Below are 115343 nucleotides of genomic sequence, written 5' to 3'. Positions count from 1 at the left end.
CTCTCTAGAGCCGAGGTCTTGCATATGCGATTCGCCGATATTCGTAATCACTGCCGCATCCGGGTTTGCCAGGCGGCTCAAGAGGTCAATTTCTCCTTTGGCGCTCATTCCCATCTCCAATACGGCGATCTCCGTATTTTCAGGCATCGCTAAAACTGTCAGCGGCAAACCGATATGATTATTGAAGTTTCCTCCAGTTTTGTGGACACGGTACTTGGTCCCCAGTACGGCGTGAATCATATCTTTTGTTGTCGTTTTGCCATTGCTTCCGGTTACTCCGATGACACGCGTGCCAAGCTCCTGCAAATAGGCTTTTGCAAGCTGCTGAAGTGCAGTAAGGGTATCGTCCACTAAAATGACGGCGTGATTCTCGGGCGGATTTGGTACTGACCGATCCCAAAGAACAGCCGCTACACCAGCTTCAAAGGCCTGCTCCACAAAAGAGTGGCCGTCAAAACGTTCCCCTTTCAGCGGAATAAAGAGCTGATGTTGTTCCAGTTTTCTTGTATCGGTTGCCACTCCATGAATGACTGTTTGTTCATATTGCGGATTTGTTAGTGTGCCTTTAACCATTTCGGCAATGTTTTTTACTGTTCGCTTAATCAAGTAAGGTCCCTCTCTTTCTTTTGTATATACGGGAAAAAACACTGCCCTTTTACCGGCAGTGTCCTTCTTCATTAGAATGTATGTTTAATCAATTGTTTTTCAGCGTGGCGTTCTTTTGCAAGCTCCACAAGCTGTTCAATCAGGTCAGCATATTCCACTCCGGCTTCTTTCCAGAGCAGCGGGAACATGCTGAAAGGTGTAAAGCCAGGCATTGTGTTGACTTCATTGATCAGAACTTCGCCGTCAGCTGTCAGGAAAAAGTCCGCTCTGACGAGTCCTGAACCATCGATCGCTTTAAACGCTTTGATCGCCATATCACTGATTGTTGCGTATTCCTCATCAGTCACAATCGCCGGAATCATCAGATCAGTATCTCCATCCTCATATTTCGCTTTGTAATCGTAGAAATCCGTCTTCGGTGCGATTTCCCCCACAACAGAGCATTTAGGATCGTCATTTCCAAGAACGCCGATTTCGATCTCGCGGCCGTTAATTCCTTCTTCAACGACGACTTTGCGATCATATTGGAAAGCAAGCTCAAATGCTTTTTGCAGTTCTTCACGGTTTCGGCATTTGCTGATTCCGACACTTGAGCCGAGGTTCGCCGGTTTTACGAAGCAAGGGTAGCCTAATTCCTGTTCAACCTGCTCACAGCTTTCTTTCGGAGAACGAGTCCAGTCTTTCTTAAGGAAAGCTGCGTATTTAGCCTGAGCAAGGCCGGCCTGAGCAAATAAATGTTTCATGACAACTTTATCCATGCCAGCTGAGGAAGCAAGCACTCCGTTGCCGACATAAGGAATGTTCAACAGCTCGAGCATTCCCTGGATCGTACCGTCTTCTCCGTTCGGTCCGTGGAGGAGCGGGAATACGACGTCGATGGCTTCATTTTGCTGTGACGCTTCCTGCGGAAACATCTCCTGGTTCAGGGCAGCTGGAGAAAAAGCATTGCCTCCTTGCTCAAATTGAAGCATTTTCACGTTTGAAACAGGCTCAGTTAAACGGGCGCCTCTAACCCATTCGCCTTTTTCTGTTATATAAATCGGATGTATATCAAACTTCTCAGTATTTAGCGCTTTGATTACAGCCAGAGCCGTCTGCAGGGAAACATTATGTTCTGCCGACTTTCCTCCGTACACTAATCCTAGACTTGTTTTCAATGGATACTCCCCCCACTACAATTCATCTTTACTATCTTATCATTTTCACCGGAAAATGATCTAATTATTTTTGGGCATGCTGATGTTGAATGCATTTGTATGTAATTCCTTTTTATTTTATATTAAAATGGCATTGAAAAGGAGATGTGACATATGAAAAAAATCACAACAAACGAACAATTTAATGAACTGATTCAATCCGATAAAGAAATCATTGTAAAGTTTTATGCTGATTGGTGCCCAGACTGCACACGCATGAATATGTTCATCGGCGATATTTTGGAAGAATACAATCAAAACGATTGGTATGAGCTGAATAAGGACGAGCTTCCTGACCTGGCTGAAAAATACCAAGTAATGGGCATTCCCAGCCTGCTTATTTTCAAGAACGGTGAAAAAACAGCTCACCTTCACAGCGCCAATGCCAAAACGCCTGAAGAAGTGATTGAATTTTTATCTGAACATATAAGCTAATTCGTTAAACAGCCTTATTTTATGTCGTCAGGCTCTACATGAACATGAACATGAGTTACATCGTGTTCATGTTTTATTTTGTCTTCTACTTCATCCGCCACTCCATGGCCTTCTTCTACTGTAAGCTTCGGATCAACCGTAATGACCATCTCGATATGAACTGTACTGCCTAAATACCTCGCTTTCACATCCTTTAGGCGATGCACATTTTCGATCCTGCCGACGGTCTGTTTGTAAGGCTCAAGATCTTTTAAATGGAAGCCGTCTGTTAAGGAATGTGAAGCGTCTTTAAAGATATCCCACGCTGTTTTGCAAATGATGATGCCGATGATAAAAGCCGTTACCGGATCAATCCACGGCAGCTTCAGCTGGGACGAAAAAACACCGATAAACGCGCCGGCGCTTACAAAAGCGTCTGACCTGCTGTCCTTTGCCGCTGCCATCAGGGCAGAGCTTTTAATGGACGCTGCCAGCCTTTTGTTATATAAATAGATGCCATACATAAACACAGCACTGCCTAACGCCGTCCATGCCGCGATAAGATTTGGTGTTTCCGTTGTGCCGCCCGCAATCGCTTTTCCTCCGCCGATTAACACTTCAATGCCGACTGCCATCATAATAAAAGACGCAACAAGAGACGAAATTGTTTCAGCCCGATAATGGCCGTATGGATGATCGCTGTCAGCCGGTCTTTGAGAAATCCGCAATCCTATCAGCACTGCTACTGACGCAACAATATCTGTTCCATTATTTAACCCGTCTGCTCTCAGCGCTTCAGAATGATATAGAATCCCGATGACTAGCTTTACAACAGCAAGAATGACATATGCAAAAATATTGAGGAGCGCCCCTTTTTCTCCCTTTTTCAGATTTTCTGTCCGCTCCATTGAATACCAGCCTCCATTCTATTACATAGTATGGTTCAAAACATGAAAAATAGCAGGGTGCGTTCAATGAAGCGGAATATTTCGACAGCAAATTATTGTCCGGGAAACTTTTTGTCGATTTGTTGAATGTTTGTAAATTGGCGAAAGAATAGGACTGTTTTCACCTTTACAGGCGATTGCGGACATTGTATACTGAATTTAATTGATAATGATTATCAATATCGTTTGATTGGAGGTTGGTGACACAATGACACCTCAGTCTGCAGAAATCAGAAAAAAACAGCTCATTCATCTGTTAATACAGAATGGTATATACAAAAAGTCAAAGCGTCATCTGTATGAATTGTCGCTGACGGAGTTAGAAAGTGAATACAAACATGTCAGGAGGGCGCCGGAGCATGCCGAAGCGTAAAGTGAAAACTTACCAACAGCTGATCCAGGAAAACAAAGAGGCGATTATGGGCAATCCAAAGCTGATGAACGTTATTTATGACAGAATTGACCGCAAGCATCAAAAAAATCTGCAAGAGCAAAACAATACATAAAAAGAGCCGGCTAGGCTCTTTTTTTATGACTCAAACGCTTCAGCTGCCAGCTTGTGTATCACGGCGTCATCCATCGGCGGGTTGTGAAGACCGGCGCGCACATCACGGTAATAGCGCTGAAGCGGGTTGGTTCGTTCCAGGCTTTTGGCCCCGACAATTCTCATCGCTTTATCAACAACAGACAGCGCAGCGTTTGTGACGATATGTTTCGCCGCACCGAGCTCGCTGGTCAAGTGTGGACGCCGCACCGGATCGTCATACAATTGAGCGATATGGAAAAGAAAGTGTCTGGCATTGAGCAGTTCAAGCTCCATTTCGCCTGTTCTTTGCTGTACGGCCGGGACATTCTTGATCGGTCCATTCAAGCTGTTTGGAGAATACTCAGATGCAAATTGCACTGCATAGTCACGAGCAGCTTGAGCAACACCAAGATAGATCGCCGGAATGTGAAGCAGCCAGCCATTCGGCTTAGCTCCGCGAGGCCCTTGAAGCAGTTCCACCAGCTTATTCTCATCAAGCATGACTTCGTTCAGTACAAGGTCATGGCTCCCAGTCGCCCGCATCGCCATCATATCCCACGTTTCTTCAATCGACAAGCCGGGATCATCTTTATGAATGAGAAACACGCCTGTTGTTTGTTTGTCCTCAATCCATGCGGTTACTAAAAAATAATCCAGAGCTTGTGACATCGTCGTAAAGGTTTTTCTCCCGTTCACTGCCCATTTGCCATCCTTTTTGACGGCGTGTGTACCGGGACGCCCTCCTCTTGTCGGGCTTCCGGTTTTCGCTTCAGTCGCCGCCCTGTTAATGACAGCTCCGTTTTGGACTTCCTTGGCAACAAATGCAAATACGTCTTCATCCCAGCTGTTGCCTTCTCCAAGCTCCCCGATCACGCTCAAATGCCAGCCGATGCTAAGAGCCGTCGGAGCATCTCCCCGTGCAAGCCGTTCTTGAAACAGGAGCATATCGTAAACAGAAATGCCCCCTCCGCCATGAGATGCCGGCAATGTTAATGCTGTATACCCAGCATCACGCAATTTTTGTATTTTCTCTGCAGGAAAACGTCCCTGTTCGTCATCTTCAGCAGCTGTTTGCTGAAATTCATCCGCAATCCGTCCGATTTTCTCCATCCATTGCCGCTGTTGATCGTTTTGTATAAATAATGACATCCGGCAGCCCCCCAAGTTTTAATTCCGATAAATTTAATATGTATTATAGATTTCCTGCCATTTTTCCGCAACTGTTAATCTTTTTGTCCAGTATAGAAAAACACGCCGTTCCCCAAGGGAACAGCGTGATTACACAGGATTTGCATCCCGGTCTTGTTTCATGCCGAGATAAATCAGCATATATGTCAGGTAACCCATGGTCATCACCAGGCCGCCAAAGAAAAAGCTTGAGAAAATCGGCTCTTCAAAAGCGGTCACTGCGGCCAACACAATCCAGCTGGCATACAGATAGATGATAAAATAGCGGATGCCCGTCTTCATTTTATATATCATGTACAGTCCCACGAGAGAAAACAACCCAAGCGCGAGCCTGAAATAAACAAGATGTTCAAACTGAAACATGAATGACACAAATGAGAATCCAAGCAGCAATACAATCGGTAAAGCGGTAATAAAGTTCCTCAATCGAGACACCTCCGTCAGTACCTTTAGTATAAACCAAAATATCACTTGATATTGATTTACGTGAGCTTTTTCACAAAAATGTCATTCCTTGCCTTTAGACCCGAACATCCCGTTTACAGAAGCACCACCAGCCAACAACGATGAAGAATATGGCATGTATGATGAGAATTCCAATTGAAAACAATGGCGTCATGCCTGAAAACAACGCTGTCTCTCCGCTTCTGTATTGCGTAAAGTCAGTGTTCGCAAAAAGCAAAAAGCTGCCCCACTTGTTTTCAAACAACTTCATGAGCTGAACAAGTGTACTCGCTCCGTATAAAACGACAAAAGAAACAACAACTGCTACCGCGCTGTTGCGGAACAGCGAAGAACAAAGCAGCCCGAATAATCCCATCATTACAGCTTCAAGCCAGTTTGACCCGATCAGCGCCAAGGTGTTGACCAGCAATGTCTTTGATTCCGCAGTCACCGATGTGCCAAAAAACACGAGACCGAATAATAATGCCAGAATGTAGTATGCCAAATACAAATAGAAGCTGACCATCACGACTGTGATTAATTTTGACCAAAAGACCTTTTGGCGTTTAACCGGACGAATGAGCAAAAATTTGATCGTCTTTTTATCAAATTCCATCGAAACAATTGTTGCTGCAATTACGATCGTTAAAGCCTGCAGCAAAATGTTCAGGCTCGGTGTATACGATAAATAGCCGATGAAGTTTTCATCTGTTCCGGCACTGATGACAATCCGTTTAATGATCAATGCCATGAAGAATTGAAAGACAGCCATCAGGATAAGGGAAACCAAAGTGACCTTCCGATTAAAAAGTTTCATATGTTCATTCCAAATCAATTTAGACAAGCTCTTCTCCCTCCTCTTGATGAGCTGTTGTCGCTTTTATAAATTCGTCTTCCAGTGACTGTGTGTAAGGCGTAATGGAAAATACATTCAGACCTTGTCCGACAAGTGATCGGTTCAGCTCCGGTATGTTTTCTTTTGCCACCTCAACTACAATCGTCCCGTCTTGGCTCTCAGCTTGATATTGATTGCCTGTCAGCCAATTGAGCGCTTTTTCTTGCGGCTGCACTTCTATAATCGCTTTTTCTGTGGTTTGATCAGTTCCTTGTAAGCTGACTTCCGCTTTGATCTCACCTTTTTGAATGATGATGACACGGTCGCACAAGTCTTCAACCTCGCGCAATAAATGAGTGGCGAACAGGACAGCTGTTCCTTCCATTTCTGCGAGTTCCTTAATATGATCGCGAAAATCCTTCATCCCCGCAGGATCGAGGCCGTTTGTCGGTTCATCTAGAATGAGAAGCTTCGGCCGGTGAAGAATTGCCTGGGCGATTCCCAGACGCTGGCGCATCCCAAGGGAATAGGTTTTCACCTTATCATGAATCGCTGACGTCAGCCCGACACGTTCCACCACTTCATCAAGCCGTTCATCCGCTATTTTTTTGTGCATATTCGCAAAGTGCTTGAGGTTTTCCCAGCCTGTCAGGTACGGATAGAACTCAGGGTTCTCAACAATCGCTCCAACCGCTTCCATCGCTTTTTCAAACTCTGTATCATGCTGGAATCCGCTGATTGTCACGCTTCCGCTGTTTTGTTTCAGCAGCCCGACGATGATACGGATGAGTGTTGTTTTTCCGGAACCATTTGGACCGAGAAGGCCGATGATTTCACCCTCCATGACGTCCATGCTGATCTGTTTTAAAATCTGTTTAGACCCAATCTTTTTATCGAGGCCTTCAATATGTAAAATCGGCTCAGCCATAAAGCCTTCCTCCTTTTTCGACAAAAAATAAACAGTGCCCAACATTAGGCACTGTTTGTATTATAGCATTTGTTGCTTCCAAATGTTTGGTTAAACCGATGATGAGCGTTTGCTCCGACTGTTTGTTCTTTTCAGTTTCTGTAATGATGACAGGCATTGTCACCTGTTGTGTTCACCACTGTGCGAAGCAATGCCAAGCTCCGATTCCGAGTCTTAATTCCATGCCCTGAACAGGCAGGCCGGCAGATCGAGGCACACTCATTATTCGATTTTAAACTACATTTTATCGCTATTCTCTCGGGGTCCTTTAGACCTATCTTCCTTGTTGGTGACATCCAGAATATCAAGGAGAAACACAAAGATCGGAATCCCGATAATTAAACCCCAAATGCCGAAGAAGTGTTCAGAGAAAATGAGTACTGTGAAGGTGAAAAAGATTGGCAGCTCTGTTTTCGCCGACATCAGCTTCGGATTTAAGAAATAGGTTTCGATCGCATGAATGGCGAATATGACAAGGACAATGTAGAGCACATACATTCCACCGCCAGTGCTGTAGGCGATAATGCTGAGCGGAATCAGGGAAATGACGACGCCTGCTACAGGGATCAATCCAAGGAAGAACACCATAATCGAAAGCCCAAACAGCTGCGGAAAATGCATAATCCAAAGCGCGATAAACGTCAGAATACAGTTGACGAGCGCAATGATAAATTGAGCCTCAAGCACCTTGCCGAACGTTCTTGCAAATTTGCTTCCGAAAAAAGCAATCTCCTCATAAAAGACCCTCAGTTTGCTCGTTTTAAATTTCGCCATGAATTCAGAAAGCCGTTTTTTCTCAAATAAGAAAAACATGCTGAGAATGAGCGCCATCACGACCTGCAAGCCGAATGTGCTGATATCGGCCAGATACGTATACACTACATTGAAGCCCTCTTTGACATATGAACTGATGTTAATATCTCCGAAGACACTGGTGATCTCATCAAAGAAAGGGATGCTGTCAGGATGATACGCAATATGTTTAATCTGCTTTACCAGCTGCTGGATCTGCGCCGCGACGACCGGATAAAACACAAAGCCCCCGACTGTAAGCAGCACAGCCAGCAACATGTAAAGAAACGTAATGACAACCCGCTGGCTCACGCGGAAGAACTGGCTTACAAACTGCCGCACGACAAGCTCCAAACGATCCATTAGAAATGTGAAAATGAAGGTAAGCAATATTAAGTTGATCATGCTCTTAAATAGATATAACACACCAGTTAACACGACAAAGATGGAGAAACGCCTTACTCCCGGGTGCTGAAAAAATTTAACTAAAGCGGCCATTTATACACTCCTGTTAGGACAAACGTCCTTCATTCAATATAGTATCCATTTGTAAATTATATAACAAAAAAATGCTGAGGTCTCTGTCCTTACCTTAATAATTCTTAAACAATTAAAAAAACGGCCCATGGATGGGCCGTTCTTTTTTCAGACTGCTGTTTTCATTTTTTTCATGCCTTCAACAGCCTCTACGCTTTTTGCTTCATCAAATTCATTTTCGCTTTTTGCAACAATGATCGTGGCAATTCCGTTTCCGATCAGGTTCACAATGGCTCTTCCTTCACTCATGAAACGGTCAACCCCGAGCAGGAGTGCAAGACCCTCCAGCGGAATGACCTGCAGCGCTGACAGCGTTGAGGCAAGGACGATAAATCCGCTTCCCGTCACACCTGCCGCTCCCTTCGATGTCAGCATCAGAACGAGGATAATCGTAATTTGCTGGCCGATGCTGAGGTCTACTCCAAACACCTGTGCCAAAAAGACAGTCGCCATTGATAAATAAATGGATGTGCCGTCGAGGTTAAACGAATAGCCCGTCGGAATAACTAGCCCGACAACGGATTTGGAACAGCCGTAGCGCTCCATTTTATCCATCATACGCGGAAGCACCGATTCGGAAGAGCTTGTGCCAAGCACGATCAAAAGCTCATCCTTAATGAAGCGAAGGTAATTCCACAGGCTGAATCCGTAAAGCTTGCAGATGATATTTAAAGCAACAAATACGAACAGGAACATCGTAATATAAACAGACATCATTAAGCTTGCCAGCGGTTTGATGGAATCGAGCCCGAAGTGTCCGATTGTATACGCCATCGCCCCGAATGCCCCGATTGGCGCGGCACGCATAATGTAGCCGATAATTTTGAAAAAAACGTGAGAAACCTTGTCGAAGAAATCAATGACGCTTTTTCCTTTTTCGCCTAATGCCGCAAGACCCACTCCGAAAAGAATAGAAAAGAATAAGACCTGCAAAATGTCCCCTTTTGCGAAGGCATCAACCATGTTGGATGGAACAATGTGTGTAACAAATTCAATCCAGTCGATTCCCTGACCGCCATTTTGCGTGTATTGTGATACATCACCCTTTTCAAGCTTGCTGTAATCAAGACCCGCACCCGGCTTCATAATATTGACGACAAATAAACCGATAATGAGTGCGAGGGTGGTGACAACCTCGAAATAGATAAACGCTTTTCCCCCTACTTTTCCAACCTTCTTCATATCGCCCATTTTTGCAATCCCGAGAACGATTGTGAAGAAAATAATTGGTGCAATCACCATTTTAACAGCGTTGATAAATGTATCGCCAAGCGGTTTCATTTCTTTGCCGACATCCGGCCAGACCAGCCCGACAATGACCCCGATGATGACCGCGGTTATGACCTGAACTGTTAAATTTTTAAACAGTTTCATATCCTTCATCCCCCTGTCCTATTCGCCTTTTGTGTCTTTCTTACTATAATGATAGCGTTTTCATAATGTCTGGGGAAGTTTATGATCATAACGGACATTTTGGTCTTTTTGGTCTCAGGTTTATCCTTTTAACACGTAGCGGTTGACCGGCCGGCCGACTCCGCCGTATTGAACGTCCAATTTGATGATCCCGGTTTTTTCTAAGTAATCAAGATATCGTCTGGCTGTCACTCTGGCGATGCCAAGCGCCTTGGCGACCTCTTCAGCAGAAAGGGATGCGGTTTGCTGTTTCAAAAAAGCAGTGACTTCATTCATCGTGAAGTGATTCAACCCTTTCGGCAGATCCTGTACGGCCTGCTGCGGAATATTCAGGATCGCATCGAGCTGTTCCTGGGACAGCGTATCATTCGCTTCGATTTTTTGTTTATATTGCTTGTACTTTTCGAGTGCCTGTCTCATTCGCTCAAGCTTAAACGGCTTTAAGATATAGTCAACCGCCCCGTTTTGCAGCATGAGTGAGATCGTTTCCTTGTCTTTTGCAGCGGAGACGACAATGACATCCACTTCAAGCTTTTGCTTTCTGATCTCCTGCAAGGTCTTGATGCCGTCTTTTTTCGGCATGTACACATCGAGAATGACGAGATCCGGCTGTTCTTCTTTAATCAGCTTCATGCCTTCCTCTCCGTTTCCTGCCGTTGCACAGACAGTAACGCCTTTAACAGTTGTAATGAAATCCTTATTGACCTCTTGAACCATCGGATCGTCTTCAATGAGCAGAACCTTCCATTCTTTACGAGCCATGCTGTGCTTCCTCCCCCTTCATTGGAAAAACGATAGAAAAAGATGTCCCCTGCCCCGCATGTGAATCAACTTCTATCGTGCCCGATCCTTTGTCTATGATTTGTTTCACTAGATACAGGCCATAGCCTGTGCCGCCAGTTTTATTGACCGTAAAACCTTTGTCGTAAAGGCGAGGCATATGTGCCGGATCAATTCCGCAGCCGTTATCTTCTATTAAAATAGCAAGGATATCATCCGTTTGTTCGATACTAATGTCAATTCGTTTGTCTTCAGATTGAACGGTTTCAAATGAGCCGAAGGCATTTTCAATCAGATTCCCCAAAAGCACGACAATATCATGCTGATCAACATGCTCGGGAAATTGCTGAAGACTGCTGTTTTCATCTATATGAACAGCAATGCCGAGCTCTCTTCCCCTCCTGATTTTACTTAATAGAAGGCCTGCCGCAGCGTCATTTTGAATCGAGCGGTGCAGAAATTCAGTCACATTTTCCTGCTCAGTTGACGCCTGGAATGCAAGCTGCAAGGCTTTTTCAGATTTCCCCAGCTGGATGAGACCGGCGATCGTGTGCAGCTTATTCATATGCTCATGGTTTTGGACACGGAGCGCCTCCACAAAGTTTCTGACACCAGTCAATTCCTCTGCCATCTTGGCCGCTTCCGTTCTGTCCTGAAAAATCGCAACGGCGCCGATCACTTTTTTCTTCATGACGATCGGAATTCTGCTGCTCATGATGACTTTTCCGCTGACACGAATTTCTTCATTATAAACCGCTTTGTTCCGCTCCACGATTTCGGGCAGGCGCGAATCCTTGAGAACCTCCCAAATCACCTTGCCGATCAGATCCCCCTGCACTTCAAAGATCTGTTTCGCTTTTTCATTAAAAATCGTAATGACGAGCCGATTGTCAATAGCGATCACCCCTTCATTCATCGAGTGAAACGTCGCTGTCCGTTCTTCATACATTCGGACAATCTCATGGGGTTCAAGCTGAAACATTTGTTTTTTGATATGGCGGGCCAGCAAAAAGGAACCAGCAAGGCCGAAGCCGAGTGTCAGCACAACGATGAATGCGATATCACGCTTTAAATGAAGCAGGATGTCAGCGATCCCCGGCAGCGTTTTTCCGACAAGCACCACGCCTATTTGGTTCAGGTCTTGATCCTTAACCGGATAAAAAGCGCGAACCGCCGTACCGATCTCGCCCTTTGCTTCAGAGAAATAAATGTGCTCCGCAAACGCTGCCTCCTCGTCTGCACCTTCTGATTTCTTGCCGATGCTTGTGCTGACAGGATGCGTATATCGGATATGATTCATATCCATGACGACAATATAGTCTGCTTCATTAATCATCCTGATTTCTTCAACCGCATGGCGAACAGCTTCTGTTTGTTTTTTTCGCGCCAAGGCTTCTTTCACTTCTGTCATCTCTGACACCGTCCGTGCCGTATTCATCAGCCGCTTTTTCAACTCCCGCTCCTCTGTATGCTGAATGTTGCCGATGAGCACAATGCCGCCGATCAAAAAGGAGAAAATGACGAGTATATAGGATAAGATCGTGATTTTCCAACGGATTGAGAGCTTCTTTTTGTTCATCAGCTTCTCCTTTCAGGTCTTTACGAATGTCATTGCCCCCATTATCCTTAACATAGGGGAGGGCTTTTCATGAAGAGTTTGCTTGCATGTCTCGCACTGATGATCGCTGGAATTGCAACCGCTTTATTTATCGGATTCCATGATCATACAGGCAATAAAAAGGCTGTTTATGATGACGACCAAGAAGGCCTGCAGGATCAAATCGTGTTTAAATTCAGCCACGTGGTTGCTGAAAATACGCCAAAAGGGCTGGCCGCCAATAAATTCGCTGATCTGGTGAACGAAAAATCAGGCGGGAAAATAAAAATAGAAGTATTTCCGAATGGAAGCCTGTACTCGGACATCGAAGAAATTGAAGCATTGCAAAACGGCGATGTTCAATTTATCGCCCCCTCCACATCGAAGCTCGGCATGCTCTCGCCTGAATGGGGAGTGCTGGATCTGCCGTATGCATTTACAGATTACAACGCCGTCAAAAAAGGGTTGAACGGAAGCATCGGCACACAGCTGTTTGATTCTCTAAAGAAAAACCAATTAAAAGGACTGGCCTATTGGACGAACGGCTTTAAGCAAATCACAACAAATCAAGGGCCGGTCAAAACACCGGATGATTTAAAAGGGCAGGATCTGCGCATTATGCAAAGCGATGTGATTGAGGATCAGTTCAAGCTGCTTGGCGCAACACCTCATCAGGAATCCTTCAATTCTACCTTTCAGCTGTTAGAAAACAATGTAGTCGATGGCGAAGAAAATACAATTTCAAACATCTATTCTAAAAAATTTTATAATGTTCAGGACTATTTGACAATAAGCAGCCACGGTTACCTCGGCTACGCTGTCATGACTGATGAACACTTCTGGAAGGCGCAAACACCAGAAACAAGACGCATTTTGACTGAAGCGATGAAGGAGACGACCGAGTGGAATGAAACGTATGCCGAACAAATGAACAAGGAGCAGCTGGAAGAAATCAAAAAGAATTCTGCTATACATATTTATGAGCTGTCAGATAAAGAGAAAAAAGAATGGATGAAGCGTCTTGACCCTGTTTACCGGCAGTATGAGCCCATCTTTGGCCGGGAGCTGATCCGGGAACTGTTGGAGCTGCGAATAGATTCATAGTTCCTATCTCGATACGCTGTTTTTCGTTTATCTTTCTATCGATCGGAAATATAAAAAGAGATAAACGAAAAGGAGATGGGTACATGTTTAAGCACACAAAAATGCTGCAGCATCCTGCTAAACCAGATCGTCCAGATCCATTATTCGCTAAAAAAATGCAAGAAATTTTAGGCGGGCAATTCGGAGAAATTTCAGTTGCCATGCAGTACTTATTTCAAGGCTGGAACACAAGAGGAAATGAAAAATACAAGGACTTGCTGATGGATACGGCAACTGAGGAGCTCGGGCATGTTGAAATGATCGCAACGATGATTGCCAGACTTCTTGAGGATGCCCCTCTTGATCAGCAGGAAAAAGCTGCTGAAGATCCGGTCATCGGCTCCATCCTGGGCGGCATGAACCCTCACCATGCGATTGTATCAGGACTTGGCGCCATGCCGGAAAGCAGTACAGGCGTACCTTGGAGCGGCGGTTATATCGTAGCAAGCGGAAACCTGCTGGCAGACTTCCGCGCCAACCTGAATGCGGAATCTCAGGGCCGTCTGCAGGTCGCACGCCTGTTTGAAATGACGGATGACAAAGGCGTCAAAGATATGCTCAGCTTCCTGCTGGCGCGTGACACAATGCACCAGAACCAATGGCTTGCCGCCATTAAAGAATTAGAAGCACAGGAAGGTCCGGTTGTGCCGGGTACCTTCCCGAAAGCGCTCGAAAAACAAGAGTTCTCACATCAGCTTATCAATTTCTCTGAAGGCGAAGAAAGCGCCAAGCAAAACTGGCTGAATGAAAAAGCGCCGGACGGAGAAGCCTTTGAATATGTGAAAGAGGCAAAAACGTTTGGAGAAAAACCGGAGTTAAAACCAGCACCGCCTTATGTTCATAATACACTTCCGGGACGCGAGTAAAGAGACAAGCCCAAAACATGATGTTTTGGGCTTTGATTATGCCTTCAGAACCGTCCAGTCTGGTTCGTACCGGATATCGGGGTTATGTAACAGATCGTGAACGAACGGTTTATCCTCTTCGTACACCGTCACCTCTATCGAAAGAATTACAGCCTTCTGATCGTTTTCCTCGTATATGCTGTCATGTTCGTTCTCCATAAAATGATCATAGGCTTCTCTGTTTTCCCATACACTGATGATTTCTGCGGTGAGCGGCTCGTCTATCGTTTTTCGCCAGCCGCCGGCCTGTTTGATAAAGCCGCTTATATGCGATAATGCTCCCCACTGTGACTGCGCTTTTGCAAATGCTTCAGCGTTTGCAGCGTCTACTTCACATATCATCTTTTTGATTAGCATGGCTGCTCCTCTATGATGACGGTTTCGGCTTGTTTATGCTCCACACAGAGATTAACCGTTCTGACATAAGAGCGTGTGCGGTGAACCGTGCCTTTCGGGATCAGCAGGCTGTCATTTGCTTTGAGCACCGCGGTTTCTTTGTCCTTAAAATCGATCAGCAGCTCCCCTTCAAGAACAATAAACAATTCGTCTGAGTCAGGGTGATGGTGCCAGTCATATTCTCCCGTAAACACCGCAAGGCGCACGCAGTGGTCGTTGACCTCTGAGATTGAAAAATTGGCGTGCTTTTCTTTGACTTCATTTGCGATGGCGAGCAAGTTTTGCATCTTGGACATTAGCGAAAACCCCTTTTTCACTTATTGTATCGCAATAGTGGCATAAATTGAGAAGATTCCAAAAAAAAGCGATCCAGCTGATGTGCCGGATCGCTTTTTTATTTACAGGTTGTCTGCCTTTATGCTTTTGATTAGTCGTTGTTGCGGGCGTTTCCGCCTTTTGAGCCAATTTCTTGGTAGAATTCTTTATCATGATTTTTGCTTGTTGCCTCTCCGCCTTTTCGGCCGATTTCTTGATAGAATTCTTTATCATGATTTTCGCTAGTGGCTTCTCCGCCTTTTTCACCGATTTCTTGATAGAACTCTTTGTCATGGTTCTTGCTAGTGGCTTCTCCGCCTTTTTCGCCGATTTCCTGATAGAATTCTTTGTCATGGTTTTTGCTGGTGGCTTCTCCGCCTTTTTGACCAATCTCTTGATAGAATTCTTTGTCATGGTTCTTGCTTGTTGTTTCTCCGCCTTTTCTACCTGCTTCTTCTCTGCTCATTTTGTTATTGTCTGCCATTTTGAATTCCTCCTTTAATTGGTGTTGGTTGTTGTATTCCCGCTCACAATTCTTTTAAACAAACAAAACACATTGGGTATGTTTCCACTAAAAAAAGCAGGCGGATCGCGGTGTCCGTCTGCTTTCTGCTATTCCATCTCTCGTTCTGTTTCTTTCAGTCGTTCAAGAATGCGCCTCTTTTTGTACAGCATCATGCCTGTCTCGGTAATGTCGTTTAATGTTGAGCGATTGGCAGCGGCGCCAAAAACCATTCCGGCAACCGGCACCATCTGGAAAAGTTTTTTCCAGCCAAACGTGTCTCGATAGCCCAAAACGACTTCTCGCCAGCCTTGGATTTGAGAAGCGACATTCTTATATGTACGGTCTTGATCGTAGTGTTTTAATTCCTGCAAAATCGATCTTTTGCCGACAACATCAGCCGACGTCAGCTGCAGGCATTTCACAATGAAGACGCGTTCTTTTTTCTCCTTTGGGTCATAGCCGTATGCGACTGCGATATCCTGTAATGTTTTTAGTGATAAGCCAAGCACTGCCGGAATGTCTGCCGCCAGCGTAAACACGCCGCCCACACCGGTTGTCGCGCCTTGAACGGTTGCTGCGTTGGTTCTGTTTTTGCCCATTCCTTCCGCAATTTCATCCATGACAGGAAGAGGCGCTTTCCGGATGTCCTCCAGCGATTCAAAGATCTCCTCCGGCAGTTTCTTTTGAAATATCCTGATAATCTGTTTTTCAGATGTCAGGTACTGTCCGCCTGTTTGAACAAAGCTGCCGACCTCATCCAAGAGCTTGCCGATCTTTTTCTGGATGAATTCCGGTGTCAGCTTGTCCAGGAGCTGAAACGGGAGACGGCTGAGCTTTTCCCAAAACCAGACTTTTTGCTGATCTTTTTCCCATTTCTCTATCTCTTTTAATTGCTGATGTAAGTCTTCTTTTCGTTCTGTTGGCACCCAATCCGCACTTCCCTTCCGTTTTTTCTACTATATAGTATACCTTCATTTTTTCGGATGCGTTTTTATTTTTCACCTGCGGGTACCATTTTTATAAAAGGAAAAGGAGTGATGGACATGCCTTGGTCGATGAAGGATTATCCTGCTTCATTAAAAAATCTTGAGAAGCCGGTGAGAAAAAAGGCGATAGACATTGCGAATGCGATGATTGATGAAGGCTATGAGGAAGGGCGCGCGATTCCAATTGCGACAAGCAAAGCGAAGGAATGGGCGGAAAACGCCTCTACAGATGAAATTGATGATTTCCTGACGCATGATGATGAGACAGAACGCGATGCTGATCCAAGCAGCGGCAGCGGCCCCGAGCTCATGAATAAAGCAGAGCATGTTATTAAGCATAAAAAAGGCTGGGCAGTCAAAGCCGAGGGCGCCAAACGTGTGTCTGAAATCAAAGATACAAAGAAAGAAGCGATTGAACGGGCAAAGGAAATCGCGGCGCATAAAGGCACTGAGGTCATTGTTCATTTAGCTGACGGCAGTGTGCAGAGAAAGATTAAAACAGGATCATAAAGGAATATGCTTTTAAGTGTTTCGAAATGATCAGGAGCGGTTATTGATTGGTAAATCATTTATGAGAGGTGATCATGATGCTTAGCTTTTTGGTTTCATTAGTTGTTGCTATTGTTATCGGATTAATTGGGAGCGCCATTGTAGGAAACCGGCTGCCGGGAGGAATTTTCGGCTCTATGATTGCCGGGCTGATCGGCGCTTGGATTGGGCACGGACTTCTTGGCACATGGGGACCGAGCCTCGCCGGCTTTGCTATTTTCCCCGCCATCATCGGGGCAGCCATCTTCGTATTCTTGCTGGGCCTTATATTCCGCGGGCTGCGGAAGGAAGCCTAGACTCATTAGATACAGGAGGCATCGTTTCGAACTGAAACGATGCCTTTTTATATGGGACCTTATCCCGAATCCCTACATATCATGTTACATAACAGGGAAAAATTCAGGAGTGTATTTTGAACATTTTCGGTTGACAAGAAACCGGGATGGTCATATGATGTAGATAAAATAATTTGCCTTAAGGAAACTCTTTGTTGTACGGCAAAAACAAACAGAATTCAGGTGAGACATGATGAACAAGGACATCACAGCACAATCTCCCCGTTCCAAAGCCGTCCAAGATGCGCTTGACGGGAAAATCAGAGGATTCAGAGGGCTGCTCCCTTTTCTCGGCCCTGCATTTATAGCAGCCATTGCCTATATTGATCCCGGCAACTTCGCAACGAATATTTCGGCGGGCTCTAAATACGGATATATGCTCTTATGGGTGATCTTATTTTCCAATATCATGGCCCTTTTAATTCAATCCCTATCCGCCAAACTCGGTATTGCGACAGGCAAAAATCTGCCTGAGGTTGCCCGTGAAGAATTCCCGAAGCCTGTCTCGATCGGATTATGGATTCAGGGCGAGCTTGTCATTATCGCAACTGACCTGGCGGAATTTATCGGAGCGGCTCTGGGACTGTATTTGCTGTTCGGCATTCCGATGCTTGAAGCGTCTATTATTGCGGCGATCGGTTCTTTCGCGATATTGGAGCTTCAGCGCCGCGGTTATCGCTCACTTGAAGCCGGTATTGCCGGTATGCTGTTTGTGGTCGTGATCGCCTTTGCGTTGCAGACCTTTTTCGCAAAGCCTGATGCCGTGTCAGTGATGAAGGGCCTTTTTGTCCCGGCGTTTCATGGCACCGACAGTGTGCTTCTTGCAGCGGGTATTCTTGGCGCAACTGTTATGCCGCACGCCATTTATTTACACTCTGCCCTTACACAGCGGCGGGTGGTTGGCAAAACTGATGCAGAACGGAAAAAAATCTTTAGGTTTGAATTTATTGATATTTTAATAGCGATGCTGATTGCAGGGGCTATTAATGCAAGTATGCTGATCGTGGCTGCCGCATTATTCTTCAAAAACGGCCTGTTTGTTGAGGATCTCGACGTCGCATTTCAGCAATTCGGACATCTTGTCAGCCCTATGTCTGCGGCTTTATTCGGGATCGGGCTGCTCGTTGCCGGTCTATCCAGTTCGTCTGTCGGCACACTTTCAGGCGACGTGATTATGCAAGGATTTATCAACTACCGCATTCCGCTGTATGTACGGCGTTTTATCACGATCATTCCGCCGATCTTGATCATCGCGTCAGGTGTTAATCCGACGACCGCTCTCGTACTGAGCCAGGTCGTGCTGTCCTTCGGGATCGCCTTTGCCCTCATTCCGCTTATTATGTTTACAAGCAATAAACGGATCATGGGATCTCTGATCAACGCCAAATGGGTCACAGTGGTGTCTTGGCTGATTGCTGTATTGATCGTTACTTTGAATGTGTTTTTAATTGTAGATACGTTTCGATAAAAAAACCGGCTTCTAAAGCCGGTTTTTATTTTTCCGCAAAAGCTCATTGATACCCTTTTTGACAGAAATTTGTTATGATAGAAGAAAAATCGGAGTTTTGATGATGTCAGTATTTATTCTGTTTTATTTGTGGATTGTTCCTATTGTTATCGGCATTTTATGTTCTGTTGCTGCCCATAGATCCAAGGGAAAAATGAGAGTCGCGCCCGGCATTGCCATGATCGTGCTCAGTATTATTTCCCTAATCACGGCGTTTACGGCCGGACACACAAATTTCCACGTGTTTATCGGCGGCATGTTTTTATTCGGCACCTTCTTGGTCGGTTCTGCTTTTCCTTTCTTCTTCGGGCTGAAGAAAAAAGAGAAATAAGCTTATAATGAGAAGAGTTCTGTAAGATTTGATAAGAATAAACATACAAGGACAAATGCATCTTGCTTTGAAACAAGATGCATTTGTCCTTTTGTCTGTTTCGAGTATGGCGAAATCAGTTCCTAATACATATACCGATCATTTTATGAATTCAAACATGCTGAAAATACATTTGTTTCCAACAAAAAACAAGGGCTCTTAGGGCCCCTGTTTTTTAAAATAACCGTTTCAAACTTTTCTTCAGTGACGGCATTTCAAATTTTTGGTTTTCGAAGAAGTTTTTCAGCATGTATTTGCTAAAACCTTTCGCCTGCCCGTATGTGATTTTGCCAGGAAGCGGCGGTTCGTTTCCAATCATGACATCCACAACGACCGGTTGGTCAGAGTGCAGCGCCTCATGGAATGCCGGCGCAAGCTCTTCCGCTTTAGTCACTTTGATGCCCTTTGCTCCGCAGCTTTCTGCAAATGCGGCATAGTCGACATTTTGAAGTTTTGTGACATAGTCGATATTGCCTTTGACCTGCTGCTCGTACTCAATCATGCCAAGATTTTCGTTGTTTAAAATGACGACTGTGATCGGGAGCTTATATTTGACAGCGGTCGGAAGATCCTGCATGACCATGGAAAATCCCCCGTCACCACAGACGGCGATCGCCTGGCGTTCCGGTTCGGACAAGCTTGCGGCGATCGCTCCCGGCAGGCCGCAGCCCATTGTCGCAAGCCAGCTGGAGACGATGAAATCCTGGTTCGCGTTCATTTTGAAATGACGCGCCATCCAGACTGTCACAGTGCCGACATCGACAGAGAGCACCGCATCATCGGCTGCCGCTTCCTGAAGACGGGCCACGACCTGCTGAGGTTTAAGCGGTGTTGTTGCCTCTGTCTCATCTTTTTCAATTTCGTTCCACCAATGCTGCATATGTTCTGTGCAGGCATTCAGGAATCTTCTGTCTTCCTTGCGTTCAATATACTCTGTCAATTCGCGCAGACCGAGAGCCGAATCGCAGACAAGGCCCGCTGTCACCGGATACCGTTTTCCGATTTTTGCCGGGTCTGAATCGAGCTGGATTGCCGGCGTGTCATCAGGCAAATAATCACGGTACGGGAATGATGTTCCGAGCATGATTAATAAATCACATTCCTCCATTGCCTCGTAAGCCGGCTTTGTTCCGATCTGCCCGAGGTTGCCGAGAAAATGCGGGTGCTTATCGGGAACGACACCTTTTGCCGGGAGTGTAACAACGATCGGAGCGGCGGCTTTGTCCGCAAATTCTAAGAGCTCCCGTTTCGCCTTTTTCATTCCCTGCCCTGCCAGGATAATCGGTTTCTTAGCGTTATTAATATATTGGGCGCAGGTGACGAGCTGTTCTTTTTTCGGTTCAAGGTTCCCTTCAATATACACCGGTGAAGTATACACGGGCTCCCGTTTGATTTTCTCCGCAAACAAATCATCTGACACGCTCAATACCGCAACGCCTTTTTTGCTGTAGGCGGTCCTGATCGCCTGATTTAAGAGATCCGGAAGTGATTCTGCGCTATGTACCTCTCTGTTGAACACAGCCACGTCCTCAAACATTTGCTCCAGCTTAATCTCCTGGAAATAGTCCCGTCCGACTTCGCCAGAAGAAACCTGTCCTGCAATCGCCAGCACAGGGGCGCCGTCCGCTTTTGCATCATATAAACCATTTAATAAGTGCACCGCTCCCGGCCCTGCGATTGACAGACAGACTCCGATCTTGCCGGTGAGTTTTGCTTCAGCCGCGGCTGCCAGTGCCGCTACCTCTTCGTGGCGGGTTTGAATGAACTTCAGTTGATTTCTTTCGTGTCTTAATTCTTCAATAAACTCATTTATACTGTCTCCGGGGATGCCGTATACATGATCAACTCCCCATTGCTCAAGCAGCTCTGTCATTACTTGTCCTGCAGTTTTATGTGCCATAACGTATCCTCCTTTTTCCTTTTTTCAATACCACAGGAGAAAGGCTTTAAAACCCGGAGACCTGAATCACTTGCCCAGTCTTCTTTTCAACAGGTCGATCGCCGCGAGCAACCCTCTATCCTTGACGGTGACATTTACATCTTGAGCGCCGTTCTTGAAATCATTGATCTGCCTTTTTCGATTCGGCACCATAAAAAGCGGCAAACGCCCCGGGGAAACCCACTTTAATCCCGCTGTCTCTGTGCCGTCAGCCACTGCTTGTCCGCCTGTTATGCTTCCGAAAAACAGATGCTGTTCATCTTGAAACTTTGGCCTTTGGTAAACACCTATTTTCGCAGAAAGCGCTGCATTGTATCCCGTTTCTTCCAATACCTCCCGCACTGCCGCTTCCTCAGCCGATTCCCCGGGATCAACCCTGCCGCCCGGCAAATCCCAGAGAGGGACATCTTTTCGTTTCACCAGCAGAATTTGCTGACTTTCGTTCAATACGATCACAAAAGCACCTTGTGTATACACCGCCATACCTCCTTTTCCCGCAAAAAAGGACCAAGGTGATTCCCTTGGTCCTAGAGCTTTACTTTTTAAAATGATACGGCAGTGTGGCAACCATTATGTCCTTTTTCCAGAACAGCCGGACTCTGAGGAGAAAGGCCGATTGGTTGTGAAGGATGGTGTGCCAGCGTTTTTTCGTTATAAATTGCGGAAACAGCACCATAACGGAAAACTGCTCCTTCTTCGCTTTTGCCTCAACTGTTTCCAAAAACTTATCAAACGGATGGACAAGGCTTCTGTACGAGGAGTGAAGCGTAACGAGACGCACTCCGTTATTAAGCTCTTCCCAGCGTTTTTCGAATTTCTTTTCCTGTTCTCTGTCAAATGACACGTGAACGGCGATCACTTGATCGGACAGTGATTTCGCATAGTGAATCGATTTTTGCACGACGGTGGTGACACCGGCCACAGGCACAATCACAACGGTGCCTTTGATTTCTTCCGGCTCTTTGTCTACGATGCGAAGCTGTTCGCCAACTGCTGTATAGTGATTTTTAATCGCAAAAAACAGCAAAACAACGATAGGCATAAAGATTAACACAGGCCATACGACATTAAACTTCGTCACAAACAGAATGGATAGAACCATAAACGATATCAGAGCGCCACAGGAGTTGATCAACATTTTTCCGATCCAGCCTTTTGGTTTTTGCTTGATCCATTTCATGCACATGCCGGTTTGTGAAAGCGTAAATGGAATAAATACGCCCACAGCATATAACGGGATTAAGTGCTCCGTCTGTCCCCCGAATAAGATAATGAGAACAATGGAGGCAAAGCCTAAAAAGATAATCCCATTTGAGAAGCCTAAGCGGTCGCCCCTGACTGTAAACATTCGCGGCATATACTGGTCTCTCGCCAGGTTGAAGGCAAGCTGCGGGAAGGCTGAAAATCCCGTATTTGCCGCAAGAACCAAAATAAGCGATGTGACACCTTGGATGACATAGTAGAACACATTCCGCCCGAAGGTTTCGGACGCAATTTGTGAAACCACTGTTTCATCAGGCTTCGGCGCCGTACCATACCCGTACGCGAGCACCGTGATGCCGGAAAATAGAATCGCCAGCAAAATCCCCATCATCGCAAGCGTTCTTGCCGCGTTTCGCGCAGGCGGGTTTTTGAATGCAGGAATCGCATTAGAAATGGCCTCAACCCCGGTCAACGCTGAGCATCCGGAGGAAAAAGCCTTAAGCAGCAAAAATAGCGTAATGCCGGCTACAGGTGTGCCGAGCGATGTATGATGGGCTGGCTGGTCTATTTGTCCTGTCATAAGTTTAAACAACCCGACTGCAATGAGAACCAAAAGCGCCACCACAAACAGATAAACCGGGTAGGCAAGTATGGATGCTGATTCCGAAAGCCCGCGCAGGTTCAAAATCATAATCACTAACACGAGAAAAATAGCGATCGGCACATGATAATCATGCAATGCAGGAAAGGCTGACGTGATGGCATCCGTGCCTGCGGAAATACTTACCGCTACTGTTAAAATATAATCAACAAGCAATGAACCGCCCGCAATCAATCCCGGTTTTTCACCGAGATTTTCTTTAGAAACGATATACGCCCCGCCGCCCTGCGGATAAGCGTAAATAATTTGCCTGTATGAAAGAATCAGTGCGAGCAGCAAGATGAGAACGCCAACCGCAATCGGAATGGAGTACCAAAATGCGGCTGCACTGATTGTTGCCAAAATGATTAGAATTTGTTCTGTCCCATATGCGACAGATGACAGCGCATCTGAGGAAAGCATAGCCAAGGCTTTTAATTTCGTCAGTTTTTGCTCTCCAGCTGCTTGGGATTTTAGTGGTTTCCCAATCAAAAAACGTTTGATTGAATGATACATCGATGTCTTCCCCTTTTAATTTCTCATTTTTCAATTAAAACAATAAAACATCAGTGTCTTGCTCTCACATGTTGTTGATAGTCCTTTCTGCTATGATGTCTCTGTATGCGATTTGCATTCAAAAATGAACAACAAAAAACACAGAGGCAAACGGATGCCCCTGTGCCATAACATCGAACACAGGTTTCATTCATCTCCTCTCACGAACGCTTACGAGGTTAGCTGACGGATTCGGGCATATGAGAGTTAGCCCTACCTAAAAAGGATTCACCCCAACGGCAAAAAGCCGTTCTATTGGGTCCCCCGCTCTGATTTCAGATTAAGCGATTTGTTTTCTAAAAGAGATCATACTCCCGTTCCCGCACGTTGTAAAGAGGCTTATTGGCTGAGAGAAAAAAATAAAATGACAGGTTCCACAAATGGAATTTACTTACCAAAAATAAAAAAACAGAGGCTAAAATCGCCTCTGTTTTATTCTGTATCTGTCTTTCTTTTTCTGCGTCTTACGGCAATCCAAATGAACACTGCCGCAATCACCATAATGAGTGCCAGCACACCAATATACATCCATTTTTGGCTATGATCCTGTGTTGGTTGTTCTGCATCGGAACTGTTTGTTTCCGATTTGAGCTGCTGGTGGTTTGTAAACACCTGCTGGCTGTTTGTTTCATTAAGGACGGTTGCCGACTCATCGTTGCTGTTCAGATAACTGATGATCTCTTTTGTGACAGCCGCGCCATCTCCTTTTGACGGTGCAAAGACAGCCATTGTATAGCGTGAATCCCAAACCGATGCTTGGGTAAATACCACTTGTTTTGTCGTCTCATTCAGCATCTCGAAACCAGATACATCAAACGATCCGTTCTTTTCCTGCGGCACAAGCAGATCTGATGATTTCTCCTTCAGAAGAGAAAATTGATTGATCCCTCCTATGAAAATGAGGTTTCGTCCTTTCGCATCATTTGCTGTAACGTCAGATGATTTCTTTACCGTATATGAATGCTGTGCTTCGCTGCCAAAGGATTCTGTTACGAGAGAAAGCTCCTCTAGCTTCGATTGGCTTACGGTGTCAGGAAGCACGATTAACGTTGTTTGATCCTGGTTTCCGGCGTAAGGCAGCGGCCACTCTTGAAAATCCGCTGACGGAGACATGCCTTTGATGGCGTATGATAATGTACTGTTTTTATCGATAAAAACCCACTTTTCTTCATCAGTGGTGTTACAAGGGTTGTTTTCCTTTAAACCGGTCGTGACGAACTGAATATCAATGTAGCGGTTTTTTTGCAGCAGCTTAGGGTCCACTTTCACTGTGACATGATAGAATCCGTTTTTATCTTCTTTTCCTAATTCATCAAGCCGGACCGAGTGCGGCTGGCCGTTGATCATCACTTTCAGTTCTGCAGCCTGAGAGGCTGACTCGTTTTCAGCCGTTGAGGCCTGAATCGTTTCAGACTTTTTCAGTTTAAGCGACAGTTTCGCCGATTGGTTTTCATCTAAAACAGCCGAAGCCGGATAAAAATAATGTGCTGAAGATGTTTTGTCGGCTCCAATTGTGATATCACCCGCTCCAAAATTCTCAAGGGTCAGCTTATTGCTTTCTTTTTTTTCAGTCTGCTGAAGCTTGCTGATTGAAAGTGTATCGCCGCTGAGCTGGCCTGTATATGTCTGATCTGTCATCACGCTGATTTTTTTAGTGAGCGCGTCCTCGGACGCAGCTTGCGCAAACAGAACCGGCTGCTGCTTGCCCTCTGCTTTCAGCACCCGCTCCGCAAGCAGAAGGTTTTCTCCTTTTGCCTGTAGCCCAGCTTGTTTCAACAGTTTTTTCACTTTGCCGTTCCAATGCTTGTCCACGCCGATAACAATCGTCGGCTTATCGATTTTTTTCAGTTCAGATTCCGTGACATACGCAATACTGACACTGCTGTCCACCGTTTTCAAAAAGCCTTCTGTTTTAACAGCAGCTTCTATTTCTGCTGAACTTGGATGATCCGGAATGATGATAGCTGTTTCTTCCGCTGTATTTCCAGATTGGGCGAAAGGATACGGATAATGGTCCAGCGACGTTCCCTTCGCTTCACTGCTGTCAGCAAGTGTCAGCCGGCTGTCCGGATAAATTTTGATCCAGTTGCCTGATGTATCCTGTCTGACGCACACGCCCTCTTTCATTACGCCGTAGAATTTCAGCGATACGTTGTGATAGCCTTGCGCAGACTGGCTTTTATTCAGATTCAGCTTCACTGTTTTCCGTTTGGAATCACCATCAAGCTTTAGCGTCTTGACCGGTTCATCATCAATGACAGCCGTTAACGATGATGGAGAAATTAAAAGATTTGATGCCTCGTATTCGATTACCAATTGCTGATTGCCCGAAGAAGCGCCTGCCGGGATCTGATACGTCAGCTCTGCGCTGTCTTTTGATCCATACAGTGTAATCAGCTCGCTTGTAAGCACCTGCTGTTTGGCTTGTTCTTGGCTGCTTTTCCCGAGGAGCGAACCGCTGACCTGTACGTCTTTGGCAAGAGCCGTTTGTCCAGTCATCACCAGCAGCATGAAGCTTGTGAGAAAAATCATTATTTGTTTCAAAAAGGTCACCCGCTTTTATGTTGATTGTATCGTTCTGTCTTGTACCATTTGACCTCTTGCTTGAATAAACGGTGCTTGATTTCTACGAATAAAGAGTAGATAACAAGCACAATCCATGCCTGCGAGTATGTGAAGTACATGAGAAATACGATAAAAAAGTTTTGCTTGTTCATTTCTGTTTTTTCAATGCTCAACGTAATCATGACCTCTGTCATAAATAAGAAAAACGCCAAAATCCAGAGAATCATTGCCAAAAATCCAACAGACAAATGCAAATCATAAAACAAATTCACTACAAAAATCGCATTTGACATGATCACGCCAAAGAAAAACAGAAAGTACGTAAAGAAAAAATAAAACAAATCAAAGATAATCCGTTTTCGTTTCAGCTTAAAAAACTGCGCCAAAAATTTGAGCACGACATATTGATTGCCGCGCGCCCATCGGGTGCGCTGGCGCCACCATACCTTCCATGTTTCCGGTTCCTGCTCCCACGTGATGGCGGCAGGGAAAAAGCGGATGTGATAGCCGAGATTATATACCCGGATGGTCAGCTCAGTATCCTCAGCGAGCGCTTTGTCATCCCAGCCTCCGAGCTTTTCGATAATGCTTCTGCGGATCGCGAAGTTGGTGCCTGGGATCGTGGCGATTTTGAACCACTTCCATCTGCCTCCCTGGGCCATCCACTGAAAACAGATCGTTTCGATATTAATAAACCTCGTCAGCAGCGTCTTTGCCGCATTGATGACGCGGAATTTCCCTACCACGGCGCCTGCCTTTTCGTCATTCATCAGGCCGAGCACGAGGTAATACACGGCCATTTTCTCAGGCGTGTTGTCGGCGTCATACACACAGATCACATCGCCGTTCGATTCGGCAAAACCCGAGTTAAGTGCAGAGGATTTTCCTTTTCCTGCATTTGGCGGCTTCGTAATCACCATTTTGATGAAATCGTATTTCTCGGAAAATTCATTGACGATATCACCCGTCCGGTCTGATGAATTATCATTAACGACGATAATCTCCAGCCGGTCCTTCGGATAATAAAGGTTGACCATCGCCTTCAGCGTCTGCCGAATCACAACCTCTTCGTTATGCGCCGGGATGAGGACGCTGACCTTCGGCAGTTCCTTCATATTTTCTCTCCACTTCGGGATATTCCGATCGAAGGTCATATAGTGGCGAAACCCGCCCTGCATGAGGAACATGTGATAGAGAAGCATAACCCATATTAAACTTAGCGAGATAAAGAACAGCGTATTACCCAAGGCTTCTTCTCTCCTTAAAAATTCGTTTTTTCAATGTGACTCTCAAGTAAAACGTATAACTGACAAACATGATGACAAATAAGAGCACAACAGCGGAGAGAATCCATAACGCCTTTTCCAGAGGGGTTTGGCGATGATGATCGAAAAACTCGTCAATGGCGCTTACGCCGTTTTTCACCTGAATCATTCCGTCACCGCTTGTATGAATTTCCACTTTGTCTGTTTTGACGGTTTGTTTCGTTTTCTTTAAATCAAGCCATTCACTGTCTGGAATGCGTTCCATCTGATCAACCAGCTCCGGCAGATATTTCATCCCGAGGTACGGGTGATAAAATCCTCCGGCTACTCCGCCTTCAAAATCAATCATCCGGGAGATGTGCTCCTCCATCTCACCGAGCGGGTTTTGCTTCGATGTGTCGACAAAGCCGATCGTTTCCGGATAAAGCGTCATTCCGTGCAACATCGAAGGAGCAGTCACAAACGGAGGTGCACCGGATGTTTTCCATGTTGTGCTGCTGAGCTGGACCTGGCCGAAAATGCTTGTAAAATACTGCGAGGCGATTTGATAGCCATAATCGGACATCGTGTAATGCGGCGCTTCAAACGCCAGCGGGTAAAGACCCGATGATGTCAAATCCTCAATGGCACGCGTCAGTTTTTGTTTTGTATACGTTTCTTCCTTTTCCCGAAATGGTTCGAGATAGCTGTGATAGGCTTGTTCGTTCGGGAAGTCCTGTTCTTTCTCCAAAATGGACGGGGGGTCTTCGGCATTTCCGGATGTAATCGGCTGATCCGCCTTTGCATCCCAAAATTCAAAGCCCTCTCCTGTTTCACTGTAGCGATAAGCGTGAGTATAACCGTGAACAATGATACTGCCGCCCATGCTTTGCAGCTTCTTCAGCACCTTGACCATCTTCGGTTGATCAGACAAATACACTTTGTCGCCTGTTTCCGGGTTCAAATAAACCGGAATGACCGCCAGGATAAAAGGAATATGCCGCTTATGCAGGTATGTACCGGCTTGGAGCAGCAATTTTTCATCAGACATCGGGCTGATATCCTCGAGACGCAAATACAATAACGTCGTCCCCGCCTTCTCTCCGAAAGCTTCTCTGAGCTGTTTCGCCACGATCAAATTGTCATTTAACAAATTTGTTAATCCAATGTACACATTCCCTTTTTTTGTTTTCCATATAAAAGAATGCGTTGTGCCGTCATCGGCTTTGAAGGTGTAAAGCGCCGTTCCTTTCAGGCCTGATACACTCAGCACGTTAAGCCCGCTTTCCAGAGACACATCGGCCTTTTCCGACCTGCTGTGAACCTGAAACACATTTTCTTTGCGGGCTAATGAAAGCCCGGAAAATTGGCTGATTTGACCTGCGTTATAGCCAATGGCGACAACCGTTTTTTTTACGCCGCTGATCAGAGACAGCAATTTTTTGCTGAGCTTTCTTTTCGTTTGGCCGTAATAAATCACATGGTCTTTCCCTTTGAGATCCGACGCTTCAACGTCTGAATCTTTTTTGACTGTCACATGGGATGTAAAGTGGCCCGCAAGCAAATCGAGCATTTTGACTTGTGACGACTCTTTGCCATCCAAGGTTGAATAGATGATGAGAATGCCGGCATCCTGATCTTTCGCTTGCGCAGAAACGGGAAAAGACGCAATAGCTGAAAATAGAAACATCATGACGCATAGCAATGTGATTCCTTTATAGTTCATTCATCATCATCTCGTTTTCCAGTTCTTCTAAAAATTGATCAGCTGTTTTGATATCGTTGCGGTAGGGCAAATAGCAAACGTGGAACGTAAGCGACACATACTTTCCATTTTCCAGCTGATATGTATCCAATTGTTTCTTCAGCTTAGTCAGAACGGCCGGCATATGTTCAGCAGGCGTGTGCGTCAGCACGATCCCGATACGCTCGTCAGAGGGACGGAATTTCTTATCCGTTTCCCGAACGCTTGTCCTGATTTGCTGACCGACATATTGGAAGAGGCGGTCCGTTTCTTTTTCACCGTACAAAGACTTAAACTCTTTGAAATAATGCATATGGAGCAGCAAAAACACAAAAGAATTGCCGTAGCGCTCCGCCCGCTTGATTTCTTCTGAAAGTTCCAGCTTCATCCTTTGCTTGTTATCAAAACCAGTCACTCTGTCAACAGCAACATAGCTTTTAATTTCGGATTGAAGCCGTGTAATCGAGCGCCGAAGCTCTGCTGTAATATCGTGGATTCTTCCAGAAATAAAAGAAAACAGCAAAAGCGCGATTCCCCACACGACAAGCATTCGCAGCCCTTCCTCAGCCGGAAATAACGCAGCCTGTCCAGTCTGGAAAAACATCATTAAGGTGCCGAGAACAAAGAGTACGATTAAGGTCACTGCCAGCGCGTAAATCGGGCCGAACCAGATGCCTGCGGCGATGACGCCAAATGTGATGCAAAGGATCAGAGCACCTTCTGATTGCTGGGCTGACACATAATAAATAAACAAAGACAGGGCCGCGATGAGCCCTGAAAAATAAGCAAATAATTTTTGTGATTCACTGAATGATATTTTCATTAAAAAGCTTCCTTTCGGCTAACAGCGGCAGCAGATTGTCAAATGAATGCGTCTGAGTGCCGCTCATATAGCCTCCATAATACGATTTCACCGGATCATGAATTTCAAAGTCATTCATTCTGTCATATATGGCTTTGATGACAGAACTGTTTTCATGCTGTTTTGTCAAAAACAATACGGCTAATGCATATACGGATGGAGACTCATATTGGACGGCAGGCTCCTTCGTATCTGCCGAATACCGCCCGTACAGCTTTCCGTTTTTCTGAAATTCCTGCTTGATCCAATCCGCTAAAACAGATGCTTTTTCATCCCCTTCCGGCAAATGCCAAGCAGCGTAAAGCTGATCAATCAGGTTGATTTCACTATCATATGTGTATTCCTTCGTCTCCGAGCTGTATGTCTTCGGCAGAAAGCCATTTTTTAAAGGAGCTGAATAGAGAACATTGGCATTCCGCTGTTCTGTTTCTTCGTCTATGATTCCATTCTTCTTTAAGACAGCTAAGGCATCAGGCATGACGTATGAAAGCGTCACATCCTTTGAAGCGGCCTGTGAGTCGTAAAAGTCTGTAAAAAACCCGTTGTTCATATTGTATGTCTTCAAAGACGTGCCGATATCCCTAGCCGTTTGCGCGTAGTCGCTGCGGCCCCATTTTGCGGCGGCTTGGTCAAGAGACAGCATAATTCTCATATCATCTATCAGCGCATTCGTCCCGCTCGCTTGGCCATTTTGAATCTTCCACGTCACCAAGTGATTGCTCATCAGAAATGAATCAGTCAGATGCTGATATTGATCCTGGAAATGCGGTGCGTCATTTTTGCTGAGCAGAAACTCCATCCACAGGCCGAGAGATTCCGACAAGTAAGAAGGCTGGTCTGAAAAATCGGTTTTGATCAGCCCTTGGTCATTCATTAAATTGTGATAGATGAAATATTCCGCCGGCTGGAGCGGGCTGGCATTCACTTCTATCGCCGACTGATTTTGGGTCTTGTTTCCAGCTTCAGCACACCCTGCGGAAAGTCCGATAGATAAGAAGAATAAGATGACAGCAATTAGTACATGCCTCACAGGCAAATCCCCCTTTGTCGCCTGAAGCAAATCAGACGCTCACAAATAGTTATAGACGAAAATATGACTGCCATGTTACAAAGTACATTTACTATAAAAGAAAAAAATGCAGATTGCTAGCTTTTTTTCCCCTTTTTGAACATTAAGAAAACAGGACCTAAGTCCACTAAAAAAACCTGTGCGATAGGCACAGGTTTTTTTATTATTTATCCAAACCGAGTTTTTTCAGCTGTTCTGCCAGCGCGTTGTTAATCGGCTCATCTTTATTTTGTTTTTTCATATAAGAGGATACGTCCCGTTTGGTAGCACGCGCTTTGTCTTTGTTTTTTCGTTTTTCAAATACAGAGAGCTTTTCACGGTGACCGCACACACACGCAAAGGTTTGGCCCTCGCCTTGGCCGCGAAGCTCCATTCTTTTATGGCAATTTGGGCAGCGTGCGTTTGTTTTTCGGGCAATCGTTTTTTTGCTTCCGCATTCACGATCTTGGCACACGAGCATCGTCCCGCGTTTGCCGTTTACTTTCAGCATCATTTTGCCGCATTCCGGACATGCCGTTCCCGTAATGTTGTCATGTCGGAAGGTTTGGCTGCTGTTTTTGATTTCTTTTACCGTTTGGTGAGCGTAAGCCTTCATATCTTTAATAAAAACAGCCGATTTCAATTTGCCGGCCGCGATCGCAGACAGCTTTTGCTCCCATTCTGCTGTTAAGGCCGGTGATTTCAGATCCTCCGGAACAAGCTGCAGGAGCTGTTTTCCTTTAGATGTGATAAAAATATCTTGGCCTTTTTTCTCGATTAAAAAGCTGTTGAACAGTTTTTCAATAATGTCGGCACGCGTTGCCACCGTGCCGAGGCCGCCTGTTTCTCCAAGCGTTTTGACGAGGCCTTTTTCTTCTCCCTGCATAAACGCGCTTGGGTTTTCCATCGCTGACAGCAAGGTTCCTTCATTAAAGCGGGCAGGCGGCTTCGTTTGGCCGCTTGTTTCCGTTAACGTGCGGACGGCAAGTGTGTCGCCTTTTTGAAGCGCAGGAAGTGTCTGATCTCTGTCATCCTCCTGCTCATCATCCTCATCCGCCATATCATAAACGGCTTTCCACCCTTGCGACTGCACGGTTTTGCCTTTCGCCGTAAAGGTTTCTCCGCCGATTTCTGCGATGACCTTTGTTTCCTCATATTCGAATGCAGGCATTAATACAGCCAGGAAACGTTTCGCAATCAGGTCATACAGCTTTCGTTCTTTATCACTCAGACTGCTGAGAACGAGCGGCTCTTCGGTCGGGATAATCGCGTGGTGGTCTGACACCTTCGCGTCATTGACATATCCTTTATGAGATTTAATGCCGCGTTTTTTAATTTGGCTGACATATTGGGCATACGGTTTTACTTCCATGCCTTCCAGACGGTCTTTTAACGTCGGGACGATGTCACTGGATAAAAATCTAGAGTCCGTCCGCGGATATGTGACGAGCTTATGCTGCTCATATAGCTTCTGCAGGACAGAAAGCGTTTCTTTGGCAGAAAAACCGAAGCGCTTGTGGGCGTCACGCTGCAGCTCCGTTAAATCATAAAGCGCAGGCGCAAAGCTTTTTTTCGCTGTTTTTTTCAGCTCAGCTACGACCGCTTGCTTTCCTTGGAGATTTTTTAGCAGACGGCTTGTTACATCTTGATTGAACGTTCTCGTCTGCTTTGATTTCTTATCCTGCCACGTCAGCGCCATGCCGTCGACTGCAGCACGTATACCGTAATACGGAACGGGCGTAAACGCTTGAATGTCTGCCTCGCGCTTTGCAATCATGGCAAGCGTCGGAGTCTGCACACGACCGCATGAGAGCTGGGCATTGAATTTTGTGGTAAGTGCACGGGTGGCGTTGATCCCCACAATCCAATCCGCTTCCGCTCTGGCGACGGCAGAATGGTACAGGTTTTCATATTCTTTGCCGCTGCGCAGCTTCTGAAAACCTTCCTTGATCGCTTTATCCGTCACAGATGAAATCCACAGCCGCTTGATTGGTTTTCGGACATTCGCTTTCTCAATGATCCAGCGCGCAACAAGCTCACCTTCCCGGCCTGCGTCAGTCGCGATGACAATCTGATTGACGTCTTTACGGGTAAGCTGGGATTTGACTGCATTGAACTGCTTTCCGGTTTTTTTTATTACCACAAGCTTTAAGGGTTCTGGGATAATCGGCAGATCCTCTAGGCGCCATGATTGAAATTCTTTTCCGTAGCCTTCTGGATCAGCAAGCGTCACCAAATGGCCTAAAGCCCAGGTCACAATATATTGATCGCCTTCGAGATAACCGTTTCCTTTTTTATTGCACTTCAGCACCCGGGCTAAATCCCGGCCGACTGAAGGTTTTTCAGCTAATACTACTGTTTTTGACATGCTTGATCACTTCTCTTTCTTTCGCGCTCATCCTGTTATTATAACAGACTTCACGCGGCACTCTCTAACCGCGCCCGTTTTTCGTGTCAATTTCTGAGAAAATGACGTGAGTGACGGTTTGCGCGTAGGGCGATGTTTTGTTAATGAAATCTTCTACCGCTTCGAGGCTTTCGGCATTGATTTTCAGCATATAGCAGGCTGCACCTGCAATCCGGTAGCAAAATTCAATATTCGGCAATATTTGAATATAGCTTTTGAACCGCTCGTAATCCGCGTTTTTAACGGTTGCTTCCACAATACAGGAAACGGGAAGCCCCAGTTTTTTCTGGTCGACCTCCAGCGTGTATTGCTTGATGATGCCAAACGATTCAAGCTGTCTTACCCGTTCTGTTACAGATGGAGGCGACAGCTTAATTTTTCTGCCTAATTCCCTCATCGACAAACGGCTGTCCTTCTTCAGCTCCTCAATGATATTCAGATCAATCTGGTCAAGTTTCATTTCAACATCCTTCTTTTTTGATTTTGTACACATTATCTCGGGTATTTTTGTAAATGACAAGTACAGTTCCCTAGAAAAGGCATGTAAAAATGAATGTTTTCCGAACATTTTTTAAAAGCTGTCATATGCCCCTCCGGATTGTTTATAGTATAAAATGAAAACGTGTCCACAAGGAGGGCGATTTATGCTGCACACGCCGATCGGAAGACTTCGCACGATGGGTTTTATTGAAGGAATGTCACTCTTAATCCTGTTGTTCATCGCTATGCCGCTTAAATATTGGGCAGGCCTTCCGCTTGCGGTGACAATTGTCGGTTCGGTTCACGGCGGGTTGTTCATTTTGTATTTGCTTGTCTTGGCTTATGCAACCTTCTCTGTCAAATGGCCGCTGAAATGGTCAGCTGCCGGCTTCGTCGCTGCTTTCGTCCCATTCGGAAATTTTTTGTACGACCGCGGATTAAGGAAATATAAATAAGGGAATGCAAAAAAGGCTGGATCTTTATGATCCAGCCTTTCTTATTAAAACCACTTTGTCAGCCACGCGATATAGTAGGCCCCCGGAATAAACATGAGCTGGGCGAGGAGTGTGCCCGCCACCCTTGATGTGACCATTGTGATAGAGGTCCATTTTAAATAGAGATAGCTTCGTTTTCCTTTTGCCACATCATCAGCTAGAACGGATACTTTAGGATCAACAAAAATGGCCAGCAGCATCGTCGCAATTCCGTTGATCAAACCCGAAGCCATGACGGCTGTCGTGCTGCGCTCCGGCGCCAGAAGGCCTGCGTATAAAGCCGAAAGCACGCCAATCGTATAAATCGATGTGATCAGCATGTTGATGACAAACAAACGCTTCGGAATCAAGCGCATATGAAATCCTTTTACATATGAAATAGACGGCAGACGCAAATAGGAAAGGGCATTTTTGAATCCTTGTTTCGAGAATCCCTTTCGGAAAACTTGAAAAACGGAGCCGCCGCCGCCCGCCAAGTGAATAATCGCCCGTGAAAAAAGAGCGACAAAAGACGGGAGCAGGATAATGCCCAAAATGGTGCCGACTGTCGATCCGAAAATTAAAAAGCGGAACTGCTCCCCTACAATCGCCAGTGCGTTTTTTCCAGCATCATCAATTAAATGCCCGGTAAAGGGCTGCTGCACCATGTTCGACATTCTGGATACGATGACCATGACATTAAACAGAGAAAGCGCGGACGCAATAAATCCAACGCGGGCCCCGGAAAGCCTTGTGGCATAGGCTAAAGTTTCTATCGAGTGAATCAGCAATAAAAAACAAAAAATAAAAAGTACTTGTGTTGTAATGACATGCACGTTATTCTTCCTCCAATTTCATCCTAGAGATAAGACTGGAATGAAGACAAGGAGGTTTCAGTACGATGTGTTTTTTGCAATAAAAAAACCGTCCGGCGTACGCCGGGCGGTTTGTCTTATTCTTTTCTATACGCAAATAAAGATTATATCATCCGCCAAGTCAGGCGGGTTAGATTCATAAAGCATTGTTCCGAAGAATCATTCTGGAAAGTAAACACCATGGAAATTTCTTGAACACAAGACAACGAAAGCCCTACCTCTCAATCGTCACTGCGGCTCCGAAGCCGCGCCGGTGTGAATTGTAAAACAAAAAAGTCTTTTTTCCATCTCATCGTTAGGGGCGATTTGTTATGAAGGAAAAGAATAAGGGCAGCTGGTTATGCTGCTTGGGAAGCGGTAAGCTTCTCTCTCAAAACAGAAAAAAGAAGTTTACTTTCTTTTTTATTTGCTTATTTTTCTTACTAGCTATTCATAATAACATATCGCCCCTGAAAACACAAATTTTTTATAGTTCGAGTGAGACCGGTGTTTTCTCCCCGGCATTCATTAATCTGATATCCTCCGGTTCAATTTCAAGAATCACCAGATTCGGATCATCCTTGCCGTCAAACCAGCGCTCTAATTTGGAACTCCATATTTTGTCCTTGAGTTCTGCCGAATTGTTGATTTTGGCTTTTCCGGCAACTTCGACATATGCGTCGCCAAAGCCTTCACAATCATAGCCTAATAAAATGTGGACATTGGGGTTGTTCTCAATTTCTTCTGCTTTATGAGTTTCCTTGCTTGTCGGTGTGTAAATCGTCAGCCCGTCATGGAAAAAAGTCATGTAGCGGGAATGCGGTTTGCCCTTTTGAACCGTTGCGAGCGAACCTACTTTATGGTGATCTAGAACATCAAGCACTTTTTGTTTAATGTCTTGCTGATTCATCTCGAATCACTCCTTTTTAACGTCTCCGCTGTTACTTTTCCACATCCGGGGAAGATTTAAACAAGAAAGTGTGCTCTTTATTTTTCGCCTTCCCATTCACGCTTTAACAGACTGTAGTAGACGAGGTCGTGATGCCTGCCGTTTACGTATAAGCCATCCCGTGCCCTTCCTTCCTCTAGAAACCCGATCCGCTCCGGAACCGCTCTGCTTTTTTCGTTTCCGACAGCCGCACAGATCGCCACACGATTCAGCTCAAGCTCTTCAAAAGCATACGTAATGAGTTTTCGGCAGGCAGCTGTAATAATGCCTTTCCCTTCAAAGTCTTTAGCAATCCAATATCCGATTTCAGCCTTTCGATTCACTTGATCAAGGTTATGCAGGCTGATCATGCCGCATAGGCTGCCGTCATAAAGGAGCCCCGCCTCAATGCCGTTCAGGTCTGCATACTGATGCCGCCATTCTGGAATGATGGTTTCTCTGTACGTGTCAGCGCTGCTTGGATTTTCCGCCCAAAACAGCCACTGGCTGAGCCGCTGCTGATTTTGGATAATGAGTTCGGCCAGCCGCTCCGCATCATTCGGCTCCAATAATCGGATGGTGATGTGCTCATTTACCTTGCAAGTGAACATCGCTTCGCCCTCTTTCCTTTTTCACCCATTATATCGATGATTCTGTTTTTTTCAATACAAAAAAGGATGGGCTGCTAAGCCTCATCCTTATATTCTTGGATCGGTAAAGATATCATGTTTATCCGTGCTCGTCGATGACATTTCCGTCACGACGGCACCTTCTTCCCCGGCCTGGAACCAATGCTTTGTATTCGGGGGGATTGTATATTGCCCGCCCGGTTCTAGCTCAATTTCGTGCCAGACCGTATAGTGTTCTCTGTCTTCCTGAGGAGGGAGAACTTTTGGAAGTGGCGTTTTTTCTCCTTCTACGTAAAGATACACTTTTCCGTAGCGGCAGCGGAAGGTCTCCTGCTTGCCTTCCTGGCCGTCGACCGGCGGATGGCGGTGTTCCGGGCAAGTCTGTCCCGGAAACAGCACCAATTCCTTTGAACAATAACGGTCTGTATTGACGTAGACGAAGAGCTGGAGCCCGACTTTTCTTTCTTTTCCTAAGCCGTAATCCATCAGCTGGATTTGGTCTACTTCCTCGTCCGTTAATACAATCCCTGCTTTTTGATAGTAGCTGTTCACTTCTTCTTTCGTGATGCCCATATGTCTCACTCCCTCTTATGTCGTCACAAAGTTTCCGCCGTTGACATGCAGGGTCTGACCTGTCATGTAAGAGGACTCATCTGATGCCAGAAGCACATAACAGCCGACGTGCTCAACAGGCTGTCCAGGACGGCCCATCGGCGTATCTTGCCCAAATTGAGCAACTGTTTCTTCAGGGAACGTAGCTGGGATTAGTGGCGTCCAAATTGGACCCGGCGCGACTGCATTTACACGGATGCCGTCTTTGACAAGCGCCTGCGCCATTGTTCTTGTAAAGGCATTGATCGCCCCTTTTGTCGCTGTATAATCAATCAGTGTCGGGTTCCCTACGTACGGGTTGATGGATGTCGTATTGATGATGGCGCTGCCCGGTTTCAGGTAATCAATTGCTTTTTTAGTCAAATAAAATTGAGAATAAAAATTTGTTTTGAATGTGCGGTGAAGCTGTTCGCTCGTAATATCTTTGATGCTTTCCTTCGGATGCTGTTCACCTGCATTGTTGACAAGGATGTCAAGGCCGCCTAGTTCCTTGACCGTTTTTTCAACCGCTTCATTGCAGAATTCCTCTTCACCTACGTCACCAGCAATCAGCAGGCATTTTACGCCTTCTTGTTCAACACGTTTCTTCGTCTCCTCAGCGTCTTCATGCTCATCCTTATACACAATGGCGATGTCTGCGCCTTCCTTTGCGTAAGCGACGGAAACCGCGCGTCCGATCCCGCTGTCGCCGCCTGTAATAAGAGCTACTTTTCCTTTTAATTTGTCTGCTCCTTTATAATCCTCGTACTCATACACCGGACTTGGATTCATTTCGCTTTCAATTCCCGGCTGGCGACTTTGAGTTTGTGCCGGCAGTTCTTTTGGATAATTTGCCATGATGATTCTCCTCCTTTGTTTTCATGTCTATTTGTTGTGTACCTCACACACTCTTTGGATAAACATGGCTTGGCACCTTCGCATTGCTTTATCAGAAAAATGTTTCACATGGAACGCTTGGAGGAAATAACTCAAAAAGGAGGTTGGTTGCTGAATGATTAACATGCTTTCTAGAAGATTCAGCAGGCCAAAGGGCGTCATCGGCATGATTGCCGGGTACATCATGGCTGCTGAAAATCAAACACTGAATCAGTGGACAATCAATCAGCTGGGTATCACGCGCGGGGACAGCATTTTAGAAGTCGGGTTTGGCCCGGGATACTGCATGCAGCAGATGCTGAAACGCGAGAAGGATGTTCATCTTCATGGGATTGATGTGTCAGAGGCCATGCTGAAGCTGGCCGCCCGCAGAGTGAAACCAAAGGGCGTACGCCTGATACAAGGAAGCATCGAGACATTTCCTCTCCCCGCCTCGTTTTATGATAAAGTGATTTCCGTTAACAACTACACCATTTGGAATGACCAAACAAAAGGCATGAAACAGATTTATCGGGCATTAAAGCCAGGCGGCAAAGCAGCCATTACGATGCAGCCGCGGGAAGCGGATGCCAGTCCTGAAAAAACCAAATCATTTGGAAGACAGATGATTGCTGACTTTAAAGCAGCCGGCTTCGAAGACATTGATATACAATTTAAGAACATTAAGCCTGAGCTTTCCGTCTGTGCAAGTGCAAAGAAGCCCGCCACATAAAGTGGACGGGCTTCTTCTTTTATGAATGTACAGCCTGATTGCGCAGGACGTCTTTTTTCACCTTGCCAAGGTTGTTTTTCGGCAGTTCGTTAACAAATTCAACTTCAGGTATTTTGTAAGCGGACAGGCGTTCTTTACAAAATGCGATGACATCCTCTTCTGTGATGCGCTGGCCGCCATTTTTCACGATAAAAGCTTTCGGTTTTTCACCGTAAAGCGGGTCTGGAATACCGACCACAGCCGTTTCAAGGATTCCCGGGATCTGCTGGATAACTTCTTCAACCTGATCAGGATAGACGTTATCGCCTCCGTAAATAATGACATCCTTGTAGCGTCCCGTGATGAAAATAAAGCCATCTTCATCTACATATCCTGAATCTCCGGTTCTAAACCATCCATTTTGCAGCACTTTCGCTGTTGCTTCAGGATTGTCTTCATAGCCTTTAAATAAGAATGGAGTATGAACAACGATTTCGCCGATTTCTCCTTGAGGAAGTTCTTCTCCGGTCAGAGGATCTTCCACTTTGACTTTAACACCTGCCACAGGTTTTCCTGCAGATGCCGCTTTATCCATTCCCATATCAGGCGTCCATGTGCTGATGCCCCAAGCCTCAGTACTTCCATAGCCATGCGCGAGCGGAATGCCAATATCAAGATAGCGGCGGATTAGGCTGCTCGGCACTTTTGTTCCGCCTGTCATTAAAATCACAAGCGAAGATAAGTCAGTTTGGTGCGTTTCCCACGCCTCAAGCAAATACGTGTAAAACACAGGAAGAGCCATCACGGTCTGAATTTTCTCTTCTTCAATGACCTTCAGCATGTGAACAGGATCTTGATCCTTTGTAAACACAAAGGTTGTTTCTGCAAACGTTCCAAGCATGATGCAAATGAGCGCACTCGTATGATAAATCGGATGGCACGCGAGAAAACGAAGGCCCTTCATACGTGCTATTGAGCTGTTGGATTTTTTAACGTATCTGTATATGCCGCCATGTGTAATCATGCATCTTTTCGGGTTTCCCGTTGTTCCAGATGTAAACATCAGAAGTGCTGTATCATCAGGTGAAACCATTTCCGTCTCTGGCAAATGATCAGGACCTGCAAACAGCGCTTCAAATTCAGCAGATGTTTCGTAAGCTGTTCCTGTTTCCATTGTTACACACAGTGAGGACAATTCAGGTAGAACTTCATCCAGTATCTCTTTAAACTCCGCTCCGTAAAACATCGCTTTCGGTTCACTTGCTTTTAAAATGCCTGTCATTTCATATGGTTTCAGCTGCCAGCTGACAGGTACGACAACAGCACCTATTTCAAGCGCGGCGAACATAACAGTTGATGCGGGATGGCCGTTTTTGCAAAGCAATGCAACACGGTCACCCTTTTGAATTCCTTTTTGAAGCATGGCATTCGCCAGCTGATTAATCCGTTTACGGTAACCTTTATATGTCAGTGTATGGTCTCCGCTTTTTACAGCCTCTATTTCTTCGCTATTCGGCATGTCATGCAGAATCAGATGCTGTAATGTTTCCATATCGTCATCTCCTATATTCTCTTGAATCTTCAATAATTTGTTAGATTTTCTTCCTTACCTCACCCATTTTAACCCAAAAAAGATAACTTGTAAAACTATTTCATTTTGGAATTATTCCAATACTGAATGATAAAATAGTCCCACATTTTCTTATTTTGTTCCCCATCCACAGAAAAACACACGCCAAATTTTTGACGTGTGCCATGCAGGTTTACAGTATGTTTTTTTCTTTCATCCATGTGAAAAATATGCGGTTTAACCGCTGATACAATTCTTGTTCTCCTTCTTCCTGAAACCCCGCCATGCTTTCTCCGCTCTCGATAATTGCCGAGCTGATCGCGCTTAAAATCTCCGAGCCTTCAGCAGATAATGAGCCAGGTGCCATCATGACGAGAATGCGTGTCATCCTGAGGGTATTTCCGTCCATGCCATCCACTTCATAGGAGGTGCTGAGATCAAACATTTTGAAAAAAGGCAGGACGATTTCATCATTTTTGAGATGATAAAGCGCCATGTTTGTTTCGGGGATTCCCAATCCCCCTTGTTTCTCCCGCTCAGCCAGGCAAACCGCGGCTTTTTCCGGATCACGGATCAGGCCATCCTTCTTCAGCTGTTGAAAAAGCTCTAGCAGAAGCATGCTATGGTCCGGGTTTGTTTTGAGTTGAGCTAGCGTAAAATGGCGCAGAACATCTTGGATAACTTCCATATACCGCCCTATGCTTTCCGCCGCCTCCAGCATGTCAGGTACATCAGCTTGCTGCGCCTCTTCCTTCGGGCTTCTTTTTTTGTTAAGAATAAGGGGGATCTTCCGCTTGATATACTGCTTGACCTGGTTTGCGTCTTCCTCATTTAATAGCGGGCTGACCATGATGTAATCAATGTTTTCATAAGGAATCGGTACAGTGGACACAATCATATCATAGGCTTGAACATCCTTCCCCTTTAGCTCGATCAGGGATGACATATCAAACGATTCAATTTCCGGCAGCTCTTTTTTCAGTCTGGAGGCAAGCATTTTCGAGGAGCCGATCCCGCTTGAGCAGACGACAAGCGCTTTCACTTTTGCTTCTTCTTTTTTGATTTCAAGAGCCGAGCCAAAGTGAAGAACGATAAAAGCGATTTCATCATCAGAAAAGGACATGCCCGGAAAATACTTTTCGACGCCTTCTTCGATCGCCATATAAAGCAGAAAATAATCGCGCTTGATCTGTTCCTTCATCGGATTGTATATCTCAATATTTTCTTTTATGCGGCTGACGGCCGGCTCCAAATGGGCAATCAAGCCTTCATATAAAGAGTAGTTTTTCGTTAGATCCATTCTGATTTTGTCTGAAATAAAAGCAATGAGCCGCTTTGTTTGCAGGGCTGTTTCCAGCTCAATTTCCTGCGCTTTGTATTCTGTTTTGTATTTTCGATTGGCGCTTCGAAGGTGGATTGTAATATAGCCGACCTCCGCCTCTGGAATCGTCACGCCGAAGGCACGTTCAAGCTCGCCCGCGATTTCAAGAGCGGAGCTGTATTCCTTCGCATTCTTCAGTTCCTCAAGCTCATTTTGCTCCATGGTGATAGTTTCCCCAAGCTTAATTCGTTCGATCGCATACGTCAGATGGACGACGAGCGCTATATAGGAGCTATCGGACAATGAAAAAGCGATTTTTTCTTTGAGCTGAAATAAGATGCGCTCCATTTTTAACAGCTCACCTTTGCTGACAACCCCGAACATTTTCTCTGAAGAATCGGCTTTTCCTTTAATGTTTAATTCAACCGCTTCCAAAAACATTTGGATGTCGAGACGGTTCACAATCAAGTTGCCGACAATTTTCCGTTTCGCATTCTCCGGCCCTATGAGCTGGATGCCAAAACCTCTTTTGCGGATCAGTGTCAGTCCAAAGGGAGAAATCCACTTCTCGAGCTCATCTAAGTCATAGCTGACCGTGGCATTCGTCACCTGGAGATCATGAGCAAGCGTGTACAGTTTGACGGGCTCCTGAGACTCTAATAACGAACAAAGAATGAGCAGTTTCCGTTCGTCGGCGCTGTATTCATGCTGTTCATATGATAAATCAGTAAGCAGCTTTTGTTTACCCTCGGGACTTCCCACTGCTTTCAACCCTTTACCGGGCTGTTTATCTAACGTAAGCCCCACGGTTTCCATCAGCGGTTTAATTGATTTGAGTTCCCTGTGAATGGTTCTCGTGCTGACTTGCATCAGCTCAGCAAGCTCAGTTACGGTTATATATCTGTTTTGTAATAATAAGTGCTTTAACAGCTTTTGTTCTCTGGCAGTCATATACATAAAAAAGACCTCCTAGCCAATCTTGATGTGCGGATGAAGTCGCAAGGAGATGCAGTAGAGGATATAGAGAGGTTTCCTTTTAATATAAAACGCTTTCAAGAAAGAATCAATCACTTATAAATGGTAATTTGGCACTAAGCGGTGTGACAATATTGAAAAAGCATCAGCTGGTAAACTGATGCTTTTTATGGAATATCGTAACCCTGTACGGCTGTAAAAATGCGGAACCATTGATCCTGGTCAAGCTTGTATGACAACGCATTTATCGCGGCGGAAATCCGCTCGCGCTTTCCGCTTCCGACAATCGGCATGATGCCGGCCGGATGCGTATACAGCCATGCGTACATGACCTCGTCCAATGAAGCGGCGCCGATTTCCCCTTGGACGGATTCAAGCGCCGTACGGACACGTCGGTCTTTATCCGTGTTTTCAGTGAATACTTTGCCGCCTGCCAGAGGCGACCAAGCCATCGGCGGAATTCGTTTTTCCTGGCACAGGTTCAAAGTGCCGTCGAGCATATTTTCTAATTCGTATGCGGAAAGCTCAATCTGGTTGGTTACGAGCCTCTCAGGCAAATATGATTCCAGCATCCGATACTGGTGATCTTTAAAATTTGAAACGCCAAAGTACCTGACCTTGCCAGAGCATTTCAAGGCCTGAAACGCCTCTGCTACCCCCTCCGGATCCATGAGCGGGTCCGGTCTGTGAATCAACAGCACATCAATATAATCCGTCCTAAAGTTCATAAGCGATTGCTCAACGGATGCCAAAATATGCGATTTGCTTGTGTTATAATGATGCGATCTGTGAGCGGGCCGTTCAGGCGATTCAAGAACGATACCGCATTTTGAGACCAGCTCTATGTTTTCTCTTAATCCAGGTGAAAGGGCAAGGGCGTTTCCAAACAGCTTTTCGCACGTATAGCCTCCATAAATATCCGCATGATCAAAGGTCGTGATGCCGTGATCGATACACCATTCAATGAGGCTCAGAAGTTCAGCATCTGAATAGTTCCATTCATTCAGCCGCCAAAGCCCGTGTATGACTCTTGAAAATTGAAGATCCTCCGCCAATTGAATACGCTGCATGCAAAATCCCTCTTTTCTTTGTATAAACCGGGTTTTGCCCCTTACTAGTTCATTCGGCCTCAGATCCCCTTTTTCCTTTCGCTCCTTTTAAAAAGACATTTTAATTCGATTGAAATTGCTTTTTCGCTTTCTCAACGACATAGTGGCTGCCGCCGCGGTCCTGCACATTTTGGATCATCATGGCGACAAGCAGGTCTTTGTTTTTGTAATCGTAGCCGACAAACCAGCCATTTTCCGTGCCGTCTTTATCATCTTTTGATGTTTTCAGCTCGGCTGTTCCTGTTTTCCCGGCCACTGTGATTCCTTTCACGACAGGCTGATACGCTGATCCGCGCTCATCTTCCACAACGCCTTTCAGACCTTTTGTAATGTCTGCTGCTCCTTCCTTGGTGACCACTTGCTTGTGCCAAACATCAGCTGTTTGTGAATCTTTTTTGATCAGCGTCGGTTTGACAAGGTCTCCATTGTCAACAAATGGCGTGTAAGCAGTTGCCAAGTGAAGCGGAGACATTTGCATTTGCCCTTGTCCGTAGCCTGTATCCGCAAGCAAAATGTCTGAATCAAGCTTGTCATTTGCAATAGACGATTTCTGGATCGGGAATTCGTACGGAACGTCCTCTGAAAAACCGAATGTCTTCAAGCCTTTTGTGAAGGTGTCCGCTCCCATATCAAGCGCATTCTGGGCAAAATAAATATTGTCTGACGTAATAAGGGCGTTTTCCAAATCGACTTGTTGAAGTCTCTCAGACACACGTGTCACTGAATAGCCGCCCCAGCTCGAATCTTTTTGCCACTCCTTGCCTTTGATTGTTTTCTTCTCATCGGCTTTAAGGGTGCCGTTTTTGATTCCAATAGCAGCCGCAATCGGTTTAATGGTAGAACCTGGCGCGTATGTCTTATTGAATTTCGCTGAAAACGGATTGTTTTTATCTTTGTTTAGCTTTTTCCATTCCTTATCGCTCCAGCCGAAAATAAATCCGTTTGGATCGTAGGAAGGCGCGCTGACAAGGGCGAGTGTTTCGCCTGTCTTCGGCTGCAGCGCGACTGCCGCCCCGCTGTCATCCTTCAGTTCATCATACAGCTTCGTTTGCGTTTTGATATCAATTGTGAGGTGAAGATCCTCGCCGTCCTTTGCTTTCTTTTCAGCGATGACTTCCCCGGTTTGCGGCACGTAGATTTTCCAGCCAGTTGTGCCTCTTAGCTTGTCTTCATACACATTTTCAAGTCCGGCGATACCGATGTTAGACGTATCGCTGTACGTTCCTTCTTTCTTTTTCTTCAGTTCTTCCGCTGTAATAGCGCGGACATAGCCTGTCAAATGGGCTGTCTTTTCGCCATACGGATAGTAGCGGGAGCTGACATTCGTTCTTGTTACGCCTTGTAATGACGTCGCTTCAGAAACTAATTTCTCCTGGTCAGGCTTGACCTTTTTGAGCGGCACAAACGAATCGTCTTTTACCCAGCCTTGATCCAGCTTTTTCTTGATGTCGTCTTCAGTCAAATCAAGTTTTTTGGCGAGTTCTTTTATAACTTTCTCTTTTTTATCGCCAAGCTCTCCGGGAACAATTCCAATTTCCGGAACATCTGTATTGACAGCTAAACCTTTTCCATTTTTATCGTAAATTTGGCCTCGTTTCGGTTCAATGCTCATAATTTGCACGGTTTTGTCGTCAGCCAGCTGCTTGAAAATAAACGATGGGTCCCAATCTATATTCCATGACTCCTCGTCATCTGTTTTTTCTAATTTCAGCACAGCAGTATTCTTGAAGCTGACTTTGCCGGCATTTGTGTTCATGCTGACTTTATACGGGATATGTTTCATTGTCTTGTTGTCTTGATCGTCCTTATCTACTTCTCCCGCAGTGACTTTCAAATTTTTTACGCCGGCCTGCTCATAGATGGCTTTATACCTGTTGACGAAATCTTTTTTGGAGATTTCTTTTTTGACATCTTTAGTCAGGCTTTGATACATGTCATCGAATTGCTGATCGTTCCACTGTTTCACGAATGCTTCCATGCGATCCTCTGGTGAATCTGTTTTGGAGCATCCGATTAACCCAATCAATCCGACGCATAGAAATACTAGTAGAATACACTTTTTTAACATGACTTTCCCCTGCCTTCCACTTGTTATTTTCTCTTAATTGAATTGGTGCGTGCAAGATTTTTTTGAAAATGAAGGAAAAGTTCACCGATTTTGCAGAAATCTCCTATCGTTTGCTGTAGACTATTTGAAAAGACAGAAAGAAGGGATAGCATGGTCAGGGAGGCAGCAATGCTTCACATTAAAGAAGGCCTTGAACAAGAGTTTGAGGATGCATTCCGGCAAGCGGCGCCGATTATTTCCGGCATGAAGGGCTATATCACTCACTCGTTATCAAAATGCATGGAGGAAACGCATAAATATCTGCTTCTTGTGGAGTGGGAAACACTTGAGGACCATACGGAAGGCTTTCGCGGTTCTTCAGAGTATCAAGAGTGGAAAGCCTTGCTTCATCGGTTCTATACCCCGTTCCCGACGGTCGAGCATTTTCAGGATGTGTAATAGATTTATATAATATGAAGTGTAAAACCGATAAGGGAGACAGACCATACAAAAACGGCGGTATAAATATTAAAAGCGCCTGAGCCGTCATTTTCTTTTTTGCGTTCTTCAAGCCCCTGCATAAACATGACCGCACCAAGAAAGACGAGCATGACTGATTGGATAACAGAGGTGTGTTCCGTATAGTTAAAAGCAATAAGCGCCAGTATAATAATGATAACCGCAAAAGACATTTTAAAAATCCGAAACAAAAGGACCATCCTTCCTTATATACGAAATATTGAACGTTATGGCTATATTTGCCTACGCCCTCCATTATTCTAGCGCACTTTGTTTGTCTGTAGAACAGAAGACAGAGAATTTTAAGTTTCTTTTAATATTTCGATCACACATAAAAAACGCGCCTGTCATGAGGCGCGTTTTCTATGAAACTGATAATTCTTTATAGCCTAGCTTGTGAACGGCTTCAGCCATCGCTTGATAGCCTTTGCTGTTCGGATGGACACCGTCAAAGGACAGATATTCCTGTTCTTTGCCTTTGAAGATGCTATAGGCATCCGCGATTTTGACATGGGGTGCTGATGCAAGTGTTTCTAAATGTGAATTAAACGAAGTGATCCATTTGCCGGCGATATCAATTTCGGGAAACGGATTGTATAAGTTGAACACACGAATGGCGTACGGGGAAGGATTTTCTCCTTTAATCTCGGCGACTTTGGCAATCATCTTTTCAAAATTCTCATGGCAATGGGCGGATACACGGCTGAAAATCGTTTCATCCTTAGAGGTTTGGTAGGCTAAGACCGAATCGATGAGATCGTTTCCGCACCCTGTGATCGTTATCATATCAGCATCTCGAATACATTTTTGCACATAGGGATATGACAGGAGTCCCAAAATCTCTTCTGTATTCAGGCCTGATCTGGCAAATATGTTTATTGCCGTTCTTGTTTTCAAGTCAGCTTCCATCATGTCCCCAAAACGCTGGACGAAGCCGGGTGAAAACAGCCCGGAGCCTCTCCCTGTCGTCAAGGAATCGCCCAGAGCTGTATATCGAAGCACCATGTTCTTTCCTCCACTCTTGAACGTCGATACGTTAATGTACGCAGCAGAGAAAAGATTGGCTACTTATGTATATCCTATTTTTCTTGAAATCTGTAAAGCGGCGTCCTTCACCTTTTCTGTTAAATAGGGCAGCCTGTCTTCTGTAAATCTCGCTTCAAAGCCTGCAATGCTAATGCCGGCTGCCACCTGGCGCTCATGGTTAAAGATCGGGGCGCCGATCGCCGCCGTATAGTTTTCGAGCTCTGAATAGCTGACAGTATAGCCATTTTGCACAGAGGCATCAATCTCCTGAAGCAGTTTTTCGGGATCGGTAATCGTTCCGGAGCCAATCGAAATGAGCTCGGTTTGTTTGATGTATGCTTCGATTTCTTCACGGGGAAGAAAGGACAGAATGCTTCTGGCGCACGCTCCCGCGTATAGGGGGGAACGCCTGCCGATCGCCGTATACAGCCGCACAGTCTGTGTCCCTTCTATTTTCTCAACGTATATCGCTTCATTGCCGTCCCTCATGATCAACTGCACGGCCTCATCCACTTCCCGGCACAGCTCTTCCATCACCGGTTTCGCTATTTTTCTGATATCCAGCCTGTCAGCGACAAGCTGTCCGAATTCCAAAAACACCAATCCCAGCGAATAAGCGCCGGACGCATCCCTACTGAGGAACCCCATTTCCTCCAAGGAGCTGACCATCCGGTGAACAGAGGTCTTCGGCATTCCCGTCAGCGACACCAGTTCACTTAAGGTTAGGCTTGGTTTATGCAAAAACAAATTAAGCAGCGCCATAGATTTGACTACGGTTTTATTTTTATTCTGCATCATTCATCCCCTTTGCTATGTCAGCCATTCCATCTTCATTCTCGTTTTCAGTTCTTTTATATGCTGTTCCCGTTCTACCGCAAGCGCTTCTGCCTCCTGGAGGGACACAGGCTCAAACTGAACGTGCTCGCCCGGCATGATTTGGGAAACAATCGGAAGATCAGCGGATATGATGTGCGCGATCCTCGGATAGCCGCCAGTCGTCTGCCGGTCTGCAAGCAGGATAATCGGGTTGCCGTCAGGCGGCACCTGAACTGTTCCGAATGAAACCGCTTCCGACACCATCTCAAGCGGGGCCTTCAGTTCGAGCGGTTCTCCTTTGAGCCTGTAGCCCATACGGTCGGACTGCGGCGTGACACGAAATGCTTCTTCATAAAAACGCGTTTTTGATTCTTCTGTGAAAAAGGCAAATTGCTTTCCTTCCAGCACCCGAATGACGGGATTCTTCTTCAATGGCAGAAATCTGCCGCGGCTGACTGACCACTTCGGTGCTGCAAATCCCTGTTTTCCAAGCTGCGAACTTAAGCGGGAAAGGATGGTTTGCGAAAGAGCTGACATCTCTCCAATGTTCAGTTCATCTTCTTTTTGAAGCGCTCTGCCATGAAGTCCGCCAATGCTTCCTCTGACGTATGTGCTTTTACTTTCCATGACGGCAGGCACCTCAATGCCGCCAGCTGCCGCCAAATAAGCACGGCTGCCGAGTTTGCAGGGGCCAAAGCTGACCGTGCTGTTTTCCTTGATGAGCACAGGCTTCCATAAAGGCGCTTCCTCGTCATTAATACGCAGCGTGAAGTCCGCCCCTGTCACAGCAATCAGTGTCTGTTTTGAAAAATGAAACGACGGACCGGGCCCCATCATCGTTATTTCGAGACCTGCTTCATTTTCGCCGTTTCCTATCAACAGATTGGCAATGCGCAGTGAAACCGTGTCCATAGCGCCGCTGGCCAGAACGCCGTATTTTTGGTAACCCGTTCTGCCTATATCCTGAACCGTTGTGAGCAGTCCGGGCTTTAATACTTTCATGCTCAATTGGACTCCTCCTTATAGGCGTGATAGTCTTTTTCTGAGATGCGAACGAATTTCACAATATCTCCCGCCCGCAGCAATGTCGGCGGGTTTTCCTGCGGCCGGAAAAGAGCCAGCGGCGTTTTGCCGATCAGCTGCCAGCCGCCCGGCGTTGAAATCGGATAAACGCCTGTCTGCAATCCCGCAATACCGACCGAACCTGCGGGAATCGACGGTCTTGGCGATGATTTTCTCGGAGCTGCAATTCGTTTTGACATCCCGCCTAGAAAAGGAAAACCGGGCGCGAAGCCAAGCATATACACCACATATTCACCGTTTGTATGAATGTCGATTACTTCCTCCGGTGACAGTTGATTGATCTTCGCCACCTCTTCTAAATCCGGACCGAATTCACCGCCATAGCAAACGGGAATTTCTACAATACGGCGGTTGACCTCATAGTCTTCGGCTATTTCTGCCAGCCGCTCTTCGACATCGCGCTTGACACTCTCAAAAGGTGAGCTTATGCCTTGAGGCAAATGCTTGTACACTTCATACATATCATAAAATACGGTTAGACTTGTAAAAGCCGGGATACATTCAATGAATCCCGGAAATGGCTGTTCTTCTATATAAGCGGCCGCGGCATGGACAATGCCGTTGACCTGTTCATTGATTTCTTCTCCGAATCGGATCATCATTGCAGAATCACCGAGCTGTTCGATTTGATATCGTACAGTCATCTTTCTCACCTCTTTTATTTCTCGTTCATCAGGATGACGAGAGGCTACAGCACCGCAAGCGACTCGTCTCGAATATCTGTGATGAGCATATGCCCCGGCGCATGTGTGATGACCATTTCAGGCTTTACATTCATAGCCACGGCTTGCGGGGTCACCCCGCATGCCCAAAAAACAGGAACCTCGCCGTCACGAATGGGAACGGCATCTCCGAAATCCGGTTTCCCGAGATCGCGAATCCCGATTGCTCCCGGATTGCCGATATGGATCGGCCCTCCGTGCACAGCCGGAAAACGCGAGGTCACTTGTGCAGCACGTACAGCCAGCCGTTCAGGAACCGGCCTCATGCTGACAACCATCTGTCCGTGAAACGCCCCCGCCGGAACACAATCGATATTCGTTTTATACATCGAGACGTTTGTCCCCTCATCAATATGCCGGACAGCTATCCCATTATTGATTAGTGCCTGTTCAAAGGAGAAACTGCATCCGATCAGAAAGCCGACAAAATCGTCCTCCCAGTATGGCGTAATATCAGATACTTCTTCCGTTAGGATACCGTGCCTGTAAATACGGTATTTCGGAAAGTCCGTTCTGATATCAGCATCCGGCGCAGCCAGAGACGGCACAGGCGAACCTGCTTCAGTCACATCCAGCACGGGGCAGGGCTTTTGATTTCGCTGGCAAAACAGCAGAAAATCAAAAGCAAGGTCCTTTTTCAAAACCACAAGATTCGCTTGGGCGTAGCCGCCAGACATGCCTGCGGTCGGCCCGTTTATTTTCCCCTCTCGTATCAGGGCGCGTACATCCTTTGGCGCCATTTTGTTTAATTGCTCCACTTATATCAGCTCCACAATTGAGGAAGTTGTGTAATTAACGTGTAGATTCCCATAACTGCCATTACAATCACTACAAGCGCGCCTGTGCTTGTCAGCCAAAGCGGATGCTTATAATCACCGACAATGTTTTTCTTGTAGGCGGCAACAAGCAGCGTTCCGAGCGCAATCGGCAGAATTAAGCCGTTCAGTGAACCGACAAGGACGAGGATCTTCGCAGGCTGGCCGATTGTGACAAAAGCTAACGTAGAAACCACAATAAATCCGATAATAATACCGCGTGAATTCTTTTCAATTTTTGGAGAAAAGGTCTTGAAAAATGAAACAGATGTATAGGCTGCTCCAATAACAGACGTAATCGCCGCAGACCACATGATCAATCCGAAAATTTTATAACCGACATTTCCAGCAGCCAGCTTGAAGACAGAAGCCGCCGGGTTGCTTTCATCGATGTGCAGGCCTTTCGATACAACGCCTAGAACCGCAAGAAAAAGAGCGATACGCATGACAGATGTAATTAAAATGCCGACAACCGAGCTTTTTGTCACCTGCGGAATGGATTCCTTCCCTTTAATTCCGGCATCAAGCAAACGGTGTCCCCCGGCAAATGTGATATAACCGCCGACGGTTCCGCCCACTAGGGTGACAATGGCAAATATGCTGATGTGTTCCGGGACGAATGTATTTGCGACTGCCTGTCCGACTGGAGGAGCTGTCGTCGCCGCAACGTAGACCGTTAAAATAATCATCACGAACCCCGCGATTTGCGTAAAACGGTCCATCGCTTTTCCTGCTTCCTTGATGACAAAAATCAAAATGGCGATAACGGCACTGATTAAAGCGCCTGTTTCAGGTGTAATGCCGAACAGCACCTGAAGTCCCAGCCCGGCCCCTCCGATATTCCCAATATTAAAAGCTAGTCCGCCAAGCACGACGAGAATGGCGATGAAATATCCCAGTCCGGGAAGCACCATATTCGCAATTTCCTGACCTCGTTTTCCAGAAACTGCGATGATGCGCCACACATTGGTTTGGGCGAAAATATCTAAAATAATAGAGATTAAGATGACAAAACCGAAGCTTGCTGCGAGTGTGTTTGTGAATGTTGCGGTTTGGGTGAGGAAACCCGGTCCGATTGCTGATGTCGCCATTAAAAAGGCGGCGCCCATCAGCAATGACCAGCTGCCCGCTTTTTTTCCTGCTGTCTTTTTCTGCTGCTCCATCTATTGTTCCTCCTTTATGTTGACCTCTGTTCTGAAATAGCTGTCACTTCAATTCCAGCCGCTTTGAGCTGTTTTCTGATTTTTTGCGCAAATGTCAGCGCATGGGCTCCATCTCCATGAATGCAGACTGTATCTGCTTTTAATGACACATCATGTCCTTGCTGAGATTTGACCGCCCCTTCTTTCACCATTTTGATGACCTGGGTGACGGCGGCATCATCACTTTCAATGAGTGCGTCCGGCTGGGAGCGCGGTGTCAGCGTGCCGTCCGATTGGTATGTTCTGTCGGCGAACACTTCATTTGCGGTCTGAAGTCCGATCCGTTCTCCCGCTTTTACAAGCTCGCTCTCAGCAAGACCGAAAAGAATCAGGCCGGGATCAACCTTATAGACAGCTTTCGCGATAGCATCCGACAGTTTTTGATCGACTGCCGCCATATTGTATAAAGCGCCATGCGGCTTGACGTGCTGCATGTGAAGTCCCTCTGCTTTTAGAAAGCCAGAGAGCGCGCCAATTTGATAAACGACAAGATCATACGCTTCCTCAGGAGAAATCGCCATATTGCGGCGCCCAAAACTGAGTAAATCCGGCAAGCCCGGATGCGCACCCATTTTCACGCCTCTTTCTGCTGCAAGCGCGACGGTTTTTCGCATAACACTAGGATCTCCTGCATGAAATCCGCATGCGATATTCGCTGATGTCACATACTCTAAAATATCTTGGTCAAGGCCTATCTTGTAGGCTCCGAAGCTTTCTCCTAAATCACAGTTTAAATCAATCTGAAACACAGAATCCCTCCTGCCAAAGCAAACGATATGCTTTATGTCATTTATTGTCCCGAAATTCGGAACGACTATTCCGAATTTTTGAACTTTATTTCATTATAAGTGAATCATATCAGTTTGTGAAATACTTTTGTCAGAAAACCTACCATGGTCCCAGAATAAAACCTGCCAAACTAAAAAAGAGAGTCCATCTTAGGACTCTCTTTTTTTATAGTACCCAATGGCGAATCGCTTTAGCGACACCATCCTCAATATTTGTATCCGTGATATAATCAGCCGTTTCTTTTACGATGTCTTGCGCATTGCCCATTGCGACGCCAAGACCCGCTTCTTTGATCATCGCAATGTCATTAAGGCTGTCGCCCATCGCCATCACATTCTCCATTGTAAAGCCGAGTTTTTCCGTAACCTTGGCAAGGGCTGCAGCTTTGTTGATGCCAAGCGCGTTGACTTCAATGTTTGTCGGACTTGAATTTGTGATTTCGAGCTCTTTGTTTTTTCTCAGCTCCTCAAGCACTTCGTTTCGGATATCGTCATCCTCGATGTCAAAGCCGAATTTGAGCCATTCATGATCCGTAATGTTTTCCGGAAACTCGCCTCTCCATACTTTATTCACCGTAGAAGCCCAGAAATTAGTGTTGTGCTTATTCCGCAAATCCCACATCATTTGAATATGGTCCGTATGAAGCAGCTTCCGTTCCACCAAATTAAAATTCGAATCCCAAATTTCACTGCCGTTTGCCGTGATTAGAAAGGATGACAGCTTTAGCGATTCCGCCAGCTCCCTGCACGTCATCAGCGTCCGGCCCGTGCTGATCACCACATACACACCTTTATCCTCCGCTTCACGAATGGCTTTGCGGTTTTCATCCGAGATCAGCTGCTCGTCGTTCAGCAGTGTACCATCCATATCAATTGCGATCAGCTTGATATCTACATCTTCTCTTTGAACAGACATATATGTACCTCTCTTTATCTTTTTGTTGTGCTTCTCTCTATTCTAATACATTATACCCAGCGGGACAAAAAAGCGATTTCCTATGTTTGAGGAGAACGGATAAGAGGAAAACAAACGGTGAGGTGATCAAACATGACAGAAAGAAAACAGCAAAACAAACCAAATGAAAACCCCGAGCACAACGACTTAACCGATCCGATTCCTAATGAAGAGCTGAAGGAAAATATGAATGATGAAAAACACAAACGTCAGCAAAGAGATAACTCTCAAAGCGAACGGGATTACGACACAAAATAGAACCCCTCACAAAATGTTGTGAAGGGTTTTTTTCATTTTTCAATATAGATGCCGATTTCAGCTTCAGCAACAGGCTGCTCTCCAACTGATGCCTTGGCATGTCCGAACACAAACCCGCGCCGATTGCGCGTGACTTCAAACGTAAGATCAAGCCGGTCACCAGGCACAGCTTCTCCCAGCTTTTCCGCTTTCTTCACCGAAGACAATAATCCCAAGCTGTTCTCATCTGTAATTCCTGTAAAAGCCGCGGTTTGCGCAAGCGCTTCAATCACAAGTGAAAACGGCATTTCTGTTTGCGTATCAGTGATAAACCAGTCGTTCTCACTAATCAGCTTATAAGCTGCCGCATGTTTGCCGGGCTCGCTATCCGTCACGCCATCAATAAACAAAAATGGATAGCGGTGAGGCAAAGATAATGAGTTCATTTTATATCTCCTTTTTTGACCATTATATCTCAGCCTAAAGTGAAACGATAGGATATAATGGAAAAAACACAAAAGGAGGCCGTTATGTCCCCAAAACCGCTTGTCATTCTCGTACACGAAATATACGGTGTAAACAGCCATATGAAAAAGATGGGCCGGCTGATCAAAATGGCTGGATATGATGTGTTGACGCCCAACCTGCTCGGCGAGGATGAAGTCTACACACTGCAAGAAGAAAAAACGGCATACGAACAATTTACAAAACACGAAAGGCTGAAAACGGGAGAAACCATCATCCAGAATGTGATCAGGCAAAACGCCGGACGGCACATCTTTGTGATTGGATTCAGCGTGGGGGCTACTATCGCATGGAAATGCAGCAGTATGCCTGAGGTGAGCGGATCGGTTTGTTATTACGGTTCCCGGATACGCGACTCTCTTCATCACGTGCCAGCCTGCCCGGTCCTATTGTTTTTCCCTAATTATGAGCCGTCGTTTGACGTAGCGCTTCTTATCAAAAAACTGCGGGAAAAACAGCATACCCATCTTGAGATTTACCAATTCGATGCGCTTCACGGCTTCGCCAATCCTGATTCTGTTTATTTCAACAGGGCCCTTTTCTTCAAAACGCTTTCTATCATAAAAAACGGGGCGGAAAGCCGGCTCCGCACCGTTTCATCATCATTTTTTTAAACGTGCACGGCGCTTTATTATCGGTGCCGTCATGTTCCATGTTCTTTTTGCATTGCATTTTATTTTGCCTGTCTCATCTCACCGAATGGATAAAAGACGAGAGATTCAGTACCGATGATATCGTCCTCAGAAGGCATGCCCATTCCGTTTCTGCTATCCAGTGAATTGAGACGGTTATCTCCCATCACAAAATATTTACCGGAAGGAACCTCAACTTCGAAGTCACCTGTTAAGGTTACACCCGACTCTTTGACCTCCTGTTTATATTCCTTTAAGTATGGTTCTTCCACCTTTTTATCATTTATGTATAGCTGATCATTTTTCATTTTAATGCTGTCACCAGGCAAACCGATTAAACGTTTGACAAATGAGCGGCCGCTCTTTTTGTCATGAATGACTATGATGTCTCCTCTGTGAAACCCGCCAGTCCATTTGACTGCTTTATCAACCAGAATTCTTTCTGAGTCTTTAAGCGTTGGGGCCATTGATGATCCTTCAATAAGAAAAGGCTTGTAAAACACCAATCTGATCGTAAAAATGAGAGCTGCGATCATAATGATACTGAGTACAACGATCGTTTTGATTTTTCTTTTTTTCTTTAACGTGATTGTTTTTGCATTCAACTTCCTTCCCCCGATGCTTTCCTAAGAATTCCAAATTATTATACAGCATTTGGATCTGCTTGGTTAGACTTTCGTGGAAATTTTCGTAAGGAAATGGACAGGCCGGGGCAGCCATCTGCCCCGGCCTGATTCATCAGAGCTTTCTTAAGCGCGAACAGATTTCAACAGTGACCTCAGCCGTTGTGCTTTGTCCCCCAATGTCGCGTGTTTTGATGCCGTCGGCAGTCACTTGCTCCATTACATCAAGAATTTTCGCCCCCAATTCTTCCTCTCCGAAGTGGTCGAGCATCAACTTCGCTGTCCAAATCTGGCCGATCGGATTGGCAAGGCCCTGTCCGGCAATGTCAGGAGCTGAGCCGTGAACCGGTTCAAACATGGACGGATATTTGCCGGATGGATTGATGTTCGCAGAAGGCGCAATGCCGATGCTTCCCATCAGGCTTGAGCTGATGTCGGTTAAAATATCACCGAACAAGTTGCTCGCCACAATGACATCAAACGTTTCCGGACGCGTCACAAAAAAAGCGGCCAGCGCATCAATATGCTGAGATGATGTTTCGATTCCGCTATAATCAGCGGCTGTCTGCTGAAAGACTTCATCCCAAAACGGCATCGCGTGATAAATGCCGTTAGACTTTGTGGCGCTTGTCACATGGCTGCGCCGTTTTTTCGCCAATTCGAAGGCAAAGCGCATGACACGTTCTGTCGCTTTTCTCGTAAACACGGCATTCTGGATGGCGATTTCATCATCGCCTCTGTGAATGCGCCCGCCAACTTCACTGTATTCACCTTCACTGTTCTCGCGAATCACCACGAAGTCAAAATCATTTGGATGCAGAAGCGGCGACGTAATGCCTGCCATTTGTTTGGCGGGTCTCATATTAATGGAAAGCTCAAGCTCCCTCCGGATTTTCAGCAGCAGCCCCCATAACGATATATGATCGGGAACCAGCTTCGGATTTCCGACAGCTCCCAAAAAAACTGCTTCAAATTGAGTAAGCGTATGTATTCCATCTTCGGGCATCATTTTGCCGTGCTCCAAGTAATAATCACAGCTCCATGGAAAAGCTGTGAATGAGAATGACAAACCTCCGTGTACCTCAGCCGCTGTATGAAGCACTTTCTCAGCAGCCGCTACAACCTCTTTTCCTACTCCGTCTCCCGGTATTGCCGCAATCTCAAATTGTTTCATCGTCATTCTCCTTCCCCCGTTATCGTAAGCGCTTTCTATTATACTAGATTGCGAGATAGTAAAAAAAGCCCGTGACATTGTGTCACGGGTGGTCGGTTATTGATTAAGTTTCTTTAAAATGATGGCGTGCAACGGTTCATGGGACTGAATGCCGCACACCTCTTGAAGTACGCCGCTGTATCCTTTTTCTTCGATCAGCGCTTGCAGTTCAACCGCTTCAGGGTCACCGGTGAAATCGAAGCGCAGTGCTGCGGCAATTCCTTCAGCCAGTGCATTCGGTTCTTTTATTTTCTTTGCCGGGCCTACAAGTCTATCATTTTCTCCCAGTTTTCTGAGAGGTGACCTCGCTACGCGGGTCACATCGTCCGAAATGAAAGGATTTTCAAAGCGACCGATGATTTTTTTGATATATTGTTCGTGTTCAGTTTGCTTAAAGCCATACGATTTGACGAGATAGTCACCAGTTTCAAGCAGCGCCGAATGAACAACACGGCGGATTTCCGGATGATCAATTGCTTCTTTGACCGTTTTGAGTCCGCGCTGATAGCCGACATACGCTGTGACCGCGTGTCCGGTATTGACCGTAAACAGCTTCCGTTCGATGTACGGCGTTAAATCATCAACAAACAGTGCGCCGTTTATGACTGGTGTTTTCCCTTTAAAGCCTGATTCATCAATGACCCATTCGAAAAATGGTTCAACCGATACTTTCAGCGGGTCTTCATGATGCTGAATCGGGACGATCCGGTCAACGGCAGAATTCGGAAAACCTACCGTTTCACTGACGGATTTCTGCTCTGCTTCCGTTAAATGGCTGTATATTTCTTTCTTTAAGAAGCTGCTTCCGCCAATCATATTTTCGCAGGCAATGATATTCAGTGTGTTTGCAGTATTTCTTCGTCTTAAACCTTCTGCGATAGACGGGGCAATCAGCTTCAGCACATTCGGGCCGACAGCTGTTGTGATGAGCGCCGCCTCATTCATCAGCCGGTACAGCTCCTCGGTCTGACTGCAGCTGTTAATAGCGCTCACCGGGCCAATGATCTCCGATGAACGTCCCTCTTCCGCCAGTTCCACTGTGTATTCTTTTTTTTCATTAAGGAGGCTGACCATCGTATCGTTCACATCCGCAAATACCACATCATAGCCGGAGTGGTGAAGCAGCGCGCCGATAAATCCTCTCCCAATATTCCCCGCACCGAAATGTAAGGCGATCATGTCAGTTCACCTCGTTGAAAATGGCGATCAAATCTTCTTCGCTTTTAGCGGAGATCAGGCGTTCAATATTTTCTTCTTCTGAACAGATAATGGCGATGTTAGACAAAATGTCTAAATGCTCATTATTTTTACCCGCAATGCCGAATACCACTTTTGCCGTGTTGCCTTCTCCGTACTCAACGCCCTCTGGAATCTGTATGATTGAAATTCCAGAGTGAAGCACCTCGCTTTTCGCTTCTTCTGTGCCGTGTGGAATGGCAATGAAATTCCCCATAAACGTAGAAGACGTTTCTTCACGTTCAAACATTTTGCTAATGTAATCCTCTGTCACGTAGCCGTTGTCAATCAGCGTCTGGCCTGCCAATTTGATAGCCTCTTCTTTTGATGATACCGTTTGATTGAGTTTAATGTTATCCTTTGCGAGTACTTGCATGACAATCACTCTCTTTCTATAAGATTACTTTTTCAGCTTTTCAATCAGCTCGTCGTATTTCGGGCTGTTTAAGAAGTTATCCACTGATATGTGCGTCGCGTTCGGCAGCTTTGCTTTCGCGCGGTCTGTTAAATCTTTGTGGGTGATGACAATATCCGCATCGCTTGGCAGATTGTTAATGGCCGTGTTGGTCACACTGATGTCAAGCTCCGCTTTTTTCACTTTGTTTCTTAAGATGGATGCCCCCATGGCACTTGATCCCATTCCCGCATCACACGCAAAGATAATTTTGTTCACGCTTTCAGGAGACAGCTCAGACGCTTCTTCTGCTTTGGCTTGTTCCGCCTCTAAAGCAGCTGCTGCTTGGCTTTTCTTCCCCTTCATGGACTGCATTTTTTCTGTTGCGGCAGCCAGGTCTTCTTCACTAGCTTTAGAGGATTTCAGGATCACTGCTGAAACGATGAACGATACAGCTGCAGCGACCAATACACCCGCCAATACGCCGAAATAGCCTCCTCTTGGCGTCATTGCCATCAATGCGATAATGCTTCCCGGTGACGCTGCCGCGACAAGTCCGGCATTAAAGATCGTAAACGTTAAGAGTCCGCTTGCTCCGCCGGCAATGGCTGCGAGAATCAGGGCCGGTTTCATCAGAATGTACGGGAAGTAAATCTCGTGAATCCCTCCGAAGAAATGGATGATCGCCGCACCGGGAGCCGTTGATTTTGAAGATCCTTTGCCAAAGAACATGTAGGCCAGCAAAATGCCGAGCCCCGGTCCAGGGTTTGCTTCTACTAAAAACAGAATTGATTTTCCTGTTTGAGATGCTTGCTCGATTCCGATCGGGCTTAAGATTCCATGGTTTATGGCGTTGTTAAGGAACAACACTTTCGCCGGTTCTACAAAAACACTGGCTACCGGCAGTAAATTAGCGTGTACAATGACTTCCACACCAGCCGCCAGCAATTTATTTAGCGTCAAGACAACCGGGCCGATGGCGTAAAACGCGAGAATCGTTAAAGCCGCGCCGACAATCCCTGCCGTAAAGTTGTTGATCAGCATTTCAAAGCCTTGCTTGACTTTATCCTTGAATAATTTATCAGTCTGTTTAATGAGGTATCCGCCAAACGGACCCATAATCATTGCGCCTAAAAACATTGGAATATCCGATCCTACAATCACCCCAATTGCCGCTGTCGCTCCGACAACTCCGCCGCGGTGGTCGTAGATCATTTTTCCGCCTGTATACGCTATCAAAAGCGGCAATAAATACGTAATCATCGGGCTGACCAGCGTGTTCAGCTGTTCATTCGGAAACCATCCTGCCGGAATAAACAGCGCGGTAATGATACCCCACGCGATAAACGCGCCGATATTCGGCATGATCATTCCGCTCAAATAACTCCCAAAGCGCTGCACTTTCACTTTCATGCCGCCTTGCTGCTGTTCTTGCTGCTGCATATATAAACCCTCCCTGTTTTGTTTGTCGCTGTAAGATAAAAAGTATGTTCAGAGAATGATGCTTCCCTTTGACTCTATGTTAAAACGCTTACAGTCCCTATACAATTGAAAGTAAAGAGGACTTTGGCACATGACTGTGACAATTTTTTAAAAATAAAAAGGCTCCTGATTTCAGGAGCCTTTTCTCTTTCCTCTATAAATGATGTTGCCATTTTGAATCACGTACTTTGCAATCATCCGCTCACTCACAATAAAAACGGGATAGGCGCACACAAGCGCAAAAACAGCCATCGGCACGTGCTGTACAGCCGGCAGCATTGAACCTGCCGCATTGCGGAGGAGCAGCAAAAGATAAATGAGCAGCACAATGGCCGCTAATGATACCAGCATAATCGGAGCTGATACTTTATATTCACAAAGCCGTTCCCGGCAGTGTCCGCAGCGAAATTGACAAGGCACATTTGATGATCTGACCATGTCGCCTGTCAAAGGTTTGCCGCAGTTCGGGCATGGTGTTTCTTTCATAGGGTATTCCTCACTTTCTATTCCATATGTCTATTATACCAGAGTCCCTTCTGTTTCGTTTTGTTGTTGTTCAACACATTTTCACATTTTTTATCATCAGCTTACTTGTCTCTGTCTCTAAAATCCTCTACGCTTAAATAGATCTTAATGAAGAGGGTGTATGAATGCTTCCGATTAATAGACAGCAACACATACTGAAGTGGCTGAAAGAAGAAGGCGCGCTCAGAATTTCTGACATCAGCGCAAGGTTTGGCGTTTCGGAAATGACGGTATACAGAGATGTCAATCAGCTGGTTCAGTCAAATCAGGTCATTAAAACGGCCGGCGGCATCACGCTCCCCGCCCGAACACCTCAAACGGATCATATGTGCAGCTATTGCTTGAAGCCCGTCAATCAAGCTCATTCGGTTCAGCTGATTACGGTAAACCAAGACATTGAACAGCTATGCTGCGCACATTGCGCGTTTTTGCGTTACGCGGATAAAACGGAAGAGGTTTCACACTTGATTTGCAGAGATTTTCTGTTACAGACAACCGTCAGTGCCGGTTCGGCTTATTTCGTCGTAAATGCTGAATTAAACCTGCACTGCTGCCAGCCGCAGGCCATTCCGTTTGCGACACTTGACCATGCCGAACGATTTCAAAAAGGATTCGGCGGAGCCGTCCGCACTTTCGACCAAGCGCTGGAAGACATGCTTCAAGACAGAAAGAAACGCTGCACCTGCACCAAGAAATAACACAACACATACAGCGGAAGGTGGTGTCTGAGTGATGAAGCGAAACAGATGGTGGATCATCCTTCTGCTTTTTCTTGTTTTCCTGCCGAAAACAAGCTTTGCTCACGCCTATATTGTCAAATCTTCACCTGGGGAAAACAGCGAATTAAAAAGCGCCCCTGCGCAGGTGGAAATCGAATTTAATGAACCGGTTGAAGAAGGGTTTCATTACATTAAAGTCTATAATTCAAACGGCGACCGTGTGGATACGGACAAGACTGAAATCAAAAAAGATAATCATCACATCATGACAGTGAAGCTGAAGAAGAATCTGCCTAAAGATGTGTACAGAGCGGAATGGAATGCCGTATCCGCGGATGGACATCCTGTTTCCGGCGTCATTCCGTTCAGTATCGGGAAAGCGGATGGCGGCTTCAGCAGCCAAAAAGCAGCCGACTCAGCGCTGAATCCGGGAACAGCAGCAGATCGCGCGATTCTGTATACAGCCTTATCTCTGTTTATCGGAACGGTTTTCTTCCATCTTTTCTGGTATAAAGGGAAATCAGAACAGCTCGTCAAACGGACGAGACGTATCCTGACCGGCTCGATCGCAGCATTGGGGCTGGCGCTTTTGCTTCAGCTTCCGATTCAGACAAAAGCGAACGCAGGCGGCGGCTGGGGCAGCGCATTCCAGCCGGGCTACATCAGAGAAACACTGTTTGAGACAGCAGGCGGCTCCATTTGGATCATACAGGCCGCGCTGTTCGTGCTGCTCGCACTGTCTGTCATCCCTGCGATACGAAAAAACCGCTTTTCATCCTTTGGCTATTGGACAGCGCCGCTCATTTTCTTTTTCGGTCTCCTGCTCGCCAAGGCGTTTACCGGGCATGCTGCTGTCGTTGAAGAAAAAACGGTCGGCATTTTGATGGATTTCCTTCATTTAACTTCCGCTTCCATCTGGGTTGGCGGAATAGCGGCACTCGTTTCGCTGCTCTCAAAAGAATGGAGGCAGCCTGACAAAACGCTCGCGTGGGAGACGGTCAGACGGTTCTCCCCATGGGCGCTCACTGCAGTCGGCGTCATTTTGTTTTCAGGCTTGCTCAATGGATTTTTCATCATTCGTTCAATGGATTCACTATTCCATACAGCGTACGGCCAAGCTCTTTTAGTGAAAAGCGGGCTGTTTGTTTTCATGCTGGTCTTAGGTGCGATTCATTTTCTGCTTACCAGAAAGCAGCGCCGCACAGGAATCAGCCGAACGTTGAAAGCGGAGTGGGCAATCGGCATCGCTGTATTGATCACAGCTGCCGTGTTTACAAGCCTGCCAAGCCCGCCTGAGCCAGCGCCGGAACCGTTCTACCAAACCAAAGCGATTGAGAACGGACAAAGCGTTTCTCTCAGCATCAGCCCAAACCAGCCCGGAAAAAATGTTTTTGAGCTGCGGGTCACCGACCATAACGGAGATCCCGTGAAAAACATCCAGCAAATCACGTTAACCGTTTATAAAACAGGCCTGTCAGGCAGCGAAAACAAAAGCACCTTTACATTAAAAGAAAAAACAAAAGGCGTCTTCCAAGATCAAAACCTGTCGATTAATGAAAAAGGAAACTGGAAGATCAAAGTCCACGGCCTGACCGGCGACTTTAACGAAATCAATATCATGTTTACAAAGACCAATTAAGGAGTGTTTACGTTGTTGAAAAAAATCGCATTGACACTATGTCCGGCTATTGTCGGCTCCCTCTTATTATTTACGGCCCCTGCCAGCGCGCACGTTTCTGTAAAACCGGCTGAGTCTGCTGCAGGCTCTTGGGAAACGTATACAATGAAGGTCCCTTCTGAGAAAAATCTGCCGACAACGAAGGTAGTCCTCAAAATGCCGAAGGATGTTGAATTCCAGCAATATGAGCCAATTCCGGGCTGGAAGGTTTCCACTCAAAAACATGATGACAAATCAGTCTCCGTGACATGGGAGGCGACTGACGGAGGGATTCAGGAAGGACAGTTCCAGCAGTTTACCTTTGTTGCCAAAAACCCTGACAAAGCGGAGGAAGCCGCTTGGGACGCATACCAATATTACAAAGACGGCAGCATTGTTGAGTGGACAGGTGACGAGGATGCCGATACACCTCATTCCATTACAAACATCACGTCTGCAAAACAAGTGACAGATGAGCACGGCGCCACGAAAACAGAAGACGATTCCGAAAACTCAGGTTCTTCAGCTCTAGACATTACAGCGATTGTGCTGTCTGCGGCTGCCATTATTTTATCTGTAGCAGCACTTGTTAAGAAAAAGCGTGCGTAATAAAAAAGCGATCCAGATGTGATGTCTGGGTCGCTTTTTTTGTTTAACCGCGTCCTGCCTGGAATGAAGGATATTGTGTCATACCACCGTCCGCGAATAACGTGATGCCTGTGACGTAGCTGGCTTCCTTCGAAGCAAGCCAGGCTGCTACTGCGGCGATCTCCTCCGGTTCGCCGATATATCCCATTGGAATCATGCTTTCTACATCAGCTTTCTGTTTAGGGTCAGCGAATTTTTCAGCATTGATTGGCGTGTTGATCGCACCTGGCCCAATATTATTGACGCGAATGCCCTTCGGCGCGTATTCCAACGCTAATGTTTCTGTCATCAGCTTTATCCCGCCTTTACTTGCCGCATAGTGGACAAATAACGGCCAAGGAATCACTTCGTGCACACTGGACATGTTAATGACATTTCCCTTGATATCGTTTTCTACGAAATATTTAATCGCTTCACGGCTTCCTAAAAAGGCACCCGTTAAGTTCGTGCCGATGACTTTATCCCAATCCTTGAGCGGCATTTCGTGAGATGGTACAGGATTTTCAAGACCGGCATTATTAATCATAATATCGAGTGTGCCGAACTCCTTAATTGCCGTTTGCACGATATTTTTTACATCTTCCTCTTTCGTGACATCTCCTTGGACGACAACAGCTTCACCGCCCGCCTTGATGACCTCTTCTTTTACCTCGTTTGGATCTTGTTTATTACTATAATAGTTGATAACCACTTTTGCCTGCTCCTTGCCGAAGCGAATGGCCATCGCCTTTCCGAGCCCTGAAGCAGCTCCTGTAATAGCGACGACTTTTCCTTTTAAATCCGGATACATATACATCCTCCTCCATTTGTTATGAATTTGTTTTGGCGATTCCTAAGAATACGGCGGCGGCAATAATCAGGATAATCCCGATCGCAATTGCTATTAGCTGGCGTTTCGTTTTCTTTTCACGCAGGATGAAAATACCGCCGAGCGTAGAAATGACAATTCCCATTTGTGAAAGGGAAAAGCTCGTTGCAACGCCGACTCGCGGCTGAGAAATAAACAAAAACATATTTCCGCCTGCCCAGATTAACCCTGGGAGAATATTTCTGATCGCATACTTGTTAAAGGGTTTGTGTCTATAGGTTAAAACTAACCCCCCGACCACCATACCAATTGCCTGTGGCAGCAACGCGGACCAGCCGGACACATTGAATAATCTAGCCACTACTACATAAACCAAATAACCAAGAGTCGAAACAAGGAGAATCAAAATGCCCTTTTTCAAATTGCTTGGCTCGCCCTCTTTTTTATCATTCTTATCTTCCAAGGACGTGAGAATGATTCCCACAATGATAAAGATCAAAGCGAGAACGCCAAGCGTAATCGCAATCGGTGTTGACCATTCGCGGAACACGATCACACCGAACAGCGAGGTGGAAACGAGCTGCATTCCTGTGGAAATCGGCATTGTTTTCGACACGCCCATCAATTGAATGCTTTTCAGCTGGTTGGCCTGTCCAAGTGACCAAAATAAGCCGGATACGATTCCAACAATAAAAATGCGAAGGGACAGAACGGGCTGAACAAAAAAGTAAATAACGATAGAAACAATGAGTGCCCCGATCGTCGTTCCCAGTGTCTGGCTGTACGGCCCGCCGCCTAATTTCACATTGAAGAGAACAATGCTCCCCCAAAACAAAGCCGGGAGAAGAGCCAATAATAAATCCATTGTTGGGGAACCTTCTTTCAAAATGTATTTGCTGTTATTTTGGCTGGAATTGTTGTGATTATTCGCCGGAACAGAAAAAGAGCTGCCGGAAAATCCGGCAGCTCTCAGGAGCGTGCATTCTTTTATAAACCGATGGACAAATATTTTGTTTCAAGGTACGGCTCGATACCTTCTGAACCGCCTTCACGGCCAATGCCGCTTTCTTTCATTCCGCCGAATGGCGCTTGAACCGCTGACGGTCCGCCGTCATTCCAGCCGATAATGCCATACTCTAGATTCTCGGAAATATAGATGCCGCGGCGGTAGTTTTCTGTGAAGAAGTAAGCAGCCAAGCCATACGGTGTATCGTTGGCAAGCTGAATCGCTTCATCAATATCAGAAAACGTGACGATCGGGGCGACCGGACCGAATGTTTCCTCATGCATGATGTTCATGGACGTATCGACATCGGTGAGCACTGTCGGATTCACAAAGTAGCACCCTTTGTCATCGTTTCGGTCATATGTGCCCCCAGCAATAACCTTCGCGCCTTTTTCAACCGCATCATCAATTTGGCTGACGATTTTTTCGAAGCCTCGTTTGTTGATGATCGGGCCGACATTGACGCCTTCCTCAAGTCCATTTCCGACTTTCAGCTTAGACACTTGCTCGCTCAGTTTCGCAGCAAATTCATCCTTGATGGATTCATGAACGATCAGGCGGTTGGCACATACGCAGGTTTGGCCTGCGTTTCGGTATTTGGACGCCATCGCCTGTTCAACGGCAAGGTCAATGTCTGCATCTTCATCTACGATCAGCGGGGCGTGTCCGCCGAGTTCCATTGAGACGTGCTTCACGGTGTCCGCGCTGTTTTTCATAAGGATTTTCCCTACAGGTGTTGAGCCTGTGAAGGTGATTTTGCGGATTTTCGGACTGCTTGTGAACACATTTCCGATTTCTTCTCCATCGCCGATTACAACCTGAAGAACATCCTTCGGAATGCCCGCTTCATATGCGAGGCGCGCTAGTTCATAAGCAGACAGCGGTGTGTCCGGCGCCGGCTTGATGATAAATGTACAGCCAGCGGCAAGAGCAGGCGCCGCTTTGCGTGTAATCATCGCATTCGGGAAATTCCAGGGCGTGATAGCAGCAACGGGGCCGACCGGCTGGCGTGTGACAACAATTCGTTTACCCGTTGTCGGGGCCGGGACCGTTCTTCCGTACACACGCTTCGCTTCCTCTGCGAACCATTCGATATAGCCTGCGCCGTAAAGTACCTCGCCGACTGCTTCCTGGTATGGTTTTCCGTTTTCCTTTGTAATTAAATCTGCAAGCTCTTCTTTATGTTCAACAATCAGCTCATACCATTTTTTCAAAAGAGACGCTCTTTCGTTCGCTGATGTTTTAGACCACGTTTTAAACGCTTGATGTGAACGTTCAATGGCTTCTTCTACCTCTGTGGCTGATTGCTGAGGAATCGTTTTGATCTCCTCGCCCGTAGCCGGGTTGTAGACCGTTAATTGATCTGGCATATTGAACATTCCTTTCTTTTCATGATTACTTAAAATGATAGCAGACCCAGCCGTTTTCTTTCCAATGATTAAGCTCGCAGGCCCGCCTCCAAGATGCTGAGCCCTTCATTTAAAAGGCTGTCTGAGATGACGAGCGGTGTCAAAAAGCGGATGATATTACCGTTAATTCCCGCTGTCAGCAAAAGTAATCCGTTTTGATTCGCATAGGCCGCGATCGCTGCTGCTTTTGCTTTATCAGGCTCACGCGTGTCTGGATCCTTGACGATTTCGATTGCGGCCATCGCCCCGAGTCTGCGGATGTCACCGATGAACGGGAATTCTTTTTTCCACTCATACGCCCTATCTTCAATGATTTTGCCAATTTCTTCAGATCGCTCATTCAGTCCTTCTTCTTCGATAATATCCAAGACTGCCAAAGCCGCCGCGCAGCCGAGCGGGCTGCCGGCATACGTGCCGCCCAGCTCCCCTGGCGCTGCCGCATCAAGCATTTCCGAACGCCCGATCACGCCGCTTAATGGCAGGCCTGCCGCAAGCGATTTAGAAACCGTGATCAGATCGGGCACTACATCAAAGTGCTCAATTGCGAAATAAGTGCCAGTTCTGGCAAAGCCGGTTTGGATTTCATCAGCAACAAAAACAATGCCGTGTTCTTTGCAGAATGAAGCGACGTGCTGTACGAACCGTTTCGAAGGAATAATAAACCCGCCTTCTCCCTGCACTGGCTCCATCACGACACACGCCACCGTTTCAGGCGCCACTGAAGCGATAAAGAAATCATTGAATGCTTGAATGACCATATCGTCATAGCTTTCATCACTCATGCCGGCCGGCTTCTGATAATAATAAGGGAACGGCGCTTGATAAACCTCTGGCGCAAAAGGCCCGAAACCGAATTTATAAGGTTTTACCTTGCTTGTCATGCTCATCGTCATATTCGTGCGCCCGTGAAACCCGCGTGTAAACGAGACAACGCCTTGGCGCTTTGTATACTTTCTGGCGATTTTCACAGCGTTTTCGACCGCTTCTGCCCCTGAGTTAAGAAAAATCGCTTTTTTCTCATGGCTGCCCGGTGCAATGCCACACAGTTTTTCGGCTAACTCGATATAAGTCGGGTACATCATGACATTAAAGCCAGGATGAATCAGCTCCTCCGCCTGCCGCTTCACAGCCTCAACCACCTTCGGATGCGAGTGTCCGACATTTAACGTGCCGATGGCGCCTGCAAAATCAATAAATCTCCGGCCGTCCAGATCGTACAGCTCGGCCCCTTCTCCTTTGACCGCCAGACTGCGGTTGCCGTTGCTCACACCTTTTGACACAAATTGATCCCGTTTTTGCTGCCATTGTGCAGTTGTGATGCTTGCTGTTGTTTGACTCATGTGAATATCCCCCTGTCGGTATTTTCTTATCATTCTGACTTCTCTTTGGTATGATGAAAAGTACCAATTATAACTTTTTGATGGTATCAGAAGGAGAAAATACAAATGGATATCACGATTACACTCGATCGTTCAGAACAAGCCGATTATATCTATCAGCAAATTTATCAAAAGCTGAAAAAAGAAATCCTCAGCCGCAATCTGCTGCCGCACTCGAAGGTTCCCTCCAAGCGGGAGCTGGCTGAAAATCTCAAGGTCAGCGTAAATTCAGTGAATTCAGCCTATCAGCAGCTGCTGGCTGAGGGGTATTTGTACGCCATTGAACGAAAGGGTTTCTTCGTGGAGGAACTAGACATGTTTTCCGCCGAGGAGCACCCTCCATTTGCACTGCCGGATGACCTAAAAGAGATTCACATCGACCAGAGCGATTGGATATCGTTTTCACACATGAGTTCCGATACAGACCATTTTCCGATCAAAAGCTGGTTCCGCTGCGAGCAAAAAGCGGCCTCCCGCTCATACCGCACGCTCGGCGATATGTCACATCCGCAAGGGATATATGAAGTGAGAGCGGCCATTACCAGGCTCATTTCCCTGACGAGGGGTGTAAAATGCAGGCCCGAACAAATGATCATAGGGGCAGGCACACAGGTGCTCATGCAGCTGTTGACTGAGCTTTTACCCAAGGAAGCCGTGTATGCGATGGAAGAGCCTGGCTACAGGCGCATGTATCAGCTTTTGAAGAATGCCGGAAAACAAGTAAAGACGATCATGCTGGATGAAAAAGGCATGTCGATTGCTGAAATCACCAGACAGCAGCCAGATGTGCTGGTGACCACCCCGTCGCATCAGTTTCCGTCCGGAACGATTATGCCTGTATCCAGAAGAATTCAGCTGCTGAACTGGGTAGCCGAGGAGCCGCGCCGATATATCATTGAGGACGATTATGATAGTGAATTCACATATGATGTAGACAGTATTCCGGCGCTGCAAAGCCTCGACCGTTTTCAAAATGTCATCTATATGGGAACCTTTTCAAAGTCCCTTCTCCCCGGCTTGCGGATCAGCTATATGGTGTTGCCGCCTGAGCTGTTGAGGACATACAAACAGCGGGGCTATGATCTGCAGACTTGCTCATCACTTACACAGCTCACCCTGCAGGAATTTATTGAGTCTGGTGAATATCAGAAGCATATAAAAAAAATGAAGCAGCATTATAAAGAAAAGAGAGAACGCCTGATCACCGCTTTAGAAGCAGAGTTCAGCGGAGAGGTTACCGTAAAAGGAGCAAATGCGGGGCTGCATTTTGTTACCGAATTTGATACCAGGCGCACCGAACAAGACATCCTGTCACATGCTGCCGGGCTGCAGCTTGAAATATTCGGAATGAGCCGATTTAACTTGAAGGAAGACAAGCGGCAAACGGGCAGGCCAGCTCTCATTATCGGCTTTGCACGGCTGAAGGAAGAAGATATTCAGGAGGGTGTGCAGCGGCTTTTCAAAGCGGTTAACGGACATAAAAAAATCCCCGTTACAGGGGATTGATTCACCAGCGATCCTGGTCTACATTCAGCACAGCTTCAAGCAGGCCCGGAAATGCCTTTTCAAGGTCTTCAGCGCGAAGCGAATAATACCGGCGCTTTCCTTCTATCCGAACTTGAGCGATGCCTGATTCTCTCAAAACTTTAAAATGATGCGACAAAGTCGATTTGGCAACCTGCACATCTGCACAGGTGCTGCACGTTTTTTCTTTTGCTTCAGCTAATTGCTTGACGAGCTCTAAACGAAGCGGATCACTAAGTGCATGAAGAACCTTTGTCAGCTGCAATGTTTCTGTTTCTGGATGGTTTGGAATGTTCATGACACAAATGTATCACACAACAATTAGAATGACAATTTTACTATTTAAGGGTTTTTCCTTTACCTCATTTAGAATACATGTTACATTTAGTTCGATGAAATTCGAACAATAAATTCGCATAACGACGGAGGAGATTTACATGATCGTATTACAAGCTTACATCAAAGTAAAACCAGAAAAACGCGAGGAATTTTTGAGCGAGGCTCAATCACTTGTTCAGCATTCAAGAGCTGAGGAAGGCAACGCGCAATACGACCTATTCGAAAAAGTAGGCGAAGAAAATACATTTGTCATGCTTGAAAAATGGAAAGATGAAGCGGCAATGAAATTCCATAACGAAACTGCGCATTTCCAAGGGTTTGTCGCAAAAGGAAAAGAACTGCTGAGCGCCCCTCTTGATGTTGTCCGCACAGAGCTTAGCGAGTAAAGAAAGGGTGTCCCATATGAATGAAGTGATTAAATCTTTAACAGACCACCGCTCGATTCGCAGCTACACAGATGAGCCTGTAGCTCAGGAGCAATTGGACCAAATCATTGAAGCGGTGCAATCAGCCCCTTCTTCTATCAACGGACAGCAAGTGACTGTGATCACAGTCCAGGATAAAGAGCGCAAAAAGAAAATCTCCGAACTGGCAGGCGGCCAGCCATGGATCGATCAAGCTCCTGTTTTCCTGCTGTTCTGCGCAGATTTCAACCGGGCCAAAATTGCGCTTGAAGATCTGCATGATTTCAAAATGGAAATCACAAATGGATTGGAATCTGTTCTTGTCGGCGCAGTAGACGCTGGTATTGCCCTCGGCACAGCAACAGCAGCGGCTGAGTCACTCGGACTTGGCACAGTTCCGATCGGTGCGGTTCGCGGAAACCCTCAAGAGCTGATCGAACTGCTTGAGCTTCCAAAATACGTGTTCCCTTTATCCGGCCTTGTCATTGGGCATCCTGCCGACCGTTCAGCGAAAAAACCGCGCTTGCCGCAGGAAGCTGTCAATCATCAGGAAACTTATTTGAATCAGGATGAGCTGACGTCTCACATTCAGGCATACGACGAACAGATGTCTGAATACATGAATAAACGGACAAACGGAAAAGAAACAAGAAATTGGTCACAGAGCATCGCTTCCTACTATGAGCGCCTGTACTATCCGCACATCCGTGAAATGCTTGAAAAACAAGGATTTAAAGTTGAAAAATAAGCTCTTATTCGGCCTGTCGGATTTTCCGGCAGGCCTTTCATTTACCCGGTTAAAATCCATTGACTTCTATTTTGTTTATTTGGTAAAATTTTTTCATAGTTACTCATTGGTTTTCTGTGAACCAATGGGTTTTCTAATGTTCAAGAAAGAAGGAAGCCATGAGATGCTTGATAAAAAAACAGATATCTTGTTAGCCGCGCGAAAGCTTTTTTCGGAAAAGGATTTTACGTCGGTTTCCATGCAGGCGATCGCAGAAGAATGTAAGATGTCAAAAGCTTCGATATATAAGCTGTTCCAATCTAAAGAAGATCTGCTTTTGGAGCTGCTGTCATTTAACCAGAAGCAAATGGTGGCCGCAGCCTCAAGACTTCAGGAAAATACCGCACTTACACCGGAGGAGCGTTTGACGCAAAAGGTCAAAATGGAACTGGAGGGCTTCAGGCGGAATCAGCAGTTTTTCAATATGCTGACCTACGGAAACCCCAAGCTGCACAATGACCGGGTCAAACAGCATATCCATCAGACCAGATCGACGATTATCTGCTGGCACTGCGATTCGCTGATCCAGGCGTATGGAGAAACCATTCTCCCATTTGTGTGGGATTTGGTCATCATTCTTCATGGTATGATGCGTGAGTTTTTAATGCTGATCAAAATCGAGGAAAAACCGCTTGAGCTTGACCCGATCGCAGAGTTTATCATCAGCACCCTCAATCAGATTATCAAAAACAGGGAAACCCGCCAGTCTCTTCTTCCGCCCGAAGCCATCGAGCTTTATATTCATTCAGCATCCTCCTACAAGCCAAAGGATAAATCAGTCCTATTATCGGAAAGCCTGAAGGAATTACATAAAGGCATCTCTTCCCTGTCCGCCGCGGACTATGACGTAGATGAACTGACATCCGCAGCCGCCATGCTGGAGGAAGAAGCGAAGAAGGAAGAACCCCGCGCTTTTTTACTCAAATCACTGATTGGCTATCTGGAACAAACCGGTGTTTTAACACAGCCCGTTTCCATGTTAAAAACACTGTTAATTACTTAGAGAAAAGAAGGGATATGTATTGAACACAAGTATTGAACAAAAACCTTTTAACCGTTCTGTCATTGTCGGCATTTTGTTAGCCGGAGCGTTTGTGGCGATTTTGAACCAGACATTGTTGATTACCGCACTTCCCCATATCATGAGGGATTTCAATGTCGATGCCAACCAAGCACAATGGCTGACCACATCATTTATGTTAACCAACGGGATTTTAATTCCGATTACCGCGTTTTTAATTGAGAAATTCACAAGCCGGGCGCTGCTCATCACAGCAATGAGCATTTTCACTGTCGGAACAGTCGTCGGAGCGTTCGCGCCGAACTTCCCGGTTCTGCTGACAGCACGTATCATTCAAGCGGCCGGAGCCGGCATTATGATGCCGCTCATGCAGACTGTATTCCTGACAATCTTTCCGATTGAAAAGCGCGGCCAGGCTATGGGTATGATCGGATTGGTCATCTCATTCGCGCCTGCGATCGGACCGACTCTTTCCGGATGGGCTGTCGAAGCTTTCTCTTGGAGATCATTGTTTTATATTATTCTTCCGTTTGCTGTGATTGATTTGATTCTTGCCAGCATCCTGATGAAAAACGTGACGACTTTAAGAAAAACACAGATTGATATTTTGTCAGTCATCCTTTCAACATTTGGGTTCGGCGGCCTTCTGTACGGCTTCTCAAGCGTCGGCTCTTATGGCTGGTCCAGTTCAACCGTCTTAATTTCACTGCTGGTGGGTGTCATCGCGCTGCTCTTGTTTATCACAAGACAAATGAAGCTTGAAAAACCGATGCTGGAATTCCGCGTCTTCACGTTTGGCGTTTTCAGCTTAACAACACTCCTGGGAACCCTCGTCTTTGCATTATTGATCGGTACGGAAACCATCCTGCCGCTTTATACACAAAACGTCAGAGACGTCACAGCTTTTGATACAGGGCTTATGCTCCTTCCGGGAGCCGTTGTGATGGGCTTTATGTCGCCGATTATCGGCAGAATTTTTGACCGTGTCGGCGGAAGAGGGCTGGCGATTGCCGGTTTCTGCATCATCTTCCTGACATCTCTGCCGTTTATGCAGCTGACTGACCATACGTCACTCGCTTGGATTGTCGTTTTATACACCGTTCGTCTCTTAGGCACCGCCATGATCATGATGCCGGTGACAACAGCCGGAATCAACGCGCTTCCGCGTCACTTGATTCCGCACGGAACAGCGATGAACAACACGATTCGCCAAGTCGGCGGCTCGATCGGAACCGCACTATTGGTTTCCGTGATGAGCAACCAGGCGGCACATGCAGGCACGACAAATGTGAAGCACGCCGCCCTGCACGGCATGAACGCCGCTTTTATTGTGGCTGCCGTCATTGCACTTGTCGGCTTCCTTCTCTCATTCACATTAAAGAAACCTCAGCGCCCTGCCGAACAGCAGCCGGCACGCTGATTAACAAAAAAAGAGCCCCGCTATTTAGCGGAGGCTCTTTTTGGTTTTACTTTTCTAAACCGTCTTTCACTTCTTTAATCATTTGCGTCATAGACTCAAGTCCGCCTCCTGATAAATACCAAGTAGCAGAATCAAGGTAGACGACATGACCATTTTTCACTGCGTTTACATTTTTCACATAATCATTTTCAACGACTTGTTTAGTAGATGATGTTTCACCGATCGCTGTACCGCGGTCAATAACAAACAGGTAATCCGGGTTTGTTTTTGAAATGTACTCGTAAGAAACGCTTTGTCCGTGAGTAGACGCTTTGATGTTTTTATCAGCCGGTGTCACGCCAAACACGTCATGGATCAGGCCGTATCTTGATTTAGGACCGAATGCGCTGATCTTCCCGTCGTTCGCCATGATGACGAGACCGTTTTTGTTAAGCTTTTCAGCCGTTTTCTTTACATCTGCGATTGAATGATCGATTTTTGCGAGTTCATCCTTCACTTCATCTTCTTTATCGAAGATCTTACCGATTGTTTCTGCGTCAGACTTAAATGATTCCATATACTTCGCTGTGTCTACGCCAAGGTAAATTGTCGGCGCAATTTCAGAGAATTCTTTGTAAGACTCAGATTGTCTTCCTGAGATAATGATCAAGTCAGGATCTAAATCTGCCACTTTCTCGAAGTCTGGCTCTTTTAAGCTTCCGACGTCAGCATATTTGTCATCCTTGAATTTGGACAGATATTTAGGAAGAGCTTGTTTCGGCAGTCCCGCTACTTTATCATCAAGTCCAAGTTTATCTAATGTATCTAAGCTTCCAAAGTCAAATACGACAACTTTTTTAGGGCTCTTCGGTACTTTTGTTCCGTTTTTGTCCAGCTGGTGTTTCACCGTGATTTGTTCTTCCTTAGAATCAGAACCTTTGCTGCTTGTGCTTTGGTTTCCGCATGCAGAAATCACAACTGCCGTCACCAAAGCGATGAATAGTAATGCGAACTTTTTCATGCTCTTCACCTCTTCTATATATTAAGAAAAATAGACACCTATTCTTTGATTATCAATCGTCTGAATCGGGATGGTCATATCGTAGATTTCCTCAAGCACTGATGTTTCTATCATTTCTTCAGGCGGTCCTTCTTTAACGATTCGGCCGTTTTTCAAAGCGACGATATAGTCAGAATAGACTGAAGCAAAATTGATATCGTGAATGACGATCACGATTGTTTTTCCAAGCTCCTCTACCAGCCGTTTCAGCAGTTTCATAATTTCAACTGAGTGTTTCATATCCAGATTGTTCAGCGGTTCATCCAGAAAGATATAATCTGTGTCCTGGGCAATGACCATGGCGATAAATGCCCTTTGGCACTGTCCGCCGCTCAGCTGATCCAAGTATTTGTCTTGAATGTCTTCCAGCTTCATATAGCTGAGCGCCTGGTTGATATGAACCCAGTCTTCCTCTGTCAGCCGGCCCTGTGAGTACGGAAACCTGCCAAAACTGACGAGGTCTTTGATCGTGAGCCTGATATTGATTTGGTTCGCCTGCTTCAAAATGCTCATTTTCTTGGCAAGCTCTTTACTGTCACATGCTCCAATCTCTTGTCCGTCTATGTAAATCTCGCCGGAATCCTTTTTGATCAGGCGGCTCATGATAGACAGCAGCGTACTTTTGCCGGCGCCGTTAGGACCGATAAACGAGGTGATTTTGCCCTTTTGAATCGTGACTGACGTCTCTTCAAGGACAACTTTCCCGCCATATTGTTTGCTTACATTTCTGACCTCTACCATGATTTATTCTCCTTTAACAGCAAGTAGATAAAATAAATCCCGCCGGCAAAATTAATAATGACGCTCAGCGTCGTTGAGAAGGTAAACACTTTCTCAACCACAAACTGCCCTCCGACCAGCGCAATGATGCTGATGAAAACGGAGCCTGCGATTAAGTATGAATGCTTATATGTTTTCAGGAATTCTCTCGCCAGGTTGACGACCAGAAGGCCTAAAAACATAATCGGCCCGACTAGCGCTGTTGAAACAGAAACCAAAATCGCAACCACGATCAGCATCTGCTTCACCACTTTGTCGTAGTCAATGCCCAAATTCACGGCGTGCTCGCGTCCGAGCGACAGCACATCGAAAAATTTTGTAAAACGCCAGACATAAACGCCTATCAGCAGGAAGATGATGAACGCGAGCCATAACAAATCCGTATTGATATTGTTAAAGCTGGCAAACATCTTGTCCTGCACAACTTGGAACTCGTTCGGATCAATCAGCATCTGCATAAAAGAAGACAGGCTGCTGAACAGCGTGCCAAACACGATTCCGATAAGCAGAAGGAAAAAGATATTTCTCCCCTCACCCTTGAACATGATCTGATACAAAACAAGAGAAAACAGGATCATCAGCAGAACAGAGATGATAAAGTTGATGTTTTTATTCATGATGACCATATTCGCAGAACCGAACAAAAAGATAATGCCAGTCTGAATCAGCATGTAGAGAGAATCAAGGCCCAAAATGCTCGGCGTCAGGATGCGGTTGTTCGTAATCGTTTGAAAGATCATGGTCGAAAACGCAATCGCTCCCCCAGTCAGCACAATGGCAGCGACTTTTTTGATTCGTCTCGGCAGGGTGTAATCCCAATTTCCTAAGTCATAAAACAAAAACAAGCCAATACATACAATGGCTAAACCAACGAGCAAAGCTATTTTCATCTGGTTACGCATAGGCTTTTCTCCTTAACAGCATAAACAGGAAAATGCCGCTGCCGATGATTCCGACCATCAGGCCAATCGAGATTTCATAAGGGAAGATAATGATTCTGCCCAGTATATCGCAAAACAGCACAAACACCGCTCCCAACAGCGCAGTATGCGGCAGGCTGCTCTTCAGATTGTCTCCTCTGTAAATCGATACAATATTCGGGATGATTAAACCGAGAAACGGCAGCATACCGACAGTCAAAATGACAAGGGACGTGATCAGGGACACGATAATGAGCCCGATGTTCACAACCCGTTTGTACTTGAGGCCGAGGTTGACAGAAAAGCTTTCACCCATACCGGCCAATGTGAATTTATCCGCATACACATAGGCAATGATGACGAGCGGAATACTCAGATAAAGAAGCTCGTATCTTCCTTTCACGACTAAAGAGAAGTCTCCCTGCAGCCATGATGACACATTCTGGATCAAGTCATATTTATATGCGATAAATGTCGCGATTGAACTGACGATATTCCCGAGCATTAAACCGACAAGCGGAATAAAGATGGTGTCGTTAAACTTGATTCTTTCAAGGATTTTCATAAACAGAAAATTTCCTGCAAGGGCAAAGACAAACGCAACCAGCATTTTAATTAAAGGACTGGCGGATGTAAACAGCAGCAGGGAAATTAAAATGCCGAGCCTCGCCCAATCCATCGTGCCCGCCGTCGTCGGTGACACGAATTTGTTTCTGCTGATCTGCTGCATAATCAAACCGCAGATGCTCATGCTTAATCCCGCGATGACAATGCTGATCAATCGCGGCAAACGGCTTGCAAACAGCGTTGACGCCTCTTGTTTGCTTAAATCGAAGAGATCAAGCGGCGACAGATCTTCTACGCCGATAAATACAGATGTGACTGCTAATATGATAAGTAGAATAAATAAGTAACGTAGCTTCATGCTGCCTCCTTACATCCTTACAGCAAAAAGAACGTATCTCCTACTCCGCAAGGACTCAAAACAATATGGCCATATAGTAATTGATTATCATTATCATTTACATATTACCATTTTTTTAGGGTTAGTCAATATTCTTTAAAAATATTAACCTAGTCATTTATCCATTTTACTAATCATTCTAACCATTTTCCATCTCAAAACGTTAGGCTGTTTACCATATTTATCTTTATAACGCAGGCATACGGTCAGCAAACCTGACACCATTCCTCGTGAAAAATACAAATGTTCTCTCCAGAAAGAAATTCCCCCTTGATTTACAGTACTGAAAGAGAGATAATAAATACTAAATTTGTGTGAAAATTTTAAACATTAGGAGATGTAAACATGAAGGTCGTTAAATTCGGAGGCAGCTCACTTGCTTCAGGCGCCCAGCTTGACAAGGTGTTTCACATCGTTACCTCAGACCCGGCACGGAAAGCTGTAGTCGTTTCAGCTCCGGGAAAACGCTATGCCGAGGATACGAAAGTGACTGATCTCTTAATCGCATGTGCAGAACAATATTTGGCAACAGGCAGCGCACCTGAACTGGCGGAAGCTGTTGTGGAACGGTACGCTCTCATCGCCAGTGAGCTTCAGCTGGGGCAAAGCATTATCGAAAAAATCAGAGATGATCTGTTTACGCTTTTAGAAGGAGATAAAAGCAATCCCGAGCAATACCTTGACGCAGTCAAGGCCAGCGGAGAGGATAACAATGCCAAGCTGATCGCCGCTTACTTCCGCTATAAAGGCGTCAAAGCGGAATATGTAAACCCGAAGGATGCCGGCCTCTTTGTGACAAATGAACCCGGCAACGCGCAAGTTCTTCCTGAATCCTATCAAAACCTCTATCGTCTTCGGGAACGTGACGGACTCATCATTTTTCCCGGTTTTTTCGGATTCAGCAAGGATGGCGATGTGATCACATTCTCACGGAGCGGTTCTGATATTACCGGTTCGATTCTTGCCAACGGACTACAAGCCGATTTGTACGAAAACTTTACAGACGTAGACGCTGTGTATTCTGTCAATCCGTCCTTCGTTGAGAATCCAAAGGAAATCAGCGAGCTGACATATAGAGAGATGCGGGAGCTGTCCTACGCGGGTTTTTCAGTGTTTCATGATGAAGCGCTCATTCCGGCATTCAGAGCGGGGATTCCTGTTCAGATCAAAAATACGAACAACCCCTCAGCCGAAGGCACCCGCGTCGTCAGCAAGCGGGATAACACAAACGGGCCTGTCGTCGGCATTGCCAGCGACACCGGTTTTTGCAGCATTTATATCAGCAAGTATCTCATGAACAGAGAAATCGGTTTTGGCCGCAGAGCCCTTCAAATCCTGGAGGAGCATGGTTTGACGTATGAGCATGTTCCATCGGGAATCGATGACATGACGATCATTTTACGGCAGGGGCAAATGGATGCCGCCACTGAACGCAGCGTCATCAAACGGATCGAAGAGGATTTGCATGCCGATGAAGTCATCGTCGAGCATCATCTCGCCCTGATTATGGTTGTAGGGGAAGCGATGCGCCACAATGTCGGTACAACGGCAAGAGCCGCCAAAGCATTATCAGAGGCACAGGTGAATATCGAAATGATCAATCAGGGGTCTTCTGAAGTGAGCATGATGTTTGGCGTAAAAGAAGCCGAAGAAAGAAAAGCCGTTCAAGCGTTATACCGGGAATTTTTCGCGGGCGTATTAATCTCTTAATCGTACATAAATAGCGGGCGGCAGCGCCCGCTATTTTTTATATCACCTTCATATAGCCGAATTGTTCATTTTTTCTCTTGTCCACTATTATCCCTGCCAAATGGATCGGTTCAGCATATCTTATAGTATCCTTCATAGGGAGGTGAAACCTTATGTCAGGATACTCTAACGGCGGCGGTTACGGCGGCATCAGTTCTTTCGCTTTAATCGTTGTATTGTTTATTCTATTAATTATCGTAGGGACTGCGTTTGTTGGCGGCTTCTAAGCTGCTGACCGTCTCTGCGGGACCCTGTCCGCCACAGTTTTGCAGCATTTGCTGAAGCAATCTCGCAAGGAGGTGCACAAAATGTCAGGTTACGGAACTTCTTTCGCTTTGATTGTTGTGTTATTTATCCTCTTGATAATTGTGGGAACTGCATTTGTAGGAGGCTACTAAATAAACGTAATCTCCATGAAGGCGGCACCGCAAGACTATGTCTTGCGGTGTTTTTTTGAAAAGAAAAACCCCTTCTCGCTAATGAGAAGGGGCTTGTTCTTACGTCATTCCTCTTTCTGTCACATGAAAGTCGAGTGCTTCCGCATTAGCAGAAACGCCAGCCGCTGTAAAAATCGCGGCTGCGGCCAAACAAATAACAAACAACTTAGATTTCAATTTCATACAAACCTTCACTCCTTTGTATTTGTTTTCTTGCCTCTTCAACTTGTAGAAAGTAGGAAGCAGACAGTTTAAACCATTTCTGTTCATAGTAATATTTTGCTACTTCTAGGGCTAAATCCTCTATATCAGCGTACATATTTTTATTTTTTAAGTATTGGAAACATCGTTCGATTCCTTCTTCATTGGGCTGATCCTGATATAGGGATTGCAAAAACTCGAATTTTACGGCATAGTCTGCATCGTCTGTTTCTTTAGCATATTCATAGCCCCGCTTGTGATATTCCGAAGCTTTATCATGTTTTCCCTGTTTATAATAAATCAGGGTGATTAAAAAATAGGCTTGCGGGAGAGAATTGACGATCCTGCTGCTTTCAAATGTGGAGACCGCTTTTTCAAAGTAATCAATGGCAGGGTCTAGAAGGTCTTGATTGTAATAGCATAACCCGAGATTGTAGTATGCTCTTCCGACCAGCTGGGCTTTTTGTTCCGCTTGGGCCATGTTGAGCGCCAATTTGAAATGGCGTGCGGCTTGTTCGAAATTTCTTTCATCCATCAGGTTGACCCCGAACACGAAATGGCACTGAATGATTCTCACATTATAGGTTTCCTGCTCCACGTAAATTTCATAGGCGTTTTTTATATTAATCAATGAAAAATACGTTTGCTTCATATAATAATAAGCTTCCGCGATTTTAAAATAAAATTCAGCCCGTTCAATATGGTCTGCGACAAAGGAGAGCTTTTTCTCCGCCTGTTTATAGTATGTAATGGCAGAAATAAATTCCCGCTTATCAAATTCATACATCCCGCGAAAAAAATTCACGTAATAGTCGAGCAGCCCTTTGAGATCTGCCTGGTTGCTGTCAATGTTTCTTGATAATTCAGACAGGCTTGGCTGGTCTTCGATATTTAATTTCTCTAACGGCTCAAGATAATCCAGCATAAGCTGGTGCCGGAATTCCATTAGTGAATAATAAAGCAGCAAGTTGGAATCATGCTGCATGTGTTTCAGTTCCTGCTGGATTTCAGCTTTTAACACTTCGGCATCCGGCACGCTGAATGTCCGGATATATCTGTACCACTCGTTAATTTTTTGACCGACCGCTGAAGAAGGAATTACCCCGCTCTTCATTCCTTCACCCTCTCCCATCAAAAACTGTTTATGTCATATTTTATCATGTTTATAGATCGTCCCAACCCGAAAAACACGCAATCTTTGTTTTCGGGAGCACGCAATAAACCGAAGCGGTGTGCAAAAAAGGCGGCTGCATCAGTTGATGCGCCGCCCTGTATGCTATTGCTGTTTTGCCGTTAAAGGAAGGCGGATGATGAACTTTGTGCCTTTCCCTTCTTCACTCTGGATTTCTACTGTGCCCTGGTGCATTTCAACGAGCTGCTTGACGATCGAGAGACCGAGTCCGTATTCACCATATGCCGTGTTCGTTCTTGAAATATCTGCTTTATAGAATCGCTCCCAAATATGCTCAATATCCTCTTTTGGAATGCCGATTCCCGTGTCTTCAATTTCAATAATCGTCTCTTTATAACCTTCCATTCCGCGCAGCCAAATGTCACCGTTTTGCGTAAATTGGATGCTGTTTTTCGTAATGTTGACGAGAATTTGAATGAACCGGTCATAATCGGCATGTACGATGACGTGATCCTCTACTTGGATCATCAGCTTGTTTTGTTTTTCTTCCGCCTGCTGCTGCAAGTGCTCTTTCACGATTTCAAACACCTCGATCAGAGGAACGTCTAGCTTGTTCAATGTAATTTGCTGGGATCTGATTTTTTCATAATCCAGATTTTCTTTTACGAGCCGCAGCATGCGCTTCGTTTCCTCACTGATCAGCGAGAAGCATTTATCCTTTTTATCCTCAGGAATCGTATGACTGTTCAACCCTTCAACCAAACCGTTGATCGTCGTCAGCGGTGTTTTTAATTCATGTGACACATCAGCGATAAACTGCCTTCTCCGCTTCTCAAGGCGATCGATTTCATCCCTTGACTGCTTTAGTTTTTTCGCCATGATATTAAAGTCAGACGCCAGTATGCCGATTTCGTCCCCGTAGCTGTTTTCCAAATGGATGTCATAATCGCCGGAAGCCACTTTATCTGTCGCTTCTCTCAGCTTTTGAATCCGCTTGACATGGAATTTGGACAGAAGCCAACTCACGAGAATCGTAATCACAAGCGTGCTGATCACAGCGTAAAACATATAGAGGTTGACCTGATTGACCATCTGTTCAACACCGCTGATCGGAGAAATCAGCAGAACAGCGCCTTTAAATTCGTTCTGAACAAATATAGGCTGCGCCACAAGTGACACTTCATCATCAAAACGGCCATCTGCCCTGATCATGACAGTCTGCCCTTTTTTTAGCTTATTCCATTCTGACTTCTTCAGCTGTTCCCTTGGTGGGTGATGAAAGCCTTCAGGAAGAAAATAGGGCTGCTGCTCTTCATTAAAGATGATAAACTGCGTCTTTCTTGTGCTTAAAATGTCCTGATAAGGATAGAGCCTGCGCATGTCCACCTGGCCGGCTTGGAATTCATTTGCAATCTGCACCGCATATGATGTCAATTCCTCTACTTTGTTTTGATAGGCAAATTCCTTCACAAAGTGGGAAAACAGAGAAATGATAATGACAAATGCTAAAATCAAAATGCTGATGTGGCTTAGCAGCAGCTGATATAAATATTTAATCTTCATCAAATTTATACCCTACTCCCCACACAGTATACAGGAAAGGCTTGTCCTCGCTGGCAAGCTTTTTCCGCAGCCGTTTGATATGAACGTCAACCGTTCGCTCATCTCCGTAAAATTGATAGCCCCATACCTGCTCAAGCAGCTGTTCTCTGGAGAACACCTGCCGCGGATTTTGGACAAGGTAATAAAGCAGATCGAATTCCTTCGGCGTGAGATTTTCTACAGGCTCTCCGTTTAATAATACTTCTCTCGTCTTCTTATTAATGGTAAAGCATTCCGTTTCGATCATATCTTCATCAATAACCGCTTTGCCTGTCGCCTTGTATCTTCTGATGACGGCTTTGATGCGGGCAACCAATGTCAGCGGACTGAACGGCTTTGTGACATAATCGTCCGCCCCCATCTCAAAGCCGATGACCTGATCTGATTCAGTGTCTTTGGCAGTCAGCATGATAATCGGCACCGTGCTTGTCTCTCTTATTTTTCTGCAGATGGTCACGCCGTCCATAGATGGAAGCATGATATCCAAAATGATCAGATCCCAATTTTCTTCCGTAAAACGCTGGTACCCTTCTAACCCGTCATGAACGAATTCCGCTTCAAAACCTTCTTTAAAAAAGAACATCTCCGTCATCGTACATACACTAACATTATCTTCTATCATTAATATTTTCATTATATCCTCCGGTTGTTTTGATGCTTTTTTATATAATAGCACCATTTTAAACAGAAGGTTTTGCGTTTCACAATTGTTAGTTTTTATTTCATCAACTAGAAATAGATTGTTCATATTTTTTTCATACCTTTGGACTACAATTAATTTATCAGCAAGGGGACGCGCCCCAGAGGCGGTCTTATCCATAAAAAAACCTATACGGAGGAACATAAATGAACTTTATCAAACGGGCCTTTTGGAATATGAAGGCTAAAAAGGGAAAAACGTTATTGCAATTATTTGTGTTTACAGTCATATGTGTCTTTGTTCTATCAGGCCTCACCATCCAGTCGGCAGCACAAAAGTCAAGCGAACTGGCCAGACAGGAACTTGGCGGAAGCGTGACACTTCAGGTTGACCGCCAAAAGCAAATGGAAAAACAGCAGGACAGCGGTGAAAAACGCAGCTTCGAATCAACACCGATCAAAGTGTCTGATGCGAATAAGCTTGCAGCGCTTGATCATGTGAAGAGCTACAATTACACCACATCAGCTTCAGCCAACGCGGGAAACTTTGATGCGATTGAAAGCTCTAGTTCAAGTGATTCCAGCTCCAGCAGTTCAAGCTCAAACGCTAAAAACAGCCAAGGCGGCGGACAAGGCGGACCGCAAATGGTTCAAGCCGATCTTTCGATTGAAGGTGTCATCAGCACAGCATTAGTTGATGACTTCTCTGACGGAGATTCAAAAATCACTGACGGACGCGCGATTACAAAATCAGATGTCGGCAAAAAAGTAACAGTGATCAACGAAACATTAGCGGAAGAAAATGATTTAAGCGTTGGCGATTCGATCACAATTGAATCAGCAACGGATGAGGATACAACAGTAAAGCTGAAGATCGTCGGTATTTATAAAACAACATCTTCAGGTGATGACCAAGCCCAAAATTTCTCTTTCTTAAATCCTTATAACAAGCTTTATACACCTTACACAGCAACAGCGGCGCTGAAAGGCGACGACTATAAAAATACGATTGACTCAGCTGTTTACTATATGGACGACGCGAAAAATATGGATGCTTTCGTAAAAGCAGCGAAGAAAACATCAATAGACTTCGATACGTACACACTGAATACAAACGATCAGCTTTACCAGCAAATGGTCGGACCGATTGAAAATGTGGCTTCTTTCTCTAAAAACGTGGTGTATCTTGTATCAGTGGCAGGCGCCGTCATTCTTGGCCTGATTGTCATGATGTCAATCAGGGAGCGCAAATACGAAATGGGCGTGTTAATGGCCATCGGTGAAAAACGATGGAAATTGATTGGACAGTTCTTGACTGAGATTCTGATTGTGGCCGTTATCGCTATCGGCCTTGCATCTGTGACGGGAAATCTCGTCGCAAATCAGCTTGGAAATCAGCTTTTATCCCAGCAAATCAGTTCATCAACCGATTCAACGCAAACCGCAAGCGGACAAATGCCCGGCGGCGGTGGCGGCATGGGCGGCGGAATGTTCGGCCACAGTTCATCAAACGTGGATGTTATCGATTCACTGAACGTCGCGGTTTCTATGAACGACATGCTTATTCTGGGCGGGATCGGCATCCTAATCGCAATCATTGCAACATTGCTGCCGTCAATTTCAGTACTGCGGCTTCATCCGAAAACGATATTGACAAAACAGGAATAGAAAGAGGCGGAACCTATGAGCTTATTAGAATTTCAACAAGTCGGCTACTGGTATAAAGACAAAAGCCAGCCATTGTTTCAGGATATTAACATCAGCTTTCAAAAAGGAAAATTCTACACAATCGTCGGCACATCAGGGACGGGGAAAACCACTTTCCTGTCTCTGGCAGGCGGACTTGACGCACCAAAAGAAGGAAACATCCTTTACGACGGAAAAGCGGTTTCTAAAATCGGCTTAACCAATTTCAGAAATCAATATGTATCAATCGTCTTTCAGGCGTACAACCTGCTCTCGTATATGACGGCTTTGCAGAACGTCACAACCGCTATGGAAATCACAGGATCTAAAGAAAAGAACAAAGAATCATATGCGCTTGACATGCTGCAGAAGGTTGGCATCAACGAAAAACAAGCCCGGCAAAAAGTGCTCACACTGAGCGGCGGACAGCAGCAGCGGGTATCAATTACAAGGGCTTTCTGCTGTGACACGGATCTTATCGTAGCCGATGAACCGACCGGAAACCTTGATGAGGACACATCAAAAGAGATCGTACGCCTCTTTCAAGATCTGGCGCACAAGGAAAATAAATGCGTCATTATGGTGACGCACGATGAACAAATTGCAAAAGTGTCAGACATCAATATCAGACTTTCAAGAGGAAGCTTTACTGTGAAGGAAAACGTCACAGTCGTATAACAAAACGCGCCTCTGCCAGTGCAGACAGGGGCGCACCCTATATCCCCCTTTTATATAGAAGTGAACATAAAAAGAGCGGCGGCTGCATCCCCCCGCTCTTTTTATCATTTTTTTGCTTCCGCCCCTTTTGACTTCTCTCTTCGTTTCTTTTTCCAAACAGCCACAATAAACAGAAAGAGCGGAAACAATAATTGAAAAGGCAAATGAATATACAGCGGCACCACGTTCAAGCCTTCGTTCAAGTGCTCTGAAAAGTTAGTTGCGATCGTTAAAGAAAGGATTAAGATGCCCAATCCCATCGGATAAGCCAATTGAGAGGGATTCTTTTCCTTAAAGAGCGTAGATGTCCCAACCACAGTGGCATATAAGTAGAGGCTGACCTTAAAGAAGCCGCCGATGATCAGCGCCAGCATAAAAAAGACATCGAGCCGGTCTAAAAATTCTTCGACCTTGATTGTCTGAATCGTACTTAAAAGCGGGAACTGGGATCTGAGTGTAAGATCAACATCAAGCACGATGATATTAATCGCCACGGTGAGCGCCACAACCAATCCGCTAATAGCCATGGCAATCATCCCCATTTTTTTCACATCTTTTCTGTCATTCAGGTTAGGGAAAATCATCACAAATAAAACGACTTCACCAAATGGGACGTACATGGTCTGCGTGAAAACAGAGTGAAGGATAGGAGAAATACCGTTTGCCAAAACCGGCTTTAAATTGTGCGGGTCTATAGTGCCTGAGACAATAATCAGCACGAGCCCGATCGCGCCCAGTAAATACATGACCCCGAAAAGAAGTTCGGCAGCGCGTGCGAGTACTTCAATTCCTTTTCTTACGGCATATATGCTTACTACCATTAATAAAGCATTTACAATAATGATAGGTGTATCATGATAAGCAAACGTCAGCAGCATTTCTCCAAAGTCACGCAGCACCCTTGCGGCAATATAGGCAAAGTACAATATATAGAGAAATGAAAACAGCCAGCTCAGCTTGGTTCCCAGCATATCATCCATATATTCTTTCGGAGAAGAATTCGGATAACATTGATAAATGCCTTGATACAAATAGAAAAGAAACAGTCCGATCGCACAGCCTAATAAAACTGCTATCCAAGCATCCCTGCCCGCCATTGATCCCGGTGTAATCAATAAGGAGCTGCCCAGTTCAAAAATGATAATCATGACAAACAGCTGCCTTATGCTTATTCTGGCTTTTTCCATCTGTCACTTCCCCTTTCTTCAGACCTAATCATCTTTAAACTGGTGTTTGATCGGATCGTTTCGCAATCCCGTCCTTCTGATATACGTCTCGGCCTTCACATCGATGGGCAGTTCGGGCAAATATTCTTTGTCCCATGTGTCCTTCATTTTCTCCCACTGCTCCGGATACTTTCTATATATCGTGTCACCAAAACCGATAAAATCTATTTTATTCTTCTTAATCTTTTTCACAGTATGGCTGATTTCCTTTTCAAGCTCTTTGTTGAGCGCTTTTTCAATAGCGGCCAGCACCTTGGGATCAGACAATTGGAAAGGGTATTTGACAGCATCAATAATACCTTCAACCGACACTTTCACATGGATGTACGGACGTCCGTTCCGCATTTTCGGTACCAGCTTTGTATCTTGATGGGTAACCTGCAAGCTGACCGCATCCTTCGTCTTGCCCCAGTCAGCATTAATAAACGTATGCTGGATCTTATTCATAAGCCAGACTGCCCCCACGCTTTCATCATCTTCCAGCCAATACTTTAAATATCCTGCCTTATCAAAAACCGCCAGACCATCTGCCTGAAGAATGGCTTTCGGGTCAGTCGCCTGCGTGTTTTCCATGCTGACTCCTTTTTTATCGTCACCAATCATCATATATCCGGGGATGACCGGTGCCATAGTGTTGGCGGCAAGTGTTTTCAAAACGTCCTGAATATTGGTTTTGACCACCCGCCCGTATTGCGCCTCCGTGAAATCCAAGGTTTTATTGACTTTATTTGATGGAATTTTATCAATTGGCGTCAAGATTTTCACAATATTTTCTGCTTTTGTTTTATGGGCAACGACGAATGTTGCTGTTGTCCTGAATTCTGTGTCCCGGTCAAGATTATCTAATACAAAATCCAAACCTTCTTCTTTTGCCAGCTTTTCATTGATCACGACTAGATTGGTATGGGCAAAATAAAGCCGCCGTGATACCTTCATGGAGGCTTTTCTGAGTGCTTCCGTTATATTGTTACCTTCAATCGAATAGACATATACAGGCGGCCTGTCTCCAGCACCGCCTCCCTGAAGGCCGCCGGCAACATTTCCTGGATTGATAATTTGAAGATGCAGCACGTAGTTGCTGTCGTTTGTCCGATCGATGCCAATCGCCGAGATAATCGCAAGATCCGTCAGCTCCCTCTTATCCCAGCAGCCGGGCAGCACAATGGCGCTCAAAAGCATGAGAACGGCTAATAGACATTTACGTACCATTCTGATCCCCTTCTTCCAAATCTTTGTTCACCATTCCTCGTGAAGCGGCCGGCTCTGGGCGTTGATCTTGCCCCTGCCGCACCTTATCTTCCTTGCTGACCGATTCCGGCCTTTTTTCATCGGCCCACCACGGAACCCGGAAAAGCGCGTCCTTTACGCCTTGTGAAGAAAAGGGTGCAAGCGGCGACATATATGGAACGCCGAATGAACGAAGACTGCATAAGTGGACAAACATCATAATGATCCCTAAAATCAGCCCGTAAAAACCCATAACAGCTGAGGCAATAATAAAAATAAACCGAATAAGCCGGGCTGAAATCGCCATTGCAAACGCCGGTGTTGCGAAGCTCGCAATCGCGGTGAGTGCCACGATAATCACCATTGCCGGAGAGACGATACCAGCCTGTACGGCAGCCTGGCCGATTACGAGCGCGCCTACGATTGACACTGCCGAGCCAACAACCCGGGGCAGCCTGAATCCCGCTTCCCTCAGAATCTCAAAAGCAACCTCCATCGTCAGCGCCTCCACAACAGCCGGAAACGGGACAATTTCCCGCTGGGCCGCAATGACCACTAACAGCTGAGTCGGTATCATTTCTTGATGAAACGTCGTGGCTGCCACGTATACAGCCGGAGCCACAAGCGAAATGAAAAAGACTAAAACACGAAGAATTCTTATGCTTGTCGCAATGTCAAAACGCGAATAATAATCCTCAACAGACTGAAAAAACTGGACAAATAAGGCCGGGGCAATAAGCACAAACGGTGTTCCGTCCACAATAATCGCGAATCTTCCTTCTAACAGATTACCCGCTACTACATCAGGGCGTTCTGTATGATACATAGTCGGAAACGTCGTAAAGGTTTCATCTTCAATCAGCTGCTCAATATATCCAGATTCCAAAATACTGTCAATATCTATTTTTTCCAGGCGCTGCTTCACTTCCTTCAGCACCTTTTCATCGCATATTCCTTGAATGTACATGAGAGCGATATCCGTATTCGTAACAGAACCTTTTTTCATTTTTTCAACCCATAAATTCGGATTTTTAATGTATCGCCGGATCATGGAAATATTGGTTTGCAGAGACTCTGTAAACCCTTGGCGCGGACCGCGGAATGACACCTGGGTGCTCGGCTCTTGGATGGAGCGCTGCTCTCCCCCTTGAGTGCTGCAAATCAAAGCTTCATCATGGCCATCAGCAAAAATGAGCGCATTGCCGAGCATTAACTCGGAAAAAAGCTTGTCCCAGCTCTTTTCCGCTTTCACCCCGCCCAGCGGGAGCGTTTTTTCAAGAATTTGCTGGATCGCATGAGTATTCTGGATAGACTCATCCTGTACCAATGGGTCAATTAACGACTCATGGATCGTGTTATTATCGACCAGCCCAGCAATATAGATAACAGCTAGGTGGACATGATCCTGCTCCCCGATTTTAATCTCGCGAATGATGACGTCAGAGCTGCTTCCGACTTCCTTTTTCGTTTCCGCTATATTCTTTGCCAAACTTGGAGAAATGAGAACCGGCCTTTCTTTTTCTTGCTGCTGTTCCTGGTTCCTTTCGTCTGTATTCTGCTTGTCTTTTGAATCGGTATTGTTCTTTCGCTTAGAAAATAAAGGCATACACAAATACCTTTCCTTGTCGTTTTCTCATATTCTTCCTTTTAAAATTGAGATTATGCATTAGGGTTAGATGCGGTATAACTTCTCCGCCAACGATAGACACTAAAAGCGGAGGATGATGAAGCATGAAGATATTGGGCGTGACTGGAGTCATATTAATTTGTTTATTAGCTATTTCTGTATTGATGGACATGCTTCAAGGGTTCAGTTTAACAAAAGCCGTTTATAACAATATGTCCAGCTTTAAGATGACAACATTTGCGGAATGGGTTGTAATTTTATTTTTTGTTTTAGTACTTGTGAGAGAAATGTACGTGATCTATAAATCGAAAAAAAAGAACCCCTAGAGGGGGCGCTTTTTTCAGACGATAATATTGCCGTCTATTGCATCACTGCTGTGTTTGTTGATTGTCCCTTTAAAAATGCGGTTGCCGATGATTTTGGAGTTGGTTGACGTGTTTGTTTGAATAGCTGTCGCAGTGCCCGCGGAGAGGTTATTGATGGTGTTTCCTGAGACGATAGAGCCTGCAGAGCCATTGATATAAATCACAATCGGATTCCCGGCTGTTCTGTTGACTGAAATGGTATTATCAAAAATCTCATGCACACCGGCGCTGATATAGATGGTGACCAAAAGCGGAGATCTCTCTAAGTGGTTGCCGATAATTGAGGTTTTCGCACTTGTGGAGCAATAAATGGGGTAATTTTTGAACTCTTTAAATGTATTGTTTTTGATGATGGCGCCGGCATTGTTTGTGACGGAAACAGAATATGATTCCGGCACTGCTTCAAACGCGTCAGGATTCAGTATATTCCCTTCAATCACCGCGTTCCCTTGAGCAATCCAAATGCCCCGGCTGAATTTTCTCAGGAGATTATCTTTAATGATCATATTTCCGCCGGAAACGTTCACACCGTCAACGACTTGAATGAGACAGTTATTCAGAAAAGCGATGTCATCTGACAGCACTGCGCGAAGACCGATGCTGCGCCTTGTTTCAGACAGTCCGTTTTGAATTTGGTTTCCGTCTACCTTTACGTCGGAAGACTGATAAACCAATATCCCTGTGTTTTCAAAGTTGCTGATTTTGTTGTTCGTCACAAGAACGCTCTTTCCCCTGACATCAATTCCAGTTGAAAATCCGGTAATGAGGTTGCCAGCGATCACTGCATCACTGGTCTCTTTTCCTTGTGATACACCGAGTCCGGTTATCCCGACTCTTGGCGCAGCCGCCGCGTCTTCAGGGCGCCTCAGTATATTTCCCTTGATCACTGTTTGCGTCCCATATCCGTAGCTGATTGTATTGTCAGAGTGATTTCCTTCTATTAAAATGCCATACCCGTTAAAATTGGTCACAGAACTTGAAACGTTTCCAACAAAGTGGTTATTGCGAATTGATACATTAATCGGTTCCTCATAATCAACGTCACCTTCGCCATATCCTTCAATGTCAATTCCGAATTTCGGGGCTGTTCCATTCCCCGTTCCGGCATCTTCAATCAAGCATTCCTCCACCGTGACCATGTCACATCCGGTAATGGAAATGTTATTTCTCCTCGACCGCCGAACCTCACAGCGGCGGATGATAATTTGCTCTGACGTTCGATAATCTTGATTGGTCTTTAATCCCCTTGGGCTGACTATGATCCCATCGCCGGTAAAATCGGAAATTTTCACATCATCAATGACAACATTCGAGCATCCTTCAATACATATGCCAAAGCCCCATTCATGGGTTGACCTTATCCCCGCCGAGACATACGTATGCTCATCCCGTTCGCCGATAATTTGTCCTCCGGAAATAGTTATATTCTCTTGCTTGCCTACATAAAATGCGGAATAACCCCACGAACTATTCGGTATCACTTTCATGATACATTCGGGGTCCATCATAATCTCAAGGTTGCCGGGAACAATGATCCCCGCGTTTCGAAACCTCTGATTAAGATCTCCGCCAAGCGTTGCGTCTATTAAATATGTTCCCTTTGGAAACCAGACAGTATGATAGCCTTTCGAAACAGCTGTACTGAGGCACTGATTAATCCGTTCTGTCGAATCCGTTTTACCATCTCCAGGAACACCGAAATCCGCTGCATTTAATATGAATTCAGCCAATTGCGAGCCTCCTTCTCTATGATTACTATCATGTTACTCACAAAGGCCCGATCTGCTTGTACATTTCTCTAAAATTTTATTAAAAAAATATAAAGGAATAGTTGTGTAAGAAAATCTCACGATAAAGAGTATAAAAATTAGGAGAAAATCACTATTTTTAGGTATTTATAATTTTTCCATTATGGAACTATTTGAAATGAGTATAAATTATATTGACACAAGTATTATATAAGAATATGATTTTTATAATACACTTTTTTTAGAAAGGGTTTGGCTGACATGGCTTCGATTGATAACGAAAGTATCATTAAAAGCGTCCCGCAAAAAGGGTTCTTTGGTCACCCGCGAGGACTATTTACACTATTTTTCACCGAATTTTGGGAGCGTTTCTCTTACTATGGAATGAGAGCAATCTTACTTTACTATTTGTATACAGAGACGGTAAATGGAGGGCTCGGCTTTGACAAGGGCACTGCGGTTGCCATTATGTCGATTTACGGATCACTCGTATACATGTCCACCATTATTGGCGGATGGCTCGCTGACCGGGTATTCGGTACCGCAAACACCGTGTTTTACGGCGGCATATTCATTATGTTCGGCCACATTGCACTCGCCTATCCGGGCAGCGCGATCGCATTCTATATCAGCATGGTGCTTATTATTGTCGGAACAGGCTTATTAAAACCAAACGTTTCAAGCGTGGTTGGGGATCTTTACACGAAAGAAGACCCGCGCCGCGACTCAGGTTTCAGTATTTTCTACATGGGGATTAACCTCGGTGGTTTACTTGCACCGTTAATTGTCGGAACACTCGGACAGAAGTACAACTATCATCTCGGCTTCGGAGCTGCCGCGGTCGGAATGCTTCTCGGACTTATCGTATTTGCTTTGACAAGAAAGAAAAACCTCGGGCTTGCAGGTTCCAATGTGCCGAATCCGCTGTCTAAAAAATCTGCGATTGGCACCGGAATCGGTGTTATCATTGTGGCGATCGCAGTGATTATCTCTGTACAAACAGGCGTGCTGACGATCAATCGTTTTATCGACCTTGTAAGTATTCTCGGTATTTTGATTCCTGTGATTTATTTCATCATCATGTTTACAAGCAAAAAAGCGGACAAAACAGAAAAATCCCGTCTTGCCGCTTACGTTCCTTTGTTTATCGGTGCTGTCATGTTCTGGGCCATTCAGGAACAGGGAGCGACCATTCTTGCGGTATACGCTGATGAACGCATAAGACTTTCATTGGGCGGATTCGAACTTCAGTCATCTTGGTTCCAATCATTAAATCCATTGTTTGTTGTCATTTTTGCACCAATATTCGCATGGCTCTGGATGAAGCTTGGCAAACGCCAGCCGTCTACACCAGTTAAATTCTCAATCGGAATTATTTTAGCCGGATTGTCATTTATCATTATGGTATTCCCTGCTATGCAAGGAAAAGAAGCACTCGTAAGCCCGCTTTGGCTCGTTCTCAGCTTCCTGCTTGTCGTGCTTGGAGAGCTGTGCCTGTCTCCAGTCGGTTTATCCGTGACAACGAAACTGGCCCCAGCTGCCTTCTCTGCACAGACAATGAGTATGTGGTTTCTGACTAACGCAGCAGCCCAAGCGATCAATGCCCAAGTAGCCGGATTGTTTGATAAAATTCCTGAAACAATGTACTTCGGCACCATCGGTTTGATTTCTATCGTTCTTGGCGGTATTCTCCTGCTGCTCTCGCCGGTAATCAAACGCGCGATGAAAGGGGTCTTATAATCAGAAACAGCCCGCGGATGTTGATCTGCGGGCTGTTTTTTTATTGATCCAGCCATTTGCTGAAGCTTTGATCAAAGGCTTCCGGTTCTTCCAGCATCGGCTGATGGCCGCTCTTTTCAAAAATAACCTTATCCACATGGGGATATAAACCGTCAACAGCATCCCATAGCGCAACAGGCGCAACCAAATAATCATATCTCCCTAATCCGATATACACCGGCATACGAACATCAGCTAACCGCTGAATAAGGTCAAGCCGGGCAAATGTTTTGCCCCATAATTCATCCATGATCGGCATATTCGTGAATACACCGTCCCATAAGGCCGCAGCATGCGGCCGCTCTTGATAAAAGCTTTTCGCTTCAGCGCGAATACACATGTGCACAAAGCGCCTTTTAGGATCTTTGTCGATGCCCTGCGGCAAATTCGCGATGTCTTTTTCAAAGCGTTTCTTTCTCTCAAGGCTGGCTGTTTCCATGAAAAATGATTCGCTTTTTCGCTGTCTTTCTTCACTGTTATCAGGCGCAGTATTGAAGAGCGCCACCTTCCGAACTTGTTTGGGATATGTCCTGGCATACTCTAAAGCCATAAAAGCGTGCCCGGAATGTCCCAGGATAGTAACATCCTCAAGCTGAAGAAATGTTCTCATCCTTTCGATATCAGCCAAGACGGCATCAAGCCTCGAATCCTCCTCACGAAGCTCCCGCTTAGGCTTAGCAAATCCCCTATGGTCGATAAAGACCCATTGATATTTCTGTTTGATATCTGAGGAAAAAAGGCGCGGATAGTAAACCGCACTCCCGATCACAAGGATGGGTGCGCCCTCGCCCTCAATTCGATAAGCTAAATCAAAGCCGTCCGAGTGACAGATCCCCGCACGTTCCATTTCTCACGCCCCCTTTGTTTTCATTATATAAAAAAAGCCTGACGCATGGCGTCAGGCTATCGATATTACCGCTTTAAATCTTCCAGGGTCTTTTCCCATCTGCTCAGCACCTCTTCAGCGCTGTGAAGCTGTATACGGACACCTGAAGTCAAATCAGCGTATTTCGCAACGTCCTCCTTCACTGAAACGATGCGGCAGGAAAAACGGTCTCTTTCATATTCGGCATCTTTCAAAGGCGGTAAAGGCGCGCATTCAAGCTTTACATAATAGGCCGCTCCCTTCCACCACGCCGTGAACTGTGCTTTTCCTGTGCGAAGGATGTTGGCCGAAGTCATTGTGTTTTTCCACAGAGCGATTCGGATATCAGTTCGGCTCAGCGCGATGATTTCACCTGCACTGATCATAGCGGCATGCGGCCAGCCATCCTCTGATACTGTTTGCAGAACGAAGGCCTCATGCTGCTTCTCATTCAGGCAGCTCCCGTCAAGCAGCTCAAAGAGACGGTCTGACATACAGTTCACGCGGATCAAGCCTTTCGTTCCGGCACCGCCGGAACTTCAATTGCTGTTTCTGTTTCCTTTGGATCAATTTTAAACGCTGGATTGTATTTTTCGGGATTCGTAATGCTTTCCGGTTCACAGGATCTCCATGTAAAAAAGCATGTTTGGCACTGATAAACTTCCCATGCGCCTTCTACAGGCGATTTGCTCATGACTTCTCCCTTTTTTGAGTCGCATCGAGGACATGTATGCATTTCGAACATCCTTTCCTTATTTATTCATTAAGTCCATTAGTTTTTGTTCCCATTCTTTCGTTGTTAGCGGAGAATCAAGCGGCTGTGAATAATGGCCTCTTGTTTCCGGCGCAACCGGTGTAGTGGCGTCAAGAATCATTTTGTGAGTGATTCCTGATGGATTGGATCCCGGATCAAGCGGCAGGACAGATAAGTCCGGAATGATGACCGCATCGTGTTTCGGATGCATTTTGGTCGAAAGCGCCCACATGACCTGCGGAAGGTTGAATGGATCGACATCCTCATCAACGACTATGACCATTTTGCAGTAGCCGAGTCCGTGCGGCGTTGTGAGTGCGCGCATGCCGACCGCTTTCGCAAATCCGCCATAGCGGGTTTTTGTGGAAACAATCGCGATTAAACCGTGTGTGTACATGGCGTTCACTGCCACAATTTCGTTCGGATACGCTTCTTTTAACTGCTGATAAAGCGGCACGCATGTGTTAATGCCGATCATGTAATCGCATTCTGTCCAAGGCATGCCTAAGTATAAATGTTCAAAGATCGGATTGTTTCTGTGATAGACGCGTTTAATTTTGATAATCGGCATGCTGCGTCCGCCGGAATAATGGCCTGTGAATTCACCGAACGGCCCTTCATATTCGCGCTCTCCGGCAATAATCTCACCTTCAAGCACCACTTCAGCGCCCCACGGAACATCAAGATCAGACAGCTTTGATTTGACGATGCGATATGGTTCGCCTTGAATCGCACCTGCCATTTCGTATTCTGATTGATCATAGAGAAGCGGAGTCGATGCCGCCGTTGTAATGACCGGCTCACAGCCGAGCGCAATAGTGACCGGAAGATTGATGCCGCGTTCTTCAGCTTGGCGCAGATGGATTGCAATATCGTGCTGCGGGACAGGCTGAATGCCGAGGCGGTCTTTTCCTTTGACCTGCATTCTGTAAATGCCGACATTTTGTTTGCCGAAGTTGTCAGGGTCCTCAAGATCACGGGAAATAACACACGCTTTATCTAGATAGTAGCCTCCGTCTCCTTGGTTTATTCTGAAAAGAGGCAGTATATCGAACAAATTGATATCTTCTGTGATTTCATTTTCATGAAATGGCGCTGTTTCCTCACGTTTGACCGGCATTGGAAATTGGTCATAACGCTTTGCGAATTCAAAAAACTGTTCTTTTACCGGTGTGTCTTTCGGCATGCCCAGCATCATTGCATGGTTTGGCCAAGAGCCGATGACATTCATCGCAATTCGCGCGTTATGATAGCCGTAAATGTTGTTAAATAAGAGCGCGGGGCTTTTATCGCCAAGATTGCTGGCTGCCCGTGCGGCGGCCCCTAAATCCGGTTCCGGCTTTACCTCTTCATTCACTGTAAGCAGCTGTCCTTCTTTTTCAAGGGCAGCGAGAAATTCTCTGAAATCTTGATAAGCCATGATCAATCTCCTCCTTTTTGTTTTTCAATCCCATTCCAGCGCTTCGCTTCAGGAAGCCGAATGCCGAATTGGTCCAACGTTCTGAATACAATATGGTCAACCATTTCCTCTAAGCTGCTCGGCTGATTATAAAATGCCGGCATCGGAGGAAGAATGATGGTGCCCATTTTCGTAAGCGCTAGCATATTTTCGAGATGTATTTGGTTCAAAGGCGTCTCTCTCGTTAAGAGGACGAGTTTTTTTCTCTCCTTGAGCATGACATCCGCCGCACGTGTCAGCAGATTATCCGCCATGCCGGTGCAAATGCTTGCGAGAGATTTCATGCTGCACGGCGCAACAATCATTCCATCGGTATCAAACGACCCGCTTGAAATGGCTGCCGCCTGATCCTTATGTGAGTAGGTGTATGTGGCCAGTTGTTCTACTTCTTGTAAGGTATAGCCTGTTTCGTGTTTGATCGTGACGTTTGCCCAAGGAGACACAACGAGATGGGTTTCCACTCCGGCGGCCTTCAGCCACTGCAGCAGCCTGACCCCGAAAATGGCCCCTGTTGCCCCTGTCATTCCGACAACGAGTTTCACTTTGCCCCCTCCTTTACGCTTGAATTCTGCTTTCATTTCAATCATACTCCTGATATATCCATATGAAAAATATCTATTAAATCTATATTTCATACCTAAAAGGTATGATAAGGAGGCGCTTTCTTTTGGACATTCGCCAGCTTCGATATTTCATTACCATTGCCCAAGAACAGAAAATTACGTCCGCAGCCAAAAAGCTTCACATGGCGCAGCCGCCTTTAAGCAGGCAGCTCAAACAGCTGGAGGACGAGCTTGGTGTTGTTCTGTTCGACCGGAACAAGAAAAAACAAATGACTCTTACATATGAAGGAGCTGTTTTTCTAAAAAGAGCAAAAGAGATTCTGCATAGGTTTGAAGATGCAGTCATTGAGGTACAGGAGCTGAAGGAGGAAGTAGCCGGCACACTTGCCGTGGGATCAACAATTTATTGCGCGGCTCTGATGCTTGAAAAAGTAACACAGATCAAAGAGAGATACCCCCATCTCACCTTTAATATTTGGGAAAATGAGCCCGCGACACTGTTGGAGCTGCTGGAAAGCCGGCAAATCGATGCGGCGGTCACGACAACACTGATCAAAAGTGACACAGTACAATTCAAACAGCTTGATGACATTCCATGTGTGCTCGTGCTTTCAGATGAAGCCGGATATCCGTGCGGAGACACCATTAAGATGGAGGACATTCCTTCATTTCCGCTGATCCTGCTGCGGCCTGTCAACGGAAAAGGCGTCTATAATCAGGTCATGAATGAATTTCATCGTTTGAACCTGGAGCCGCGCATTGTTTGTGAATGCCACGACTCTGCAACTTTGCTCAGCCTCGTGTCATCCGGATTCGGCGCGTCTATTTTGCCTGTCACAATGATTCCCGTTCATATGAGAAATCACGTTCACACCGTCCATATCGAAAATAATCCCTTCATTATGACACCGGCTGTCATGTGGAGAACGGACAGTTATTTGCCTAAACCGGCACAGCAATTTTTGGATTTATTTTAAAAGATTTCGCCTTATGAAAACCAATTACTTGACTCATACTAAAAAAAAGTTATCCTTTAGATTTGTAAGCTATTTTTTTATTTCAATAAAATCAACCAGAAAAGTGGGGAATAAGATGAAAAAAGCATTATTGGCTTTATTCATGGTCGTAAGTATTGCAGCTCTTGCAGCTTGCGGAGCAGGAAATGACAATCAGTCAAAAGATAATGCCAAAGATGGCGATCTTTGGGCTTCAATTAAGAAAAAAGGTGTGCTCACAGTCGGAACGGAAGGAACATATGAGCCGTTCACTTACCACGACAAAGACACTGATAAACTGACTGGCTATGATGTCGAAGTTATCACAGAAGTCGCAAAACGCCTCGGGCTTAAAGTCGACTTTAAGGAAACACAATGGGACAGTATGTTTGCCGGCCTGAATTCCAAACGGTTTGACGTTGTTGCCAACCAAGTCGGAAAAACAGATCGTGAAGACAAATATGATTTCTCAGATAAATACACAACATCAAGAGCCGTTGTCGTAACGAAAAAAGACAACAACGATATTAAGTCTGAAGCAGATGTAAAAGGAAAAACGTCAGCTCAATCACTGACAAGCAACTACAACAAATTAGCTACAAATGCCGGCGCTAAAGTAGAAGGCGTTGAAGGCATGGCGCAGGCCCTTCAAATGATCCAGCAAGGCCGCGTCGATATGACATACAACGATAAGCTTGCCGTATTGAACTACTTAAAAACATCTGGCAATAAAAACGTGAAAATCGCGTTTGAAACAGGTGATCCTCAGTCAACATATTTCACGTTCCGTAAAGGAAGCGGCGAGGTTGTTGATCAAGTCAACAAAGCATTAAAAGAAATGAAAGAGGACGGGACTCTTTCTAAAATTTCTAAAAAATGGTTCGGCGAAGATGTTTCTAAATAATCTGCCGGCATTGACGCTTGGCACGGCGATCCCGTGGGATCTGGTGCAGCAGTCATTCTGGCCGATACTTTCAGGGGGAATCTACTATACGATTCCCCTTACGATTCTTTCCTTTATATTCGGAATGATCCTGGCGCTGATTACGGCGCTTGCCAGAATGTCGAAAGTGAGACCTTTGAGATGGGTGTTCAGCGTATACGTATCCGCAATACGCGGCACTCCTCTTCTCGTTCAATTGTTCATCATTTTCTATCTGTTCCCGGCCTTTAATGTCACATTAGATCCATTTCCAAGCGCAGTTATCGCCTTTTCATTAAACGTCGGCGCCTATGCATCTGAAATCATTCGGGCATCTATTTTATCCGTGCCGAAAGGGCAATGGGAAGCCGGCTACACAATTGGCATGACACATCAAAAAACGCTGTTCCGCGTCATTTTGCCGCAGGCGTTTCGTGTGTCGATCCCGCCATTATCCAATACCTTTATCAGCCTGATTAAAGATACATCCCTCGCCTCTCAAATTCTGGTCGCAGAGCTGTTCAGAAAAGCCCAGGAAATCGGCGCGCGGAATCTTGATCAAATTTTAGTGATCTATATTGAAGCAGCCTTTATTTATTGGATTATCTGCTTCCTGCTCTCACTCGTCCAGCATGTCATCGAACGGCGTCTTGACCGCTACGTGGCCAAATAAGGAGGTTCCGAGTATGCTTACCGTTAAAGGATTAAACAAATCATTCGGTGAAAATGAAATTTTAAAAAAGATAGATATGAAGATTGAAAAAGGAAAAGTCATCGCCATACTTGGGCCTTCAGGTTCAGGGAAAACGACGCTGCTCCGCTGCCTGAACGCTCTGGAGATCCCGAATCGCGGAGAGCTTGCATTTGATGATTTCTCCATCGATTTCTCCAAAAAGGTGAAACAGGCGGATATCCTAAAGCTTCGCCGAAAATCCGGAATGGTGTTTCAGGCGTATCACCTGTTCCCGCACCGCACAGCCCTCGAAAACGTGATGGAGGGCCCTATTCAGGTGCAAAAACGGAACAAAGAGGAAGTCAGAAAAGAAGCGATTCAGCTTCTTGATAAAGTCGGATTGAAGGACAAAATGGATTTATATCCGTTCCAGCTTTCCGGCGGCCAGCAGCAGCGCGTCGGCATCGCCCGCGCACTGGCGATTCAGCCTGAGCTCATGCTGTTTGACGAACCGACCTCAGCGCTTGATCCCGAGCTTGTCGGAGAGGTGCTGAAGGTTATCAAGGACTTGGCCAATGAAGGCTGGACCATGGTCGTCGTGACCCACGAAATCAAGTTCGCGCAGGAGGTTGCGGATGAAGTCATCTTCATCGACGGCGGCGTTATCGTGGAGCAGGGACCGCCGGAGCAAATTTTCTCCGCACCAAAAGAAGAACGGACACAGCGGTTCTTAAACCGGATTTTGAACCCGCTGTAATAAGAAAAACAGGGCGCCCGCGCCCTGTTTCAGATTATTGACAAAATCCTAAAACGATATTCGTTTTAGGATTTTGTGATTTTCAGCGTGATTGAAAACCTTTGAAGTCTAGGAAGGGCGAGCATTGGAGCACAGCGAATGTTAAATTCGTGAGCACCGAAGCACAGGCCTGACAACGAATGCAAGGGTTTGCCAACACGCTGAAACAGGGCGCCTGCGGCGGCCCTGTTTTTTTGTTGAGCCCCTTTCGCCTATTCCGCCCTTCTGTCAGATGTGCTACAATGACAATCGACTGATTTTTAGGAAAGAAGGGACCTCACGTGAAGCAAGAACTTGTTCTGCGCTGGACATTTTATTTTGCCGGTTTGATCATTTTGGCTTTTGGTGTATCCCTGACGATAGAAGGAAAAGCACTCGGCATTAGTCCGTGGGATGCATTTCATTACAGCCTGTTTCAGCACTTCGGGCTTACCGTCGGCCAGTGGTCCATCATTATTGGAGCGCTCATCGTCGGATTCACGTCATTGTTTACGAGAGCTTGGCCGAAAATTGGGGCCCTCCTGAATATGGTGCTCATTGGTGTATTTATAGATTTTTTCAATTTCATTCTGCCTGCCCCCTCGACCTACACAGGCTCGATCATCGTCTTCTCTCTAGGCGTGGTGCTGATCGGTTACGGCGTCGGTGTTTATGTATCAGCAGGCCTTGGTGCGGGGCCGCGTGATTCACTGATGATGCTGATTACAGAAAAAACCGGCTGGAATGTGCAATGGGTGCGGAACGGCATGGAAATAACCATTTTGTTTGCGGCATGGGGCATGGGCGGGCCGATCGGTTTTGGCACCATTTTGACCGCCATCCTCACAGGACTTATTTTGCGCTTTTCATTGCCCCAGTCAATCCAGTTGCTGAATTATGCTGTGGCAAGGCGGACAGCCGCTGTGAAAGCATCTCCGCCTGTACACTAAAACAAAGCCGCCTTGGCTTTGTTTTTTTATTTTCTCCTCTATATGAGTCTTGTGGAAGTATGATAGGATGGTTTTGACAATCTTTTGCAGACGGAGGATCTAGAATGAAGATTTACGGAATTTATATGGACCGCCCGCTTTCACAGGAAGAAAATGAACGGTTCATGTCTTTCATATCACCTGAAAAACGGGAGAAATGCCGGAGATTTTATCATAAAGAAGATGCTCACCGCACCCTGCTGGGAGATGTGCTCGTTCGCTCAGTCATAAGCAGGCAGTATCAGTTGGACAAATCCGATATCCGCTTTAGCACGCAGGAATACGGGAAGCCGTGCATCCCTGATCTTCCCGACGCTCATTTCAACATTTCTCACTCCGGACGCTGGGTCATTTGCGCGTTTGATTCACAGCCGATCGGCATAGATATCGAAAAAACGAAACCGATCAGCCTTGAGATCGCCAAGCGCTTCTTTTCAAAAACAGAGTACAGCGACCTTTTAGCAAAAGACAAGGACGAGCAGACAGACTATTTTTATCATCTATGGTCAATGAAAGAAAGCTTTATCAAACAGGAAGGCAAAGGCTTATCGCTTCCGCTTGATTCCTTTTCAGTGCGCCTGCACCAGGACGGACAAGTATCCATTGAGCTTCCGGACAGCCATTCCCCATGCTATATCAAAACGTATGAGGTCGATCCCGGCTACAAAATGGCTGTATGCGCCGCACACCCTGATTTCCCCGAGGATATCACAATGGTCTCGTACGAAGAGCTTTTATAAATGGCTCATCAACAGCTTGACACCGCGCTCAATATCTTCCGTTTTCACATTGGAAATATTGATTTTTAATAGATTTTCTTTCTGATAATCTGATAAATAATGACGGTCTATCGCCTCAAGGATCACCCCTTGTTTTTTCAGCCTATGAATCACTCTTGAGGCGGGCAGATCCTGAGGAAGCACCAGATGGGTGTGCATACAGGGTGCCTGCCCGCTGGAGAACGTAAAGCGGCCGCTTCCCAGCTGCCTGTGTGTTTGAATGGCTTGATGTAGCCTCAGCGACCGCTCTTTATAAGAATCTCTGATTTTCTCCTTATGCCTGCCGTACATACCGCTTTTCAGGTAAATCTCCAATGCCGCTTGAGAAATCATCGAACAGTCGATGTCGTTCAGCTTTTTGTACGCATAGAACGTGTCAGTCAGCGCTTCGGGTAAAACAGCCGCCCCCACGCGAAGGCCGGGGAACATCATTTTCGAGAAGCTTTTCAAATAGATGACATGTGAGGACAGATCATATGCGTACAGCGGATCTGCCTTTTTATTTTCCTCCAGATCACCGAGGTAATCATCCTCAACGAGGTAGACATCATACGCTTCTGCCAGTCTCACAAGCTCCTGTTTATCACGCTCTGACAAAGAGCAGCCAAGCGGGTTATGGAAGCGGGGCATCGTATAAAAAAATTTAATCGATTCTGTTTGAAATAACCGCTCAACCTCGGCTATATCAAGCCCTTCTTCCATTCGTTTCACCCCGATGGCGGGAATCCCAAGCGTCTCAAGCTGTTCGACCATCAAATGGTAGCCCGGCTGTTCAATGGCGATCTTTTCTTTCCCATTTGGGAACGGCATGGCACAAAGCAAGGATAACGCCTGCTGGACACCTGATGTAATGAAAATATGCCGTTCATCCGCAAATACCTGTTGAGTGGCCAAGAGCTTTCGGAGTACGCGGATGAGTGATGGAAGCCCCTTTGGCGTCCCATAAATAAACAAATCGTTTTTGTATGTATCAATCGCTTTGTTGATGCAGTGCTGAAAATCAAGATACGGAAACACATCTGGGTCCGGCGCAGATGTGGCAAAGTCGATGGGGCCAGGCTGCCCGCTTTTTGATTTCCCTGCCTTTTTCACAATATAATAGCCGCTTTTTGGAACAGAATAGATAAGGTGGCGCTTTTCCAGCTCCTGCAGCGCGCGGATCACTGTGCTTTTGCTGACTTGGTAGCGGGCGGACAGCTGACGGATAGATGGAAGCCTGTCTCCTTCTTGATAGGCGGTGCTTTGCATCATCTCCTCTATCCTCGTTAATAGACTCATATATTTTTCCATGCCTTCTCCCCCTGTTTTGTACCGGTACAGTTCATTGTTTTTCTCATTGTACCGTTCTGACCGCGGCCATACAATAAAGGGAGCGACCGGCGCTGCAATTCAGGTAAAGGAGCCCTTCCCATTATGGTTAAACATCAGCAAACCCCCGCTTATATAGCGGCTATTTTATATTCGTTCATTATCGGTTTATCCTTTCTATTCGTAAAAATCGCACTGCAAACAGCAGAGCCGTTTGATATTTTGGCGCATCGGTTCACCATTGCGCTTGCTGCGGCCACTGTACCGATCTTATTCGGCTGGGTAAAGCTATCAATCCGCGTAAAGGACGTCATTGCCATTTTGCCGCTCGCCCTGCTGTATCCCGCGTTATTTTTCAGCTTTCAGGCATTCGGCCTTGTGTACTCGTCCTCCTCTGAAGCGGGAATTATTCAGGCAGCCATTCCGATTTTCACGATGGTCTTTGCCGCTTATGTTTTAAAGGAACGCCCAACGTGGACGCAAAAAGGGTTCACGGTTTTATCCGTTGCCGGCGTCATGTTTATTTTTGTGATGAAAGGCGTTGACGTGGAATCAGCCAGCTTAAAAGGGTCTTTGCTGATCCTATTGTCCGCTTTGTCCTCAGCGATGTACAATACTGCTGCCAGAAAAATGACGCAGCGGTTCAAGCTGACCGAGCTCACCTACATCATGTCAGCCATCGGCTTTGTCGTCTTCAACGCCATCGCCCTTGTGCGTCACGGAGCGGCGGGAACAGTCGGCACTTATTTTCTGCCGTTCCGGGAGCCCGGCTTCGTTCTCGCCATTGTGTATTTGGGCGTGCTGTCTTCACTTGTCACTTCATTTCTGTCTAACTATACGCTGTCGCGAATTGTGGCGTTTAAAATGAGCGCTTTTAATCATGTATCTACCATTGTGACGATGATTGCAGGAGTTTTGATTCTCAACGAAAGCCTGGCCTGGTATCATCTTGCCGGGGCTGTTTGTATTATGATTGGCGTGGTGGGGAGCAATATCAATCTGGAGAAAAAAACAAAGCGCCCTGGTATGCCTGCAAAAAAATGAGAAATTATGCTAGACTGAAAGGAAAAACATGGTTAGAGGTGTAGGTTTACCGTATGATTCAATATGCTAGTGAAAGTATCAATCTTCCAGGAGAAATCGTTTTTAAGGATGTAAGAGAAATCTTTTTTTATCAAATCGCAAAAATATCATGCTTTTACTTTCTTTTGTTTTGCGCCATATTTGCTGCAGTTAACTTCATTAACGGATGGCCCCGTATCGTTTATGGCAGTGACGCGCTTAACTTGTTTATGAACAGTATGTTGATTATCGTGATGTCAGTTCTGTTTACACTGCTGCTCCTCCTTCTTCTATATGTGAAGTTTTCCAGAGCATACAAGAAGAACGAACGGATGAAATCGAAAAGAACATATACTCTGAACCAAGAAGGAATTCGTATATGTTCTAAAAAATATGACCTCATTTTCAATTGGGATGAAATCACAGCTGTTTTCGAATATAAAAATATCTTCAGGGTCAATACATCAAGTGGCCAATATATTGCGATCCCAAAACGTTTTTTTCATTCCAAAGAGGAAATGAACAGATTCAGGGGGATTATCCTTAAAAATACCGGAACAAAAAAACTCAAATTTAAAAAGGATCAGCATTGACAGTGCTGATCCTTTTATATTGAATGGTGGGTTTCTTTTGCCTTTTGTTTATCTAAAAACGGCGGCACCAGCTCTATTACAGCCGATAAACCCACAAACACGATGCACACAGCGACAATCAGCAAATAACCATGAGTCATGTCAAAAAACAAACCGCCCGCATACACGCTGAGAGCTCCGGCAACCTGATGGATAAAGAAATTGATGCCTAACAGCGATCCGATCAATCCTGTTTGATAGCTTTCCGAAATTGACGCTGCGGTCAGCGGGATCACGCCTGTGTAACTGAGCCCGAATAACAGGATAAACCCGAAGTACCAAAGGTCGCTGTGATGAATTCCGAGAATGGGAATGAGCAGGCAAATGAGGCTGAGCAGCCGAATGAAAAATAAGATGGATAGCATGACGCTTCTGCTGCCGAGGAGATCTGACAGCCAGCCCGCCAATAATCCGCCAATGATGATAAACGCCCCGAACGCGGCCATCATTCCGTTGACATGAGAGACATGCGCATCCTTCAGTATCGGGACGAGGTGAGCATCAATAATTCCCATCGTAAATCCGCAAGTAAACACGCCGAAGTACAGGATATGAATGAGGCGGGATTGCTTCATCACGTTCCAAAACCCCCGCCAATCATAAGATTTTTTCACAGACTCCGCTTGCGCATACGGCGGGTGCTTCATCCCAAAGACGAGGAGCGGCAGCAGAACAGCCGCCATGACGATTCCCAAAATCGTATAGGTGCTCTGCCAGCCGGCATGATACGGAGCCGCAGCCCAAATGGGTGAGAGAAGCAGCAGGCCCGCAGAGTTGGCATTGGTCAAAATAGCAAGCGCCAGACCTTTATGTGTGTCAAACCAACGGCTGATGAAGTACTGGGTCGTCACGCCGACCGCGCAGGAATAGCCGATTCCGCCAAGCACACCGTAAATGGCGGAAAACACATGAACATTCGGTGAATAAGGAAGCACCAAAAAGCTTGCGCTGATGCAGACAGCTCCAAGCGCCATAATTTTTCTGACACTGAAACGGTCGATAAAAAAACCGACAAAAAACTGGACGATGCCGGTTGTGATCATAAAAATGCTGACAGAAACCGAAATCAGCGACCTGTCGGCATGGAAGGCATCTGCCATTGGCAGCATAAAAAATTGAAAGGAATTTCTGAATGAGTTCATTCCGATGGCGAAAACAAACGTAAACAGCAATACAAACCATTTCATCCTGGGAGACGTGCGCATGTTTCAACCTGCCTTTATTTGAGTATTTCGACTATTATACCATGCAAAAATTGGCATTCAACACAAAAAAAGCGGAACAGCCGAAGCTGTCCGCTTTTGATCACGGTTGAATGATCGGATGCTGATTCAAGATCGCAAAAATCCGTTCTGCGACTTCTTCCGTTTGTGACAGCAGGAACATGTGCCCGCCGTCAAATTGATGGAATGTGATGTCTTTTGCCCACTTCTTCCACCCTTCCGCATCTCGTATGCATTTTTTATCATCAAGCCCGTTAAAGACATGAACAGGCGACTGGATCTGGGCCAGATCGAAAAGCTCAAATTGTTCAAGAGCCCGGTAATCTGATCGGAAAGAAGGCAGGAAAAAGGACATGACCTCCTTATTTTCAACAAGCTCTGCGGGCATTCCGCCTAATTGGATAATATGATCGAGAAACTGATCATCAGGCAGGTGGGACACTTTCTTCCGCTGAATATGAGGCGGCTGGATTGCAGAAATAATAACCGCCTGCGGAAAGATGCCTTCACGCTCAAGCTTTTGCGCCAGCCTGAAGGTGATCATTCCGCCCATACTGTGTCCGAACAGCACAAACGGCCGATCAGGGCGAAGGTTCAGTTCTTGCTTGTACAAATCCGTCAGCTCTTCGAGATCCTCAATGGCTGACGTTTGATTCGTGCCGTGTCCCGGCGGCTCGGCAGCGAGCATCTCGCACTCCCCCTGCAAAAAAGCATGGAGAGGGCGAAACGACGCCGAATAGCCGCCGGCAAACGGAAAACAGATGAGCTGTGTTTTTTCCGACGCATCAAATGATTTGAAGAGTTGGCTCATTGGCTGTCTCCTCCTTTCATCACTTCATTTATGAAACCGTTACGGTTTGTGTATTAAGAAATTCGAGCAAAATCCCGGCATTCCTATCTAGCGTTTCGCCCTGCAGCATTTCTGCGTGTGTTCCGAAGCCTCTTTTCACACGGTAAACACCTGTTGTAGCTTCTTCCCATGATGCAAGCCATTCCGGCATGTCAAAATCAGCGCCGGAAGTCAACAGATCAATATCTGCTTTCACCTGGCCTGTGCTGATCAGGTTGACGTAGTATGAGTAAAAGGCATGTGTTTTTTGCTTGAGGCCTTGTTTGACGGCTTCGCTGTTGAGCGCTTCATTGTCCCGATTGACATTCATCAACGCTTCGACATCACTTTCAACCGTGCGTCCGTCCAGATCACTGACACCTTGTTTTTTATAGGAATCCACCATGATGATCCGCTGAACAATACGGCCTTGTTCCTCAAGCTTTTTCGCAGCTTCAAACGCCAGGCTGCATCCCGCTGAATATCCAAACAATGTTAAAGGCCCTTCCGGCTGCAGCTTCTGGATCAAATCCGCATAGCGGTCAAGCCGGTCTTCCTCCTCAATAAAATCAAAGGCGCATAGCTTGTATGACGGCAAGCGGCTGGACAGATTTTGGTACATAAGGCCATAGCCCAGAACCGGCGGAAATGCGAAAATGATCTGCTCCTGATCCTGATTCATTATCGTTACATCCTGCAAGCCATCAGAGCCCCCGTTTTTCAAATACGCTGAAATGCCGGCGATCGTCGGCGCTTCAAACAAAAGCTTCACTGGAAGATCAATCCCGAGCTCTTTCTTGATGCGGGACGCGGCGGTCATGGCCTTCAAGGAATGCCCTCCGAGCGCAAAGAAATCGTCATGAATGCCAATTTGCTTTCTGCCGAGAACCTCAGACCATATTTGTGCGATTGTTTCTTCCATCTCGTTCCGCGGTCCAATCCATTCTTCCGCCAGCTGATCCTGATCAGGTTTTGGGAGCAGCCGTTTATTGACTTTCCCGTTCGTCGTTAAAGGAAGCTCATCCAAGAAGGTAAAGGTTTGCGGCACCATGTAAGCAGGAAGCTGTTTTTTCAGGTGCGCCTTCACGTCTTCAGCTGAAAGCTGCGTTCGGTTCACAAGGTAGGCATTGATTGATGCATCGCCAGACTCAGGGCGGTCCGCCACAACGACCGCATCTTTCACACCTGGGTATTCCTGCAGCTGCTTTTCGATTTCTTCAAGCTCAATCCGGTGTCCGCGTATTTTGACCTGGTCGTCAATACGGCCGGCGTATTCAATCGTTCCATCCGGCAGCCAGCGCGCTAAATCCCCTGTACGGTAAAGCGTTTCTCCCGGCTTGAACGGGTTCTCGATAAACTTTTCCTTCGTGAGGTCAGCACGATTTACATACCCTTTTGACACGCCCATTCCGCTGATGCACAGTTCACCGATCGCCCCGAATGGCTGGAGCTGGCTTTGCTCGTTCAGAATATAAACACTGGCATTGCTGATCGGCTTTCCAATCGGCAATGAGGAGATGGAATCCGGCAGATCATGCACGACGTGAGCTGTCGCAAACACTGTTCCCTCAGTCGGCCCGTAGCAGTTAATCAGCTTGCCCGGCCCCATGACCCGCAGCGCTTTTCTGACGTGAGGCACAGACGCGCGCTCTCCGCCGAATAACACGCAGCGAAGCCCCTTCATCCAATCCTCTCCCGCATCTGTGAGAAGATTAAATAGTGCGGTTGTCGCAAACATGACATTGACATTCTCTTGCAGGATCAGATCTGTGAGCCGTTCTGTATCAAGCAGCGTATGTTCATCTGCGATAATGAGCCGTGCCGCATTCAGCATAGAAGCATAGAAATCAAAAGTAAATGCGTCAAAGGCGTAATTCGAAACAGACAAGAACGTATCCTGATCAGAAAATGCCATGTAGTCTACATGCTTGACCAAACCTTGAATATTGGCATGAGTGGTCATATTGCCCTTTGGCTTTCCGGTTGTGCCGGACGTGTACATGATATATGCCGGATCATTAGGATCAATCGCGGTTGCAGGATCGCTTGCCTGTTCTTCAAACCGTGTTTGATCATCAATGAAGAGCGTTGTGCCTGTATACGGCAGCTCAGCCGCTTGTTCTTTCATCTCCTGATGCGTCAGAAGACAGGCTGCCGCACTGTCAGCCAGCATATACGAGATTCGGTCCTCTGGCAGCTTCGGATCAACCGGCAGATAGGCTGCTCCCGCCTTTAATACACCGAGAATGCCGATCACCAATTCAAGTGAGCGCTTCGTGTACAGCGCTACAACAGAGCCTTTGCCCGCACCGTGTTTTTGCAGCCGGCGTGCAATGCGGTTCGCTTCCTCATCTAATTCGCGATAAGACAGGGTCTGGCCGGAATACGTAAGCGCCGGTGCATCCGGATTGGCGTTCACTGCTTCCTTGAACCAATACGTCAGAGGCTTTGTTTCATGAGCTTGAGCCGGCGGGTTTAAGCCGGTTAGCAAAAATTCTCTCTCCCTGTCGTCAACGAGGTTGATCGTGCTGACAGGCTGATCAGGATTCTGGATGAGCTGCTGAATTGCTGTAAGAAGCTGAGATTTCAAGCGCAGGATAAACGCCTCATCAAACACATTCTCATTATAGGCAAGCTTAATCAGCATCTCATCTCCCGGGGAAGCCATCAGGTTGAGATCATAATTCGACTTCTCAAAAACATGAACATCCACCATATCAAAGCCGTTTTCACTGCTTTCTTCATTTTTCGCATCCTGAAGCGGATAGTTCTCAAAAACAATGATGTGGTCAATCAGTTTCGGCTGATCGGCCTGGCTTTGGATGTCATAAAGCGGCACATATTGATGCGGCTCAGACTGCAGCGATTGCTCCTGCAGCTGCTTGAGCAAGCCGTTAAATGTGATACCCTCAGACAGCTTCACACGTCTCGGGACAACGTTGATAAACAGCCCGACCATATGTTCAACGCCTTTGATTTCCGCGGGACGCCCTGAAACAACTGTACCGAAGGCCAAATCGCCAGACTGCTGATAGCGGCTGATCAATACGCTCCAGACTGCCTGCAGCGCCGTACTTAAAGTGGTATGCTGCGATTTTGCAAGCTCGGTAAAGGCCTTTGTTTCCGCCTCCGGCAGTGAAAAGAGCAGCTCTTTCGGCTCATAGCCGTCCTTTTGTTTCTTTCTTTGCTCCGCAAACGTCGTTTGTCCTTCAAAGTCCTCTAAATATTCGCGCCAGTAACGCAGTGATGCTTGTTTATCCTGCTTTTCAAGCCACTTGATGTAGTCTTTATACGGTTTGACGGGCGGCAGGCTGTACGGCTTTTGTTCGCGCAGAGCATTGTATACCTTAAATAGATCCTGTACGACGATGCCGAAGCACCATCCGTCCAAAATAATGTGGTGGTAGCTCCACACCCATTCAAAGCTTTCTTCAGCTTTCTTGAAAATGGCTGCCCGCATCGGAATATCCCGCGTCAAATCAAAACCTCTGATCTTATCCTGTTCTTTGTACTCATTGATTTTGGCTGTTTGCTCGCTGCCCGTTAAGTGTGTCAGATCGATTTCTTCTATATGGAACTGCCGTTTTTTCAATACGACTTGGACAGGTCTTTTTACTTTTTCGTGAATGAACACGGTACGAAATACATCGTACCGGTCCATGATCACATTCATGCTTTCTTCAAGACATTTGATATTCAAGCTGCCTTTTACTTTCATCGTGATTTGTTCAAGGTAAAAGCTTTGGCCGGGATTCAGGATGGCATGAAAAAGCATCCCTTCCTGCATCGGCGATAGGTAATACATATCTTGAACCTGATCCTTGCTAAATTGACTCATATGTTTCGCTCCCGCCTTCTGTAATTCCCTTGCGTTTTATTTTAAATTCTCCTCAAGCATGTCAAAGATATCTCCCATCTCGTCCATTTCAAGGTCTTCGGCGCTAAAGTCGCTTGGTGTGAATTCCTTGTCTTCTTTTTCCGTGCAATGGCGGATTAGCATCAGGAGGTTTTCTTTAAACCGTTCCATTTGCTCCTCGACTGTAGCTCTTTCAAACTCCTTCTCATTGTAGGAGCAGGAAAGCACAAACCGGCCATTTCTGATCATGCCGCTGAAGCTTAAAGCGTACAGCGCCTCTGATTCTCCGCTTACTTGGCGCCCCATATCGAAAGCGGACGGTTCAAAGAAATCGGTTTTGACTTCACTGTCGAATTGGCCCAAATAGTTGAAGCTGATCTCCGGTGTGAAGCCCTTTGTTTCCGCTGTTTCTGTGAAATAACGAAGAATGCCGTAGCCAACACCTTTGTCCGGAATGCGGCGCAGGTTTTCTTTGACTGTTTTGATCACAGCCGAGGCATCTGCGTCAGATATGTCGAGCACAACAGGGTATTGTGCCGTAAACCAGCCGACCGTTCTGGAGATATTCACATTCGGGATAATGTCCTCCCGGCCGTGTCCCTCAAGGTTAATGCCAATTTTGGCCCCCTTTGTCCATTCTTTCATTGTCAAACCAAGCGCGCTGAGAAGAATATCGTTGATTTCAGTTCCATATGGCTGATGAACATCTGTTAAAAGATGTTTCGTGTCTTCTTCCGTTAATTCACATAGGACAGATGATGTATCCTTGACGATCCGCTGCTCAGTTTCACAATCCTTCGGTAAAGGAGAAACCTGTTCAGCGGCAATTTGCGACCAGTATTCAGCCTGCTGTAAAAGATGCGCTGATTGGCTGAATGCCGCCAGTTCTTCCGCCCAATCCTTGAAGGAGTTTGTTTTTTGCGGGAAGACAAGGCTCTCTTCTTTCTCAGCCTGCATGTAGCCTGAAGCAAAGTCTTCAAGCAAAATCCGCCATGACACACCGTCGACCACCAGATGGTGTACAGCAATGAGCAGGTGATCCCCGGCTTCTGTGCGATATTGCTCCGCCTTTAGAAGCGGCCCGTTTTGCAGATCGAGACTGCTCTGCAGCTTGTTCGCGAGAATTTTAATCTGGCTTCTCAGCATCTCTTCATCGGAGCCGTACAGATCCACGATTTCGAAGCTGACCTTGCTCTCACTGATCGGTTGATACGCCTGAACGATGTCCCCGTTTTCCTCACGATAGACCATACGAAGCGCGTCATGATGCTCGATCAGCGCCTGCAATGTTTTCTCCACCCGTTCAGGGTCAAAGCCCTTCTTGGCGTGAAGCATCACAGATTGGTTCCAGTGGTGCTTGTTCGTGAAGTTCTTTTCAAAAAACCAGCGCTGGATCGGCGTCAGGATGACTTCGCCCTCTACCGGGCCTTGGTCTGCCTGTTTGCCTTCGGCACGCTCTACATATTGGGTAAGCTCCTCGATCGTCGGATGCTGGAAGAGATCTTTCATTTCCAGCTTCCAGCCGTGCTGATTCAAGCGGCTCGCCATTTGAATTCCTTTGATGGAATCTCCGCCAAGCGAGAAGAAATTGTCGGTGACACCGACTTCAGACATTCCAAGCACGTCCTGCCAGATGCCGGCAAGCAGCTCTTCCATGTCGGTCGTCGGCGCTTTATATTCTCCGCTTCCCGCTTCGATGTCCGGCTCAGGCAAGGCTTTGCGGTCCACCTTGCCGTTTGCCGTAACCGGAAGCTCGTTCAGCGTCACCCAAAACGCCGGGATCATGTAATCCGGCAGGGTTTCCTTCAGTGCTGATTTCAGTGCTTCTATGTCAGCTGATTCCGGTGTGACATACGCCGCGATCGCTGTGTTGCCGCCTTTATCTTTGACAGCTGTCACCGCCGCATCCTGCACCTCAGAAAGCTGGGCGAGCTGGACTTCAATTTCTGAGAGCTCGATCCGGTAGCCGCGGACCTTGACCTGCTGGTCGATCCGGCCGATGTATTCGATGCCGCCGCCCGTCCATTTCACCAAATCGCCGGTGCGGTACATGCGCTCACCAGGCACAAACGGATCAGCGACAAACCGCTTCGCGGTTTCGTCTTCTCGATTCAGATAGCCTCGTGCCAGTCCGCGCCCCGCCACGCAAAGCTCTCCGGCTACGCCTTCCGGCTGCACCTGATTGCCCTCGCCGAGAATGTATACTCTCGTATTGGCAATGGCCCGTCCGATGGAAAGCGAGCCTTCCTCCGGATGGATTTCTGCGCTTGTGGCAACGACCGTATTTTCTGTCGGCCCGTAGTTGTTGACGAGTGTGTACGGCTTTTTCACTGCCCGCTTCAGCTTGTCTCCTCCGGTCAAGAGGACGCGAAGTGATGTGTTCTCAAGCTCCATGAACTGTTCCGCAAGCTGTGTCGGCAGGAACGTGATCGTTATGCCGTTCGTTTCAAAATAATCGTTCAGGCGGACGATATCGAGGCGGATCGCTTCATCAATGACGTGAAGCTCGGCACCGATCGTCCAGGTCGGGAACATCTCCCAAATGGAAGCGTCGAACCCAAAGCCCGCGTACTTCGCACTGCGGTCCTCCGCTGTCATGCTGAACGCGTCGTGGTGCCAGAAGCACAGGTTCACAAGCGCATGGTGCTCGACCATGACACCCTTCGGCTGTCCGGTCGTTCCAGACGTGTAAATCATGTACGCCAAGTTCTCCGCGGTTACAGCGGTTTCTGGATTTCCCTCGTCGTTTTCATCAAGCGGCAGGCTTAGAATCGTGCGGCTTCCGTCGAGAAGAATGACATCTCCCGTAAAGCTGTCCGGCACTGAAATCCCTTCTTGCTTCAAGAGAAGCTTCGCGCCGCTGTCCTGTAAAATATACTCAATCCGCTGATCCGGGTAGTCAGGATCAATCGGCACAAACGCCGCTCCGGCTTTCAAGACGCCGAGCACCGCGGCGGACATTTCAAGCGACGGCTTCGTGAGAATGCCGACGCGGTCATCCGGGCTGATGCCGCAGTCCATCAGAATCCGCGCGAGACGGTTTGCCTTCGCATTCAGCTCGCCGTACGTCCAAGACTGGCCGTTGTATGTGACAGCCGGACAGTCTTTGTGGCGCTGGACAGTCTCTTCGAATAGCTGATGAACCGTTTTGTCTGTCGGCACAGGCAGCGCTTTGCCCTTCCATGCCTCAAGAAGCGCTTGCTTTTCTGTCTCGGTGACCAGTGACAGGCTGGAAAGCGGCTGGTTCGGGTTATCCGCAACAGCCTTTAGTAGCCGCAGAACGTATTCGCTCCATTTTTCAGCTGTTTCTTTCGCGAACAGATCTGTCGCATATTCGAGCTGCAAGCCAATGCCATTTTCATCAGTAAATCCGCCCAGTGTCAGATCAAACTTAGAAGTTCCCTGATGAGCCTCATAAGGTGAAATGCTCAGATTTTGCAATGTAAGCTGTTCTTTATCAGGGTTTTCTGTCGTCACCATCACATTAAACAATGGGTTTCGGCTCATATCCCGAGGGAGATCAAGCTGATTAACCAGATCTTCAAACGGATACTCCTGATGCTCAAGCGCTGACAGGTTCGTCTGCTTTGCTTGCTCCAAAAGCTCCGCAAATGTTTGCTGTTCTTTCGCTTCCATTCTCAGGGCAAGTGTATTGACGAACATTCCCGGCATGTCCTGAACATCAGCATTCGTCCGGCCGGCAGTAACGGAGCCGATGACGATATCCCGCTGTCCGGAAATTTTGCTTAAAAAGACGTGGAAAACAGCATGGAGCACCATGTGCAAGGTCGTTCCGGTTTCCGCAAGCAGTTTTTCTACCGCCTTTGCCGTCTCACTTCCCGTACGGAAACGGATCGTATCTCCTTTAAAGCTTTGCACAGG

Annotated in this window: 115 protein-coding genes, 1 pseudogene and 1 riboswitch (2 of these 117 cut by a window edge); of the genes and pseudogenes, 38 read left to right on the top strand and 78 right to left on the bottom strand. The window is 46.1% G+C overall.

Annotation, left to right across the window (positions count from 1 at the left end; all coding sequences use genetic code 11):
• Positions 1 to 606: the beginning of a UDP-N-acetylmuramoyl-tripeptide--D-alanyl-D-alanine ligase gene (locus MKY50_RS02695; RefSeq protein WP_213407889.1), read on the bottom strand. Its footprint begins 768 nt before the window's first position; 606 of the gene's 1374 nt are visible here — the first part of the coding sequence; the start codon lies at positions 604 to 606; its stop codon lies beyond the left edge, outside the window.
• Positions 607 to 677: 71 nt separating this feature from the next.
• Positions 678 to 1763, bottom strand: a complete 1086-nt coding sequence (locus MKY50_RS02690) for a D-alanine--D-alanine ligase (protein ID WP_141949503.1) — start codon at positions 1761 to 1763, stop codon at positions 678 to 680.
• Positions 1764 to 1916: 153 nt separating this feature from the next.
• Between MKY50_RS02690 and MKY50_RS02685 the strand changes: the two genes are divergently transcribed.
• On the top strand, positions 1917 to 2237 hold the full coding sequence (locus tag MKY50_RS02685; RefSeq protein WP_038427414.1) for a thioredoxin family protein: 321 nt from the start codon (positions 1917 to 1919) through the stop codon (positions 2235 to 2237).
• Between the two features lie 14 nt (positions 2238 to 2251).
• Here the strand turns inward: MKY50_RS02685 and MKY50_RS02680 are convergent, their stop codons facing one another.
• Positions 2252 to 3124: a cation diffusion facilitator family transporter gene (locus tag MKY50_RS02680; RefSeq protein WP_014475869.1), complete on the bottom strand. Its 873-nt coding sequence runs from the start codon at positions 3122 to 3124 to the stop codon at positions 2252 to 2254.
• 247 nt (positions 3125 to 3371) lie between these two features.
• Here MKY50_RS02680 and MKY50_RS02675 point away from each other — a divergent pair, with 247 nt between their 5' ends.
• Together MKY50_RS02675 and fbpB are read left to right on the top strand one after the other, a co-directional pair.
• On the top strand, positions 3372 to 3536 hold the full coding sequence (locus MKY50_RS02675) for a Fur-regulated basic protein FbpA (protein ID WP_003225157.1): 165 nt from the start codon (positions 3372 to 3374) through the stop codon (positions 3534 to 3536).
• A complete protein-coding gene (fbpB, locus tag MKY50_RS02670) occupies positions 3490 to 3669 on the top strand; it encodes a Fur-regulated basic protein FbpB (RefSeq protein ID WP_010886410.1) in 180 nt (59 codons plus the stop codon). The genes MKY50_RS02675 and fbpB overlap by 47 nt, the downstream gene beginning before the upstream one ends.
• Positions 3670 to 3692: 23 nt before the next feature.
• Here the strand turns inward: fbpB and MKY50_RS02665 are convergent, their stop codons facing one another.
• The 9 genes from MKY50_RS02665 to dctS form a co-directional block, all read right to left on the bottom strand.
• A complete protein-coding gene (locus tag MKY50_RS02665; protein WP_003234334.1) occupies positions 3693 to 4838 on the bottom strand; it encodes an acyl-CoA dehydrogenase family protein in 1146 nt (381 codons plus the stop codon).
• Positions 4839 to 4967: 129 nt separating this feature from the next.
• Positions 4968 to 5303 (bottom strand): hypothetical protein, encoded by a 336-nt coding sequence (locus tag MKY50_RS02660; protein WP_003225151.1) that lies wholly within the window; start codon positions 5301 to 5303, stop codon positions 4968 to 4970.
• Between the two features lie 94 nt (positions 5304 to 5397).
• Positions 5398 to 6165, bottom strand: a complete 768-nt coding sequence (locus MKY50_RS02655; protein ID WP_015715273.1) for an ABC transporter permease — start codon at positions 6163 to 6165, stop codon at positions 5398 to 5400.
• The gene (locus tag MKY50_RS02650) at positions 6158 to 7084 is read right to left on the bottom strand and encodes an ABC transporter ATP-binding protein (RefSeq protein WP_024572052.1); all 927 of its coding nucleotides are present in this window, start codon (positions 7082 to 7084) and stop codon (positions 6158 to 6160) included. Before MKY50_RS02650 ends, MKY50_RS02655 begins: the two co-directional genes overlap by 8 nt.
• A complete protein-coding gene (locus tag MKY50_RS02645) occupies positions 7077 to 7241 on the bottom strand; it encodes a hypothetical protein (protein WP_014475863.1) in 165 nt (54 codons plus the stop codon). Before MKY50_RS02645 ends, MKY50_RS02650 begins: the two co-directional genes overlap by 8 nt.
• 119 nt (positions 7242 to 7360) lie before the next feature.
• Positions 7361 to 8413 (bottom strand): AI-2E family transporter, encoded by a 1053-nt coding sequence (locus MKY50_RS02640; RefSeq protein ID WP_015252777.1) that lies wholly within the window; start codon positions 8411 to 8413, stop codon positions 7361 to 7363.
• A 147-nt stretch (positions 8414 to 8560) separates the two neighbouring features.
• Positions 8561 to 9826, bottom strand: coding sequence for a C4-dicarboxylate transporter DctP (gene dctP, locus MKY50_RS02635; protein WP_014475862.1), 1266 nt, complete (start codon positions 9824 to 9826; stop codon positions 8561 to 8563).
• Between the two features lie 120 nt (positions 9827 to 9946).
• On the bottom strand, positions 9947 to 10627 hold the full coding sequence (gene dctR, locus MKY50_RS02630) for a two-component system response regulator DctR (RefSeq protein WP_003234347.1): 681 nt from the start codon (positions 10625 to 10627) through the stop codon (positions 9947 to 9949).
• Positions 10617 to 12224 (bottom strand): two-component system sensor histidine kinase DctS, encoded by a 1608-nt coding sequence (gene dctS / locus MKY50_RS02625; protein ID WP_264099479.1) that lies wholly within the window; start codon positions 12222 to 12224, stop codon positions 10617 to 10619. The genes dctR and dctS overlap by 11 nt, the downstream gene beginning before the upstream one ends.
• A gap of 69 nt (positions 12225 to 12293) precedes the next feature.
• On the opposite strand from dctS, the gene dctB reads away from it, so the two are divergent.
• Together dctB and MKY50_RS02615 are read left to right on the top strand one after the other, a co-directional pair.
• Positions 12294 to 13346: a C4-dicarboxylate TRAP transporter substrate-binding protein DctB gene (dctB, locus tag MKY50_RS02620; RefSeq protein ID WP_341116117.1), complete on the top strand. Its 1053-nt coding sequence runs from the start codon at positions 12294 to 12296 to the stop codon at positions 13344 to 13346.
• An 83-nt stretch (positions 13347 to 13429) separates the two neighbouring features.
• Complete coding sequence (locus MKY50_RS02615; protein WP_024572055.1) at positions 13430 to 14251, top strand: manganese catalase family protein; 822 nt, start codon at positions 13430 to 13432, stop codon at positions 14249 to 14251.
• Between the two features lie 36 nt (positions 14252 to 14287).
• Here the strand turns inward: MKY50_RS02615 and MKY50_RS02610 are convergent, their stop codons facing one another.
• The 4 genes from MKY50_RS02610 to MKY50_RS02595 all read right to left on the bottom strand — a co-directional run bounded on the left by MKY50_RS02610 (position 14288) and on the right by MKY50_RS02595 (position 16432).
• Positions 14288 to 14647, bottom strand: coding sequence for a YdbC family protein (locus tag MKY50_RS02610; protein ID WP_070548590.1), 360 nt, complete (start codon positions 14645 to 14647; stop codon positions 14288 to 14290).
• Complete coding sequence (locus MKY50_RS02605) at positions 14641 to 14982, bottom strand: cupin domain-containing protein (RefSeq protein WP_003246564.1); 342 nt, start codon at positions 14980 to 14982, stop codon at positions 14641 to 14643. The genes MKY50_RS02610 and MKY50_RS02605 overlap by 7 nt, the downstream gene beginning before the upstream one ends.
• A 131-nt stretch (positions 14983 to 15113) precedes the next feature.
• A complete protein-coding gene (gene gsiB / locus MKY50_RS02600) occupies positions 15114 to 15485 on the bottom strand; it encodes a glucose starvation-inducible protein GsiB (RefSeq protein WP_003246542.1) in 372 nt (123 codons plus the stop codon).
• Positions 15486 to 15613: 128 nt separating this feature from the next.
• On the bottom strand, positions 15614 to 16432 hold the full coding sequence (locus MKY50_RS02595; protein WP_003234359.1) for an EcsC family protein: 819 nt from the start codon (positions 16430 to 16432) through the stop codon (positions 15614 to 15616).
• Positions 16433 to 16549: 117 nt separating this feature from the next.
• Between MKY50_RS02595 and MKY50_RS02590 the strand changes: the two genes are divergently transcribed.
• From MKY50_RS02590 to MKY50_RS02570, 5 genes and pseudogenes are all read left to right on the top strand, one after another.
• Positions 16550 to 17002: a DUF2188 domain-containing protein gene (locus MKY50_RS02590; RefSeq protein ID WP_003246574.1), complete on the top strand. Its 453-nt coding sequence runs from the start codon at positions 16550 to 16552 to the stop codon at positions 17000 to 17002.
• Positions 17003 to 17079: 77 nt separating this feature from the next.
• Positions 17080 to 17337 carry a GlsB/YeaQ/YmgE family stress response membrane protein gene (locus tag MKY50_RS02585; RefSeq protein WP_003246519.1) on the top strand — a complete coding sequence of 86 codons (258 nt, stop codon included), beginning with the start codon at positions 17080 to 17082 and terminating at the stop codon, positions 17335 to 17337.
• Between the two features lie 229 nt (positions 17338 to 17566).
• Entirely contained in the window at positions 17567 to 18844 is a 1278-nt protein-coding gene (locus MKY50_RS02580) for an Nramp family divalent metal transporter (protein ID WP_163131612.1), read from the top strand.
• 103 nt (positions 18845 to 18947) lie between these two features.
• Complete coding sequence (locus MKY50_RS02575; protein WP_021481716.1) at positions 18948 to 19214, top strand: hypothetical protein; 267 nt, start codon at positions 18948 to 18950, stop codon at positions 19212 to 19214.
• Positions 19215 to 19242: 28 nt separating this feature from the next.
• Positions 19243 to 19432, top strand: a pseudogene (locus MKY50_RS02570) (hypothetical protein).
• On the opposite strand, the gene MKY50_RS02565 reads toward MKY50_RS02570, so the two are convergent.
• The 10 genes from MKY50_RS02565 to lrpC form a co-directional block, all read right to left on the bottom strand.
• Positions 19429 to 21153: a pyruvate oxidase gene (locus MKY50_RS02565; RefSeq protein ID WP_021481718.1), complete on the bottom strand. Its 1725-nt coding sequence runs from the start codon at positions 21151 to 21153 to the stop codon at positions 19429 to 19431. The pseudogene MKY50_RS02570 and the gene MKY50_RS02565 sit on opposite strands and share 4 nt — an antisense overlap.
• A gap of 66 nt (positions 21154 to 21219) precedes the next feature.
• Entirely contained in the window at positions 21220 to 21669 is a 450-nt protein-coding gene (mutT, locus tag MKY50_RS02560; protein WP_015715262.1) for an 8-oxo-dGTP diphosphatase MutT, read from the bottom strand.
• A 58-nt stretch (positions 21670 to 21727) separates the two neighbouring features.
• Positions 21728 to 23551: a potassium transporter KimA gene (kimA, locus tag MKY50_RS02555; protein ID WP_003246693.1), complete on the bottom strand. Its 1824-nt coding sequence runs from the start codon at positions 23549 to 23551 to the stop codon at positions 21728 to 21730.
• Between the two features lie 192 nt (positions 23552 to 23743).
• A riboswitch (cyclic di-AMP (ydaO/yuaA leader) is annotated at positions 23744 to 23887 on the bottom strand.
• Between the two features lie 135 nt (positions 23888 to 24022).
• Positions 24023 to 26134: a cellulose biosynthesis cyclic di-GMP-binding regulatory protein BcsB gene (locus MKY50_RS02550; protein ID WP_213385829.1), complete on the bottom strand. Its 2112-nt coding sequence runs from the start codon at positions 26132 to 26134 to the stop codon at positions 24023 to 24025.
• A gap of 5 nt (positions 26135 to 26139) precedes the next feature.
• Positions 26140 to 27402, bottom strand: a complete 1263-nt coding sequence (locus tag MKY50_RS02545) for a glycosyltransferase family 2 protein (RefSeq protein WP_341116114.1) — start codon at positions 27400 to 27402, stop codon at positions 26140 to 26142.
• On the bottom strand, positions 27395 to 29104 hold the full coding sequence (locus tag MKY50_RS02540; RefSeq protein WP_341117281.1) for a DUF2334 domain-containing protein: 1710 nt from the start codon (positions 29102 to 29104) through the stop codon (positions 27395 to 27397). Before MKY50_RS02540 ends, MKY50_RS02545 begins: the two co-directional genes overlap by 8 nt.
• Positions 29105 to 29114: 10 nt before the next feature.
• Positions 29115 to 29966: a cyclic-di-GMP receptor EpsK gene (gene epsK, locus MKY50_RS02535; protein ID WP_121572534.1), complete on the bottom strand. Its 852-nt coding sequence runs from the start codon at positions 29964 to 29966 to the stop codon at positions 29115 to 29117.
• Positions 29947 to 31035 (bottom strand): hypothetical protein, encoded by a 1089-nt coding sequence (locus MKY50_RS02530; RefSeq protein ID WP_015252792.1) that lies wholly within the window; start codon positions 31033 to 31035, stop codon positions 29947 to 29949. The genes epsK and MKY50_RS02530 overlap by 20 nt, the downstream gene beginning before the upstream one ends.
• A gap of 202 nt (positions 31036 to 31237) precedes the next feature.
• The gene (locus tag MKY50_RS02525; protein ID WP_341116111.1) at positions 31238 to 33421 is read right to left on the bottom strand and encodes a DNA topoisomerase III; all 2184 of its coding nucleotides are present in this window, start codon (positions 33419 to 33421) and stop codon (positions 31238 to 31240) included.
• 64 nt (positions 33422 to 33485) lie between these two features.
• Entirely contained in the window at positions 33486 to 33920 is a 435-nt protein-coding gene (gene lrpC / locus MKY50_RS02520; RefSeq protein WP_031315644.1) for a transcriptional regulator LrpC, read from the bottom strand.
• A 184-nt stretch (positions 33921 to 34104) separates the two neighbouring features.
• Between lrpC and MKY50_RS02515 the strand changes: the two genes are divergently transcribed.
• Entirely contained in the window at positions 34105 to 34395 is a 291-nt protein-coding gene (locus MKY50_RS02515; protein ID WP_015252794.1) for a DUF3817 domain-containing protein, read from the top strand.
• A gap of 44 nt (positions 34396 to 34439) precedes the next feature.
• Here the strand turns inward: MKY50_RS02515 and amj are convergent, their stop codons facing one another.
• The 5 genes from amj to MKY50_RS02490 form a co-directional block, all read right to left on the bottom strand.
• Positions 34440 to 35249 (bottom strand): lipid II flippase Amj, encoded by an 810-nt coding sequence (amj, locus tag MKY50_RS02510; RefSeq protein WP_061891247.1) that lies wholly within the window; start codon positions 35247 to 35249, stop codon positions 34440 to 34442.
• A 505-nt stretch (positions 35250 to 35754) separates the two neighbouring features.
• Positions 35755 to 36177, bottom strand: a complete 423-nt coding sequence (locus tag MKY50_RS02505; RefSeq protein WP_003234396.1) for a pyridoxamine 5'-phosphate oxidase family protein — start codon at positions 36175 to 36177, stop codon at positions 35755 to 35757.
• A 77-nt stretch (positions 36178 to 36254) separates the two neighbouring features.
• Positions 36255 to 36806 (bottom strand): GNAT family N-acetyltransferase, encoded by a 552-nt coding sequence (locus tag MKY50_RS02500; RefSeq protein WP_014478866.1) that lies wholly within the window; start codon positions 36804 to 36806, stop codon positions 36255 to 36257.
• An 87-nt stretch (positions 36807 to 36893) separates the two neighbouring features.
• Positions 36894 to 37397 carry a D-lyxose ketol-isomerase gene (gene lyxE / locus MKY50_RS02495; protein ID WP_003234400.1) on the bottom strand — a complete coding sequence of 168 codons (504 nt, stop codon included), beginning with the start codon at positions 37395 to 37397 and terminating at the stop codon, positions 36894 to 36896.
• A gap of 15 nt (positions 37398 to 37412) precedes the next feature.
• Positions 37413 to 38273 carry an SDR family oxidoreductase gene (locus tag MKY50_RS02490; protein WP_003246648.1) on the bottom strand — a complete coding sequence of 287 codons (861 nt, stop codon included), beginning with the start codon at positions 38271 to 38273 and terminating at the stop codon, positions 37413 to 37415.
• A gap of 154 nt (positions 38274 to 38427) precedes the next feature.
• Here MKY50_RS02490 and MKY50_RS02485 point away from each other — a divergent pair, with 154 nt between their 5' ends.
• Positions 38428 to 39024, top strand: a complete 597-nt coding sequence (locus MKY50_RS02485; protein ID WP_014478864.1) for a class I SAM-dependent methyltransferase — start codon at positions 38428 to 38430, stop codon at positions 39022 to 39024.
• A gap of 19 nt (positions 39025 to 39043) precedes the next feature.
• On the opposite strand, the gene MKY50_RS02480 is transcribed toward MKY50_RS02485, so the two are convergent.
• The 4 genes from MKY50_RS02480 to pbpC form a co-directional block, all read right to left on the bottom strand.
• Positions 39044 to 40555 (bottom strand): class I adenylate-forming enzyme family protein, encoded by a 1512-nt coding sequence (locus MKY50_RS02480; RefSeq protein ID WP_014478863.1) that lies wholly within the window; start codon positions 40553 to 40555, stop codon positions 39044 to 39046.
• 211 nt (positions 40556 to 40766) lie between these two features.
• Positions 40767 to 42851: a mannitol operon transcriptional activator MtlR gene (gene mtlR, locus MKY50_RS02475; protein ID WP_341116110.1), complete on the bottom strand. Its 2085-nt coding sequence runs from the start codon at positions 42849 to 42851 to the stop codon at positions 40767 to 40769.
• Between the two features lie 185 nt (positions 42852 to 43036).
• The gene (locus tag MKY50_RS02470; protein ID WP_341116109.1) at positions 43037 to 43939 is read right to left on the bottom strand and encodes an aldo/keto reductase; all 903 of its coding nucleotides are present in this window, start codon (positions 43937 to 43939) and stop codon (positions 43037 to 43039) included.
• A 100-nt stretch (positions 43940 to 44039) separates the two neighbouring features.
• The gene (gene pbpC, locus MKY50_RS02465) at positions 44040 to 46046 is read right to left on the bottom strand and encodes a penicillin-binding protein 3 (protein ID WP_014478860.1); all 2007 of its coding nucleotides are present in this window, start codon (positions 46044 to 46046) and stop codon (positions 44040 to 44042) included.
• Positions 46047 to 46196: 150 nt separating this feature from the next.
• Here pbpC and MKY50_RS02460 point away from each other — a divergent pair, with 150 nt between their 5' ends.
• Positions 46197 to 46484: an antibiotic biosynthesis monooxygenase family protein gene (locus tag MKY50_RS02460; protein WP_003234413.1), complete on the top strand. Its 288-nt coding sequence runs from the start codon at positions 46197 to 46199 to the stop codon at positions 46482 to 46484.
• Positions 46485 to 46489: 5 nt separating this feature from the next.
• On the opposite strand, the gene MKY50_RS02455 is transcribed toward MKY50_RS02460, so the two are convergent.
• From MKY50_RS02455 to MKY50_RS02415, 9 genes are all read right to left on the bottom strand, one after another.
• A complete protein-coding gene (locus MKY50_RS02455; RefSeq protein ID WP_003240256.1) occupies positions 46490 to 46735 on the bottom strand; it encodes a YczI family protein in 246 nt (81 codons plus the stop codon).
• 172 nt (positions 46736 to 46907) lie between these two features.
• On the bottom strand, positions 46908 to 47549 hold the full coding sequence (gene lipC / locus MKY50_RS02450; RefSeq protein ID WP_003234415.1) for a spore germination lipase LipC: 642 nt from the start codon (positions 47547 to 47549) through the stop codon (positions 46908 to 46910).
• A 63-nt stretch (positions 47550 to 47612) separates the two neighbouring features.
• The gene (locus MKY50_RS02445; RefSeq protein ID WP_003246517.1) at positions 47613 to 48365 is read right to left on the bottom strand and encodes an IclR family transcriptional regulator; all 753 of its coding nucleotides are present in this window, start codon (positions 48363 to 48365) and stop codon (positions 47613 to 47615) included.
• Positions 48366 to 48380: 15 nt separating this feature from the next.
• Positions 48381 to 49388 (bottom strand): 5-oxoprolinase subunit PxpC, encoded by a 1008-nt coding sequence (pxpC, locus tag MKY50_RS02440; RefSeq protein ID WP_003234419.1) that lies wholly within the window; start codon positions 49386 to 49388, stop codon positions 48381 to 48383.
• Between the two features lie 2 nt (positions 49389 to 49390).
• Positions 49391 to 50113 (bottom strand): 5-oxoprolinase subunit PxpB, encoded by a 723-nt coding sequence (pxpB, locus tag MKY50_RS02435; RefSeq protein ID WP_003234420.1) that lies wholly within the window; start codon positions 50111 to 50113, stop codon positions 49391 to 49393.
• A gap of 44 nt (positions 50114 to 50157) precedes the next feature.
• Complete coding sequence (locus MKY50_RS02430; RefSeq protein WP_080265313.1) at positions 50158 to 50931, bottom strand: putative hydro-lyase; 774 nt, start codon at positions 50929 to 50931, stop codon at positions 50158 to 50160.
• A gap of 23 nt (positions 50932 to 50954) precedes the next feature.
• Entirely contained in the window at positions 50955 to 52169 is a 1215-nt protein-coding gene (locus tag MKY50_RS02425) for an NRAMP family divalent metal transporter (RefSeq protein WP_014478854.1), read from the bottom strand.
• Positions 52170 to 52183: 14 nt separating this feature from the next.
• On the bottom strand, positions 52184 to 52957 hold the full coding sequence (pxpA, locus tag MKY50_RS02420) for a 5-oxoprolinase subunit PpxA (RefSeq protein ID WP_341116108.1): 774 nt from the start codon (positions 52955 to 52957) through the stop codon (positions 52184 to 52186).
• 205 nt (positions 52958 to 53162) lie between these two features.
• The gene (locus MKY50_RS02415) at positions 53163 to 53912 is read right to left on the bottom strand and encodes a phosphoglycolate phosphatase (RefSeq protein WP_003234424.1); all 750 of its coding nucleotides are present in this window, start codon (positions 53910 to 53912) and stop codon (positions 53163 to 53165) included.
• A 132-nt stretch (positions 53913 to 54044) separates the two neighbouring features.
• Here MKY50_RS02415 and MKY50_RS02410 point away from each other — a divergent pair, with 132 nt between their 5' ends.
• Positions 54045 to 54209 carry a hypothetical protein gene (locus MKY50_RS02410; protein WP_032678934.1) on the top strand — a complete coding sequence of 55 codons (165 nt, stop codon included), beginning with the start codon at positions 54045 to 54047 and terminating at the stop codon, positions 54207 to 54209.
• Between the two features lie 32 nt (positions 54210 to 54241).
• On the opposite strand, the gene MKY50_RS02405 is transcribed toward MKY50_RS02410, so the two are convergent.
• On the bottom strand, positions 54242 to 54634 hold the full coding sequence (locus MKY50_RS02405; RefSeq protein ID WP_003246580.1) for a 3-hydroxyacyl-ACP dehydratase FabZ family protein: 393 nt from the start codon (positions 54632 to 54634) through the stop codon (positions 54242 to 54244).
• Positions 54635 to 54718: 84 nt separating this feature from the next.
• Between MKY50_RS02405 and MKY50_RS02400 the strand changes: the two genes are divergently transcribed.
• Positions 54719 to 55327, top strand: coding sequence for a dienelactone hydrolase family protein (locus tag MKY50_RS02400; protein ID WP_015715251.1), 609 nt, complete (start codon positions 54719 to 54721; stop codon positions 55325 to 55327).
• Positions 55328 to 55386: 59 nt separating this feature from the next.
• On the opposite strand, the gene sipU is transcribed toward MKY50_RS02400, so the two are convergent.
• The 6 genes from sipU to MKY50_RS02370 form a co-directional block, all read right to left on the bottom strand.
• Positions 55387 to 55950 carry a signal peptidase I sipU gene (gene sipU, locus MKY50_RS02395; RefSeq protein WP_003234434.1) on the bottom strand — a complete coding sequence of 188 codons (564 nt, stop codon included), beginning with the start codon at positions 55948 to 55950 and terminating at the stop codon, positions 55387 to 55389.
• Between the two features lie 133 nt (positions 55951 to 56083).
• The gene (locus MKY50_RS02390; protein ID WP_341116107.1) at positions 56084 to 57148 is read right to left on the bottom strand and encodes a tartrate dehydrogenase; all 1065 of its coding nucleotides are present in this window, start codon (positions 57146 to 57148) and stop codon (positions 56084 to 56086) included.
• Positions 57149 to 57238: 90 nt separating this feature from the next.
• Complete coding sequence (locus tag MKY50_RS02385) at positions 57239 to 58360, bottom strand: mannitol-1-phosphate 5-dehydrogenase (protein ID WP_341116106.1); 1122 nt, start codon at positions 58358 to 58360, stop codon at positions 57239 to 57241.
• A 1-nt stretch (position 58361) separates the two neighbouring features.
• Entirely contained in the window at positions 58362 to 58793 is a 432-nt protein-coding gene (locus MKY50_RS02380) for a PTS sugar transporter subunit IIA (protein WP_341116105.1), read from the bottom strand.
• 24 nt (positions 58794 to 58817) lie between these two features.
• Positions 58818 to 60254 (bottom strand): PTS mannitol transporter subunit IICB, encoded by a 1437-nt coding sequence (locus tag MKY50_RS02375; protein ID WP_341116103.1) that lies wholly within the window; start codon positions 60252 to 60254, stop codon positions 58818 to 58820.
• A 171-nt stretch (positions 60255 to 60425) separates the two neighbouring features.
• The gene (locus tag MKY50_RS02370) at positions 60426 to 60779 is read right to left on the bottom strand and encodes a hypothetical protein (protein ID WP_339202161.1); all 354 of its coding nucleotides are present in this window, start codon (positions 60777 to 60779) and stop codon (positions 60426 to 60428) included.
• Positions 60780 to 60943: 164 nt separating this feature from the next.
• Here MKY50_RS02370 and ycnK point away from each other — a divergent pair, with 164 nt between their 5' ends.
• The 3 genes from ycnK to MKY50_RS02355 are packed head-to-tail and all read left to right on the top strand — an operon-like array spanning position 60944 to position 63803.
• A complete protein-coding gene (gene ycnK / locus MKY50_RS02365; protein ID WP_003234446.1) occupies positions 60944 to 61516 on the top strand; it encodes a copper uptake transcriptional regulator YcnK in 573 nt (190 codons plus the stop codon).
• Positions 61517 to 61550: 34 nt separating this feature from the next.
• Positions 61551 to 63176 carry a copper transporter YcnJ gene (gene ycnJ / locus MKY50_RS02360; protein WP_088325309.1) on the top strand — a complete coding sequence of 542 codons (1626 nt, stop codon included), beginning with the start codon at positions 61551 to 61553 and terminating at the stop codon, positions 63174 to 63176.
• 12 nt (positions 63177 to 63188) lie between these two features.
• A complete protein-coding gene (locus MKY50_RS02355) occupies positions 63189 to 63803 on the top strand; it encodes a YcnI family copper-binding membrane protein (RefSeq protein ID WP_043858126.1) in 615 nt (204 codons plus the stop codon).
• Between the two features lie 43 nt (positions 63804 to 63846).
• On the opposite strand, the gene gdh is transcribed toward MKY50_RS02355, so the two are convergent.
• The 4 genes from gdh to gabT all read right to left on the bottom strand — a co-directional run bounded on the left by gdh (position 63847) and on the right by gabT (position 68405).
• Complete coding sequence (gdh, locus tag MKY50_RS02350; protein WP_003246720.1) at positions 63847 to 64632, bottom strand: glucose 1-dehydrogenase; 786 nt, start codon at positions 64630 to 64632, stop codon at positions 63847 to 63849.
• Between the two features lie 19 nt (positions 64633 to 64651).
• A complete protein-coding gene (gene glcU, locus MKY50_RS02345; protein ID WP_003234455.1) occupies positions 64652 to 65515 on the bottom strand; it encodes a glucose uptake protein GlcU in 864 nt (287 codons plus the stop codon).
• Positions 65516 to 65637: 122 nt separating this feature from the next.
• The gene (gabD, locus tag MKY50_RS02340; protein WP_015382777.1) at positions 65638 to 67026 is read right to left on the bottom strand and encodes a succinate-semialdehyde dehydrogenase; all 1389 of its coding nucleotides are present in this window, start codon (positions 67024 to 67026) and stop codon (positions 65638 to 65640) included.
• Positions 67027 to 67094: 68 nt separating this feature from the next.
• Entirely contained in the window at positions 67095 to 68405 is a 1311-nt protein-coding gene (gene gabT / locus MKY50_RS02335; RefSeq protein ID WP_015252814.1) for a 4-aminobutyrate--2-oxoglutarate transaminase, read from the bottom strand.
• Positions 68406 to 68510: 105 nt separating this feature from the next.
• Between gabT and gabR the strand changes: the two genes are divergently transcribed.
• Entirely contained in the window at positions 68511 to 69950 is a 1440-nt protein-coding gene (gabR, locus tag MKY50_RS02330) for a MocR-like transcriptional regulator GabR (protein ID WP_341116101.1), read from the top strand.
• Position 69951: 1 nt separating this feature from the next.
• Here gabR and MKY50_RS02325 read toward each other — a convergent pair whose 3' ends face one another.
• Positions 69952 to 70266 carry an ArsR/SmtB family transcription factor gene (locus MKY50_RS02325; RefSeq protein WP_003234476.1) on the bottom strand — a complete coding sequence of 105 codons (315 nt, stop codon included), beginning with the start codon at positions 70264 to 70266 and terminating at the stop codon, positions 69952 to 69954.
• Between the two features lie 139 nt (positions 70267 to 70405).
• Between MKY50_RS02325 and MKY50_RS02320 the strand changes: the two genes are divergently transcribed.
• From MKY50_RS02320 to MKY50_RS02305, 4 genes are all read left to right on the top strand, one after another.
• Complete coding sequence (locus MKY50_RS02320) at positions 70406 to 70693, top strand: putative quinol monooxygenase (protein ID WP_003234477.1); 288 nt, start codon at positions 70406 to 70408, stop codon at positions 70691 to 70693.
• Positions 70694 to 70709: 16 nt separating this feature from the next.
• Positions 70710 to 71459 carry an oxygen-insensitive NADPH nitroreductase gene (nfsA, locus tag MKY50_RS02315; protein WP_003234479.1) on the top strand — a complete coding sequence of 250 codons (750 nt, stop codon included), beginning with the start codon at positions 70710 to 70712 and terminating at the stop codon, positions 71457 to 71459.
• A gap of 163 nt (positions 71460 to 71622) precedes the next feature.
• Entirely contained in the window at positions 71623 to 72501 is an 879-nt protein-coding gene (locus MKY50_RS02310) for a TetR/AcrR family transcriptional regulator (RefSeq protein ID WP_167568110.1), read from the top strand.
• Between the two features lie 19 nt (positions 72502 to 72520).
• Entirely contained in the window at positions 72521 to 73939 is a 1419-nt protein-coding gene (locus MKY50_RS02305) for an MDR family MFS transporter (protein ID WP_151870438.1), read from the top strand.
• A 46-nt stretch (positions 73940 to 73985) separates the two neighbouring features.
• Here the strand turns inward: MKY50_RS02305 and yclQ are convergent, their stop codons facing one another.
• The 4 genes from yclQ to yclN are packed head-to-tail and all read right to left on the bottom strand — an operon-like array spanning position 73986 to position 77603.
• Positions 73986 to 74939 carry a petrobactin ABC transporter substrate-binding protein YclQ gene (gene yclQ / locus MKY50_RS02300; RefSeq protein WP_341116100.1) on the bottom strand — a complete coding sequence of 318 codons (954 nt, stop codon included), beginning with the start codon at positions 74937 to 74939 and terminating at the stop codon, positions 73986 to 73988.
• A gap of 21 nt (positions 74940 to 74960) precedes the next feature.
• Positions 74961 to 75719, bottom strand: coding sequence for a petrobactin ABC transporter ATP-binding protein YclP (gene yclP / locus MKY50_RS02295; protein ID WP_003234487.1), 759 nt, complete (start codon positions 75717 to 75719; stop codon positions 74961 to 74963).
• Positions 75713 to 76660, bottom strand: coding sequence for a petrobactin ABC transporter permease YclO (gene yclO, locus MKY50_RS02290; protein ID WP_247471227.1), 948 nt, complete (start codon positions 76658 to 76660; stop codon positions 75713 to 75715). The genes yclP and yclO overlap by 7 nt, the downstream gene beginning before the upstream one ends.
• Complete coding sequence (gene yclN / locus MKY50_RS02285) at positions 76653 to 77603, bottom strand: petrobactin ABC transporter permease YclN (RefSeq protein ID WP_014475804.1); 951 nt, start codon at positions 77601 to 77603, stop codon at positions 76653 to 76655. Before yclN ends, yclO begins: the two co-directional genes overlap by 8 nt.
• 384 nt (positions 77604 to 77987) lie before the next feature.
• On the opposite strand from yclN, the gene MKY50_RS02280 reads away from it, so the two are divergent.
• The 3 genes from MKY50_RS02280 (at position 77988) to MKY50_RS02270 (ending at position 79789) form a co-directional block, all read left to right on the top strand.
• Entirely contained in the window at positions 77988 to 79352 is a 1365-nt protein-coding gene (locus MKY50_RS02280; protein WP_208556326.1) for an aspartate kinase, read from the top strand.
• A 152-nt stretch (positions 79353 to 79504) separates the two neighbouring features.
• On the top strand, positions 79505 to 79618 hold the full coding sequence (locus MKY50_RS02275; RefSeq protein WP_003234495.1) for a YjcZ family sporulation protein: 114 nt from the start codon (positions 79505 to 79507) through the stop codon (positions 79616 to 79618).
• Between the two features lie 81 nt (positions 79619 to 79699).
• Positions 79700 to 79789, top strand: a complete 90-nt coding sequence (locus MKY50_RS02270) for a YjcZ family sporulation protein (RefSeq protein ID WP_015482794.1) — start codon at positions 79700 to 79702, stop codon at positions 79787 to 79789.
• A gap of 99 nt (positions 79790 to 79888) precedes the next feature.
• Here the strand turns inward: MKY50_RS02270 and phrC are convergent, their stop codons facing one another.
• The 4 genes from phrC to yclJ form a co-directional block, all read right to left on the bottom strand.
• Entirely contained in the window at positions 79889 to 80011 is a 123-nt protein-coding gene (phrC, locus tag MKY50_RS02265) for a phosphatase RapC inhibitor PhrC (protein ID WP_003224994.1), read from the bottom strand.
• The gene (gene rapC, locus MKY50_RS02260) at positions 79995 to 81143 is read right to left on the bottom strand and encodes a response regulator aspartate phosphatase RapC (RefSeq protein ID WP_014475800.1); all 1149 of its coding nucleotides are present in this window, start codon (positions 81141 to 81143) and stop codon (positions 79995 to 79997) included. Before rapC ends, phrC begins: the two co-directional genes overlap by 17 nt.
• 162 nt (positions 81144 to 81305) lie before the next feature.
• A complete protein-coding gene (gene yclK, locus MKY50_RS02255; protein WP_163190361.1) occupies positions 81306 to 82727 on the bottom strand; it encodes a two-component system sensor histidine kinase YclK in 1422 nt (473 codons plus the stop codon).
• Positions 82714 to 83397, bottom strand: a complete 684-nt coding sequence (gene yclJ / locus MKY50_RS02250; protein ID WP_003246532.1) for a two-component system response regulator YclJ — start codon at positions 83395 to 83397, stop codon at positions 82714 to 82716. Before yclJ ends, yclK begins: the two co-directional genes overlap by 14 nt.
• A gap of 212 nt (positions 83398 to 83609) precedes the next feature.
• Here yclJ and MKY50_RS02245 point away from each other — a divergent pair, with 212 nt between their 5' ends.
• Positions 83610 to 85070: an ABC transporter permease gene (locus MKY50_RS02245; protein ID WP_015382763.1), complete on the top strand. Its 1461-nt coding sequence runs from the start codon at positions 83610 to 83612 to the stop codon at positions 85068 to 85070.
• A gap of 15 nt (positions 85071 to 85085) precedes the next feature.
• On the top strand, positions 85086 to 85766 hold the full coding sequence (locus tag MKY50_RS02240) for an ABC transporter ATP-binding protein (RefSeq protein ID WP_341116097.1): 681 nt from the start codon (positions 85086 to 85088) through the stop codon (positions 85764 to 85766).
• A gap of 104 nt (positions 85767 to 85870) precedes the next feature.
• Here the strand turns inward: MKY50_RS02240 and gerKB are convergent, their stop codons facing one another.
• Genes gerKB through gerKA form a run of 3 tightly spaced genes read right to left on the bottom strand, consistent with a single transcriptional unit; the run spans position 85871 to position 89864 of the window.
• Entirely contained in the window at positions 85871 to 86992 is a 1122-nt protein-coding gene (gene gerKB, locus MKY50_RS02235) for a spore germination protein GerKB (RefSeq protein WP_341116096.1), read from the bottom strand.
• Positions 86993 to 87016: 24 nt separating this feature from the next.
• Complete coding sequence (gerKC, locus tag MKY50_RS02230; protein WP_049141361.1) at positions 87017 to 88240, bottom strand: spore germination protein GerKC; 1224 nt, start codon at positions 88238 to 88240, stop codon at positions 87017 to 87019.
• The gene (gene gerKA, locus MKY50_RS02225; RefSeq protein WP_086343453.1) at positions 88230 to 89864 is read right to left on the bottom strand and encodes a spore germination protein GerKA; all 1635 of its coding nucleotides are present in this window, start codon (positions 89862 to 89864) and stop codon (positions 88230 to 88232) included. Before gerKA ends, gerKC begins: the two co-directional genes overlap by 11 nt.
• 125 nt (positions 89865 to 89989) lie before the next feature.
• Between gerKA and MKY50_RS02220 the strand changes: the two genes are divergently transcribed.
• A complete protein-coding gene (locus tag MKY50_RS02220; protein ID WP_015252828.1) occupies positions 89990 to 90211 on the top strand; it encodes a hypothetical protein in 222 nt (73 codons plus the stop codon).
• 14 nt (positions 90212 to 90225) lie between these two features.
• Here the strand turns inward: MKY50_RS02220 and MKY50_RS02215 are convergent, their stop codons facing one another.
• On the bottom strand, positions 90226 to 91980 hold the full coding sequence (locus tag MKY50_RS02215) for a right-handed parallel beta-helix repeat-containing protein (RefSeq protein ID WP_086343452.1): 1755 nt from the start codon (positions 91978 to 91980) through the stop codon (positions 90226 to 90228).
• A 279-nt stretch (positions 91981 to 92259) separates the two neighbouring features.
• On the opposite strand from MKY50_RS02215, the gene MKY50_RS02210 reads away from it, so the two are divergent.
• Positions 92260 to 93738 (top strand): peptide MFS transporter, encoded by a 1479-nt coding sequence (locus MKY50_RS02210; RefSeq protein ID WP_029726571.1) that lies wholly within the window; start codon positions 92260 to 92262, stop codon positions 93736 to 93738.
• 40 nt (positions 93739 to 93778) lie between these two features.
• Here MKY50_RS02210 and MKY50_RS02205 read toward each other — a convergent pair whose 3' ends face one another.
• The 5 genes from MKY50_RS02205 to MKY50_RS02185 form a co-directional block, all read right to left on the bottom strand.
• The gene (locus MKY50_RS02205; protein ID WP_264099466.1) at positions 93779 to 94624 is read right to left on the bottom strand and encodes an alpha/beta fold hydrolase; all 846 of its coding nucleotides are present in this window, start codon (positions 94622 to 94624) and stop codon (positions 93779 to 93781) included.
• 65 nt (positions 94625 to 94689) lie between these two features.
• Positions 94690 to 95154, bottom strand: coding sequence for a pyridoxamine 5'-phosphate oxidase family protein (locus MKY50_RS02200; protein ID WP_021481766.1), 465 nt, complete (start codon positions 95152 to 95154; stop codon positions 94690 to 94692).
• Positions 95151 to 95378 (bottom strand): phenolic acid decarboxylase subunit BsdD, encoded by a 228-nt coding sequence (gene bsdD, locus MKY50_RS02195; protein ID WP_010886405.1) that lies wholly within the window; start codon positions 95376 to 95378, stop codon positions 95151 to 95153. Before bsdD ends, MKY50_RS02200 begins: the two co-directional genes overlap by 4 nt.
• Positions 95379 to 95394: 16 nt before the next feature.
• Positions 95395 to 96816, bottom strand: coding sequence for a phenolic acid decarboxylase BsdC (gene bsdC, locus MKY50_RS02190; protein WP_003234529.1), 1422 nt, complete (start codon positions 96814 to 96816; stop codon positions 95395 to 95397).
• Positions 96817 to 96818: 2 nt separating this feature from the next.
• Entirely contained in the window at positions 96819 to 97433 is a 615-nt protein-coding gene (locus MKY50_RS02185) for a non-oxidative hydroxyarylic acid decarboxylases subunit B (RefSeq protein WP_264099464.1), read from the bottom strand.
• 89 nt (positions 97434 to 97522) lie between these two features.
• On the opposite strand from MKY50_RS02185, the gene bsdA reads away from it, so the two are divergent.
• From bsdA to MKY50_RS02155, 6 genes are all read left to right on the top strand, one after another.
• A complete protein-coding gene (bsdA, locus tag MKY50_RS02180; protein WP_003234533.1) occupies positions 97523 to 98395 on the top strand; it encodes a transcriptional regulator BsdA in 873 nt (290 codons plus the stop codon).
• A 115-nt stretch (positions 98396 to 98510) separates the two neighbouring features.
• Complete coding sequence (tcyA, locus tag MKY50_RS02175) at positions 98511 to 99317, top strand: cystine ABC transporter substrate-binding lipoprotein TcyA (protein WP_015382752.1); 807 nt, start codon at positions 98511 to 98513, stop codon at positions 99315 to 99317.
• Positions 99304 to 100008 (top strand): cystine ABC transporter permease TcyB, encoded by a 705-nt coding sequence (gene tcyB, locus MKY50_RS02170; RefSeq protein ID WP_003234541.1) that lies wholly within the window; start codon positions 99304 to 99306, stop codon positions 100006 to 100008. Before tcyA ends, tcyB begins: the two co-directional genes overlap by 14 nt.
• A gap of 13 nt (positions 100009 to 100021) precedes the next feature.
• Positions 100022 to 100765 carry a cystine ABC transporter ATP-binding protein TcyC gene (gene tcyC / locus MKY50_RS02165; protein ID WP_003234543.1) on the top strand — a complete coding sequence of 248 codons (744 nt, stop codon included), beginning with the start codon at positions 100022 to 100024 and terminating at the stop codon, positions 100763 to 100765.
• A 320-nt stretch (positions 100766 to 101085) separates the two neighbouring features.
• Positions 101086 to 101733, top strand: a complete 648-nt coding sequence (locus MKY50_RS02160; protein WP_014475783.1) for a YczE/YyaS/YitT family protein — start codon at positions 101086 to 101088, stop codon at positions 101731 to 101733.
• Between the two features lie 104 nt (positions 101734 to 101837).
• Complete coding sequence (locus MKY50_RS02155; protein ID WP_003234549.1) at positions 101838 to 102512, top strand: 4'-phosphopantetheinyl transferase; 675 nt, start codon at positions 101838 to 101840, stop codon at positions 102510 to 102512.
• Here the strand turns inward: MKY50_RS02155 and MKY50_RS02150 are convergent.
• Positions 102507 to 103841: an aminotransferase-like domain-containing protein gene (locus MKY50_RS02150; RefSeq protein WP_341116092.1), complete on the bottom strand. Its 1335-nt coding sequence runs from the start codon at positions 103839 to 103841 to the stop codon at positions 102507 to 102509. The two genes, MKY50_RS02155 and MKY50_RS02150, sit on opposite strands and share 6 nt — an antisense overlap.
• A 123-nt stretch (positions 103842 to 103964) precedes the next feature.
• On the opposite strand from MKY50_RS02150, the gene MKY50_RS02145 reads away from it, so the two are divergent.
• Together MKY50_RS02145 and MKY50_RS02140 are read left to right on the top strand one after the other, a co-directional pair.
• The gene (locus MKY50_RS02145; RefSeq protein ID WP_341116091.1) at positions 103965 to 104903 is read left to right on the top strand and encodes a DMT family transporter; all 939 of its coding nucleotides are present in this window, start codon (positions 103965 to 103967) and stop codon (positions 104901 to 104903) included.
• Between the two features lie 53 nt (positions 104904 to 104956).
• Positions 104957 to 105514: a YcxB family protein gene (locus MKY50_RS02140; RefSeq protein ID WP_015252837.1), complete on the top strand. Its 558-nt coding sequence runs from the start codon at positions 104957 to 104959 to the stop codon at positions 105512 to 105514.
• 14 nt (positions 105515 to 105528) lie between these two features.
• Here MKY50_RS02140 and MKY50_RS02135 read toward each other — a convergent pair whose 3' ends face one another.
• From MKY50_RS02135 to srfAB, 4 genes are all read right to left on the bottom strand, one after another.
• Positions 105529 to 106758 (bottom strand): MFS transporter, encoded by a 1230-nt coding sequence (locus tag MKY50_RS02135; protein ID WP_341116089.1) that lies wholly within the window; start codon positions 106756 to 106758, stop codon positions 105529 to 105531.
• Between the two features lie 100 nt (positions 106759 to 106858).
• Positions 106859 to 107587 (bottom strand): surfactin biosynthesis thioesterase SrfAD, encoded by a 729-nt coding sequence (srfAD, locus tag MKY50_RS02130; RefSeq protein WP_042977202.1) that lies wholly within the window; start codon positions 107585 to 107587, stop codon positions 106859 to 106861.
• Between the two features lie 28 nt (positions 107588 to 107615).
• Positions 107616 to 111443, bottom strand: a complete 3828-nt coding sequence (srfAC, locus tag MKY50_RS02125; RefSeq protein ID WP_341116088.1) for a surfactin non-ribosomal peptide synthetase SrfAC — start codon at positions 111441 to 111443, stop codon at positions 107616 to 107618.
• Between the two features lie 36 nt (positions 111444 to 111479).
• On the bottom strand, positions 111480 to 115343 hold the 3' end of the coding sequence (gene srfAB, locus MKY50_RS02120; RefSeq protein WP_445662036.1) for a surfactin non-ribosomal peptide synthetase SrfAB. It continues 6882 nt past the right edge of the window; 3864 of the gene's 10746 nt are visible here — the last part of the coding sequence; its start codon lies beyond the right edge, outside the window; the stop codon is at positions 111480 to 111482.

Origin of the sequence: Bacillus sp. FSL R7-0685 (genome assembly GCF_038002425.1) — a bacterium.
GTDB lineage: Bacteria > Bacillota > Bacilli > Bacillales > Bacillaceae > Bacillus > Bacillus subtilis.
Note: the sequence above shows the minus strand (reverse complement) of the source record. Positions and strands in the feature narration are given on the sequence as shown.

Bases quoted from the DNA above. Each gene is read 5' to 3' on its own strand.
- yclQ (WP_341116100.1), bottom strand. From the start codon at position 74,939: ATGAAAAAGTTCGCATTACTATTCATCGCTTTGGTGACGGCAGTTGTG.
- glcU (WP_003234455.1), bottom strand. From the start codon at position 65,515: ATGGATTTATTATTGGCTCTTCTCCCGGCTTTGTTTTGGGGGAGCATT.
- lipC (WP_003234415.1), bottom strand. From the start codon at position 47,549: ATGGTGCTTCGATATACAGCTCTGGGCGATTCCTTGACGACAGGGAGA.
- MKY50_RS02370 (WP_339202161.1), bottom strand. From the start codon at position 60,779: ATGAAAGAAACACCATGCCCGAACTGCGGCAAACCTTTGACAGGCGAC.
- gerKB (WP_341116096.1), bottom strand. From the start codon at position 86,992: ATGGAAAAAGCCAGAATAAGCATAAGGCAGCTGTTTGTCATGATTATC.
- MKY50_RS02665 (WP_003234334.1), bottom strand. From the start codon at position 4,838: ATGTCATTATTTATACAAAACGATCAACAGCGGCAATGGATGGAGAAA.
- dctR (WP_003234347.1), bottom strand. From the start codon at position 10,627: ATGGCTCGTAAAGAATGGAAGGTTCTGCTCATTGAAGACGATCCGATG.
- pbpC (WP_014478860.1), bottom strand. From the start codon at position 46,046: ATGTTAAAAAAGTGTATTCTACTAGTATTTCTATGCGTCGGATTGATT.
- MKY50_RS02490 (WP_003246648.1), bottom strand. From the start codon at position 38,273: ATGGCAAATTATCCAAAAGAACTGCCGGCACAAACTCAAAGTCGCCAG.
- srfAD (WP_042977202.1), bottom strand. From the start codon at position 107,587: ATGAGCCAACTCTTCAAATCATTTGATGCGTCGGAAAAAACACAGCTC.
- MKY50_RS02615 (WP_024572055.1), top strand. From the start codon at position 13,430: ATGTTTAAGCACACAAAAATGCTGCAGCATCCTGCTAAACCAGATCGT.
- ycnK (WP_003234446.1), top strand. From the start codon at position 60,944: ATGCTTCCGATTAATAGACAGCAACACATACTGAAGTGGCTGAAAGAA.
- gabD (WP_015382777.1), bottom strand. From the start codon at position 67,026: ATGCCAGATCAATTAACGGTCTACAACCCGGCTACGGGCGAGGAGATC.
- gerKA (WP_086343453.1), bottom strand. From the start codon at position 89,864: ATGCCTTTATTTTCTAAGCGAAAGAACAATACCGATTCAAAAGACAAG.
- yclN (WP_014475804.1), bottom strand. From the start codon at position 77,603: ATGAAGCTACGTTACTTATTTATTCTACTTATCATATTAGCAGTCACA.
- gsiB (WP_003246542.1), bottom strand. From the start codon at position 15,485: ATGGCAGACAATAACAAAATGAGCAGAGAAGAAGCAGGTAGAAAAGGC.
- MKY50_RS02610 (WP_070548590.1), bottom strand. From the start codon at position 14,647: ATGCTAATCAAAAAGATGATATGTGAAGTAGACGCTGCAAACGCTGAA.
- MKY50_RS02585 (WP_003246519.1), top strand. From the start codon at position 17,080: ATGCTTAGCTTTTTGGTTTCATTAGTTGTTGCTATTGTTATCGGATTA.
- MKY50_RS02400 (WP_015715251.1), top strand. From the start codon at position 54,719: ATGTCCCCAAAACCGCTTGTCATTCTCGTACACGAAATATACGGTGTA.
- MKY50_RS02515 (WP_015252794.1), top strand. From the start codon at position 34,105: ATGCTGCACACGCCGATCGGAAGACTTCGCACGATGGGTTTTATTGAA.
- MKY50_RS02145 (WP_341116091.1), top strand. From the start codon at position 103,965: ATGGTTAAACATCAGCAAACCCCCGCTTATATAGCGGCTATTTTATAT.
- MKY50_RS02150 (WP_341116092.1), bottom strand. From the start codon at position 103,841: ATGGAAAAATATATGAGTCTATTAACGAGGATAGAGGAGATGATGCAA.
- MKY50_RS02245 (WP_015382763.1), top strand. From the start codon at position 83,610: ATGAACTTTATCAAACGGGCCTTTTGGAATATGAAGGCTAAAAAGGGA.
- MKY50_RS02480 (WP_014478863.1), bottom strand. From the start codon at position 40,555: ATGGAAACATTACAGCATCTGATTCTGCATGACATGCCGAATAGCGAA.
- MKY50_RS02460 (WP_003234413.1), top strand. From the start codon at position 46,197: ATGGTCAGGGAGGCAGCAATGCTTCACATTAAAGAAGGCCTTGAACAA.
- lyxE (WP_003234400.1), bottom strand. From the start codon at position 37,397: ATGGGCATCACGAAAGAAGAAGTGAACAGCTACTATCAAAAAGCAGGG.
- yclJ (WP_003246532.1), bottom strand. From the start codon at position 83,397: ATGAAAATATTAATGATAGAAGATAATGTTAGTGTATGTACGATGACG.
- MKY50_RS02205 (WP_264099466.1), bottom strand. From the start codon at position 94,624: ATGGAACGTGCGGGGATCTGTCACTCGGACGGCTTTGATTTAGCTTAT.
- ycnJ (WP_088325309.1), top strand. From the start codon at position 61,551: ATGAAGCGAAACAGATGGTGGATCATCCTTCTGCTTTTTCTTGTTTTC.
- MKY50_RS02320 (WP_003234477.1), top strand. From the start codon at position 70,406: ATGATCGTATTACAAGCTTACATCAAAGTAAAACCAGAAAAACGCGAG.
- MKY50_RS02685 (WP_038427414.1), top strand. From the start codon at position 1,917: ATGAAAAAAATCACAACAAACGAACAATTTAATGAACTGATTCAATCC.
- MKY50_RS02590 (WP_003246574.1), top strand. From the start codon at position 16,550: ATGCCTTGGTCGATGAAGGATTATCCTGCTTCATTAAAAAATCTTGAG.
- tcyB (WP_003234541.1), top strand. From the start codon at position 99,304: ATGTTTCTAAATAATCTGCCGGCATTGACGCTTGGCACGGCGATCCCG.
- pxpC (WP_003234419.1), bottom strand. From the start codon at position 49,388: ATGAAAGTATTAAAGCCCGGACTGCTCACAACGGTTCAGGATATAGGC.
- rapC (WP_014475800.1), bottom strand. From the start codon at position 81,143: ATGAAGAGCGGGGTAATTCCTTCTTCAGCGGTCGGTCAAAAAATTAAC.
- MKY50_RS02405 (WP_003246580.1), bottom strand. From the start codon at position 54,634: ATGAACTCATTATCTTTGCCTCACCGCTATCCATTTTTGTTTATTGAT.
- kimA (WP_003246693.1), bottom strand. From the start codon at position 23,551: ATGTATCATTCAATCAAACGTTTTTTGATTGGGAAACCACTAAAATCC.
- gabT (WP_015252814.1), bottom strand. From the start codon at position 68,405: ATGAGTCAAACAACAGCAAGCATCACAACTGCACAATGGCAGCAAAAA.
- MKY50_RS02155 (WP_003234549.1), top strand. From the start codon at position 101,838: ATGAAGATTTACGGAATTTATATGGACCGCCCGCTTTCACAGGAAGAA.
- pxpB (WP_003234420.1), bottom strand. From the start codon at position 50,113: ATGACTGTACGATATCAAATCGAACAGCTCGGTGATTCTGCAATGATG.
- srfAC (WP_341116088.1), bottom strand. From the start codon at position 111,443: ATGAGTCAATTTAGCAAGGATCAGGTTCAAGATATGTATTACCTATCG.
- MKY50_RS02500 (WP_014478866.1), bottom strand. From the start codon at position 36,806: ATGTTCACTTGCAAGGTAAATGAGCACATCACCATCCGATTATTGGAG.
- dctP (WP_014475862.1), bottom strand. From the start codon at position 9,826: ATGAAACTGTTTAAAAATTTAACAGTTCAGGTCATAACCGCGGTCATC.
- MKY50_RS02135 (WP_341116089.1), bottom strand. From the start codon at position 106,758: ATGCGCACGTCTCCCAGGATGAAATGGTTTGTATTGCTGTTTACGTTT.
- phrC (WP_003224994.1), bottom strand. From the start codon at position 80,011: ATGAAATTGAAATCTAAGTTGTTTGTTATTTGTTTGGCCGCAGCCGCG.
- MKY50_RS02525 (WP_341116111.1), bottom strand. From the start codon at position 33,421: ATGTCAAAAACAGTAGTATTAGCTGAAAAACCTTCAGTCGGCCGGGAT.
- MKY50_RS02240 (WP_341116097.1), top strand. From the start codon at position 85,086: ATGAGCTTATTAGAATTTCAACAAGTCGGCTACTGGTATAAAGACAAA.
- bsdD (WP_010886405.1), bottom strand. From the start codon at position 95,378: ATGCATACATGTCCTCGATGCGACTCAAAAAAGGGAGAAGTCATGAGC.
- tcyC (WP_003234543.1), top strand. From the start codon at position 100,022: ATGCTTACCGTTAAAGGATTAAACAAATCATTCGGTGAAAATGAAATT.
- mtlR (WP_341116110.1), bottom strand. From the start codon at position 42,851: ATGTATATGACTGCCAGAGAACAAAAGCTGTTAAAGCACTTATTATTA.
- MKY50_RS02310 (WP_167568110.1), top strand. From the start codon at position 71,623: ATGCTTGATAAAAAAACAGATATCTTGTTAGCCGCGCGAAAGCTTTTT.
- MKY50_RS02280 (WP_208556326.1), top strand. From the start codon at position 77,988: ATGAAGGTCGTTAAATTCGGAGGCAGCTCACTTGCTTCAGGCGCCCAG.
- MKY50_RS02430 (WP_080265313.1), bottom strand. From the start codon at position 50,931: ATGGCGCCAAAGGATGTACGCGCCCTGATACGAGAGGGGAAAATAAAC.
- MKY50_RS02575 (WP_021481716.1), top strand. From the start codon at position 18,948: ATGTCAGTATTTATTCTGTTTTATTTGTGGATTGTTCCTATTGTTATC.
- MKY50_RS02645 (WP_014475863.1), bottom strand. From the start codon at position 7,241: ATGCCTGTCATCATTACAGAAACTGAAAAGAACAAACAGTCGGAGCAA.
- MKY50_RS02580 (WP_163131612.1), top strand. From the start codon at position 17,567: ATGATGAACAAGGACATCACAGCACAATCTCCCCGTTCCAAAGCCGTC.
- dctB (WP_341116117.1), top strand. From the start codon at position 12,294: ATGAAGAGTTTGCTTGCATGTCTCGCACTGATGATCGCTGGAATTGCA.
- gerKC (WP_049141361.1), bottom strand. From the start codon at position 88,240: ATGGTACGTAAATGTCTATTAGCCGTTCTCATGCTTTTGAGCGCCATT.
- MKY50_RS02385 (WP_341116106.1), bottom strand. From the start codon at position 58,360: ATGATCGCCTTACATTTCGGTGCGGGGAATATTGGGAGAGGATTTATC.
- MKY50_RS02565 (WP_021481718.1), bottom strand. From the start codon at position 21,153: ATGGCACATAAAACTGCAGGACAAGTAATGACAGAGCTGCTTGAGCAA.
- nfsA (WP_003234479.1), top strand. From the start codon at position 70,710: ATGAATGAAGTGATTAAATCTTTAACAGACCACCGCTCGATTCGCAGC.
- MKY50_RS02325 (WP_003234476.1), bottom strand. From the start codon at position 70,266: ATGAACATTCCAAACCATCCAGAAACAGAAACATTGCAGCTGACAAAG.
- MKY50_RS02380 (WP_341116105.1), bottom strand. From the start codon at position 58,793: ATGCAAGTACTCGCAAAGGATAACATTAAACTCAATCAAACGGTATCA.
- MKY50_RS02415 (WP_003234424.1), bottom strand. From the start codon at position 53,912: ATGTCTGTTCAAAGAGAAGATGTAGATATCAAGCTGATCGCAATTGAT.
- MKY50_RS02470 (WP_341116109.1), bottom strand. From the start codon at position 43,939: ATGCAGCGTATTCAATTGGCGGAGGATCTTCAATTTTCAAGAGTCATA.
- MKY50_RS02675 (WP_003225157.1), top strand. From the start codon at position 3,372: ATGACACCTCAGTCTGCAGAAATCAGAAAAAAACAGCTCATTCATCTG.
- MKY50_RS02140 (WP_015252837.1), top strand. From the start codon at position 104,957: ATGATTCAATATGCTAGTGAAAGTATCAATCTTCCAGGAGAAATCGTT.
- yclO (WP_247471227.1), bottom strand. From the start codon at position 76,660: ATGCGTAACCAGATGAAAATAGCTTTGCTCGTTGGTTTAGCCATTGTA.
- lrpC (WP_031315644.1), bottom strand. From the start codon at position 33,920: ATGAAACTTGACCAGATTGATCTGAATATCATTGAGGAGCTGAAGAAG.
- MKY50_RS02505 (WP_003234396.1), bottom strand. From the start codon at position 36,177: ATGAATCAGCAAGACATTAAACAAAAAGTGCTTGATGTTCTAGATCAC.
- bsdC (WP_003234529.1), bottom strand. From the start codon at position 96,816: ATGGCTTATCAAGATTTCAGAGAATTTCTCGCTGCCCTTGAAAAAGAA.
- MKY50_RS02445 (WP_003246517.1), bottom strand. From the start codon at position 48,365: ATGCAGAATAAAAATAAAACCGTAGTCAAATCTATGGCGCTGCTTAAT.
- dctS (WP_264099479.1), bottom strand. From the start codon at position 12,224: ATGAACAAAAAGAAGCTCTCAATCCGTTGGAAAATCACGATCTTATCC.
- MKY50_RS02220 (WP_015252828.1), top strand. From the start codon at position 89,990: ATGAAGATATTGGGCGTGACTGGAGTCATATTAATTTGTTTATTAGCT.
- MKY50_RS02375 (WP_341116103.1), bottom strand. From the start codon at position 60,254: ATGCAGCAGCAAGAACAGCAGCAAGGCGGCATGAAAGTGAAAGTGCAG.
- MKY50_RS02680 (WP_014475869.1), bottom strand. From the start codon at position 3,124: ATGGAGCGGACAGAAAATCTGAAAAAGGGAGAAAAAGGGGCGCTCCTC.
- MKY50_RS02185 (WP_264099464.1), bottom strand. From the start codon at position 97,433: ATGAAAGCAGAATTCAAGCGTAAAGGAGGGGGCAAAGTGAAACTCGTT.
- MKY50_RS02640 (WP_015252777.1), bottom strand. From the start codon at position 8,413: ATGGCCGCTTTAGTTAAATTTTTTCAGCACCCGGGAGTAAGGCGTTTC.
- gabR (WP_341116101.1), top strand. From the start codon at position 68,511: ATGGATATCACGATTACACTCGATCGTTCAGAACAAGCCGATTATATC.
- MKY50_RS02425 (WP_014478854.1), bottom strand. From the start codon at position 52,169: ATGGAGCAGCAGAAAAAGACAGCAGGAAAAAAAGCGGGCAGCTGGTCA.
- MKY50_RS02210 (WP_029726571.1), top strand. From the start codon at position 92,260: ATGGCTTCGATTGATAACGAAAGTATCATTAAAAGCGTCCCGCAAAAA.
- yclP (WP_003234487.1), bottom strand. From the start codon at position 75,719: ATGGTAGAGGTCAGAAATGTAAGCAAACAATATGGCGGGAAAGTTGTC.
- tcyA (WP_015382752.1), top strand. From the start codon at position 98,511: ATGAAAAAAGCATTATTGGCTTTATTCATGGTCGTAAGTATTGCAGCT.
- epsK (WP_121572534.1), bottom strand. From the start codon at position 29,966: ATGAAAATATCATTCAGTGAATCACAAAAATTATTTGCTTATTTTTCA.
- MKY50_RS02275 (WP_003234495.1), top strand. From the start codon at position 79,505: ATGTCAGGATACTCTAACGGCGGCGGTTACGGCGGCATCAGTTCTTTC.
- MKY50_RS02390 (WP_341116107.1), bottom strand. From the start codon at position 57,148: ATGACGATGAAACAATTTGAGATTGCGGCAATACCGGGAGACGGAGTA.
- MKY50_RS02650 (WP_024572052.1), bottom strand. From the start codon at position 7,084: ATGGCTGAGCCGATTTTACATATTGAAGGCCTCGATAAAAAGATTGGG.
- MKY50_RS02485 (WP_014478864.1), top strand. From the start codon at position 38,428: ATGATTAACATGCTTTCTAGAAGATTCAGCAGGCCAAAGGGCGTCATC.
- MKY50_RS02270 (WP_015482794.1), top strand. From the start codon at position 79,700: ATGTCAGGTTACGGAACTTCTTTCGCTTTGATTGTTGTGTTATTTATC.
- MKY50_RS02410 (WP_032678934.1), top strand. From the start codon at position 54,045: ATGACAGAAAGAAAACAGCAAAACAAACCAAATGAAAACCCCGAGCAC.
- MKY50_RS02605 (WP_003246564.1), bottom strand. From the start codon at position 14,982: ATGTCCAAGATGCAAAACTTGCTCGCCATCGCAAATGAAGTCAAAGAA.
- gdh (WP_003246720.1), bottom strand. From the start codon at position 64,632: ATGTATCCGGATTTAAAAGGAAAAGTCGTCGCTATTACAGGAGCTGCT.